This window comes from Lutimaribacter degradans, from assembly GCF_023703375.1.
Taxonomy (GTDB): domain Bacteria; phylum Pseudomonadota; class Alphaproteobacteria; order Rhodobacterales; family Rhodobacteraceae; genus Lutimaribacter; species Lutimaribacter degradans.
The window spans coordinates 109,350-218,676 of record NZ_JAMQGO010000002.1 but is presented as its reverse complement, the minus strand read 5'-3'; the positions used below and the strand labels follow the sequence as shown (position 1 = coordinate 218,676).

117 protein-coding genes, 2 tRNA genes and 1 riboswitch (2 of these 120 only partly in view) are annotated in these 109,327 nt (G+C 64.3%); of the genes, 63 read left to right on the top strand and 56 right to left on the bottom strand.

Translation table 11 applies throughout. The features are described from left to right. The 3 genes from M8744_RS05565 to M8744_RS05555 all read left to right on the top strand — a co-directional run. Window positions 1–274, top strand: the 3' portion of a protein-coding gene (locus M8744_RS05565; protein ID WP_251410718.1) for a DUF1800 domain-containing protein. 1,109 nt of this gene lie to the left of the window's left edge; only the last 274 of its 1,383 coding nucleotides appear in the window; the start codon falls outside the window, past its left edge; it ends in the stop codon at window positions 272–274. 4 nt (window positions 275–278) lie between these two features. After that, entirely contained in the window at window positions 279–1,517 is a 1,239-nt protein-coding gene (locus M8744_RS05560; protein ID WP_251410715.1) for a DUF1501 domain-containing protein, read from the top strand. A gap of 66 nt (window positions 1,518–1,583) precedes the next feature. After that, complete coding sequence (locus M8744_RS05555) at window positions 1,584–2,297, top strand: GNAT family N-acetyltransferase (protein ID WP_251410712.1); 714 nt, start codon at window positions 1,584–1,586, stop codon at window positions 2,295–2,297. A 24-nt stretch (window positions 2,298–2,321) separates the two neighbouring features. Here the strand turns inward: M8744_RS05555 and M8744_RS05550 are convergent, their stop codons facing one another. Beyond that, window positions 2,322–3,038 (bottom strand): response regulator, encoded by a 717-nt coding sequence (locus M8744_RS05550; RefSeq protein WP_251411144.1) that lies wholly within the window; start codon window positions 3,036–3,038, stop codon window positions 2,322–2,324. Between the two features lie 158 nt (window positions 3,039–3,196). Here M8744_RS05550 and mce point away from each other — a divergent pair, with 158 nt between their 5' ends. Beyond that, a complete protein-coding gene (gene mce / locus M8744_RS05545) occupies window positions 3,197–3,601 on the top strand; it encodes a methylmalonyl-CoA epimerase (RefSeq protein ID WP_251410709.1) in 405 nt (134 codons plus the stop codon). Then, on the top strand, window positions 3,601–3,885 hold the full coding sequence (locus M8744_RS05540; RefSeq protein WP_251410707.1) for a DUF1467 family protein: 285 nt from the start codon (window positions 3,601–3,603) through the stop codon (window positions 3,883–3,885). Before mce ends, M8744_RS05540 begins: the two co-directional genes overlap by 1 nt. Before the next feature lie 164 nt (window positions 3,886–4,049). Here M8744_RS05540 and M8744_RS05535 read toward each other — a convergent pair whose 3' ends face one another. Genes M8744_RS05535 through M8744_RS05525 form a run of 3 tightly spaced genes read right to left on the bottom strand, consistent with a single transcriptional unit; the run spans window position 4,050 to window position 6,487 of the window. Then, on the bottom strand, window positions 4,050–4,760 hold the full coding sequence (locus M8744_RS05535; protein WP_251410704.1) for an EI24 domain-containing protein: 711 nt from the start codon (window positions 4,758–4,760) through the stop codon (window positions 4,050–4,052). After that, the gene (locus M8744_RS05530) at window positions 4,745–5,323 is read right to left on the bottom strand and encodes a nitroreductase family protein (RefSeq protein ID WP_251410701.1); all 579 of its coding nucleotides are present in this window, start codon (window positions 5,321–5,323) and stop codon (window positions 4,745–4,747) included. Before M8744_RS05530 ends, M8744_RS05535 begins: the two co-directional genes overlap by 16 nt. A 51-nt stretch (window positions 5,324–5,374) precedes the next feature. Further along, window positions 5,375–6,487: a class II histone deacetylase gene (locus tag M8744_RS05525; protein WP_251410698.1), complete on the bottom strand. Its 1,113-nt coding sequence runs from the start codon at window positions 6,485–6,487 to the stop codon at window positions 5,375–5,377. A 70-nt stretch (window positions 6,488–6,557) separates the two neighbouring features. On the opposite strand from M8744_RS05525, the gene M8744_RS05520 reads away from it, so the two are divergent. Further along, complete coding sequence (locus tag M8744_RS05520; protein ID WP_251410696.1) at window positions 6,558–6,818, top strand: DUF167 domain-containing protein; 261 nt, start codon at window positions 6,558–6,560, stop codon at window positions 6,816–6,818. A gap of 9 nt (window positions 6,819–6,827) precedes the next feature. On the opposite strand, the gene M8744_RS05515 is transcribed toward M8744_RS05520, so the two are convergent. Continuing rightward, window positions 6,828–7,061 carry a DUF8831 family protein gene (locus M8744_RS05515; RefSeq protein WP_251410693.1) on the bottom strand — a complete coding sequence of 78 codons (234 nt, stop codon included), beginning with the start codon at window positions 7,059–7,061 and terminating at the stop codon, window positions 6,828–6,830. Window positions 7,062–7,180: 119 nt separating this feature from the next. Here M8744_RS05515 and M8744_RS05510 point away from each other — a divergent pair, with 119 nt between their 5' ends. The 3 genes from M8744_RS05510 (at window position 7,181) to M8744_RS05500 (ending at window position 8,709) form a co-directional block, all read left to right on the top strand. Then, on the top strand, window positions 7,181–7,885 hold the full coding sequence (locus tag M8744_RS05510; RefSeq protein ID WP_251410690.1) for a M48 family metallopeptidase: 705 nt from the start codon (window positions 7,181–7,183) through the stop codon (window positions 7,883–7,885). 123 nt (window positions 7,886–8,008) lie between these two features. Beyond that, complete coding sequence (locus M8744_RS05505) at window positions 8,009–8,377, top strand: YigZ family protein (RefSeq protein ID WP_251410687.1); 369 nt, start codon at window positions 8,009–8,011, stop codon at window positions 8,375–8,377. 68 nt (window positions 8,378–8,445) lie between these two features. Then, complete coding sequence (locus M8744_RS05500) at window positions 8,446–8,709, top strand: DUF6455 family protein (protein ID WP_251410684.1); 264 nt, start codon at window positions 8,446–8,448, stop codon at window positions 8,707–8,709. A 63-nt stretch (window positions 8,710–8,772) separates the two neighbouring features. On the opposite strand, the gene glyA is transcribed toward M8744_RS05500, so the two are convergent. Further along, the gene (gene glyA / locus M8744_RS05495) at window positions 8,773–10,056 is read right to left on the bottom strand and encodes a serine hydroxymethyltransferase (protein ID WP_251410681.1); all 1,284 of its coding nucleotides are present in this window, start codon (window positions 10,054–10,056) and stop codon (window positions 8,773–8,775) included. Window positions 10,057–10,242: 186 nt separating this feature from the next. Here glyA and M8744_RS05490 point away from each other — a divergent pair, with 186 nt between their 5' ends. Further along, window positions 10,243–11,004, top strand: coding sequence for an NAD kinase (locus tag M8744_RS05490; RefSeq protein ID WP_251410678.1), 762 nt, complete (start codon window positions 10,243–10,245; stop codon window positions 11,002–11,004). A gap of 3 nt (window positions 11,005–11,007) precedes the next feature. Here M8744_RS05490 and M8744_RS05485 read toward each other — a convergent pair whose 3' ends face one another. Then, window positions 11,008–11,379, bottom strand: a complete 372-nt coding sequence (locus M8744_RS05485) for a hypothetical protein (RefSeq protein WP_251410675.1) — start codon at window positions 11,377–11,379, stop codon at window positions 11,008–11,010. Between the two features lie 63 nt (window positions 11,380–11,442). Here M8744_RS05485 and M8744_RS05480 point away from each other — a divergent pair, with 63 nt between their 5' ends. Further along, complete coding sequence (locus M8744_RS05480; RefSeq protein WP_251410672.1) at window positions 11,443–12,204, top strand: alpha/beta fold hydrolase; 762 nt, start codon at window positions 11,443–11,445, stop codon at window positions 12,202–12,204. A 79-nt stretch (window positions 12,205–12,283) separates the two neighbouring features. On the opposite strand, the gene M8744_RS05475 is transcribed toward M8744_RS05480, so the two are convergent. From M8744_RS05475 to M8744_RS05465, 3 genes are all read right to left on the bottom strand, one after another. Next, entirely contained in the window at window positions 12,284–12,469 is a 186-nt protein-coding gene (locus M8744_RS05475; protein ID WP_251410670.1) for a CTP synthetase, read from the bottom strand. 141 nt (window positions 12,470–12,610) lie between these two features. Next, window positions 12,611–12,904, bottom strand: a complete 294-nt coding sequence (locus tag M8744_RS05470) for a DUF6455 family protein (RefSeq protein WP_251410667.1) — start codon at window positions 12,902–12,904, stop codon at window positions 12,611–12,613. 434 nt (window positions 12,905–13,338) lie between these two features. Continuing rightward, window positions 13,339–14,433 carry a tyrosine-type recombinase/integrase gene (locus M8744_RS05465; protein WP_251410664.1) on the bottom strand — a complete coding sequence of 365 codons (1,095 nt, stop codon included), beginning with the start codon at window positions 14,431–14,433 and terminating at the stop codon, window positions 13,339–13,341. A gap of 291 nt (window positions 14,434–14,724) precedes the next feature. Between M8744_RS05465 and M8744_RS05460 the strand changes: the two genes are divergently transcribed. From M8744_RS05460 to M8744_RS05440, 5 genes are all read left to right on the top strand, one after another. Continuing rightward, on the top strand, window positions 14,725–15,132 hold the full coding sequence (locus M8744_RS05460) for a helix-turn-helix domain-containing protein (protein WP_147317411.1): 408 nt from the start codon (window positions 14,725–14,727) through the stop codon (window positions 15,130–15,132). Between the two features lie 12 nt (window positions 15,133–15,144). Then, window positions 15,145–15,444: a hypothetical protein gene (locus tag M8744_RS05455; protein WP_251410661.1), complete on the top strand. Its 300-nt coding sequence runs from the start codon at window positions 15,145–15,147 to the stop codon at window positions 15,442–15,444. An 18-nt stretch (window positions 15,445–15,462) separates the two neighbouring features. After that, entirely contained in the window at window positions 15,463–16,053 is a 591-nt protein-coding gene (locus M8744_RS05450; protein ID WP_147317412.1) for a class I SAM-dependent methyltransferase, read from the top strand. A gap of 206 nt (window positions 16,054–16,259) precedes the next feature. Next, a complete protein-coding gene (locus M8744_RS05445; RefSeq protein ID WP_251410659.1) occupies window positions 16,260–19,226 on the top strand; it encodes a DUF3427 domain-containing protein in 2,967 nt (988 codons plus the stop codon). 394 nt (window positions 19,227–19,620) lie between these two features. Then, window positions 19,621–20,214 (top strand): hypothetical protein, encoded by a 594-nt coding sequence (locus tag M8744_RS05440; RefSeq protein ID WP_251410657.1) that lies wholly within the window; start codon window positions 19,621–19,623, stop codon window positions 20,212–20,214. Between the two features lie 94 nt (window positions 20,215–20,308). Here the strand turns inward: M8744_RS05440 and M8744_RS05435 are convergent, their stop codons facing one another. From M8744_RS05435 to M8744_RS05420, 4 genes are all read right to left on the bottom strand, one after another. Continuing rightward, window positions 20,309–21,865, bottom strand: coding sequence for a relaxase family protein (locus tag M8744_RS05435; RefSeq protein ID WP_251410654.1), 1,557 nt, complete (start codon window positions 21,863–21,865; stop codon window positions 20,309–20,311). Next, window positions 21,859–22,287, bottom strand: coding sequence for a plasmid mobilization protein (locus M8744_RS05430; RefSeq protein ID WP_251410651.1), 429 nt, complete (start codon window positions 22,285–22,287; stop codon window positions 21,859–21,861). Before M8744_RS05430 ends, M8744_RS05435 begins: the two co-directional genes overlap by 7 nt. 19 nt (window positions 22,288–22,306) lie before the next feature. Next, window positions 22,307–23,062 (bottom strand): helix-turn-helix domain-containing protein, encoded by a 756-nt coding sequence (locus M8744_RS05425; protein WP_251410648.1) that lies wholly within the window; start codon window positions 23,060–23,062, stop codon window positions 22,307–22,309. A gap of 222 nt (window positions 23,063–23,284) precedes the next feature. Further along, a tRNA-Pro gene (locus tag M8744_RS05420) sits at window positions 23,285–23,361 on the bottom strand. A 122-nt stretch (window positions 23,362–23,483) separates the two neighbouring features. Here M8744_RS05420 and M8744_RS05415 point away from each other — a divergent pair. Further along, window positions 23,484–25,070 carry a Na/Pi cotransporter family protein gene (locus M8744_RS05415; RefSeq protein WP_251410645.1) on the top strand — a complete coding sequence of 529 codons (1,587 nt, stop codon included), beginning with the start codon at window positions 23,484–23,486 and terminating at the stop codon, window positions 25,068–25,070. Window positions 25,071–25,077: 7 nt separating this feature from the next. Here M8744_RS05415 and leuB read toward each other — a convergent pair whose 3' ends face one another. Beyond that, window positions 25,078–26,184, bottom strand: a complete 1,107-nt coding sequence (leuB, locus tag M8744_RS05410) for a 3-isopropylmalate dehydrogenase (protein WP_251410642.1) — start codon at window positions 26,182–26,184, stop codon at window positions 25,078–25,080. A gap of 61 nt (window positions 26,185–26,245) precedes the next feature. Further along, window positions 26,246–27,142, bottom strand: a complete 897-nt coding sequence (locus M8744_RS05405; protein WP_251410638.1) for a LysR family transcriptional regulator — start codon at window positions 27,140–27,142, stop codon at window positions 26,246–26,248. Window positions 27,143–27,239: 97 nt separating this feature from the next. Here M8744_RS05405 and M8744_RS05400 point away from each other — a divergent pair, with 97 nt between their 5' ends. Then, the gene (locus tag M8744_RS05400) at window positions 27,240–28,103 is read left to right on the top strand and encodes a Rossmann-fold NAD(P)-binding domain-containing protein (RefSeq protein ID WP_251410635.1); all 864 of its coding nucleotides are present in this window, start codon (window positions 27,240–27,242) and stop codon (window positions 28,101–28,103) included. Here M8744_RS05400 and M8744_RS05395 read toward each other — a convergent pair. The 4 genes from M8744_RS05395 to leuC form a co-directional block, all read right to left on the bottom strand. Continuing rightward, window positions 28,100–29,137 carry an endonuclease/exonuclease/phosphatase family protein gene (locus tag M8744_RS05395; RefSeq protein WP_251410632.1) on the bottom strand — a complete coding sequence of 346 codons (1,038 nt, stop codon included), beginning with the start codon at window positions 29,135–29,137 and terminating at the stop codon, window positions 28,100–28,102. The genes M8744_RS05400 and M8744_RS05395 overlap by 4 nt on opposite strands. Before the next feature lie 5 nt (window positions 29,138–29,142). Further along, complete coding sequence (locus tag M8744_RS05390; RefSeq protein ID WP_251410629.1) at window positions 29,143–30,009, bottom strand: hypothetical protein; 867 nt, start codon at window positions 30,007–30,009, stop codon at window positions 29,143–29,145. A gap of 332 nt (window positions 30,010–30,341) precedes the next feature. Then, a complete protein-coding gene (gene leuD / locus M8744_RS05385) occupies window positions 30,342–30,947 on the bottom strand; it encodes a 3-isopropylmalate dehydratase small subunit (RefSeq protein WP_251410626.1) in 606 nt (201 codons plus the stop codon). An 84-nt stretch (window positions 30,948–31,031) separates the two neighbouring features. Beyond that, window positions 31,032–32,438 carry a 3-isopropylmalate dehydratase large subunit gene (leuC, locus tag M8744_RS05380; RefSeq protein ID WP_251410623.1) on the bottom strand — a complete coding sequence of 469 codons (1,407 nt, stop codon included), beginning with the start codon at window positions 32,436–32,438 and terminating at the stop codon, window positions 31,032–31,034. 264 nt (window positions 32,439–32,702) lie between these two features. On the opposite strand from leuC, the gene M8744_RS05375 reads away from it, so the two are divergent. The 3 genes from M8744_RS05375 (at window position 32,703) to rlmH (ending at window position 35,132) form a co-directional block, all read left to right on the top strand. After that, window positions 32,703–34,070 carry a mechanosensitive ion channel family protein gene (locus M8744_RS05375; protein ID WP_251410619.1) on the top strand — a complete coding sequence of 456 codons (1,368 nt, stop codon included), beginning with the start codon at window positions 32,703–32,705 and terminating at the stop codon, window positions 34,068–34,070. Between the two features lie 126 nt (window positions 34,071–34,196). Further along, a complete protein-coding gene (rsfS, locus tag M8744_RS05370) occupies window positions 34,197–34,661 on the top strand; it encodes a ribosome silencing factor (RefSeq protein ID WP_251410616.1) in 465 nt (154 codons plus the stop codon). Next, on the top strand, window positions 34,662–35,132 hold the full coding sequence (gene rlmH / locus M8744_RS05365; protein ID WP_251410613.1) for a 23S rRNA (pseudouridine(1915)-N(3))-methyltransferase RlmH: 471 nt from the start codon (window positions 34,662–34,664) through the stop codon (window positions 35,130–35,132). It begins immediately after the preceding gene. Between the two features lie 33 nt (window positions 35,133–35,165). Here rlmH and M8744_RS05360 read toward each other — a convergent pair whose 3' ends face one another. From M8744_RS05360 to M8744_RS05335, 6 genes are all read right to left on the bottom strand, one after another. Further along, a complete protein-coding gene (locus tag M8744_RS05360) occupies window positions 35,166–38,561 on the bottom strand; it encodes an efflux RND transporter permease subunit (protein ID WP_251410610.1) in 3,396 nt (1,131 codons plus the stop codon). A gap of 3 nt (window positions 38,562–38,564) precedes the next feature. Continuing rightward, window positions 38,565–40,022 (bottom strand): efflux RND transporter periplasmic adaptor subunit, encoded by a 1,458-nt coding sequence (locus tag M8744_RS05355; protein WP_251410607.1) that lies wholly within the window; start codon window positions 40,020–40,022, stop codon window positions 38,565–38,567. A 98-nt stretch (window positions 40,023–40,120) separates the two neighbouring features. After that, window positions 40,121–40,663: a molybdenum cofactor biosynthesis protein B gene (gene moaB / locus M8744_RS05350; protein WP_251410604.1), complete on the bottom strand. Its 543-nt coding sequence runs from the start codon at window positions 40,661–40,663 to the stop codon at window positions 40,121–40,123. Between the two features lie 11 nt (window positions 40,664–40,674). Then, window positions 40,675–41,268, bottom strand: coding sequence for a metallophosphoesterase family protein (locus tag M8744_RS05345; RefSeq protein ID WP_251410601.1), 594 nt, complete (start codon window positions 41,266–41,268; stop codon window positions 40,675–40,677). Beyond that, window positions 41,268–42,065 carry a uracil-DNA glycosylase gene (locus tag M8744_RS05340; RefSeq protein ID WP_251410598.1) on the bottom strand — a complete coding sequence of 266 codons (798 nt, stop codon included), beginning with the start codon at window positions 42,063–42,065 and terminating at the stop codon, window positions 41,268–41,270. Before M8744_RS05340 ends, M8744_RS05345 begins: the two co-directional genes overlap by 1 nt. Window positions 42,066–42,104: 39 nt before the next feature. Beyond that, complete coding sequence (locus M8744_RS05335) at window positions 42,105–43,046, bottom strand: L-threonylcarbamoyladenylate synthase (RefSeq protein ID WP_251410595.1); 942 nt, start codon at window positions 43,044–43,046, stop codon at window positions 42,105–42,107. A 115-nt stretch (window positions 43,047–43,161) separates the two neighbouring features. On the opposite strand from M8744_RS05335, the gene M8744_RS05330 reads away from it, so the two are divergent. The 5 genes from M8744_RS05330 to M8744_RS05310 all read left to right on the top strand — a co-directional run bounded on the left by M8744_RS05330 (window position 43,162) and on the right by M8744_RS05310 (window position 47,233). Next, complete coding sequence (locus tag M8744_RS05330) at window positions 43,162–44,847, top strand: acyl-CoA dehydrogenase family protein (RefSeq protein ID WP_251410593.1); 1,686 nt, start codon at window positions 43,162–43,164, stop codon at window positions 44,845–44,847. Then, window positions 44,847–45,896, top strand: a complete 1,050-nt coding sequence (locus M8744_RS05325) for an MBL fold metallo-hydrolase (RefSeq protein WP_251411141.1) — start codon at window positions 44,847–44,849, stop codon at window positions 45,894–45,896. The genes M8744_RS05330 and M8744_RS05325 overlap by 1 nt, the downstream gene beginning before the upstream one ends. Before the next feature lie 5 nt (window positions 45,897–45,901). Then, window positions 45,902–46,327 carry a DUF6173 family protein gene (locus tag M8744_RS05320; RefSeq protein WP_251410591.1) on the top strand — a complete coding sequence of 142 codons (426 nt, stop codon included), beginning with the start codon at window positions 45,902–45,904 and terminating at the stop codon, window positions 46,325–46,327. An 87-nt stretch (window positions 46,328–46,414) separates the two neighbouring features. Beyond that, window positions 46,415–46,549 carry an aa3-type cytochrome c oxidase subunit IV gene (locus M8744_RS05315; RefSeq protein ID WP_251410588.1) on the top strand — a complete coding sequence of 45 codons (135 nt, stop codon included), beginning with the start codon at window positions 46,415–46,417 and terminating at the stop codon, window positions 46,547–46,549. A gap of 42 nt (window positions 46,550–46,591) precedes the next feature. Then, entirely contained in the window at window positions 46,592–47,233 is a 642-nt protein-coding gene (locus tag M8744_RS05310) for a hypothetical protein (RefSeq protein WP_353049785.1), read from the top strand. Here M8744_RS05310 and M8744_RS05305 read toward each other — a convergent pair. From M8744_RS05305 to greA, 4 genes are all read right to left on the bottom strand, one after another. Then, window positions 47,222–47,548 carry an AzlD domain-containing protein gene (locus M8744_RS05305; protein ID WP_251410585.1) on the bottom strand — a complete coding sequence of 109 codons (327 nt, stop codon included), beginning with the start codon at window positions 47,546–47,548 and terminating at the stop codon, window positions 47,222–47,224. The two genes, M8744_RS05310 and M8744_RS05305, sit on opposite strands and share 12 nt — an antisense overlap. Next, a complete protein-coding gene (locus M8744_RS05300) occupies window positions 47,545–48,264 on the bottom strand; it encodes an AzlC family ABC transporter permease (protein WP_251410582.1) in 720 nt (239 codons plus the stop codon). Before M8744_RS05300 ends, M8744_RS05305 begins: the two co-directional genes overlap by 4 nt. Before the next feature lie 101 nt (window positions 48,265–48,365). After that, window positions 48,366–49,385 carry a hypothetical protein gene (locus tag M8744_RS05295; protein ID WP_251410579.1) on the bottom strand — a complete coding sequence of 340 codons (1,020 nt, stop codon included), beginning with the start codon at window positions 49,383–49,385 and terminating at the stop codon, window positions 48,366–48,368. Between the two features lie 26 nt (window positions 49,386–49,411). Further along, complete coding sequence (gene greA / locus M8744_RS05290) at window positions 49,412–49,882, bottom strand: transcription elongation factor GreA (protein WP_251411135.1); 471 nt, start codon at window positions 49,880–49,882, stop codon at window positions 49,412–49,414. 235 nt (window positions 49,883–50,117) lie between these two features. On the opposite strand from greA, the gene M8744_RS05285 reads away from it, so the two are divergent. The 3 genes from M8744_RS05285 (at window position 50,118) to M8744_RS05275 (ending at window position 54,451) form a co-directional block, all read left to right on the top strand. Continuing rightward, window positions 50,118–51,764 carry an electron transfer flavoprotein-ubiquinone oxidoreductase gene (locus tag M8744_RS05285; protein ID WP_251410576.1) on the top strand — a complete coding sequence of 549 codons (1,647 nt, stop codon included), beginning with the start codon at window positions 50,118–50,120 and terminating at the stop codon, window positions 51,762–51,764. A 145-nt stretch (window positions 51,765–51,909) separates the two neighbouring features. After that, entirely contained in the window at window positions 51,910–53,631 is a 1,722-nt protein-coding gene (locus tag M8744_RS05280; protein ID WP_251410574.1) for a tetratricopeptide repeat protein, read from the top strand. After that, a complete protein-coding gene (locus tag M8744_RS05275) occupies window positions 53,621–54,451 on the top strand; it encodes a 4-(cytidine 5'-diphospho)-2-C-methyl-D-erythritol kinase (protein ID WP_251410571.1) in 831 nt (276 codons plus the stop codon). The genes M8744_RS05280 and M8744_RS05275 overlap by 11 nt, the downstream gene beginning before the upstream one ends. Here M8744_RS05275 and M8744_RS05270 read toward each other — a convergent pair. After that, a complete protein-coding gene (locus M8744_RS05270) occupies window positions 54,444–55,445 on the bottom strand; it encodes a polyprenyl synthetase family protein (RefSeq protein WP_251410568.1) in 1,002 nt (333 codons plus the stop codon). The two genes, M8744_RS05275 and M8744_RS05270, sit on opposite strands and share 8 nt — an antisense overlap. Window positions 55,446–55,500: 55 nt before the next feature. Here M8744_RS05270 and M8744_RS05265 point away from each other — a divergent pair, with 55 nt between their 5' ends. The 3 genes from M8744_RS05265 to M8744_RS05255 all read left to right on the top strand — a co-directional run bounded on the left by M8744_RS05265 (window position 55,501) and on the right by M8744_RS05255 (window position 56,732). Further along, window positions 55,501–55,716, top strand: a complete 216-nt coding sequence (locus tag M8744_RS05265) for a putative signal transducing protein (protein ID WP_251410565.1) — start codon at window positions 55,501–55,503, stop codon at window positions 55,714–55,716. Continuing rightward, window positions 55,709–56,455 carry a tRNA1(Val) (adenine(37)-N6)-methyltransferase gene (locus M8744_RS05260; RefSeq protein ID WP_251410562.1) on the top strand — a complete coding sequence of 249 codons (747 nt, stop codon included), beginning with the start codon at window positions 55,709–55,711 and terminating at the stop codon, window positions 56,453–56,455. Before M8744_RS05265 ends, M8744_RS05260 begins: the two co-directional genes overlap by 8 nt. A gap of 106 nt (window positions 56,456–56,561) precedes the next feature. Next, window positions 56,562–56,732, top strand: coding sequence for a YdcH family protein (locus M8744_RS05255; RefSeq protein WP_251410559.1), 171 nt, complete (start codon window positions 56,562–56,564; stop codon window positions 56,730–56,732). 47 nt (window positions 56,733–56,779) lie between these two features. On the opposite strand, the gene M8744_RS05250 is transcribed toward M8744_RS05255, so the two are convergent. The 5 genes from M8744_RS05250 to M8744_RS05230 form a co-directional block, all read right to left on the bottom strand. Next, entirely contained in the window at window positions 56,780–57,400 is a 621-nt protein-coding gene (locus M8744_RS05250) for an alpha/beta hydrolase (protein WP_251410556.1), read from the bottom strand. Next, entirely contained in the window at window positions 57,393–58,331 is a 939-nt protein-coding gene (locus M8744_RS05245) for a VOC family protein (RefSeq protein WP_251410554.1), read from the bottom strand. The genes M8744_RS05250 and M8744_RS05245 overlap by 8 nt, the downstream gene beginning before the upstream one ends. Window positions 58,332–58,488: 157 nt before the next feature. Further along, window positions 58,489–59,211: an acetoacetyl-CoA reductase gene (gene phbB / locus M8744_RS05240; protein ID WP_251410551.1), complete on the bottom strand. Its 723-nt coding sequence runs from the start codon at window positions 59,209–59,211 to the stop codon at window positions 58,489–58,491. Between the two features lie 167 nt (window positions 59,212–59,378). Beyond that, complete coding sequence (locus M8744_RS05235) at window positions 59,379–60,554, bottom strand: acetyl-CoA C-acetyltransferase (protein WP_251410547.1); 1,176 nt, start codon at window positions 60,552–60,554, stop codon at window positions 59,379–59,381. Between the two features lie 98 nt (window positions 60,555–60,652). Next, window positions 60,653–61,492: an EAL domain-containing protein gene (locus M8744_RS05230; RefSeq protein WP_251410544.1), complete on the bottom strand. Its 840-nt coding sequence runs from the start codon at window positions 61,490–61,492 to the stop codon at window positions 60,653–60,655. 115 nt (window positions 61,493–61,607) lie between these two features. Here M8744_RS05230 and M8744_RS05225 point away from each other — a divergent pair, with 115 nt between their 5' ends. Next, window positions 61,608–62,171: a DNA-3-methyladenine glycosylase I gene (locus tag M8744_RS05225; RefSeq protein ID WP_251410541.1), complete on the top strand. Its 564-nt coding sequence runs from the start codon at window positions 61,608–61,610 to the stop codon at window positions 62,169–62,171. 36 nt (window positions 62,172–62,207) lie between these two features. Here M8744_RS05225 and M8744_RS05220 read toward each other — a convergent pair whose 3' ends face one another. Further along, window positions 62,208–63,137, bottom strand: coding sequence for an MBL fold metallo-hydrolase (locus tag M8744_RS05220; protein ID WP_251410538.1), 930 nt, complete (start codon window positions 63,135–63,137; stop codon window positions 62,208–62,210). A 217-nt stretch (window positions 63,138–63,354) separates the two neighbouring features. Here M8744_RS05220 and gltX point away from each other — a divergent pair, with 217 nt between their 5' ends. Further along, window positions 63,355–64,680, top strand: coding sequence for a glutamate--tRNA ligase (gene gltX / locus M8744_RS05215; RefSeq protein WP_251410536.1), 1,326 nt, complete (start codon window positions 63,355–63,357; stop codon window positions 64,678–64,680). A gap of 20 nt (window positions 64,681–64,700) precedes the next feature. Here the strand turns inward: gltX and M8744_RS05210 are convergent, their stop codons facing one another. Further along, window positions 64,701–65,948 (bottom strand): DUF2254 domain-containing protein, encoded by a 1,248-nt coding sequence (locus tag M8744_RS05210; RefSeq protein ID WP_251410533.1) that lies wholly within the window; start codon window positions 65,946–65,948, stop codon window positions 64,701–64,703. A 281-nt stretch (window positions 65,949–66,229) separates the two neighbouring features. Between M8744_RS05210 and M8744_RS05205 the strand changes: the two genes are divergently transcribed. From M8744_RS05205 to gcvP, 4 genes are all read left to right on the top strand, one after another. Further along, complete coding sequence (locus M8744_RS05205; protein ID WP_251410530.1) at window positions 66,230–66,685, top strand: RrF2 family transcriptional regulator; 456 nt, start codon at window positions 66,230–66,232, stop codon at window positions 66,683–66,685. Between the two features lie 50 nt (window positions 66,686–66,735). Continuing rightward, window positions 66,736–66,823: riboswitch (glycine riboswitch) on the top strand. 151 nt (window positions 66,824–66,974) lie between these two features. Then, on the top strand, window positions 66,975–68,102 hold the full coding sequence (gene gcvT, locus M8744_RS05200; protein WP_251410527.1) for a glycine cleavage system aminomethyltransferase GcvT: 1,128 nt from the start codon (window positions 66,975–66,977) through the stop codon (window positions 68,100–68,102). A 20-nt stretch (window positions 68,103–68,122) separates the two neighbouring features. Beyond that, window positions 68,123–68,482: a glycine cleavage system protein GcvH gene (gene gcvH, locus M8744_RS05195; protein WP_251410524.1), complete on the top strand. Its 360-nt coding sequence runs from the start codon at window positions 68,123–68,125 to the stop codon at window positions 68,480–68,482. A gap of 68 nt (window positions 68,483–68,550) precedes the next feature. Beyond that, the gene (gene gcvP / locus M8744_RS05190; protein ID WP_251410521.1) at window positions 68,551–71,403 is read left to right on the top strand and encodes an aminomethyl-transferring glycine dehydrogenase; all 2,853 of its coding nucleotides are present in this window, start codon (window positions 68,551–68,553) and stop codon (window positions 71,401–71,403) included. 60 nt (window positions 71,404–71,463) lie between these two features. Here gcvP and M8744_RS05185 read toward each other — a convergent pair whose 3' ends face one another. Together M8744_RS05185 and M8744_RS05180 are read right to left on the bottom strand one after the other, a co-directional pair. Further along, complete coding sequence (locus M8744_RS05185; protein ID WP_251410518.1) at window positions 71,464–72,093, bottom strand: nitroreductase family protein; 630 nt, start codon at window positions 72,091–72,093, stop codon at window positions 71,464–71,466. Then, window positions 72,090–73,208 (bottom strand): LLM class flavin-dependent oxidoreductase, encoded by a 1,119-nt coding sequence (locus tag M8744_RS05180; RefSeq protein ID WP_251410516.1) that lies wholly within the window; start codon window positions 73,206–73,208, stop codon window positions 72,090–72,092. Before M8744_RS05180 ends, M8744_RS05185 begins: the two co-directional genes overlap by 4 nt. Before the next feature lie 146 nt (window positions 73,209–73,354). On the opposite strand from M8744_RS05180, the gene M8744_RS05175 reads away from it, so the two are divergent. Continuing rightward, window positions 73,355–73,888: a winged helix DNA-binding protein gene (locus M8744_RS05175; protein ID WP_251410513.1), complete on the top strand. Its 534-nt coding sequence runs from the start codon at window positions 73,355–73,357 to the stop codon at window positions 73,886–73,888. Between the two features lie 142 nt (window positions 73,889–74,030). Here M8744_RS05175 and M8744_RS05170 read toward each other — a convergent pair whose 3' ends face one another. Then, window positions 74,031–74,894: an inositol monophosphatase family protein gene (locus tag M8744_RS05170; protein WP_251410510.1), complete on the bottom strand. Its 864-nt coding sequence runs from the start codon at window positions 74,892–74,894 to the stop codon at window positions 74,031–74,033. A 122-nt stretch (window positions 74,895–75,016) separates the two neighbouring features. Between M8744_RS05170 and M8744_RS05165 the strand changes: the two genes are divergently transcribed. After that, the gene (locus M8744_RS05165; RefSeq protein WP_251410507.1) at window positions 75,017–77,989 is read left to right on the top strand and encodes an error-prone DNA polymerase; all 2,973 of its coding nucleotides are present in this window, start codon (window positions 75,017–75,019) and stop codon (window positions 77,987–77,989) included. 36 nt (window positions 77,990–78,025) lie between these two features. On the opposite strand, the gene M8744_RS05160 is transcribed toward M8744_RS05165, so the two are convergent. Beyond that, entirely contained in the window at window positions 78,026–78,616 is a 591-nt protein-coding gene (locus M8744_RS05160; protein ID WP_251410504.1) for a transglycosylase SLT domain-containing protein, read from the bottom strand. Between the two features lie 171 nt (window positions 78,617–78,787). Here M8744_RS05160 and hspQ point away from each other — a divergent pair, with 171 nt between their 5' ends. Then, a complete protein-coding gene (hspQ, locus tag M8744_RS05155; protein WP_251411132.1) occupies window positions 78,788–79,114 on the top strand; it encodes a heat shock protein HspQ in 327 nt (108 codons plus the stop codon). A gap of 183 nt (window positions 79,115–79,297) precedes the next feature. Here the strand turns inward: hspQ and M8744_RS05150 are convergent, their stop codons facing one another. After that, the gene (locus M8744_RS05150) at window positions 79,298–79,552 is read right to left on the bottom strand and encodes a hypothetical protein (protein WP_251410501.1); all 255 of its coding nucleotides are present in this window, start codon (window positions 79,550–79,552) and stop codon (window positions 79,298–79,300) included. Window positions 79,553–79,685: 133 nt separating this feature from the next. Between M8744_RS05150 and M8744_RS05145 the strand changes: the two genes are divergently transcribed. Then, entirely contained in the window at window positions 79,686–80,141 is a 456-nt protein-coding gene (locus M8744_RS05145) for a hypothetical protein (RefSeq protein WP_251410498.1), read from the top strand. Here M8744_RS05145 and lepA read toward each other — a convergent pair. Beyond that, window positions 80,116–81,918 (bottom strand): translation elongation factor 4, encoded by a 1,803-nt coding sequence (gene lepA / locus M8744_RS05140; protein ID WP_251410494.1) that lies wholly within the window; start codon window positions 81,916–81,918, stop codon window positions 80,116–80,118. The genes M8744_RS05145 and lepA overlap by 26 nt on opposite strands. A gap of 9 nt (window positions 81,919–81,927) precedes the next feature. On the opposite strand from lepA, the gene M8744_RS05135 reads away from it, so the two are divergent. After that, complete coding sequence (locus tag M8744_RS05135; RefSeq protein WP_251410490.1) at window positions 81,928–82,377, top strand: L,D-transpeptidase; 450 nt, start codon at window positions 81,928–81,930, stop codon at window positions 82,375–82,377. On the opposite strand, the gene cutA is transcribed toward M8744_RS05135, so the two are convergent. The 4 genes from cutA to rimO all read right to left on the bottom strand — a co-directional run bounded on the left by cutA (window position 82,378) and on the right by rimO (window position 84,839). Further along, window positions 82,378–82,686, bottom strand: a complete 309-nt coding sequence (gene cutA, locus M8744_RS05130) for a divalent-cation tolerance protein CutA (protein ID WP_256474105.1) — start codon at window positions 82,684–82,686, stop codon at window positions 82,378–82,380. Further along, window positions 82,683–82,925 (bottom strand): CDGSH iron-sulfur domain-containing protein, encoded by a 243-nt coding sequence (locus tag M8744_RS05125; RefSeq protein ID WP_251410483.1) that lies wholly within the window; start codon window positions 82,923–82,925, stop codon window positions 82,683–82,685. The genes cutA and M8744_RS05125 overlap by 4 nt, the downstream gene beginning before the upstream one ends. A gap of 56 nt (window positions 82,926–82,981) precedes the next feature. Further along, window positions 82,982–83,344 (bottom strand): thiol-disulfide oxidoreductase DCC family protein, encoded by a 363-nt coding sequence (locus M8744_RS05120; RefSeq protein ID WP_251410480.1) that lies wholly within the window; start codon window positions 83,342–83,344, stop codon window positions 82,982–82,984. Window positions 83,345–83,468: 124 nt separating this feature from the next. After that, window positions 83,469–84,839 (bottom strand): 30S ribosomal protein S12 methylthiotransferase RimO, encoded by a 1,371-nt coding sequence (gene rimO, locus M8744_RS05115; RefSeq protein ID WP_251410477.1) that lies wholly within the window; start codon window positions 84,837–84,839, stop codon window positions 83,469–83,471. A 198-nt stretch (window positions 84,840–85,037) separates the two neighbouring features. On the opposite strand from rimO, the gene M8744_RS05110 reads away from it, so the two are divergent. From M8744_RS05110 to M8744_RS05100, 3 genes are all read left to right on the top strand, one after another. Further along, window positions 85,038–85,496: an NUDIX hydrolase gene (locus M8744_RS05110; RefSeq protein WP_251410474.1), complete on the top strand. Its 459-nt coding sequence runs from the start codon at window positions 85,038–85,040 to the stop codon at window positions 85,494–85,496. An 86-nt stretch (window positions 85,497–85,582) separates the two neighbouring features. Beyond that, the gene (locus M8744_RS05105; protein WP_251410471.1) at window positions 85,583–87,067 is read left to right on the top strand and encodes an inorganic phosphate transporter; all 1,485 of its coding nucleotides are present in this window, start codon (window positions 85,583–85,585) and stop codon (window positions 87,065–87,067) included. Between the two features lie 95 nt (window positions 87,068–87,162). Then, entirely contained in the window at window positions 87,163–89,118 is a 1,956-nt protein-coding gene (locus tag M8744_RS05100; RefSeq protein WP_251410469.1) for an AsmA family protein, read from the top strand. Between the two features lie 66 nt (window positions 89,119–89,184). Here M8744_RS05100 and argF read toward each other — a convergent pair whose 3' ends face one another. From argF to M8744_RS05085, 3 genes are all read right to left on the bottom strand, one after another. Then, window positions 89,185–90,111, bottom strand: a complete 927-nt coding sequence (argF, locus tag M8744_RS05095) for an ornithine carbamoyltransferase (protein WP_251410466.1) — start codon at window positions 90,109–90,111, stop codon at window positions 89,185–89,187. Window positions 90,112–90,204: 93 nt separating this feature from the next. Continuing rightward, window positions 90,205–91,380, bottom strand: a complete 1,176-nt coding sequence (locus M8744_RS05090) for an aspartate aminotransferase family protein (protein ID WP_251410463.1) — start codon at window positions 91,378–91,380, stop codon at window positions 90,205–90,207. Window positions 91,381–91,654: 274 nt separating this feature from the next. After that, complete coding sequence (locus M8744_RS05085) at window positions 91,655–92,455, bottom strand: ABC transporter permease (RefSeq protein WP_251410460.1); 801 nt, start codon at window positions 92,453–92,455, stop codon at window positions 91,655–91,657. A 136-nt stretch (window positions 92,456–92,591) separates the two neighbouring features. Between M8744_RS05085 and M8744_RS05080 the strand changes: the two genes are divergently transcribed. From M8744_RS05080 to M8744_RS05070, 3 genes are all read left to right on the top strand, one after another. Beyond that, complete coding sequence (locus M8744_RS05080; RefSeq protein ID WP_251411130.1) at window positions 92,592–93,185, top strand: GcrA family cell cycle regulator; 594 nt, start codon at window positions 92,592–92,594, stop codon at window positions 93,183–93,185. Between the two features lie 49 nt (window positions 93,186–93,234). Further along, a complete protein-coding gene (locus M8744_RS05075; RefSeq protein WP_251410457.1) occupies window positions 93,235–93,549 on the top strand; it encodes a hypothetical protein in 315 nt (104 codons plus the stop codon). Between the two features lie 63 nt (window positions 93,550–93,612). Further along, complete coding sequence (locus M8744_RS05070) at window positions 93,613–94,086, top strand: DUF411 domain-containing protein (RefSeq protein ID WP_251410454.1); 474 nt, start codon at window positions 93,613–93,615, stop codon at window positions 94,084–94,086. Between the two features lie 21 nt (window positions 94,087–94,107). Here the strand turns inward: M8744_RS05070 and M8744_RS05065 are convergent, their stop codons facing one another. Further along, window positions 94,108–95,178, bottom strand: coding sequence for a site-2 protease family protein (locus tag M8744_RS05065; RefSeq protein ID WP_251410451.1), 1,071 nt, complete (start codon window positions 95,176–95,178; stop codon window positions 94,108–94,110). Window positions 95,179–95,239: 61 nt separating this feature from the next. After that, window positions 95,240–97,684 (bottom strand): ATP-dependent helicase HrpB, encoded by a 2,445-nt coding sequence (gene hrpB / locus M8744_RS05060; protein ID WP_251410448.1) that lies wholly within the window; start codon window positions 97,682–97,684, stop codon window positions 95,240–95,242. Between the two features lie 168 nt (window positions 97,685–97,852). Between hrpB and meaB the strand changes: the two genes are divergently transcribed. The 5 genes from meaB (at window position 97,853) to M8744_RS05035 (ending at window position 102,226) form a co-directional block, all read left to right on the top strand. Next, complete coding sequence (gene meaB, locus M8744_RS05055) at window positions 97,853–98,833, top strand: methylmalonyl Co-A mutase-associated GTPase MeaB (protein ID WP_251411127.1); 981 nt, start codon at window positions 97,853–97,855, stop codon at window positions 98,831–98,833. A 68-nt stretch (window positions 98,834–98,901) separates the two neighbouring features. Next, window positions 98,902–100,731 carry an ABC transporter ATP-binding protein gene (locus M8744_RS05050; protein ID WP_251411124.1) on the top strand — a complete coding sequence of 610 codons (1,830 nt, stop codon included), beginning with the start codon at window positions 98,902–98,904 and terminating at the stop codon, window positions 100,729–100,731. Window positions 100,732–100,951: 220 nt separating this feature from the next. Further along, window positions 100,952–101,242 carry a 50S ribosomal protein L28 gene (gene rpmB, locus M8744_RS05045; RefSeq protein WP_251410444.1) on the top strand — a complete coding sequence of 97 codons (291 nt, stop codon included), beginning with the start codon at window positions 100,952–100,954 and terminating at the stop codon, window positions 101,240–101,242. 103 nt (window positions 101,243–101,345) lie between these two features. Then, window positions 101,346–101,696 carry a hypothetical protein gene (locus M8744_RS05040; RefSeq protein WP_251410442.1) on the top strand — a complete coding sequence of 117 codons (351 nt, stop codon included), beginning with the start codon at window positions 101,346–101,348 and terminating at the stop codon, window positions 101,694–101,696. Window positions 101,697–101,740: 44 nt separating this feature from the next. Then, complete coding sequence (locus tag M8744_RS05035) at window positions 101,741–102,226, top strand: copper chaperone PCu(A)C (protein ID WP_251410437.1); 486 nt, start codon at window positions 101,741–101,743, stop codon at window positions 102,224–102,226. Between the two features lie 127 nt (window positions 102,227–102,353). Here the strand turns inward: M8744_RS05035 and M8744_RS05030 are convergent, their stop codons facing one another. Beyond that, a complete protein-coding gene (locus tag M8744_RS05030; RefSeq protein WP_251410434.1) occupies window positions 102,354–103,052 on the bottom strand; it encodes an NAD-dependent deacylase in 699 nt (232 codons plus the stop codon). A 38-nt stretch (window positions 103,053–103,090) separates the two neighbouring features. Here M8744_RS05030 and M8744_RS05025 point away from each other — a divergent pair, with 38 nt between their 5' ends. Next, the gene (locus M8744_RS05025) at window positions 103,091–103,525 is read left to right on the top strand and encodes a low molecular weight protein-tyrosine-phosphatase (RefSeq protein ID WP_251410432.1); all 435 of its coding nucleotides are present in this window, start codon (window positions 103,091–103,093) and stop codon (window positions 103,523–103,525) included. A 15-nt stretch (window positions 103,526–103,540) separates the two neighbouring features. On the opposite strand, the gene M8744_RS05020 is transcribed toward M8744_RS05025, so the two are convergent. Together M8744_RS05020 and M8744_RS05015 are read right to left on the bottom strand one after the other, a co-directional pair. After that, window positions 103,541–103,855: a hypothetical protein gene (locus M8744_RS05020; RefSeq protein ID WP_251410429.1), complete on the bottom strand. Its 315-nt coding sequence runs from the start codon at window positions 103,853–103,855 to the stop codon at window positions 103,541–103,543. 151 nt (window positions 103,856–104,006) lie between these two features. Next, window positions 104,007–104,081: transfer RNA gene (locus M8744_RS05015), tRNA-Thr, on the bottom strand. An 88-nt stretch (window positions 104,082–104,169) separates the two neighbouring features. On the opposite strand from M8744_RS05015, the gene M8744_RS05010 reads away from it, so the two are divergent. The 8 genes from M8744_RS05010 to M8744_RS04975 all read left to right on the top strand — a co-directional run. Beyond that, entirely contained in the window at window positions 104,170–104,334 is a 165-nt protein-coding gene (locus M8744_RS05010; protein ID WP_251410426.1) for a hypothetical protein, read from the top strand. Beyond that, on the top strand, window positions 104,334–105,602 hold the full coding sequence (gene murA, locus M8744_RS05005) for a UDP-N-acetylglucosamine 1-carboxyvinyltransferase (protein ID WP_251410424.1): 1,269 nt from the start codon (window positions 104,334–104,336) through the stop codon (window positions 105,600–105,602). Before M8744_RS05010 ends, murA begins: the two co-directional genes overlap by 1 nt. Continuing rightward, window positions 105,599–106,069, top strand: coding sequence for a DUF2948 family protein (locus M8744_RS05000; protein ID WP_251410421.1), 471 nt, complete (start codon window positions 105,599–105,601; stop codon window positions 106,067–106,069). Before murA ends, M8744_RS05000 begins: the two co-directional genes overlap by 4 nt. A gap of 173 nt (window positions 106,070–106,242) precedes the next feature. Beyond that, window positions 106,243–107,547 (top strand): histidinol dehydrogenase, encoded by a 1,305-nt coding sequence (gene hisD, locus M8744_RS04995; RefSeq protein WP_251410418.1) that lies wholly within the window; start codon window positions 106,243–106,245, stop codon window positions 107,545–107,547. A 133-nt stretch (window positions 107,548–107,680) separates the two neighbouring features. Continuing rightward, complete coding sequence (locus M8744_RS04990) at window positions 107,681–108,160, top strand: UPF0262 family protein (protein ID WP_251410414.1); 480 nt, start codon at window positions 107,681–107,683, stop codon at window positions 108,158–108,160. Further along, window positions 108,160–108,621, top strand: coding sequence for an arsenate-mycothiol transferase ArsC (locus M8744_RS04985; protein ID WP_251410411.1), 462 nt, complete (start codon window positions 108,160–108,162; stop codon window positions 108,619–108,621). The genes M8744_RS04990 and M8744_RS04985 overlap by 1 nt, the downstream gene beginning before the upstream one ends. Window positions 108,622–108,719: 98 nt before the next feature. Beyond that, window positions 108,720–109,127, top strand: coding sequence for a ketosteroid isomerase-related protein (locus M8744_RS04980; protein ID WP_251410409.1), 408 nt, complete (start codon window positions 108,720–108,722; stop codon window positions 109,125–109,127). Next, window positions 109,124–109,327, top strand: the 5' portion of a protein-coding gene (locus M8744_RS04975; protein WP_251410406.1) for a GNAT family N-acetyltransferase. Its footprint extends 381 nt past the window's final position; the window shows 204 of its 585 coding nt (coding positions 1–204); its start codon is at window positions 109,124–109,126; the stop codon falls past the right edge of the window. Before M8744_RS04980 ends, M8744_RS04975 begins: the two co-directional genes overlap by 4 nt.

Here is a 109,327-nt window from a genome sequence, read left to right as displayed (position 1 = left end):
GATGGGCCAGCGCTGGGAAAGCCCGGCTGGCCCCGATGGCTGGCCCGAGGATGACAGCGCCTGGATCACGCCGCAGGGGCTGGCGGCGCGGATGGGCTGGGCCATGACCATGCCAGCGCGGTTGCAGCGCGACCTGCCCGATCCGCGCGATTTTGTTCACCACGCGCTGGGCGCCCGCGCGCCCGAGCCGGTGATGTTTGCCGCCCACGCCGCCGAGAACCGGCGCGAAGGTGTGGGGCTGATCCTGTCCTCGCCCGCTTTTCAAAGGAAATAGTGCCATGCGCCATGCCGCGATGAACCGCCGATCCTTCATGGGCCGCAGTCTTGCGCTGGGCTGTTCGCTGGCGGCCAGCCCGCTGGTCACGCCGGTCAGTTTTGCCGCAGCGCCCTGGCCCAACCGGCTGGTCGTGATCATCCTGCGCGGCGCGATGGATGGGCTGGACGTGGTGCAGCCGGTGGGCGACCCGGCCTTTGCGGCGTTGCGCGGGTCGCTGCCGGGCGGCACCGCGGCAGGTGCGCATGACCTCAACGGGTTCTTCGCGCTGCATCCGGGGCTGGGAGAACTGATGCCGCTTTGGCGCGCGGGCGAGCTCTCCTTCGTGCACGCGGTTTCGACGCCTTACCGCGACAAGCGCAGCCATTTCGACGGGCAGGACATGCTCGAGGCGGGCACACCCGACCTGACCGGGCGGGGGATGCGAGATGGCTGGCTGAACCGGATGTTGCAACAGGTTCCTGGGATAGAGGCCGAAACCGCCTATGCGTTGGGCCATGACGAAATGCTTCTGACCAAGGGGGGCGCGCCGGTTGCCAACTGGACCCCCGACGTGGGTTTGTCGATCAGCCCGCAGGCCGAGTTGCTGGCGCGGCGCATGATGGCCGATGACCCGCTGTTCCATGATGCCCTGACGGAAGCGCTGATGCTGTCGGGCGCCGATGAACTGGCCGAAGAGCAAGGCATGATAGCCCCCGACATGGGCGGCATGGCCGAGATGGACGCCCCCGAGGGAAAGCGCGCGCGACAGCCGCACAATGCCATCGCGCGATTTGCCGCCGAGAAGCTGCGCAAGGATGCGAGGATCGCGGCGTTCTCCTTGGGTGGGTTCGATACGCATCTGCGCCAGGACGTGACGTTGCCGCGCGCGCTGCGGCGCCTGTCGGACACCATCCTGACACTGCGCGCCGAAATGGGCGTGGCCTGGCAAAAGACGGCCGTTGTCGCGATGACCGAGTTCGGCCGCACGGCGCGGGCCAACGGTTCACGCGGGACGGACCATGGCACCGGGGGGGCGATGCTCCTGGCGGGCGGTGCGTTGCGCGGCGGGCAGGTTCTTGGCGATTGGCCGGGGCTGGGGCGGGCCGATTTGTACCAGGGGCGTGACCTGATGCCCACGCGCGATGTGCGCGCCCATGCTGGTTGGATCATGCGCGGGCTCTACGGCTTTGACAGGGCGCTGATCGAAAACGTGATCTTCCCCGGGCTGGAGATGGGCGATGATCCGGGCCTGATACTCTGAGGGCTTTTCCCTGCTGCCGCTTCGTGCCACTCTCGCCTGTGCCGGGATGAGGGGACGGAGACAGCAATGACCAAGTCAAGCAACCCATTGGCCGATTGGGCGGCACCGTCGCGGCCGGACGGGGCCGTGCTGGAGGGTCGGTTTGCCCGGTTGGAGCCGCTTGATGCCGACCGCCACGCGGCGCTGTTGTACCGGGAATTCGCCGGGCATGATGACCTGTGGACATACATGGCCGCGGGGCCTTTTGCCTCGGCCGCGCAGTACCATCGCTGGGCGCGCGAACATGCCGGGCAGGATGATCCGTTCTTTTACGTGATCCAGTCGCGCGACAGCGGCGTGTGCGGCGGTGTTGCCTCCTTCATGCGCATCACGCCCGAGATGGGCGTGATCGAACTGGGCTATATCACCCTGTCGCCGGCATTGAGCCGCAGCCGCGCCGCGACCGAGGCGTTTTTCCTTATGATGCAATGGGCCTTTGACAGGGGCTATCGCCGGTTCGAATGGAAATGCGACGCCGGCAACCTGCCATCGCGCCGGGCGGCGCAGCGGCTTGGGCTGAGTTACGAAGGCGTGTTTCGCCAGCACATGATCGTCAAGGGGCGCAATCGCGATACGGCCTGGTTCGCGGCCACCGATGCCGATTGGCCGGCGTTGAAAGAGGCGTTCAATGTCTGGCTGGCGCCGGGTAATTTCGACGCGCAAGGCCAGCAGCGCGAACGCCTGTCCGATCTGACCCGCCTTGTCCGTGTCAGCAGCGACCCGGCGCTGACATCGCGTTAGGGCTGCGCAAGGGCGCGGGCCCGGTCAGATCGCGACACGCCGATCGAGCCGGTCTTGCAAAAGACCGGCCAGCTGGGCAAGCCCGTGATCCGTGGAATGACCCTGGGCCCGCGCGTTGGCCAGTCTTTGGCTGGCCTGCATCAACGGCGTGTCATCCGCGCTGAGCGCGACGCCCGACAGGAATTGCAGCGTGTAATCCAGCGTGTCGTCATCGATGTCCTTGCCCAACAATTCGGCGGCATGGGACATGTCATCATGCAGCGCGACCTGGTCCGGCACAATCACCTCGTCACGCACCAGGCGCGGACCCGCAGGTTGGCGATCGGCGGGCAGGCGTGACAAGATCGCATCCTGGAAAGCGGCAAGCGACACCAGCGGCTTGGCCAGAAAGCCATCGGCGCCCGCCGCGGCGGCGGTGGCGGGTGCCATTTCATCGCCGCTGGTGGCCAGCAGCACACCCACGCGCGGACGGGCCTTGTTCAGGTCGTTGATCAACTCTGTCCCCGGCCCATCGGGCAGGCCCAGGTCCACGATAACCGCCGAGGGGCGGTAGACCCGAAGATGGCGCCTGGCCGCGCGCAGGCTGTCGGCGCGTCGCAACCGCGCACCCGAGCGGATGCACATCAGGCGCAGCGCCTTGCAGGCGAACAGGCTGTCCTCGACCACCAGGATGGTCAGCCCAAGAAGCGGCCGGTGCGTGGTGGGTTTGGGCGTGGCGAGCAGGAATTCGCGTTCATCCATCATGATTGTCCCCTGGAAAGCAGCGTCGGTGCGACTCACCATGCCGTGACTTGGCTAACGCATGGTTAATGCCCGCGTTGCGGCGCCCTGTCGCTTGCCCTTGCGCCTCGGCGCGCCCATAACGGGTGAAACGCGAACACGACGCCAAAGGAGGCCCCATGATCGGACGTTTGAACCATGTCGCCATTGCCGTGCCCGACCTCGAGGCGGCATCGGCGCAATACCGTGATGCGCTGGGTGCCAAGGTTGGAGCCCCCCAGGACGAGCCCGACCATGGCGTGACGGTGGTGTTTATCGAACTGCCCAACACCAAGATCGAGCTGCTGTATCCGCTGGGAGAGGGCTCGCCCATCGCGGGATTTCTTGAAAAGAACCCGGCGGGCGGCATTCACCATGTCTGCTACGAGGTTGAGGATATCCTTGCCGCGCGCGACAAGCTGAAAGAGGCCGGGCTGCGCGTACTGGGGGACGGCGAGCCCAAGATCGGCGCCCATGGCAAGCCGGTTCTGTTCCTGCATCCGAAGGATATGAACGGCACCCTGACGGAACTGGAGCAGGTCTGATGGGGGTTACATCGGGCATAGTTCTTTACGCGGTGCTGTGGTTCATGACCTTTCTCGTCGCCATTCCGATCCGGCTGAAGACGCAGGGAGACGTGGGCAATGTTGTGCCGGGCACCCATTCCAGTAGCCCCGAGGTGCACAACCTCAAGAAAAAGGCGTGGATCACCACGCTGGTCGCCGCAGTTTTGTGGGCGATCATCGCCACGATCATCATAACCGGCACGATCACCGTGCGCGATCTGGACTGGCGCGGGCTGATGCCGCCGGTGGCCACGCCCGATTGATACCTTGCAGGCCAAAACGCTGGTGTGACGCGACAAAAGCTTACCCTTGCAGGGTAAACCGAAACTGAAAAACCGATGCCTGCCCCTGTTTCTGGCCATCCCGCCGACAGCCACGCGAAACAGGGGCCCACGTTTCGCGGCTTGGCGGAAGAAACATGCCGCGATCAGGCCGATTTCAGGCCGTGGTAGATATGGGTAAAGGTCGCCGCGCCCAGGATGGGGATCAGCAGGTTCATGATAGGAATGGTCAGAGGAATGGCCATCAGTATGCCCGCCGCCCAGATCGTCATGCGGTGGCGTTTGGCCAATGCGCGCGCGGCGGTGCGGCCCTCGCGGCGCATGGCGGCAAGGGTAAAATACTCGCGCCCCAACAAGAACCCGTTCAAGCCCCAGAATAGCACGAGCGGCGCGAAGGGTATCCAGAACACGAAGGCATAGACGATCAGGGCCAGCGTATTGGCCGCGATCAGCAGGCCGAGGAAATTCACCGTGTCGCGCAATGCGTCCCAGAAGGGGACGGGCTGCACATCGGGCAGGTGGGGGAAATGGCGGTCCTCGACCGCGTCGGCCACGTCTTCGAGGAACATCGAGGTAATGGCCGAGGCCACCGGGATCATCAGGAACACCGACAGGATCAGCATCAACAGCAGGCTTGACCAGCCGACAAGGTCATCCAGCCACGTCACCGTGCCGATCAGCGGCAGGGTCGCCTCGGGGCCCAACAGCACCTGCAAAAGCCACAGAATACCCGCATAGGCCGCCACCAGCAGCGCCAGCGTCAGCCCCACGCCGATCAGCAGCACGCGCAGGAAGCGGCGGTCATGCACCTGGCCCAGCGTGCGCTGAAAGGCCGAAAGGATCAGTCCGATATCCATGTGACGATCTGCTCCAGGTCGGGGCGCGGCCGTTCGGGCGGCGCATTGCGTTCGGTGCCGATATGGACGAAGCCCACGACGCGCTCGTTCTCGGCCAGGTCCAGCCCGGTTTCAACGAAAGCACGGTCGTGGCTTGGCCAGCCCGACAACCAGTTCGCTCCCCAACCTGCTGCCAGCGCGGCGTTAAGCAGTCCGAGGCACGCGGCGCCGGCGGAATAGGTCTGCTCGATGGCGGGGATCTTTTCACTCGGTTTCTGCACCTCGATCACGGCCACGGCCAGGTTACCCTGTTCGAACTGGCTGGCGCCCTTGTCGGCTTGTTCGGCAGCGTGCCCCAGCTCGGCGGCGCGTTGGCGCGCAAGGGTTGCCAGCCGTTCCAGCGCGGGGCGCTCCAGCACGATCATGCGCCAGGGTTCAAGCTTGCCGTGGTCGGGCGTGCGGGCGGCCGCGGTCAGCAAGGGCAACAGCGCGGCGCGGTCGGGTACCGGCAGGGTCAGCGTTTTCGCGGGGCGCGAGCGGCGCGTCAGCAGAAATTCCAGCGCGGCGTCATTGGGCGTGGGCATGAATCGTCCTTTCCGATCTTGTATCTGATGTCGGGCAAGACAGCGGGCGGTTCAACCCTTGCCCAGCAGTTCTTGCGCCATTTCGGCGATCATGTCGTTGAAAAAGCGGGTCGTGCGGGCATTGGGTTGGCGACGTTCCATCGTATGCGCCAGCGGGTCGGGCGCGTCGGTGGCGCTGCCGGCAAGCGTGGCGATGGTGGCATGGCCGCAGAAGGGAACGTAAGCTTCGGAATATCCGCCCTCGTGCACAAGCACCAGCTTGCCCGCGCACAAGCGCGCGGCCAGCGCCTTGATCCGCGCGGTCATCTGGCGAAACGTGTCAGCGCTACATGCCATGCGCCCCAGCGGATCGAAGATCGACGCGTCATAGCCGCAGGCCACCACGATCGCCTCGGGGCGGAACCGTTCCAGCGCAGGCGTCACGATCTTGTCCATTGCGGCAAGATAGCCGTCATGCCCCACGCCAGGGGGTAGGGGGACATTCATGTTGAACCCCGCCCCCGGCCCGCGGCCCCGGTTCTCCAGCGCGCCGCTGTCGGTGGGATAGTTGTTTTCCTGGTGGATCGAGATTGTCAGCGTGTCGTCGCGGTCTTGATAGATCACCTCGGCGCCGTTGCCGTGATGGACATCCCAATCCACGATAGCGACCCGGCCCAGCAAGCCCTCTGCCCGCGCCGCCTCGACCGCGACGGGAATATTGGCCAGCAGGCAGAACCCGTTGGGCCAGTCGGGCAGGCAGTGATGGCCGGGCGGGCGCGAGAGGGCATAGGCATTGTTCATCTCGCCACGCACTACCGCCAGTAACGCCGAACGCGCCAGCCCCGCCGACAGCGCGGCGATTTCATAGGCCCCTTTGCCAAAGGGGGTGCGTGGCCCCATCTCGCCCCCACCGGCATCGGATTTTGCCTTGAATTCATCAAGGTAGCTGGGGGGGTGGATGCGCAGCAGCTCGTCACGGGTGGCGGGTGGCGCGCTTTGTACCGAGAGTTCCGACAACAGGCCGGTGACTTCCATCAGGTTCTTCAGCCGCCGCTTGGTTTCGGGGCTTTCAGGCAGACCGCCCGCCGCGAGGGGCTGCACCAGGTCGCCCACCGGCAGGGTCAGGGCGTAGTTGCCGCCCGAATGCCAGAAACAGCGTTCATCGTGAAAGAAACCCGTGGTCATGGCCAGCCCCGTTTTCCAATGTCGTTGCGGCGACTATTCCCATCCTGGCCGGGATTGTCCATGTTAAGCCATGGCCAAGCATCTGCCCGACCTCACACATCTTGCCCAGCCCGGTGCCGAGATCGCCCTGCGCGTCACACCGCGTGCCGCGCGCGACCGGATCGACACCGCCGAGGGCGCGTTGCGCATTTATGTCACGGCCCCGCCCGAGGACGGCAAGGCCAACAAGGCGGTGCAAAAGATCCTGGCCCGCGCGATGGGCGTGGCCAAATCGCGGCTGGTGCTGGTGCGCGGGCAGACAGCACGAGACAAGGTGTTCCGCTTGGAATGAGGCGTCGCCTTACCCGCGATTGCGGCTGTAGAGCCCTTCGGGCAGGTTCAACGCGGCAGCCAGGTCTTTTACCTGGGTAATCGACAGCGTTATCTTTTGCACGCTGTCGGTGCGGGGGTCGTATTGTTCGACGGTCACACATTCCTCGAAGGCGTTCAGCGTCACGTCTTCCTGCAAAGGCGCGCGGCCTTCGTCGACAAGCGTTACAACTGTGGCGTCGAATTCGTGCTCGATACTGAACATGGGGTCAGTGTATGGCGGGATTTCGCCTTTGCAAGCGTTTCAACACCGCGTGAAGCCTATGGCGGCCCGGCGCGACCGTGTTAGAACGCGTCATGCAGCCAGCGATTGGAAGGGTGAAAATGCGCGCATTGGGGTTGGTCCTTTTGGCCGTGATGGGCCTGTCGGGATGTGTGCAAACCGTTGGCCCGGCGCCGGAACAACAACGGCCGGCATCGGCGTCGGTGTCGCAAGCGGCACGGGTGGCGGCGCGGAATTTCATTGATGTGGTCGAAACGGTCGAGCCCGTGGCCGAGCAGGAATGCCGCCGTGTCGCGCCCGGTGCCAATTGCGATTTCCAGATCGTTATCGACGACCGGCCGGGCATGCCGCCCAACGCGTTTCAGACGCTGGACGCACAGGGGCGTCCGGTGGTCGCCTTTACCATCGGCCTGATCGCCGAGGCGCGCAATGTCGATGAGCTGGCCTTTGTCATGGGGCACGAGGCCGCACATCATATCGCTGGCCATATTGACCGCCAGCGCGAAGCCGCCGCTGCTGGGGCGGTGATTTTCGCGGGCCTTGCCACGTTGACGGGCGCCGATGAGCGCGGCGTGCGCGCGGCGCAGGACCTGGGCGCAGCCGTGGGTGCGCGCAGCTATTCCAAGGAGTTCGAGTTGGAAGCCGATCACCTGGGCACGATCATCGCCAAGCGCGCGGGATATGACCCGTTGCGCGGGGCCGAGTTCTTTACCCGCATCCCGGATCCGGGCAACCGCTTTCTGGGCACGCACCCGCCCAATGCGCGGCGTATCCAGGTTGTGCGCGAAACCGTCGCTGCCCTTTGATGCGCCGTTTGATGGCCGCCCGCGGCACGCCTTTTGGCGCTGGCGTATTGCAGGTAATGACATGCGGGGCGCACGCTGTGCCCGGCAAAGGCACCTCGAACCCGAAGCAGGAGTTTCATTTCCATGGTCATCTTGCCCAACATCGTCAGTGATCGCGGCTCGCGCTACGCGGTATCGGGCGGGGTGGCACGTGGGCCCGATGATGTGGCGGCCTTTCTCAAAGAGTTGAAGCGAAACAAGAAATTCGCCAAGGCAACGCATAACACCTGGGCGGTGTTGCTGGCCGATGGCACGGCGCTGAAGGGTGATGACGGCGAGGCGGGCGCCGGGATGGTCATCCTGCGCATGCTTGAGCGGGCGGGCCTGCATGACCGGGTCGTGGTCGTGACGCGGTGGTATGGCGGCAAGCATCTGGGGGGTGACAGGTTTCGCCACGTGCAAAGCTGCGTGGCCGCCTATCTGGAGCATGAGGGAGTGAGCGACGGCGCTTGATCAGGATCAACGCGGATCGCGGGGTCTTGCCTCAGTATGACGGGACACTCAGACCGGGAGGGGAGGCAATGCGCAATCTTGGCAATCCGATCACGCATTTCTGGCTGGTTCAGGATATGGCGCGGGCCGCCGGTGTCGACCTGCCGGACGCGCGGCGGCAAGGCCGCCTGACAGCCGGGGAATGGACGGCCATGATCACGCGGTGTCGCGGCTGCGCATGGGCTGAAAAATGCCAATCCTGGTTGGCGGCGCAAGATATGGGCGAACCGGCCCAAGTGCCCCCGGCCTGCGCAACCCGCGCGGTGTTCGACAGCCTGTGCCAAGGGGACTGAGCGCGCGTTCCCACATCACGGCAAGGGGGCGTCGGCGCGCACTATAACGCGCGCCGAGCGATGTCAGAGGTTGGGGTAGATCGGGAAATTCCGGCACAGCGCCTCGACCTCGGCCTTGACCTTGGCCTCGACGGCAGCGTTGCCTTCTTCACCGTTGGCCGCCAGCCCATCGACCACTTCCACGATCCAGCGCCCGACCTGGCGGAACTCTTCCTCGCCGAAACCGCGGGTCGTGCCGGCGGGGGTTCCGAGGCGCACGCCGCTGGTCACGGTGGGCTTTTCCGGGTCGAACGGAATGCCGTTCTTGTTGCAGGTGATATGCGCACGTTCCAGCGCGGCTTCGGTCGCGTTGCCCTTGACGCCCTTGGGCCGCAGGTCGACCAGCATCACGTGGCAATCGGTGCCGCCGGTCACGATATCCAGCCCACCCTTCATCAGCTCGTCGGCCAGCGCCTGGGCGTTCTTGACCACCTGTTGCTGGTAGGTCTTGAATCCGGGGCGTAGCGCCTCGCCAAAGGCCACGGCCTTGGCGGCGATCACATGCATCAGCGGGCCGCCCTGGATACCGGGGAAGATGGCGCTGTTGAACTTCTTGGCCAGCGCCTCGTCGTTGGTCAGGATCATGCCACCGCGCGGGCCGCGCAGGGTCTTGTGAGTGGTGGTGGTGACAACATGGGCATGCGGGAACGGGTCGGGGTAGACGCCCGCCGCGATCAGGCCCGCGAAATGCGCCACATCGGCAAGAACCCATGCGTCGATGCTGTCGGCGATCTCGCGGATGCGGGCAAAGTCGATATGGCGCGGGATGGCCGAGCCGCCGGCGATGATCATCTTGGGTTTGTGCTCGGCTGCCAGTGCGGCGATCTGCTCGTAATCGATCTGGCTGTCTTGTTGGCGCACGCCATATTGCACGGCGTTGAACCACTTGCCCGACTGGTTGGGCTTGGCGCCATGTGTCAGGTGGCCACCGGCATCCAGGCTCATCCCCAGGATGGTGTCGCCCGGTTGCAGCAGCGCGGTAAAGACGCCCTGGTTGGCCTGGCTGCCCGAGTTGGGTTGCACATTTGCGAATTCACAACCGAACAGCTCTTTCGCGCGGTCGATGGCCAGGTTTTCGGCCACGTCGACGAACTGGCAGCCGCCATAGTAGCGCCGCCCGGGATAGCCTTCGGCATACTTGTTCGTCATCACCGAACCCTGCGCCTCCATCACGGCGGCGCTCACGATGTTTTCAGAGGCGATCAGCTCGATCTCGTGGCGCTGGCGCCCCAGCTCGTCGGTGATCGACTGGAAAAGCTCGGGGTCGCGCGAGGAAAGGCTTTCGGTGAAGAAACCGGTGTCAGACATCTAGGGCTCCGTTTTCGGGTCAGAACAAGGGGATGGTTTTGGCATTGGTCCTACTGGAAAGCGGGCGCGGCTGGAAGGGTCGAAAGCGACGCAGTGCTGCGTCCGCGCGGCGGGGCTGGTGCGTTTGGGCAAGTTGTGGTTCTGTCGGGGGCAAAATTCGCCCTTCGGAAACAGGATAACCCAGCCATGCCGCTTGCCATCGCCTTTACCGCCAGCGATGCGCCCACCGCGCAAGCCGCGCGTGCCGCGCTGGTCGCGCGCTATGGCGACGCCCCCGAGGAACGCGCCGACGTTATCGTGGCGCTGGGGGGCGACGGTTTCATGTTGCAGACCTTGCACCGGACACAAGGGTTGGACGCGCCGGTTTACGGAATGAACCGGGGCACCGTGGGGTTTCTCATGAACGCCTATCACGAAACCGATCTGATGGAGCGCCTGCAAGACGCCCAGGAAGAGGCCCTGAACCCGCTGCGCATGCGCGCGACGTGCATGGACGGATCCCTGCACGAGGCGCTGGCCATCAACGAGGTGTCGCTGCTGCGGCAAGGGCCGCAGGCCGCCAAGTTGAAGATCACGGTCGATGACCGGCTGCGGATGGAGGAACTGGTCTGCGATGGCGCGCTGGTATCGACGCCCGCGGGATCGACGGCTTACAATTATTCCGCGCACGGGCCGATCCTGCCCATCGGGTCGGATGTTCTGGCGCTGACTGCAATCGCGCCGTTTCGCCCGCGCCGCTGGCGCGGGGCGCTGCTGCCCAAGAAGGCTCATGTGCGCATCGACGTGACCGAGCCCGACAAACGCCCCGTCATGGCGGATGCCGATTCCCGTTCGGTGCGTGATGTGGTTTCGGTGGAGATCAACAGCGCGCCCGACGTGGTGCATCGTATCCTGTTCGATCCGGGCCACGGCTTGGAAGAGCGGCTGATCCGCGAACAATTCGTCTGATTGTCAGATGAAACCTTGCCAGCGCAAAAGCGCCAGCACCAATGCCGCAAACAGCAGCATGTTGAACGCCAGCCCGCCCAGCAGCCCCAACAGCCGGTCCTTGCGTCTTTCGCGCGGGTCGATGTCAGCCAGGTGCGCGGCGGCAGCGGTATAGGCCTTTTCCAGCGCCTGCCCGTCCAGCATCCGCGCCAGCTTGGGGTGGCTGGCCATCGTCTCGGCCTCGGCCAATTGTTGCAGATTGCGCCGCACCCAGGCCGGCAGATCGCGCCCCGCGCGGTTGGCACGGGCGGCCAGCCCGCCCTTGCGCAGGCCCAGCTTTTGCTCCAGCAAGGTGTTCAAATGCGCGGTCTTGCGCGCCAATTCCTGGGAATCCATCGGTCTCTCCGCCGCGCAGGCTAGGGCGCGCTTGCGGTGGGGTCAAATGCGAAAGGGGGCGACATGCTGAATTACATCCGGCACGGCGAAGGGCAGGGCGGCCCCGGCCTGTTGATCGCACACGGGCTTTACGGATCGGCGCGAAACTGGGGTGTTATCTCCAAGCGCCTGTCCGATACGCGGCAGGTCGTGGCGGTGGATATGCGCAACCACGGTGACAGCCCCTGGTTCGACAGCCACGGTTACCCCGAGATGGCAAGCGATCTGGCCGAGGTGATCGAGCACCTGGGCGGCACCTGGGATGTTCTTGGCCACTCGATGGGGGGCAAGGCGTCCATGGCCTTGGCGCTGTCGCACCCGGAAAACCTGCGCCGCCTGATCGTGGCCGATATCGCGCCGGTGAGCTATGACCATGCGCAGACCCAATTCATCGAGGCGATGAAATCGGTCGACCTGAGCCGCGTTGAAAAACGATCGGACGCCTTGGCCCAGCTCGAAGCGATCGACGATCCGCAATTGCGCGCGTTTTTCCTGCAGTCGCTGGATGTGCAAGGGCGGCGCTGGCGGTTGAACCTTGATGTTCTGGCCCGCGACATGCCGAAGATCCTGTCTTTCCCGTCATTCGAAACGCAATTCGACGGGCCGGTGCTGTTTCTGTCCGGGGCGGAGTCGCATTACGTGACGCCCGAGTATCGGTCGGAAATCAAGCGCCTGTTTCCCAAGGCGCAATTCGCCAAGATTCCCGGTACGGGCCATTGGCTGCACGCAGAAAAACCGCGCGAGTTCGAAGCGGCAGTGCGCCACTACCTGGATATGCTGGCCTGAGGCACGGCCACGTTGGCACCGGCACGCACCGCCCGGTTCCTGCCCGGGGCGACACTGCGCTGGCCAATCAGACCGGCAGTCAGGAGTCGTCGTAAAGCTGTTTTGACACCGCCCAAGAGACAGGCAACGCCAACACGAAACCGGCCGCGGCAGCATAGATGATTGGCATCAGCGTCGTGTAGCCGGTGACCAGTGCCACGACAATGAAACTGCCAGCCAGCGACGTGCTGATCAGCGAATAAAGAATGGATGCAAGACGCAGCATTGATAAACCTCACTCAAATCAAGGGGCCTATTCCCTTGAAAGGTACATTAACGATATCGCAATTGAAGTGCCTTGATCTGGGTCAGCTATGGGCGGAATGCATCTTGGCCCGTGCGGGTATTTCCACGAAGCCCGGCAGTGTCATTCCGCCGCGTGACGCGCCGCCGATGCCTGGCCCGTGGCCCGTTGCAGCACCATCAGTGCTGTATGTGCCTTGCAAAAGTGTGGTGCTCCGCGATGCCCGCCGTTGATCCAGTTGATGCAGGTTTCAGGTGCCTGGCAACGATTGCAGGCCAACATCGCCGCACGCAGATGTTCAAATAGCCTTTTCGCATCCTCTTCGGGAATATCGATTCCCATATGATCGAACATCGCATGGCGAACGCGCTGACGATATCGAAAGTCTACCAGCAAAGTGTTTAGCGCACCTGACATGATTTAGACCTCCCTTTGTCACTTTAAACTTACACGAATCACGGCGCCCTTGCACGTGTTTGATATCGGCGGCTTGAAATTTTCCGATCATGGCGTGGAAGCCGGTCAAGCTGCCCAGGCGTGCAAGACGCCACCAGGGGTGGATATCCCGACCTGTAGAGCGTGGGGTGGAATTGCGGTGTTGCGACAAGGGGCAGGGCAAACCCGTGCGGGGTCCGGGGGCATTGCCGTTGGTGTTCGTCGGTGATGAAACACCAAAGGCGCCCGTGGGCGCCTTGGTCTATTGGTCGGAGTGAGAGGATTCGAACCTCCGGCCCCTGCCTCCCGAAGGATCGGGCCTGAGGCTAACCTGCTGTAATCATTGTAGTACGTACTCATATTGCTGCTCCTTTTTTCCGCTTTGTGTCGATCTATTTCCGGAAATGATCCGGACATCAGATTGCATCTGCCGCCCCTCGCTGGTGGTCCGGGTGGTGATGCCCATAGTTCTTTTCGAGCGTCTCGAGCGTCATCCCGAGAAAGCCGCAGGCGTCCCACTTGGGCGCGCCCTTTTGCATGAGCCAGGTCGCGCAGGTATGTCGGAGAGTATGCGGAACGACCTTGCTGTCTCCCTCGGTCTCGAGGCCAGCCTCCACAACAGCAGTTCGAAACGCGCGCTTTATGTTCTGCAGAGACTTTCCGCGATGCGTGACGACGAACTCGTCTTCCGGAAATCGCCTGCGCCTGCGCAACAGGTATTTTCTCAGGCGCGCAGGCAACCTCGAGCTGGGGCGCTCCTTCTTGGTCCGTCGGCGACCGACCGGGTTCCAGTAGATGATGTTGCTGTGAAAATCGATGTCCGACCAGCGCAAGGATAGGATCGCCTCTTTCCGCTGGCCAGTCAGCAGGCCGATCCTGAGAAACAGTGTCAGGTGTTCGGTCTTGGTCTCTGTCGGCACGCCGTTCTCCGGCGAAGCGTTAATGCTTCGCGAAGCCTGTATGAGCCTTATCGCTTCATCGCAGGTCAGAAAGCGTATACGACCCTCAGGCTTTGGAGGAAGCCGCACCGCGATCTTTCGCGTGATCAGCTGATCTTCTTCGGCTCGGCGAATGGCTGTCGACAACAGACTGAGTTCTCGCCTCAGAGTGCCGTCCTTGAGTCCCTTGTCCGCACGGCTGTCACGCCGTTTCTGGCAGTACTCCTTTATGAGCACGTCGTTGATATCTCCTACCGAATAGCCATCGAAAAAGCGAATGATCGGCCGGGCTGCATTGGCCAGGCGCTCCGGGTCGGTGACATCATCAAGCCGCTTCGCCAGGTAGTGCGAAATCGCGTCGGCAACATAGAATTCGTGCGGCTCGACCGCACGCTCAGGCCTGAAGCGCCTCAGCTTCCATTCTGCGAAGTAGAGTTCAGCCTGGTTGCGATCCCCAGTGCCAGTCGAGTGCTCGCGGCTGCGTCCCCCTTCGGTCCAGTAGATATACCAGTTGCCCTCGGACGGACGTTTGCGGTCGCGCTCGAGACGCGGCGGGAATGGTTTTCTGGGCATGCCTTCACCGTGAAATTGTCAACGTACCGCTCCCAGGCGCCCTGTGGGATCTTGGGGTTGCGGCGCCCTGGGGCCGTGTAAATGTGGTCCAGCATGTCCTCTCGGATCAGGTAGCGCACGTTGGACACCGGAATGCCAATGCGTTCTGCGAGTTCCTTGGGTGTTTCGAGATGCTTTTCCATGCTTCGCCTTCCAGTTGGAAATTACTCAAAATCCTGCAAGAGTGAACAGAATCGCTGCTTGCCCACATAAAGTGCAGCTATATGCACTTTTAATGACCCAGGATGCACTTTGTCAACAGACCTGTCTGGAATCGGCCTTCGCTTGAGAGAAATCCGCAAGATCAATGATCTTACGCAGCCCGTTATGGCCGCCGCGATCGATGTGTCGGACCGGACCTACAAGTACTACGAACAAGAAAAGCGCGAACTTCCGGCTCTAGCTGCAGTCAAGATAAGTGAAGCGTTCAACATCACGCTTGAATGGCTGCTAACCGGTAAGGGCGGCATTCATAAGACGGACGATCCGGAACTATCCGAGCAATGCTCAATGGCCGTACTAGTCGAAGATCAAACACGGCAGACAAACCTGCCAATCGTCAAACTTGCGAAGATCATAGGTTTCGTAGCCGCGCAAGCTGCGCAAACCGGCGAGACACCGGAAGCGGTTGCGAAAAAATATTTCGATACGCTTGACTGAGGAGATGTTTGAATGAGTGACAATGCTTACCACCCGAAATCGCCAAAGCAAAAGCTGGAGCCTTGTGAGCTGGAAATCTTCACATTCGCCCGACAAATCGGCGTGGCTTGTGCAATCTGCTTGCTGGTCGGCAGCACTGGATTGATTGCAACGTCTGGCCAAGAGACATGGGGGCTTGCCCACTGGTTCTATCTAATGCTTGTTACCATCGGCCTTGGCGGCACCCTTATTGTCCAAAGGTTCCTGCGCATTCTTATGAAACATACCCGCAAAGAACTCTCGATCTTTGATCGGCACGAAATGAAGATATAGTTCTGACGGAGCAACAAATTGTCTAACTTTTATGATGACAATGCCTCTAACTTCATATCGACCACACGCGATCTTGATATGTCAGCGGCGCGTGGGCGATTTCTGCAAGTTGTGCCGCCGCGACATAACGGCCCTGCACGCATTCTCGATGCGGGGTCAGGATCAGGACGTGACGCGCTAGCCTTTCGCATTTTGGGTTACGATGTAGAAGCTTTCGACTCCTCGCGAACTATGGCAGCCGCTACGCAAGAACTCGCGGCGGTACCGACCAAGCTGATGCGTTTCGAAGATTTTTCGTGGGATCATTCGTTCGAGGGAATCTGGGCCTGCGCTTCTCTGCTGCATGTTGCAGAGGAGAACTTGCCAGACGTCATCGATCGGCTGGCCGCCCATCTCGTCCCTGGCGGCGTGCTCTATATGTCGTTCAAGTGCGGCAAAGGCGAGCGAGTGAAGGATGGTCGACGCTTTACCGACATGACTGAGGAACGTCTAAGGTCTCTCCTGGCCGAATGCGCCGTATTCGGCCAATCGGACTTTTGGGAAAGCCGGGACTGCCGCCCTGAACGCGCATCGGAACAGTGGGTGAATTCAGTGGTGAAGAAGACGTGACGGCTGGATCGAATGTGCCTGAGGGATCGGGCGACCATCCCTGCGTTGTCTGCGCTGCCGCCGCCAGTGACATTGTGGAATGCGACGCGCAGGTCATCCTGGTCCGCCAGGGTGCTGGTCTTGCGCTCGCCCCCCGCCGTCACGTTGCGCGTTGGCGGGAACTGTCCGCCGCAGAGCAAGCCACGCTGGCTGCAAGGATTGGACCGGTGCAAGCTCTTCTCGAGACGGCGAACGTGGCAGCACGCGTGACGTTGGTTGAGACTGGCGACCATGTCCATCTGCGCCTCGATCCGCCATTGGCGGCACCCGGCTCCTTGCTGGGAATGCCCCATGACCGCCCCCTGATCTCGGGCGGCGAGGATGCATTGCACGCCCATCTGCGCCCACTGATCGACCAGGCGCACGCTGTCGATCTGTCGGTTTCATTTCTGATGACCTCGGGCGTACGGGTGATCCTGCCGCATCTGCGCGACCTGCTGGACCGCGGTGGGCAGTTGCGGCTGCTGACTGGCGACTACCTGGGTGTAACGGAACCGGCGGCCTTGCGGCTCATAGCAGATCTTGAGGGCGAGCTTCGGCTGCATGTGTTTCAGGCAGCGCAGATCCCTTTCCACCCCAAGGCCTGGATGTTCACCTTTGCCGGTGACGGCGGGGCGCTGATCGTCGGGTCGTCGAATCTGTCCCGCTCGGCGCTGACCGAGGGCATCGAGTGGAACTTGCGCCACGTTGACCCGGTCGATCCCGCCCCGTTGCTGGCCGCGCGGGCGGCCTTCGAGTCGCTGCTGATAAGGCCCGAGGTTACCGAACTGACCCCAGCCTGGATCGACGCCTATGAGGATCGCCGCATCGTGCCCCAGCCCACGATCACCGGTGCACCAGTAGAGGCCCCGGAAACGGAGCCCACCCCGCACGAGGTTCAGGCCGAAGCGCTGACGGCGCTACGAGCGACCCGAGCAAAGGGCTATGGCGCGGGGCTGGTGGTGCTAGCTACGGGGCTGGGCAAGACTTTCCTCGCTGCCTTCGACAGCGCGACTGCCGCCCGTGTCCTCTTCGTGGCGCACCGCGAAGAAATTCTGACCCAAGCCATGGTTGCCTTTCGTGCGGTCCGGCCTCGCGACCGTCTTGGCCGCTATAGCGGCGAGGAGAAGGACCCCGAGGCAGATATCGTCTTCGCCTCGGTCCAGACACTTGCACGCAACTCGCATCTGACCCGTTTCGACCCGCGCGCCTTCGATTACATCGTCATCGACGAATTCCACCACGCCGCCGCCGCCACCTATCGGCGTATCATCGACCATTTCCAGCCCGGCTTCCTACTGGGCCTGACCGCCACACCCGACCGCAGCGATGGTGGTGACCTGTTGGGGCTGTGCGAGGAAAACCTGGTCTACGAATGCGATCTCTGGTCGGGGATCGACCGGGGGCTTCTGGCCCCCTTCCACTACTTCGGCGTGCCCGACCCGGTCGAGTATTCACAGATACCCTGGCGTAGCGGGCGGTTCGACGAGGCTGCCCTGACAGAAGCCGTCGCCACCCAGGCCCGCGCCGAGAACGCCCTCGAACAGCTTGCGAAGCGCGGTGGCAAGAAGACCATCGGCTTCTGTGTCTCCCGCCGCCATGCCGATTTCATGGCCGACTTCGCGCAAGCGCGCGGTCTGCGTGCAGTGGCGGTCCATTCGGGGGACACTTCGGCCCCTCGGGCCAGCGCACTGAAAGCGCTGGAGGACGGCGATCTCGACATCGTCTTTGCCGTCGACATGTTCAACGAGGGGGTCGACGTGCCTTCGATCGACACGGTGTTGATGCTGCGCCCCACCGAAAGCCCGGTGATCTGGTTGCAGCAACTTGGTCGCGGTCTGCGGCGGTCGGCGGAAAAGACGCATCTGGCGGTGATCGACTATATCGGTAACCACCGGATTTTCCTGACGAAGTTCCGCACGCTTCTCAAGCTGGGCGCGGGCGATGGCGCGCTGCGGCTCGCGCTGGAGCGGCTCAACGACAAGCTGATCCAGTTTCCCGTGGGCTGCGAGGTGACCTATGACCTGCAGGCACTCGACATCCTGCGGTCCCTGATCCGCCAGCCGCGCGATGGCGAGGAACTTGCCGCCTTCTACCGCGATTTCCGTGAGCGTCACGGCACACGGCCCACAGCCTCCGAGGTGCAGCATGCGGGCTTCAACCCTGGGCGCACGGGGCATGAAGGATGGCTCGGGTTCGTTGCAGATATGCGCGACCTGTCTGATACACAGCGCGCGACCTGGACCGCTCATCGCACGCTTTTGGACGAGATCGAGACGACGCGGATGACCCGTAGCTACAAGATGCTGGTCCTGCGCGCGATGATTGAGGGGAATGCCTTCCCGGGCCAGATCGCCCTGACCGAGCTGGTGGAGCGCGTTGCCAGGCTGGCGCGTCGTAATCCACAGATCAAGGCGGACCTAAGCGTCGATCCGGATGACACCCCACGCTTGCGCGCTGTCCTGATGCAGCAACCGCTCAAGATCCTGGCAGAGACGGATTGGTTCCAGTTGGGGCCAGGCACCTTCCAGACCACATTTGCCGAAGCTCAGAACCCCGCTCTAGCCCCGCTTGCTTCGGAACTCGTGGATTGGCGGTTGCTACGGTATCTTCAGGCGCGGGATGTAGTTTATGACATGCCCGAGGGCACCAGCCTGGCGGAAGCCGCCGAAGATGCCGCCCCCGCACCGGTCGCCCCCACCCAGAGCCTGACCCTATGGCAGGAATACCAGCGCGATCAGATCGCGCCGCATTTCGGGGCGGTGTTCAATACTGGCTCATGGAACGCCGGTATTGTGGTGCTCAAGGGCGTACGGGCGATGATCCTACTCGTGACAATGGACAAGGGGAGCATGTCCCTTGGAGGCCACTATGCCGACCAGTTCGCAAGCCCAACGCGCTTTGTCTGGCAGGCCCAGACCAGCACCCGCCGCAACGGCCTGCGCGGCCGCATCATCTCTGGCGCGGAAGCCGGCTGGACGGTTCACTTGTTCCTGCGCAAATCGAAACTGCGCGATGGCCGCGCGGCACCTTTCCGTTATGCTGGCCCGGTGGAGTTCGCCGGATGGGAGGGCGAGGCACCGATCACGGTGCAATGGGATATTCCTGAGCCCGTGCCGGAGCAGTTGCGAGAGCTCTATGGGGTGAACGAGTGATCGGGGAAATGGCCCGTCGGACGTTGTTGTTCTACCATTGTGCCTTGATTGAGAAAAAGCGTTTGGCAGCACATAAAGTTGTCGATTGACAACATAAACCGAAGAGCCTAAATAATGTCCCGTAAAGCGCACAAGTCCAAGGAAATCGAAGCGGTCTTGCGTGAGCTCGAGGCATTGGGTTGGACTGTTACCACACGCTCCGGGCGCGGGCATGCATGGGGGCTGATCCGCTGCCCCAACAACGATCCGGACTGCCGGTGCGGCGAGTTTTGTCAGATGGGGGTCTGGTCGACGCCACGGAATCCGGGACGGTTCGCCCGTCAACTGAGAAACAGGGCGCTTGGCTGCACAAAACTTGGCAATGCCGATGAGGGCCCTCAAGAGGATGAATGACATGGCAGAAATCGAATTCGAACTGATCTTCGCCCTCCCCGAAGACGATCACGATGCATTCGACCTGATGGACGCTGTCTTCGAGGTAGGGTTCGAGGATGCCATTGTTGGCACTGGCGTGCCTGGCATGATCGGGATCGCGCTGGAAGCAGTCAGTGACCATGCCGAGGACGCCATTCTCGACGCCGCTCGGGCGATCCAGAAACAGCTTCCTGCGGGCTCGATTCTTCGGGAAGTGCGGCCTGATCTCGTCAGCTTGGCCGACGTGGCCAAGCGGTTGGAAGTCACGCGCCAATCCCTTCAGAAGCGCAAAATGCCCCCAGCAAGCCAGGGTGGATTATTCCGGATGGAAGAGGTCGCCGTGGTGATCATGGACGCAGCGGAAGGCAAAGGCGCTGGAGCGCGCAAAGGGCGCTTCGCGGTCGGCAAAGCGGGAAAGTGGCTGAGTGCGGGTAAACCGGCGCGGCGCGTGAACGCGGGCCTTGCCGTCGGCGCGATTGACGGGGCGACGCTTGAAGTGCGCGAGGACGCCAAGCAATTCATCTACGCGGACAAACTGGAAACAGACGTTCAGAGTAGCGCTGGAGCAGCCTGAGCTTCAAAAACGCTCTTGTCGTACGAAGGGCGGTTGCCACGCCATAGCATGGTAGTTTGTGCACTTTTGCCAACCGACGGCTTGGCACTCAACCTCAATGCGTCAGCCCCCGGTCCATGTCGCGTTCCCGCGCCTCTAGCTCTGTCTCAGCCTCTTTTCGGCGTCCTTCGCTAAGGTCAAGCTCTCGTTCAACTTCGCGTCCAGCGCGTTGTAGCTCGCCTCTTCGCTCAGCAAGCCACGCAACGCCTGCATTGACGCGATCTGCGAGCGTATGAGCAACGTCGCGCAGCCCGCGATACCATCCAACTGGGCTTGCAGCCTCTTCGTCGAGCGTGCTTCCAAGCCGCTCAATTCCTGCGCTGATGTTTCGCAAGCCGTCACCAACCGCTCGACGCAGGCGAGCAAGTCGCGTTCCAAGGCTGTCAGGGGCGTCGTCATCTAGTCCTCCATTATTCTGATGCAGGTGACGGTCTTGCCGCCCATCGAACAGGTCCTGAGCCGCGTCTTGTCCAGGTCCAGGATCAACCATCTCCCCTCGGGCCGCTCGATCCGCGTGAGGCCCAGTTCCGTCAGCTCCGAGCGCGTCAGCAGAGACGTCCAGAACCAGCTCGCGACCATCGTCGAGGCGATCCCCGTCACGATCAGCCCCGAGATCACCCAAGGCGAGATCGTCAGCCAGCGCCTGATCTGCTCGGTCCGCGTCTCGAACAAGCTCCTGTTCTCGTTCAGGAAGCGACGCGTATCGTTCTCGATGGTACGCCGCGCGTCGCTCGCAATGGCCGTCAAATCGGTCCTGAAGCTCTCCAGCTGGGATGCCATCGAGGCGGCGTAGTCCTGGCGTATCGTGTCGAGTTCCGCGTTCAATTTCTCGCTCAGCCGGGTCGGCTTGCCAGTTTTCATGGAAAATCTCTCCTTTCAGGCGCCAGCGCTCGCCGGTCTCGGGGTCCTGGGCGGTCAGGTAGGCTTTGCCCACGCGGGGCAGGTCGAACCCCGCGTCCGTGAGCACGTCGAGCATGCTGGCGCGATCCTCGATCAGACCCATCGAAATCTGATCGAGGATCCACGCGTGCAGCTCGTCGCGCCCCTGCGCGCGGGTCGGGGCCTCGATGGTGTCGCGCACCTCCTGAGCGCGCTCCAGCTCCATCGGATCGGCCCAGCCGTGGCGCTGGTTCATCAGGTCGCGCAGGCTGTCAAAGGCGTCCTGATAGCCCGGTGGCGCGATGTTCAGGCTGCGTCCGGTGGTCAGCTCCAGGCGCGGGGTGCAGAAGTGCAGCTCCACGCGGTCCTCGTGGCTGTGACGGACCCAGAGCATGTCGTATTGCTCGCCGTCCAGCCCGGCAAAGGCGAGTTTCTCGAATGCGTCCATGACCTCCGCCTGCTGCGCCTCGCTGGGAGCATCCTGAGCCGCAAAGCTGATCACGCCCGCGCGGTAGGTCCATTGGTGTCGGCTGGCGTCGATCAGCGCCTCGGTACGGCTTGGATAACCGCGCAGCACCTCGGGCAAGGGATCGCGCGTTACGGTCAGGGGCTGGCCATCGGCATCGCGGATCAGGTCGCGATTGCCGTCATAGGCCAGCACGTGCTCGGCGACGAGATAGCCGACCGGCCCTGCGCCCGCGCCTTTGCCGTTGGGGAAGAACTTGATCAGCACCGCCGCGCCTCCTCGAGGAGCTGAGCAAGCTGGCGTTCGATCACCAACAGGCGGCGCGCGACGGTCAGGCTGTCTAGGTCGGTGCGGCCCACCAGCATCGCGCGGTTCAGCCAGCGGGCGATCTGGTTGAGGTTGCCACCGATGCGCCAGAGCGCCAGCACCAGCGCCGGATCGACGCGCGGCACCGGCTTGCGTCGGCGCGCCTCGGTCAGGCCAAGCGCCTCGCGCAGGAGGTTCGCGGCAGGCACACCAGCAGCCACGGCCTTGGCGCGTAGCTCGGCTTTTTCAGCTGCCGTGCAACGGAAGACGAAGGTCTCCGTCAGCGGCTCTTTGGCGTGGGTTTTGCCCGCGCCGGTGGGGTTCGAAGGGGAGGCTTGCCGCCCCTCGCAAGGTCCCGTGTCAGCAGCGCCAGCGTATGACATGGGTCGCCTTGCTGTTTGCTCAGATCGCATGGCGATGCTCCACGTTTGCGGACGTCTCGCGGATCAAATCTCTGAGCAAATGGAGCTGTTCTCGCCACTCTACGCTGCCCAATTGGGCCGGTGTCCGCGCCGGTAGCCAGAAGCCAAGGTGATGCTCGTGCGGTGACAGGGGCAAGCTGCGTTCCAGCGTCGTCATCCCTTCCCTGGCCAGCCGTGCGTCCCAGTCCCGGACAAAGCAAATGCCCCTCGGGACAAACACCAGGTCCGGGCGCGTTCCGCCGGATTGCCCTTCATCGGGCAAATCCGGCGCGGACGCGCGCCCCTGTTCTTTTCTAAGTTCTTGTTCTCTGTTCGGGGGGCGATCTTGTCCCCCTTTGCTGGACATATCTGTCCCGCTTTGTGGACAGGACTGTCCCCCTTTGGCACGGCTAAGCGGGACAATCTTGTCCCCCTCCCGGCGGCGCTCGGTGGCCCGCCGCATAGCCGCTTCGGTCGGGCGGTAGCGCGAGGATTTCCCCTTGTTGGTCCCGCGCTCCACGGTCATGTAGCCCGCCGCCTCGACCTTGTTCAGCGCCCTTTTGACCGACTTGGCGTGTTTTCCGATGGCCGCGCCGATGGTCTCGAATGACGGGCGACTCTCGCCGGTCTCATGATCGGCATGGGCCAGCGTCAGGTAGAGCGCCACGCGTAAGGCGTTGTCGTCCAGCTCGTGGTCCGTGACCATCTCCAGCAGGTATTGCAGCTTGATCTTGCAGAAGGGCAGAAGCTCAGACATCGGCCCCTCCCGCGATTGCGATCACGGGCGCGATCTGGTATCCATTCCGAGCAAACTTTTCGATTTGGCCGTTGACGCGGGTGCCAGCCCGGTCAGCGGCCTTTTGGTTTCTGAAGGTCAGTTCTTCAGAGAATCCCGCCCGAAAAGCGGAATAATCCGGATCAAATCCGGACCTGCCCCGAAAGAGGGGTAAGGCATTAGGGGCTAAGTATCTGGAATTATTGGTCGGAGTGAGAGGATTCGAACCTCCGACCCCTGCCTCCCGAAGACAGTGCTCTACCAGGCTGAGCTACACTCCGACCGTGGCGCGTGAATTACCCTTGGCCCGCGCGATTTGCAAGAGCCAAGGCGCAGGAAAAACAAATGCCCGCTGCTTGCGCGGGACTGTCCCGCGCGGCAGGATCGATCGATGGAGGTGCCGATGGATAATCTGCTGTCACTGCTGGGCGGCGTGGGCATGTTTCTCCTGGGTATGGAGGTAATGACGGCGGCCTTGCGCGATGCGGCCGGGCGGCGGTTGCGTGCGCTTCTGGCCCGGTTCACCACGACACCGCTGCGCGGCGTGCTGACCGGGGCCGGTGCGACCGCGCTGATCCAATCGTCAAGCGCAACCACCGTCATGGTGGTCGGTTTCGTCGGTGCGGGGCTTATGACCATGCCGCAGGCCCTTGGCGTTGTCTTTGGTGCAAACCTGGGCACGACGGCGACGGGATGGCTGGTATCAGTCCTGGGGTTCAAGCTGCAGCTTGACGTGATCGCTCTGGCGGCGCTGTTTCCGGCCAGCCTTGGCGCGGTTCTGGGGCGAGGCGCGGTGGCGCGGACGGCCCGGGTGGCGGCGGGGCTGTGCCTGTTGCTGGTGGCGCTTTCGGTGATGCAGGCGGGCGCGGCCGGCCTGACCGACCGGCTGACGCCCGCGCATCTTCCGGGGCCATCGCTTGGCGGCTTGCTGGCCCTTGCCGGGCTTGGGCTGGTCGTGACGGTGCTCATGCAGTCGTCCAGCGCGGCTCTGGCGCTGGCGCTGGTGATGCTTGACAGCGGGTCGCTGGCGCTGATCCAGGCACTGGCGATCGTGCTGGGCATGAACATCGGCACCACCTTTACCGCGCTTCTGGCGTCGGTCGGGGGGTCGGCGGCGATGCGGCAAACGGGGCTGGCCAACCTGGTGTTCAACATCGGCACGTTTGCCCTGGCTTTCCCGCTGGTCTGGTTCGGGGCGGGGTGGATCGAAGGTATGGGGGCCGCGCGCGACCCGATGACCGTGCTGCTGCTGTTTCACACCGGGTTCAACCTGCTGGGCGTGGCCTTGTTCGTGCCGGTCACGCCACGTTTCGCCGCGCTGATCGCGCGGGTGTTGCCTGACCCGGGCGGTGGGCCGATGGTTGCCTTGGATCCGCGGATGCTGCGCGACGCCGAAGCGGCGCTGGTTGCGGCGCAGACGGCCGCGGATGCCATCGCGGCGCGGCTCTGGGCGGCTCTTGGTGCAGCCCTTGCGCCCTCGCCGGATTATCGCGGCTTGGCCGCGCTGTCGCCTTGCGACACGGCCCTCGACGATTTGCGCCGCTTCATGCAGGACATTCGATTGCCCGAGGGGCGGCAGCCGACCGAAGAGGTCTATTCAAACCTTTTGCACCAAATGGATCACCTGGGCCGGATGCGCGCGCGCGCGTCCGAAAGCGGGCGCATACAGGCGCTGCTCGATGATCCGATCTTGCGCCGGCCCAGCTTGTCGGTCGGGGCCAGCCTGCGCCGGCTGGCCGCCGGGCCTTCAGACCGCGAGGCGCGGCGGCTTGTGCGGTTGCACGCGCTTGTCTCGCGGCGGCAAGCTCGGCATCGCCGCGCCCTGTTGCTGGGAGAGCATGCGGGGCTATATTCGCTGGCTTATGTTTTTGATCACACCGATGCCATGCGCTGGTTGAACCGGATGCTGCACAACGCCGCGCGGGTGGCCAGCTACCAGCAGCAGGCCCGCGCCGGGTTGCCCGCGCCGCCCGAAGGCAACGCGGGCTGAGTGCCGATCAAATGCTGGCGTCGAGCGCGGCCACGACCGCATCGCCCATCTCGCCGGTCGAAACAGGCGTTACGCCTTCTTCGCCCAGCAGGTCGGCGGTGCGCTTGCCATCGGCCAGAACCTGTTCGACCGCAGCCTCCAGCCGGTCGGCCTCGGCGCCCAGGTCAAAGCTGTAGCGCAGCGCCATCGCGAAGCTCAGGATACAGGCGATCGGGTTGGCCTTGCCCTGGCCCGCGATGTCGGGCGCGCTGCCATGCACGGGTTCGTAAAGCGCCTTGGGCCGGCCATTTGCCATCGGCGCGCCAAGGCTGGCCGAGGGCAACATGCCAAGGCTGCCGGTCAGCATCGCCGCCGCGTCCGACAGCAGGTCGCCGAACAGGTTGTCGGTCACGATAACGTCGAACTGCTTGGGCCAGCGGCACAGCTGCATCGCACCCGCATCGGCATACATGTGGCTCAATTCCACGTCGGGGTATTCGGCCTGGTGCACCTCGGTCACGACATCGCGCCACAGCACGCCCGATTCCATCACGTTGGCCTTTTCCATAGAACAGACCTTGTTACCGCGCTTGCGGGCCAGTTCGAACGCCGACCGCGCAACGCGGGCGATTTCGGACTCGGTGTAGCGCTGGGTGTTGATGCCCACGCGTTCATTGCCTTCCTTGATGATGCCGCGCGGCTCGCCGAAATAGATGCCGCTTGTCAGCTCGCGCACGATCATGATGTCGAGCCCGGCGACCACGTCCTTTTTCAGCGACGAGAAATCGGCCAGCGCGTCGAAACACTGCGCCGGGCGCAGGTTGGCGAACAAGTCCATTTCCTTGCGCAGGCGCAGCAACCCGCGCTCGGGCTTCACGCTGAAATCCAGCGCTTCGTATTTCGGGCCACCCACGGCGCCCAGCAGCACGGCGTCGACCTCTTGCGCCTTTGCCATGGTGTCGTCATGCAGCGGCGTGCCGTGCTTGTCATAGGCGGCACCGCCCACAAGGTCCTCGCTAACGTCGAAGGCCATGTTGCGCTTGGTGCCGAACCATTCGATGATCTTGCGCACCTCGGCCATGACTTCGGGGCCGATCCCGTCACCGGGCAGGATAAGAAGCGAGGGGTTGGTCATGTTCTGCTGTCCTTCGTCTGCAAAAGCGTTTTGCGTGGCGTAGCGCCCGGCGGGGGAAGGGTCAAGAAAGCATGGGCGCCAACCCCTGGCTCAGCAGATCCCAGATGCGGGCGATACGCGGGGTTTTCCGCGTCGATTGCGGTGCGGCCAGCCAGACGGGCAGGGCAGGCAGGTTCAGCCCGATGTCGATGATTTCAAGCGTCGGGTCGCGTTCGACGATATGACGCTGGGCAAAACCGACGCCGCACCCGGCGCGCGCAAGTTCGATACATGCCGCCTGGTCGTCGCAGCGCAGGGTGAACCAGTCGCGGGTGGCCGGAAACCCCGCCGCGCGCATCCCCTTGATGATGAGCTCTGACCGATCATAACCGATAAGATCATGGTCAAGAAGCGCCTCCGGCGTCGTGGGGCGGCCGCGCCGGTCAAGATAGGCGCGGCTGGCAAAGATCACCACCGGCAGTTCGCCAAGCTGCCGCGTGACGATATCCAGTTGGCTGGAGCGAAACATGCGCACGGCGATATCCGCCTCGCGGAACAGCAGGTTCTCGGGGCTGTCGGTCGGGGCAAGGTCGATTGTTATCTCGGGCTCTTGTTGCCGGATTCCGGCCAGAACAGGCGGTAGAAGATAGTGCGAAACCACCTGGCTGGCGGTAATGCGCACGGTGCCGCGCAATGTTTCGGCCTGGCCCGCGGCCTGCAGGCTCAGCCGTTGGGCAGCGGCCTGCATTGCCTTGGCCGAGGGCAGCAGTGCCTGCCCCTGCGCACTGAGATCCAGGCCGCGGGCATGACGGGTGAACAGCACGGTTCCCAATTGCGCCTCAAGCGACTTGATCTGCCGGCCCACTGTTGGCTGGCTGGTGCCCAGACGCTGCGCCGCCGCAGACAAAGAGCCGCTTTCCGCCACGGCCAGGAAGGCGCGGATCAGCGTCCAATCGGCAAGGTCTGTGCGGTTATCCATGCTTATATGAATATGAAATAGGCATAAATTGTCAATTCATATACGTATACGGTTGGCCGTAACCTGTTTTTACAGTTTCAACGAAGGAGACCGAAACATGACGGGAACGATTCTTGTCTTGGGGGCCACGGGCCGTTTTGGCCGCAACATCGCCGATGCCTTTGCAAGGGCCGGATGGCGCGTGCGCTGCTTTGACCGCAGCCGCGATGATCTGGACCGCGTGGCGAAAGGCGCCGATGTAATCGCGATGGGTTGGAACCCGCGCTATCACCGCTGGGCGGCGGAAATGCCTGGGTTGCACGCGGCCGTGCGCCGTGCGGCGCTGCGGCATGACTGCACCGTGCTGTTGCCGGGCAATGTATACGTGTTTGGCCAGAACTCGGGCCCGGTCTGGGATCAGGACACGCCGCACCGCGCGACCAACCCGCTGGGGCGGCTGCGTATCGAGATGGAGGCCGCCTATCGCACCGAAGGGGTACGCACCATCGTGCTGCGCGCGGGTGATTTCCTCGATACCGAAGCGTCTGGCAACTGGTTTGACGCGCTCATGGCCAAGCGTATCGGTCGTGGCATTTTGCGCTATCCCGGCGCGCGAGACGTGCCCCATGCCTGGGCCTTTCTGCCCGATCTGGCGCGGGCCTTTGTGGCGCTCGCCGAGACGCGTGCGCAGCTTCCGCAATTCGCCGACATACCGTTTCCCGGCTATACGCTGACAGGGTATGAAATGGCCGATGCGCTTGCGCGGGTCACGGGGCAGCCAGTGCAGGTGCGGCCTGTGCGCTGGGGGCTTTTGCGGATGGCGCGGCCGGTCATGCCGTTCATCGGCGGGCTGCTGGAAATGCGATATCTCTGGTCCTTGCCGCATAGGCTGGACGGGGCACGCTTTGCAGAGGTGCTGCCCGGGTTTCAGGCCACGCCGCTGGATGAGGCGCTGACACGGACCATCGCGCCGTTGCGTTAGTTGGTGCCCGGCAGCTGGATATCGGCCCAGAGGGCGCGGTGCCGACTGGCCCGGGCGGCGGTTTGTGCCATCGGGTCGTCGGGCGCAGGCCAGAAAACGCCGCTGTCGATAACCCGCAGATCGGCCGAGGGCAGGACATAGCTGACCCGCATCGCGCCAAGCCCGATATCGGACCAATCCACGGTTGCCGTGCCTTGTGCGCCTTCGGGGGCCAGGGCGCGCAGCCTTGGATCGTCCAGCAAGGCCCGTATCGCGGCGCGCCGCCCTTCGCTGCGTGCAGGGTCAAGGTTGGCGTCGCCCAACAGGATAAATCGGTGGGCCGGGGCCGGGCCCAGTACCCCATCCAGATAAACATGCCAGAACCGGATCTCGTCGGCGTTGCGCAGCCCGTTGCGATCTTCGGGCCCGTCGAAAACCGGCGGGGTCGCGTGGAATGCCAGCACCCAAAGCGGCCCGCCCGGTGTCTGAACCGGAACTGCCCAATGCCCAACCGAAGACAGGCGCTGCACCGCCTGGGCCTGGGCCGAGGGGAAAGGCGCGCCATCGACACGCGGCATCCGCGCGCCCGGCAAATCGCGCCACAACAGCCCCGAGAAATCCTGCGCCCGCGCGGTTTGCACTGGAAACCGTGACAGCAGAAGCATCCCGCCTTCGCCCCGGAACAGGCCAAAGCCCTGCGCATCGTCGGCGCGCCCGCGTCGGCCATCGCCGTTCATGTCAAGGCCGGTGGGTACCCCGGTATTCGGCGCGGGGGCAAAAAGATGCACCAGTGGAAGACCGGCTTTGCGCAACGCCGTTTGCAAGGCGCGCGCGGTGGCAAACCCGGCATCGTGATCCACGTTCTGCAGGGCCAGTATGTCGGGGCGCAGATGTTTTAGTAGCGCGATCACCGCGTTCACCTGCGCGTCGCGCCCGCTGCGGATATCGCGCAACAACAGGCCAGGGCCGTCGCGTGTCAACTCGGCGTTGTAGGTGACGATGCGTAACGGATCGGAACTGGCCTTGGCCGCGGTCATGACCGTCAGCAAAAGCACCAGGGTCAGACGGTTTGCAAGGCGTCCGATGCGGCTCCGTCGGCATCGTTTGCCGCCTGCGCGGCGGCGTAGGTGCGCTGGCGTTTTTGCAAGATCATTTGCGCGATCCGGTTCATCGCCATGCCGCGGATCATCAGGCTTGCCGGCAGGATGGCCCATAAGGATACGACCCAGATCAGTGTTTGAGGGTTTTCAAGCATCATCGGGTCGATCACCCCCGAGAACGCCCTGGAAGCTGCCGGGAGCAAGAATGGCAGCAGAAACCCTAACACAATGTTAATCAACGCGTGCCGTTGCAACCGGGCCACCACGTCAAGGCCGGCGGTCGGGTCGAACAAGGGCAAGTTGATCCAGACGTTGAACGCGCCGTTGCCCGCGGGCCAGCCCTTGACCCGGACCAGATAGAAAAAGACCGCGATGGTCAGCAGGCTCATGAAATAGGCAAAACCCGCCGCGTCGCGCAATGTGGATTGCAAATGTCCCGGCGCATCCGTCGGCAGGACCAGTTGCATCAACCGGATGGGCGAAAATGACAGATCCAGCCAGTCTGCCGTCAGCCCGGCAAGAGAGGCGGCAATGGCGCTGATCGTCTTGTCCGGCGCGGGGCCGGTGCAGACGGAACACAGGACGGTGACGGTAATGAAAAGCGCCCCGAAACGCAGCCGGTTGATCGGCGGGGCATATCGGAACTCGACAAAGCTGGGATAGGTGCTGCTGTATTCCAGAAAGATCAGGAACGCGACAACCAGGGCAACCAACACGACGATTTGCGTGCCATCGAAGCTTGCGCTGGGCAGCACAAGCGCGGGCAGTGCCACGAGCACGGCCGCCATAATGGCGCGCGAAAGCGCGTTGATCAGCTGGGTGATCACTGCCTGTTCCCTTCAACCTGGCCGGGCGTGATGCATTGCCACGCCCTTTTTCCAACTTGATGCCGCCGGTGTCGGCGAGTTGCCTCATTCTTGCCCAATTGTTGCCTTCTTTCGCCCAATTCCTCAAGACGCCCCTGATACAGACACAATATTTCGGGCGTTTTCATGAAGAAACTGGTGCGGGATTGCATCATTTCTGCGCGGGTTTTGTGTAAACTCGCGTGAAATCTCAATATCTTGTGGGGTAGAGTTAAAGGCGCACAAGGGCCAATTGGTTAACGCGCCCGGTATTCAAGGCCGGGCGCGTTGCCAATGTCGAAACAGCCAGCGCGTCAGACCCAGGGGCGGGCTTGTGCGGCCTGGGCTTCGAACGTGTCGATCGCACCGGCCTTTTCCATGGTCAGGCCGATATCGTCGAGCCCGTTGAGCAGGCAGTGTTTCTTGAAACTGTCGACATCAAAGCTGAACACCTCGCCGTCCGAACTGGTGACGGTCTGTGCTTCGAGGTCGACGACCATCCGCGCGTTCGACCCCTTTTCCGCGTCCTTCATCAGCACGTCCACCGCCTCTTGCGGCAACACGATCGGCAGGATGCCGTTCTTGAAGCAATTGCTGTAGAAGATGTCGGCAAAGCTGGGCGCAATGACGCATTTGATTCCGAAATCCTTGAGCGCCCAGGGCGCGTGTTCGCGTGACGAGCCGCAGCCGAAATTCTCGCCTGCCACCAGGATTTCCGCCTCGCGATAGGCTGGCTGGTTCAGCACGAAATCGGGAATCTCGTTACCCTGCCGGTCATAGCGCATTTCGTCGAACAGGTTCACGCCAAGCCCCGAGCGTTTGATCGTCTTGAGGAATTGCTTGGGGATGATCATGTCGGTGTCGATGTTGACCAGCGGCAGGGGCGCCGCGATCCCGGTGATTTTTTCGAATTTTTCCATTGTCTTGTCCTTCAAGGAGCACCCATCAAGCTCTTGCGGCCCGTCGTTGCGACGACGCCTGCAATGGCCGATGGGCGCGTGCCGTTACATCAGTTCGCGCACATCGGTCAGCCGACCGGTCACCGCGGCGGCGGCGGCCATGGCCGGGCTCATCAGGTGCGTGCGGCCCTTGTAGCCCTGCCGCCCCTCGAAGTTGCGGTTCGAGGTCGAGGCGCAGCGCTCGCCCTCGCTCAACTGGTCGGGGTTCATCGCAAGGCACATCGAACACCCCGCCATGCGCCATTCGAACCCGGCCTCCTTGAAGATATCGGCCAGACCCTCTTCTTCGGCCTGCGCGCGTACCAGGCCCGAACCGGGCACGACCATGGCACGCATGCCTTCCTTGATCTTCTTGCCTTTCACGACCGCGGCGGCGGCGCGCAGATCCTCGATCCGGCCATTGGTGCAAGAGCCGATGAATACCGTGTCGATCTCGATATCCGAGAGTTTTTGCCCCGGCTTGAGCCCCATGTAATCCAGCGCGCGCTGCGCCGCGCTGACCTTGCCGCCCGCGAAACTGGCAGGGTCGGGCACTTCGGCGGTGATGGGCAGAACGTCCTCGGGGCTGGTGCCCCAGGTAACGACGGGCGCGATGTCTTCGCCGCGGATCGTCACGACCTTGTCCCAATGCGCGTCATCGTCGGAATACAGCGTCTTCCACCATTCCATCGCCGCTTCCCACTGGGCGCCCTTGGGCGCGTGCGGGCGGCCTTCAACGTATTCAAAGGTCTTTTCATCTGGCGCAATCAGGCCGGCGCGGGCGCCGCCCTCGATCGCCATGTTGCACACCGTCATGCGGCCTTCCATCGACAGGTCGCGGATTGCCTCGCCGCAATACTCGATCACGTAGCCGGTGCCGCCCGCGGTGCCGGTTTCACCGATCACCGACAGGGTTATGTCCTTCGCGGTGACACCGGGGCGCAGCTTGCCGGTGATCTCGACCTTCATGTTCTTGGATTTCTTCTGGATCAGCGTCTGTGTGGCCAGAACGTGTTCGACCTCGGATGTGCCGATGCCATGCGCCAGCGCACCAAAGGCGCCATGCGTGGCGGTGTGGCTGTCACCGCACACTACGGTCATGCCCGGCAGGGTCCAGCCCTGTTCGGGGCCGACGATGTGAACGATGCCCTGGCGCACGTCGCTGACGGGATAGTAGTGAATCCCGAAATCCTGGGCGTTCTTGTCCAGCGCGGCAACCTGTATGCGGCTGTCCTCGGGCATCTGGTCGGGGTTTTCGCGGCCCGGCGTGGTGGGCACGTTATGGTCGGGCACCGCGATGGTCTTGCCCGGTGCGCGCACCTGGCGTCCCGCCATGCGCAACCCTTCGAAGGCTTGCGGGCTGGTCACCTCGTGCACGAGGTGACGGTCGATATAAAGAAGGCTGGTGCCGTCTGCGTCTTCGTGGACGACATGGGCATCCCAGATCTTGTCGTAAAGCGTTTTGGGGGACATTTGGTCCTCTCCCGATCTAGAGTGGTTGGATTGTTTGCGGGGCATGGGTGTCTGAGGCGGGCGTAGTGCGCCCGCGCCGCGTCATGGACGCGCCAGAACCGTGTGGGTCGCGCCGAAAAAGCGCCAAGGCAGGCGCGCGCGGTCGTCCATGTCAAAAATCCCTGTCATGCCATGTCAGATATACCTCTGCCCTGAGTCTCGCAAGCCTCTATCCCCTTGCCCTGCATCCCGGGCTTGGCCAATGTGGGGCGTGAAGGAGCGTGGATGGAGCCGGAAGACACACCTGACCTGGCGCGGCAGGCCACCGAAATCGGACAGGGCATCCTGGGCCAGGTCGAGGGGCTGGCCCAAAGCCTGTTGCGGCCATGGAACGCCTACCAGATCGCGATTGCGCTTGGCCTGTTGCTGCTGGCGCATCTCGTGGCCAAACCCCTGGCCGCGCGGTGGGACGGATGGCTGCGCACGCGCGAAAACTGGCCGATGTGGCGCAAGCGCTTTGGCTTGATGCTGCGCAACCGGATGCGCCTTGTCCTTTTCGTGGGGCTGATCTGGCCGACCGTGTGGATCATGCAAGAGATGACATGGCCCTCGCGGTCTTACCTGCTGGGCATAATCGCCCAGTTGACCCTGGCCTGGCTGCTGATCACGGTCGCGTCGCGCCTGATTGTGAACTCGTTCCTGCGCGGCGTGGTGCGGTATGCCGGCTGGATCTGGGTCACGCTGTCCATCCTCGGCCTGACGGACGAGGCGCGCAGCCTGCTTGACGGCATCGCCGTGACCCTGGGCGAAACCCGGCTTTCAGCCTGGATCGTGCTGCAGGCCGCGGCGATCATCGGGGCGTTGTTCTTTGTCGCGCGGTTCGTCGCGGTCAGCTCGGCCAGCCGCATCCGGCGCAACGAGGATATCAGCCCCTCGATGCAGGTGCTGGCGGTCAAGTTCCTGCAATTGCTGCTGTATGGGGCTGCTTTCTTTACCGGGTTGCGCATGGTGGGCGTCGATCTGACCGGGCTGGCGGTGTTGTCGGGGGCGATCGGCGTGGGCCTTGGCTTCGGCCTGCAAAAGGTGGTGTCGAACCTGGTATCGGGCGTCATCATCCTGCTCGACAAGTCGATCAAGCCCGGTGACGTGATCAGCCTTGGCGAGACCTTCGGCTGGATCAACACGCTGGGCGCGCGCTATACCTCGGTCGTTACGCGGGACGGGCGCGAATACCTGATACCGAACGAAGACCTGATCACCGGGCAGGTGGTGAACTGGTCACATTCGAACGAATTCGTGCGGCTCGATATCTATTTCGGCACGTCCTACGGCGACGACCCCCACAAGGTGCGCAAGATCGCGATCGACGCCGCGAAAAGCGTTGATCGCGTGCTGGGGTTCAAGCCGCCGGTCTGCCATATCGTGGGGTTCGGCGACAGCAGCATCGATTACATCCTGCGGTTCTGGATTTCCGACCCGACGGGCGGGCTGACCAATATACGTGGCAATGTATATCTTGCGCTGTGGGATGCGTTCCATGAACACGGCATATCGATCCCTTTCCCACAGCGCGAACTGCGCATTCTCAACGATCCTGACGACCCCGCCCGAAAGGGGCCGCCGCCGACTGACCGCGACACCTTGCAGGGCTGACGCGGGCCGGGAGCGGGCGTGTTGCAGAGGGGACGGTGCGCGGGGGCGCAAATTGGCGCATCGCAGCTGTGAGCCATGCAATGACATTGTTTTTTCGCAACCGCGTTGCTACCTTTGGTTCATGCCATGCACCGGGGCAAGGCCGGTGTGCAGCCATGGGAGGACAATGTCCTGTCTCTTATCGCAGACGCGGCCAATGCCGCTGATACCGGGGCCCTTATGAGCGGCGCCAAGACCAACGTGACCAGCGAAAAACTGCTGGAGCGGATTCTCGCGTCACTTGACGACGACAAGGCCGAAGACATCGTGCAGATCGATCTGCGCGGTAAATCCTCAATCGGGGATTTCATGATCGTGTGTTCGGGCCGGTCCTCGCGCCAGGTGGCGGCCATCGCCGAAAAACTTGTGCAGCGCCTGAAAGAAGAGTTCGGCATTTCCGTGCGCCTCGAAGGGCAGGAAGCCGGCGACTGGGTTCTGATCGACACTGGTGACGTGGTGGTGCACGTGTTCCGCCCCGAAGTGCGCGAATTCTACCAACTTGAAAAGATGTGGTTGCCCAACCAGGCGGCGGTCGGCCAGGCCAAGGGCTGAATGCGGGTGCATCTATGCGCTGTGGGGCGGCTGCGGGCCGGCCCCGAGCGAGACTTGATAGATGATTACCTGACACGCTTTGATCGTACCGGGCGCGGGCTGGGCCTTGGCCCGGCCCGGGTGCACGAGGTCGAAGACAAGAAAGGCGGCGGCATGGCGGCCGAGGGCGCGCTTTTGGCGCGCGCGGTGCCGGACGGTGCCATGACCTGTGTTCTGGACGAGCGCGGCACGCGCATGAGCTCACCCGAGTTCGCGCAGATGCTGGGCGACTGGCGTGACCAGGGGCGGGGCGACTTGGCTTTCGTGATCGGTGGCGCCGATGGCATCGACCCGGCCTTGCGAATGCGTGCCGACGCGTCGCTGAGCCTGGGGCGCATGGTTTGGCCGCACATGCTGGTGCGGGTGATGCTCGCCGAGCAACTGTATCGCGCGGCCTCGATCCTGGCGGGCAGCCCGTATCACCGCGCCTGAGCGGCCCGCGCCGCAAGAAACCCGGCGGTCAGGTCAGCCGGGCTTGCGTTGGCGCAGCGCGTGGCGCAGTCCCAGAACCACGAAAAGCCCCAGCACCAGCACAACAGCCCCGACCAGGAACAAGGCGGCACCAGCCGCAAGCGCGGGCAGCCCGGCCAGCGCGGGCAGGGGCTTTGTCAGCGCGGGCGCCAGCACGCCGGTCACGGCGGCCCAGCCCATTGTGACGGCGAACCATGCAAGCATAAGCACCAACGCGGGCCTCATCGCCCCGCGTAGCGCCCGTGTGCGCAAGCTGCGTTTCAATGCTGCGATCTGGCGGCTGACATCGCGCTGCATCGCGATCAGCACGGGAACCACGACGAGCACCAGCACCATGCCAAAGCCCAGCCCGTAAACCAGCGTGATCACGGTTGGTTTCAGGAATTGCGCCTGCTGGCTTTTCTCGTAAAGCAATGGCGCCAGGCCCAGAACCGTGGTCAGGGTTGTCAGCATCACGGGCCGCAAGCGGTCGGCGGCGCCGTCGATTATCGACGGGATCAGCCCGCGGGTTTCGGCGTGTTCGTCGATCGTGGTCACCAGCACGATCGAGTCGTTGATGATGATGCCCGTCATGCCCAACAGCCCCACCACCGTGAACATGCTCAACGGCACATCCCAGATGTAATGGCCCCAAATCGTACCCACCAGGCCGAAGGGAATGATCGCCATCACCACGATGGGCCGGGTCCAGCTTGAAAACACCCAGGCCAGCACGGCATAGATCCCCGCCAGGCACAGAATAAGCCCGGTCATGGCGTCGCGCAGAAACTCGTTTTCCTGTTCGCTCAGCCCCGACAGGCGCCATTCGACCTGATGGCGCGCGGCGATATCGGGCAGGATCTCGTTTTCAAGCGCGCTCATTACCTCCTCGGCGCGGGCCGGGTCGTCTTCCGAGATGTCGCCGGTGACCGAAATGAGCCGTATGCCGTTCTCACGCCGCACCGTGGAAAAGCCGGTCTGGCGTTCGACGCTGACGATATCGGCCAGCGGCACATAAGAGCCCGAGGGCGCCCGCATCTGCATCCTGTCTACGAAATCCGCGGTCTGTTCGGTTTCGGGCAGTTGCACGCGAATCTCGGCGCTGCGCGGACCCAGCGGGTAGGTCGCGGCTTCGAGCCCGTTCAGACGGTGTCGCAGCACCCGGCCCACCGCGTCGATGGTAAAACCCAGCGATTGGCCCTGCGGTGTCAGTTCCAGTATCAGCTCTTCCTTGTCATAGGCCAGGTTGTCTTCGACGGCGGATACCTCGGGAAAGCGCAGCAGCGCCTCTTTGAGCGCCTCGCTGGCCGCTTTCAGCGTGCCCGCATCGGCACCGTAGAATTCAACATCCAGGGCCTCGCCCCCTGGTCCCGACCGCCAGCCGCGGAAGCTGACGGTCTCGGCCAGCGGGTGGTGGGTCACGCGGTCCTGCAACTCGCCCACGAACTGGAAACTGGAATATTCCGGGCGCAGATCGGCATCTATCAGCTCGATCGCGATGCCACCCAACAGGTCGGCATCCTTGGTATCGGCTCCGGGCAACGGGCGGCCCGAGTTGCCGCCGATCTCGGCCAGCACGTAATCCAGTGGGTTGCGGCCATATCGGTCTTCGTATTCGGCGGCCAGCTCTTCAGTGGCGCGCTGCATCTCGCGCATCATTTCAAGCGAGTCCGCGCGGCTGGCGCCGGGGAGCATGGCAAAATTGCCGGTCACGCTGCTGCTTTCGGGGGCGTTGAAAAATCGCCACGGCACATCGCCGCGTGCAATCAGCGCCACCTGGCTGGCAAGGATCAGAACCGTCGCGGCCAGCACCGGATACCGGGCGACGATGATCAAGGCGATGACGCGACGAAAGACATGGTCGCGAACCCAGCGAAACCCCCGGTTGACGATCCGCGAAGGCACGTCATACCAGTGCTCTTTCGCCGTGTGAGCCAGCGCATGGGCCATGTGGTGGGGCAGGATCAGGAAACATTCGATCAGTGACGCGGCCAGAACCGCGATCACGGTAAACGGTATGTCCGAGATCAGGTCGCCGAACCGCCCGCTGATGGCCGTCAGCGCGAAAAAGGCGAGGATCGTTGTCAGCGTGGCGGAAAAGACAGGCATCGCCATGCGGCGGGCGGCGTTCTCGGCAGCCTCGACCGGGCTTTCGCCCAGGCGTCGGGCGCGGGCATCGGCATGTTCGCCCACCACGATGGCATCGTCCACGACGATGCCCAGCGTGATGATCAGTGCGAAAAGCGAGATCATGTTGATGGTCAGCCCGGCCACATACATCAGCGAAATGGCTGTCAGCATCGCCACCGGAATACCCGCGGCCACCCAGAAGGCGGTGCGTGCATTGAGAAACAGAAACAGCAGCGCCAACACCAGCCCCAACCCCATCAAGCCGTTATCGACAAGGATGTTCAGGCGGCCGCTGATCATTTCCGCCCGCGTTCGGATCAGGTCGATCGTGGTGCCCTCGGGCAAGGTGGCCTGCATCTCGCGCGCGACATCTTCGACCTGGCGCTGGATGGCGATGGCATCACCCTGGGCCGATCGGTCAACGCGGATCGACATCGCGGGGTTATCGCCCACGAAATAACTGCGGTTGCGGGTCACGCCTTCGACGCGCAGCTCGGCCACATCGCCCACCGTCAGGGTCGAGCCATCGGGGTTCGAGCGCAGCACGATCTGCTCGATCTGGTCGGGGCTGCGTTTTTCGACGCCGGTGCGCACGCGGGCATTGGCACCGTCCACGTCGCCGGCGGGGTCGGCATCGACCTCTTCGGCGATGGCCGCGGCGATCTGCTGGATCGTCACGTCATGGGCCATCAGGTTGACCGAGGGCACCTCGATCAACGTGCGTGGCGCGGCGACGCCGCGTATGGTGGTGCGGGTGACACCCGCGGCAAAAAGGCGGTTCACCAGTTCGTCGGTGAAAAGCCCAAGTTGCTCGGTGCCGACGGGGCCGGTGATCACCAGGTCGGTCACGCGATCATACCAGACGCCGCGCACCAGTTCGGGCTCTTCGGCCTCGTCGGGCAGCGTGGTGACCGAGTCGATCGCCTGCCGCACGTCATCGCTGGCCCGGCCCATGTCATAGCCGGGCTCGAATTCAAGGTTGATCGAGGCGCGCCCCTCGAACGAGGTGCTGGACGAGCTTTCGACCCCTTCAACGGCTAGCAGGGAAGGTTCCAGCGCCTGCACGATGGCACGGTCGACATCCTCGGCGCCGGCCCCTTCCCAGATGACCGAGACACGCACGTTGTCTACCACCACGTCGGGAAAAAACTGCGCGCGCATCTGCGGGACGGCGGCAACTCCCAGCATGAGCAATACGACCAAAAGAAGGTTGGCCGCCGTGCGGTGGCGGGTGAAGTAGGACAGGATGCCACCGGCGCGGGCGGGAATCGGGCGTGCCATCGGTCAGCCCCCCATCCGCGATTCAAGCCGCTCGACCATTTGCGCGGGCACGCGGGGCTGTTGCAGGCGATCAAGGATCGTCGATTTCACCGCCTCGGTCATGCTGCCGTCACCCTCGACATAGGCCACCAGGCGCGCGCGGCGTTCCTCGGAAAGGTCCAGCAGCGCGGGGGCGGCATCGGCGCCCTGGTCATCCTGGCGCAACGGGCGAACCTTGATGCCCTCGCCCAGCAGCGGCGAACGTTCGCGCACCACCTCGCGCCCGGCCAGGCCGTCACCGCGCAAAAGCACGTCGTCGCCCTGCCGGCGCACCAGCGTGACGGCGAGCGGCGCCAGCCGGTCATCATCGCCCAGCACCAACACGGTGCCGTCGGCGGCCAGCGCGGTGGCGGGCAGGCGCACCACATTGTCGATCTCGGGTTCGCTGACGCGCACGGTCACGAAATCGCCGGGCTTGAACCCGCGCGCCCGGTCAAGCCGTGCAAATATCAGCCGCCCGCTCTGGCCTTCGCCCACGGCGGCGCTGTCGCGCTTCAGAACGCCGGTGGCCTCGAGGTCGACACCCATCACGCTGAGCGTGACGGTGACGGGCAGCGGCCTCAGCCGGCCCTCGTCATCCAGCAGCCGGGCATATTGCGCCGTCGAGACGCGCAACGCCACTTCGAGCGCGGTGTCATCGACCAGCTCTGCCAGCCGTTCGTTGGTTGAGACAAGCCCGCCCTCGACCACGTTGACCTCGTTCAGCGAGCCGTCGAACTCGGCGTGCATCACCGTGTCGTTCAATCGGCGCCGGGCCTCGTCGCGCACGATGCGCGCACGCGCCAGCGCGGTTTCGGCGCGTTCAACACGAGCCTCGGCCTGGCTCAACGCCTGGCGTCGCGTCAGAACCGCCTGCCGCGCCGACGAGGCCGCAAGCTCGGCGGTTTCAACCGCGGCTGCGGTGCCCACGCCGCGCGACTCGAGATCTTTCTGGCGCTGAAAGGCGCGTTCGCGCAGCGCGGCCTGTTCTTGTGCGGCGGCCAGTTCATCGCGGGCCAGTTCCAGCGCCCGGGCGGCCTCGCGCTGTTCCGCGTGGGCATCGGCCAGGTCGCTTTCGGCACGGTCCAGCGCCGATTGGGCGTTGTCCGGGTCGATGCGCAGCAAAACCTCGCCCTTTTCGACACGTGCGCCTTCTTCGAAATTATCCGACAGCATGATGACCGTGCCGCTCGCCGCGGCGCGAAGTTCAAGCGTGCGCAGGCTCTGCACCTCGCCAAAGGCAGTCAGGATGGGCGTGACGCTGCGCGGCACCGCCGTTTGAACATTGACCGTGAATACGCGTTCGCGCTGCGGAGGCACCTGGGGGCTTGCATTCATGCGGTCCTGGACCGCGTCGCGCACAAGCACGCCGGCATAGACCAGCACAACCAAGGTGACAGCCAGTAACATCAGCCCGGTCAGGCTTTGCCGCAGGAATCGCATCGATTATCAAACCCTTGTAAATCGGGGTCGCACCCGACGGTTCAGTGTAGCCACGGCCTTGCAAAAGCCAAGGCACAAGGGTGTTACGGATGGTCGCGTTATTTCCGTCGCTTGTGTTCGTCGAGCCGGGGTAGAATCTGTACGAAATTGCAGGGGGCGTGGCGATAATCCAGTTGGTATTGCAGGATTTCGTCCCAGGCATCCTTGCACGCCCCGGTGCTGCCGGGCAGAGCAAAAAGATAGGTTCCCCCCGCCACGCCACCCGTGGCGCGCGATTGCACGGCCGAGGTGCCGATCTTTTGCATGCTGACGATGGTAAAGACCGTGCCAAAGGCGTCGATCTCCTTTTCGTAGACGTCGCGATGCGCCTCTACCGTCACGTCGCGGCCGGTCAGCCCGGTGCCCCCGGACGAGATGACGACATCCACATTGGCGTCTTCGACCCATTCACGCAGCTGTGCGGCGATGGCGTCGCGCTCGTCGCGCACCAACATCCGGTCGGCCAGGATATGCCCGGCCTCTTCGATGCGCTGCACGAGCGTATCGCCCGAGCGGTCGTCCTCGATTCCGCGGGTGTCGCTGACCGTCAGCACCGCGATGCGGACGGGGATGAACTCTTTGCTTTCGTCGATGCGCGACATTGTGTCTCCGATCAAAGCTCGAACCAGTTTGGGGTGGGGCCAAGATTGTGCACGCTGGCGTCGCCTATGGTGCCCGACTTGCCCCAGCTGTCGTGAATATGGCCGCATAGCACCAGTTTCGGCCCGATCCGCAGGATGGCATCATGAATGGCAACCGAGCCCACGGATTGCCCGCCCGACGTGATGTCGGCCACGCCCCTTGGGGGCGAATGGGTGACCAGCAGGTCGGCCATCTCGAACGGGGCCAGCATGCTTGCGGCCTCGTCTTCCGACAGGTCGCAGGACCAGGGGCCAAAGGGCGTTGTGGGCACGCCGTAGCCCAGGCCAAGGATGCAAAGCCCGTCATGTTCGGTGCTCTCGCCATGCAGCACGGTCATGTTCGGGCGGGCCATCGCGCGCAGTTCTTTGGCGCTTTCGGCGTTGCCCGGCACGACGATCATCGGTGCCATGATGCCTTGCAGCATCTCCATTGCTTCATCCAGCCCCTCGCGCATGTTGCAGAAATCGCCCGCTCCGATCACCAGGTCGGCCTCGGTGCTGGCCTCGACCAGGGTTTCGGCGCGATTGGCGGCCATGTGAAGGTCGGAAAAGGCCATGATATGCATCAGCCACCCCCAAGTTTCGATTTCAACGACAGCAGGTCTGCCCAGGCTTCGCGCTTGGCCTGCGGGTTGCGCAACAGGTAGGCGGGGTGAAACATCGGCAGCGCCGGGCGGCCATAGCTTTCGGCCCATTGGCCGCGCAATCGGGTGATGCCGCGTTTGCCCAGCCCAGCCTGGCAGCTGATATTGCCCATCAGCACGACCAGCTCGGGCCCGGCCAGCGCCACGTGGCGCTGCATGAAGGGCAGCATCATCGCGATTTCCTCGGGCTTCGGGTCGCGGTTTTGCGGCGGGCGCCAGGGCAGGACATTGGTGATGTAGACCGCCTGTGCGGGGTCTTGGGATTGCCGGTCAAGGCCGATGGCCGCCAGCATCCGATCAAGCAACTGGCCCGCGCGCCCGACGAAAGGTTTGCCTTCGCGGTCTTCTTCGCGGCCCGGCGCCTCGCCGATGATCATGACCCGCGCGGCGGGGTTGCCGTCGCAAAAGACAAGGTTGCGGGCCCCGCGCTTGAGGTCGCAATGCTCATAGGTTGCCATGGTGGCGCGCAACGCGTCGAGGTCTTGCGCGGCCTCGGCGGCCTGGCGCGCCATTGCGACCCCGTCGGCCTGCTGTGCGGCGGGCGGCCCGGGGGTAGCCGCGGTCGCTTGCGCGGGTTGGGCCTGCGCCGGTTTGGCCGGGGCTTCGCTCGGCAGATCGTAGCGGTTCACGGGCGCGTCGGCGATGGCGTCGATCGCGCCAAGCTCGACCTGCCATTCGAGGGCGGCCAGCGCTGCGTGTGTGTCGATTGCCGAATCCATGACGCTTAACCTATGCGCTCTGCACCGAAGCGAAAAGGGTCAGTCGCGCGGCGCGGCGGCGCGGCGCAGCCGATCATTGATTGCCAGGCCCAGGCCGGTCTCGGGCACCGGCGCCACGGCAATGCCCGAAATTTCGGCGCGGTCTGCTGCGTGCAGGTGGTGGAACAGGTTGGCCGCCGCTTCGACTAGGTCGCCGCCGGGTGACAGATTCAGGTCGCACTCCATTGCCCCGAACCCGATCAGCACCTCGCCCGGCTGCGCCTGAGTAACCTCCAGCCGCACCCGCGCCCCCGGCGCGTAATGCGAACCAAGCTGCCCCGGTGCGGTGATGGCCGCCCCGTCATGCAAGGCCAGCGGCACGCCAAGCGCGGCCTCGATATCTGCGGGCGCGATGCCACCGGGGCGCAACAGGGTCGGGGCCCCCGACAGGCCGACAATGGTGCTTTCCACCCCAACCGTGCACGCGCCACCATCCATCACCGCGTCGATCCGGCCATCGAGCCCGGCCAGCACATGCGCGGCGGTGGTGGGGCTGATCCGGCCCGACGGGTTGGCCGAGGGCGCAGCCACCGGCCCGCCAAAGGCGCGCAGCACCGCCTGGGCCAAGGGATGCGCCGGCACGCGCAGGGCCACGGTGTCAAGCCCGGCTGTGACAAGCGGTGACAGCCCATGCTCATATTTCAGCGGCAGAACCAGCGTTAGCGGACCGGGCCAGAACGCATCGGCCAGCGCCTGCGCGCGCTTGGTCCATTGCACGAACCGGGCCGCGCCGGTGGCGTCGGGCAAGTGCACGATCAGCGGATTGAAGCTGGGCCTGCCTTTCGCATCAAAGATTCGGGCCACCGCATGGTCGCACCTGGCGTCGCCGGCCAGCCCGTAAACCGTTTCGGTTGGCAGCGCGACAAGCCGCCCTTCGGAAAGCAATTCCGCGGCGCGGACTATTCCGGTTGCGTCACCCTGCAAATGCTCTGTTTTACCCATGGTCTGACGCCGCGTTTCAGTTGATGCGCGCCGGTCGGCAACTAGTGTTCCGAGGCGATCCAAGCGCATACATGCCGCGCAGAGGAAAGCCAAGCTGCCACCGCAGGAGATAGTCATGCCTTATCGTGCCCCCATCAACGATTTTCGGTTCATCTTTGAAAACGTGTCCGAGTTCTCCCAGGTGCAGGCGACCGACAGGTTCGCCGATGCTACGCCAGACATGGTCGAGGCGATCCTGGAAGGGGCGGGCCGCATCTGCGAAGACGTGCTGGCCCCGCTGCGCCGCGCGGGCGACCTGCAACCGGCGCGGCTGGAAAACGGCGTGGTGCGCACGTCGGACGGCTTCAAGGAAGCCTTTGCGCAACTGGCCGAGGGCGGCTGGATCGCCCTGTCGGCCGGGCAAGAGCATGGTGGCATGGGGCTGCCCATCGCGATCACGACGGTCTTCAACGAAATGGCCGCGTCAACGGCTATGTCGCTGGGGCTGTGCCCGTTGCTGACCCAAGGCCAGGTCGAGGCGCTGGAGCATCATGCCAGCGACGAGATCAAGGCGACCTATCTGCCCAAGCTGATCGGCGGCGAATGGACCGGTACCATGAACCTGACCGAGCCGCAGGCTGGCAGCGACGTGGGCGCTTTGAAAACCAAGGCCGAGCCCAGGGATGACGGCACCTATGCAATCAGCGGGCAAAAGATCTACATCACGTTCGGCGATCACGACCTGACCGAGAATGTCTGCCACCTGGTCCTGGCGCGCCTGCCGGATGCGCCCGCAGGCACCAAGGGCATCAGCCTGTTCATGGTGCCCAAGTTCATACCCGATGCCGAGGGCAAGCCAGGCGTGGCCAACAACCTGAAGGTGGTCAGCCTTGAACACAAGATGGGCATTCATGGCAGCCCGACGGCCGTGATGCAGTATGACGGTGCCACCGGCTGGCTTGTGGGCGAGGAAAACAAGGGTATGGCCGCGATGTTCACCATGATGAACAATGCCCGCCTGGCCGTGGGGGCGCAGGGCGTCGGCTGTGCCGAGGGCGCTTACCAGCACGCGCTGGCTTATGCCACCGACCGCCAGCAGATGGGCCGGATCGTCGACCATGCCGATGTACGCCGGATGCTGCTGACGATGAAGGCAGACACCTTTGCCGCGCGCGCCATCGCGGTGAATTGCGCCGTGGCCATTGATATGGAAACTGCCACCCATGACCCGGATTGGAAGGCACGCGCCGCGTTGCTGACGCCGATTGCCAAGGCCTTTGCGACCGACGTGGGATGCGACGTGGCCAGCATCGGCATCCAGGTCCATGGCGGTATGGGCTATGTCGAGGAAACCGGCGCGGCGCAATTCCTGCGCGATGCCCGGATCACCCCGATCTACGAGGGCACCAACGGGATTCAGGCGATGGACCTGGTTGGGCGCAAGATGATGGATGGCGGCGAGGCGGCGTTCCGCCTGCTGGACGAAATACAGGCCCATGCGGAATCCGTGCGCAACGACTTGGCCGAGCCGGTCTGGCAGGCCTCTGAAACGCTGCGCGAGGCGGTCGAATGGTTGGTGGCCGAGGGCGACATGCGGGCCCGCTTTGCCGGGTCGGTGCCATTCCTGCGCGCCTTTGCCCGCGTGCTGGGCGGGCACTATCACCTGCGCGCGGCATTGGCCGAGCAAGGCGAGGGGGCGCGGACAAAGCTGGCGCGGTTCTACATCGCGCGGCTGCTGCCCGAACATGCCGCGCTGCTGACCCACGCGATGTCCGGCGCCGATGACCTGTTTGCGCTTAGCGAAGACGAGTTGGCAGCGTGATGGACGGCGCGGGCCACGGCATCCGCTATCCGTGGGACGAGGCCCCGCAAACCGGGCTGGCGCGCGAAGTGGCCGAGGGGGTGTTATGGTTGCGCCTGCCGCTGCCGATGGCGCTGGATCACGTCAACATCTACGCGCTGGACGAGGGCGATAGCTGGACGATCGTCGATACCGGCGTCAAGACGCGCAAATCCGTCACCATGTGGGAGGACATCCTGAACGGTCCCCTGCGCGGCAAGCCCGTGGGCCGCGTGATCCTGACCCATTACCACCCCGATCACGTGGGCATGGTGGGATGGTTGATGGAGCGGTTTGGCGCCGAGAACTGGACCAGCCGCACCACCTATTCCTATGCCCGGATGCTGATGCTGGATACCGAGGAAACGCCAAGCCCGCAGGCTCAGCAATTCTGGCGCGATGCCGGCATGGCGCCTGAGATCTATCAAAAACGCATGGACGAACGGCCGTTCAACCTGTCTGACATGTCGCACATGCTGCCCACCGGATTTGTTCGGCTGCAACAAGGCGACACCGTCACCGCCGCTGGCCGCACCTGGGATGTGCATGTCGGCAATGGCCACGCGCCCGAGCATCTGACGCTCTGGAGCCGTGAGGACAACCTGGTTCTCGCGGGCGACCAGATGCTGCCGTCGATCAGCCCCAATATCGGCGTGCACCCGGCCGAGCCGTTGGCCGATCCGCTGGCGGAATGGCTGGAAAGCTGCGCGCGGCTTGCACCTTTGGCCCGCGAGGATCACCTGGTTCTGGGTGGGCACAAGCTGCCCTTTACCGGGCTGCCCCTGCGGATGCATCAACTGGCTGAAAACCATCACGGCGCACTCAGGCGGTTGCGCGCGCATCTGGAGGTGCCTCGCGTGGCGGGCGAGTGTTTTCCGCCGCTATTCAAGCGCCAGATCGATGCGGGCACTTACGGGCTGGCTCTGTCAGAGACGGTTGCCCATCTCAATCACCTGCTGCACCTTGGAGAGGTCACCCGCCAACGCAGGGAGGATGGCGCCTGGCTTTGGCATCTTGCGCAAGGGGGCTGAGCGACATGAGCGACGAGAAACCCGCCCGCGATGCCGCCGCGTCGCCCCGTCGGCACGAGGTGCATGCCGACGCCCCCGAGGAGACCTCGGAAACGACAATCGACCCTACCGAGGAAAAAAGCCCCGCCGAATGGGCGTATGAGCGGCTGATCCTGTATATTCGCGATTTCGAGGCGCAGCTGGACAGCGAGCACGAGGTCGCGATGGGGTTTACAGGCGGCGACGTGGGCGTGCTGCGGATCGAGGGCATGGGGTTTTTCGACCCTGACATGATCACCTTTTACGGCACCGACGCGGATGGCGCGCGAACGCAGTACATCCAGCATGTCAGCCAATTGAGCGTGATGTTGCGTGCGCTTCCCAAACCCCTGACAGAGAAAGAGCCGCGCCGCATCGGGTTTCGCCTCGCGCAGGGCCTGGAAAAAGCCTGAGCCTGCCGCTTGGTGGGTGACAGGCATTTCTGAATCCGCTAAGCAACGAACCGAATGCTTTCGGGACCATCGACAAGGACAGGATACATGGCTGATCACAAGCATGGTGAAATGGATATCACCGTCCAGGAGAAAACCTTTGACGCCTTCATCAAATGGGTGAAATGGTCGGTCATCGCGATCATCGCGACGTTGATTTTCATCGCGATCTTCAACGGTTGATCCACTAGCCCGCCTTGAGTGGGACAGGTAAGGAGTTCGGGGGTGGGTATACGTGGCATTCTGGTTGCCTTGTTCTGTGCGGTGACGCTTGCGGGCTGCACGGTCAAACCCGAGATTCCACGCAGCCCCGAGACGATCCAGCAGGCCCAGTACCGCCATGACGGCCCGCCGGCGCTGACGCTTTTCACCATGAAAAGCAACACGACCGGCGCGGGCGCCCATACCGCGCTTATGGTCAATGGCAGCCAACGGGTGATTTTCGACCCGGCGGGCTCGTTTCGCAACGAGGCGATCATTCGCAGCGGCGATGTTGTCTATGGCGTGACGCCGCAGTTGCTGGATGTCTACACGCGCTTTCATGCCCGCGAGACATACCATGTGCAGGTTCAGTGGCTGGAAGTTTCGGCCGAACTGGCCGAGGCGATCTTGCGCGATGTAAGGGCTGCCGGGCGACAGCCCGACGCGCGCTGCGCGGCCAGCGTTTCAGAAATCCTGTCGCGCTATGAGCAACTCGGCATCCAGAGCACGTGGTATCCGAACAAGCTGGCAAGGGATTTCGGCGAGATCGGCGGTGTCACCACGCGCGAGCTTTACGAATATGACTCGGACGACAATCGCAGCGTGCTTGAGACATTCGACCCGGATCGAGCGGCGGCCCAGCGTGTGGCGCGTTCAGCCGAATAGATACAGCCCGCCCAGCAAGCTGCCGGCGCCCAGGCCTATGGCCAGCAACACGTTCTTGGAAAAATATCCCACAGCCAGAGTCACGACCGCCGCGGTGGCACGCACCGGGTCAAACGCGCCGCCGGTCGCGGCGGGCCACACCACCAGGGGCGCCACGATGGCCGGCAAAACAGCAACGGCGGTGTAGCGCAGATGGCGCAACACCCAGTCGGGCAGGGGTTTTTCACCGATCAGGCCGAGGAAGACAAAGCGCAGGGCGAAACTGCCCACGCCCAGCCCGAGGATCACAACCCATAGTTCGAAGCGGTCTATCATGGATCCACCCACAATCCCCGGCGTCTTAGCACCAGCTCGACCTGCGCGCCTACGATCATGCCGCCAAGCCCGGCCACGATAAGCCCGAGGTTATAGGGCACCCAGGCAAACCCCAGTGCCAACAGGACCGAGGCCAGCGCCGCCGCCCGGTGCGCGCCGGTGCGCAACATCGGTGCGATCAGCGCGATAAAGGTGATGGGCACCGCGAAATCCAGGCCCAGTTCGGGCGGGATGGCGCTGCCAATCAAAGCGCCGACCACGGTCATGGCATACCACATCGGACAGATCGGCAGGATGACGCCAAAGAAATAGGCGACCTTTTGCGCCACCGACCAGTCGCGTTCGCGTTCGTAGGTGATGATGGCACTGGCATAGGATTGATCGACAAGGAAATAAGCGATCAGCGCCCGCTGCCACATCGGCGCGCGCCCCAGGTGCGGCGTAAGAGAGGCCGAATACATCGCCATGCGCAGGTTTACCGCCAGTGCCGAGGCCAGCACCACGAAAAGCGGCGCCTGGTCGACCAGAAGCTGAAGCGCGGTGAACTGCGCCGCCCCCGCGATCACCACCACCGAGAAGGACAGTGCCTCGAACACGTTCAACCCGGCCTCGGTCGCGACAACGCCGAACAGCATGGCAAAAGGCGTCACCACCAGGAAAAATGGCGCGCCATCGCGGACACCCTGCCAAAAGGCGGGTCGGTTTTCATCGGTCATGGCACTGCCCCATATCCTGATCAGCCAAGGGGTATCGCCCCGCCACCGGGGATGCAACGCACCACTTGCACAAAGACGGTGCGGTAATGCCGGTGCCGAGCCTAGTCGAACATACCCGCAACACGGCCCAGCAGCATGAAGGCGCGGGCGGTGCGGGTGCCGGCAAGATCCTGGATATCGGTGTCGGTCGCCGTTTGTTCGAAAGCGATGAACATGCGGTCGAACTTGCGCAGGAAATGATGCGCAGTATCGCGGAAAATCGGGTCTTGCTTCATCCGCCCGGCGGCCAGTGCCAGCGACGAGCGGTCGCGGATGCCGCCCAAAGCCGCGATCACGCGCCCGCGTTCGCCGGTGGCGAAGCGGCGCCAGATCTCGGGGCGGGCCAGGTCGGGGCGCAAATCATCCATGTAGATGCCATCCTGGCTGAGCAGGGTCAGAACGTCCTGGCTGGCCTGGATCAGATCCTTGGCCTGCCGGTCGCGCAGCGCCTTGCGCAAGGCGGCGAAGCCTTCTTCATCCTCGGCGGTTTCGGGGAAGTTCAGCGCGCGTATGAAATCGGCCCGGTCCAGCGGGGGGGCCATGTCTTCGGCCGAGGTGCCCAGCGGCAGCGCCGCCTGGTCGTCCCCGGCGGGGGCCGGGGGCTGCGGGGGGGCAGGGCGTATCGCGGCGGGTTCGGCATGGCGTGACGAGGTGAAAGTGGCCAAGGCCGTTTCGGTCTTGCGCGCGGTCTCGGCAATCTCGTCCAGCTTGCGCGCCACCGATGGCTCCGCGCCCAGGTCGCGGCCTTGGGCCTGGGCGATATAGGCTTGGCGGATCGCGTCGATGGCGGTTTGCAGCCGTTGGCTTTCGTCGCGCATGATCCGGCTGGCGCGGGCGGCGGTGGCCGCCACCCAGATCATCGCGACCGGCATGAAGATGGCCAGCATGGTCATCAGGAAGCGCAAGCCGCCGCTTTCGCCTTTGGCCGGATCGGGCGAAAGCACCAGGAAGAACGCCGCTGCCCCCGCAAGCCAGAGCAGCGAAAGGGCAATGGCGACCAGTTCGATCGCGGTAATGCGCTGCTGAGAGGGCCGGTCATACAGGCCCAGCGGTGTCGGCTTGCTCTCGTTCGCTTTGGCCATCCCCGATTCCAATTGCTGGCTTGGCGTTACTTGTATTCGATCTTGAGCACTTCGTAGGATTTCTCACCCCCGGGCGTGCGCACTTCGACGCTGTCGCCCTCTTCCTTGCCAATCAATGCACGGGCGATGGGCGACTTGATGTTCAGCAGGCCCTTTTCGATATTGGCCTCGTGCTCGCCTACGATCTGCCAGGTTTTTTCCTCGTCGGTATCCTCGTCCACCAGCGTCACGGTGGCGCCGAACTTTATGGTGCCTGACAGCTTGGTGGGGTCGATCACCTCGGCCAGGCTGATCACGCCCTCGAGTTCCTTGATGCGGCCCTCGATGAAAGACTGTTTCTCGCGCGCCGAGTGGTATTCGGCGTTTTCCGACAGGTCGCCATGTTCGCGCGCCTCGGCGATCGCCTTGATGATCGCGGGGCGTTCCTCGGATTTCAGGTGCTTCAACTCGGCTTCCAGCGCGGTGTGCCCCGCGCGCGTCATCGGTATCTTTTCCATGGTATCTCCCTTGGTCGTCACGTGGACCACGGTCATTTCAAACTGTTCGGTCAAACCTGCCCCAACCGGGCTTGGCAACGCAATAGACGACGCGACGTGCCTGCGCAATTCCACGCGCGCGCCCCTTGTCGCGCATTTCACATGGTTTAACGTTGTGTTGCAATTGACGTGTGTTGCTGCAGCGCGGTATCCACGTTGGAAATTTTATTGCGCGCCATAGCCTGAGGGAGCCAGCATGTCGGAAATCGAACGCGAAGCCATGGAATATGACGTCGTCATCGTGGGCGCAGGGCCGGCCGGCCTGTCGGCCGCGATCCGTCTCAAGCAGCTTGATGCCGACCTGAACGTGGTCGTGCTTGAAAAGGGCTCGGAGGTGGGGGCGCATATCCTGTCGGGCGCGGTTCTGGACCCGTGCGGGCTGGATGCGCTGATCCCCGATTGGAAGGAAAAGGGCGCCCCCCTCAACGTGCCCGTGCGCGAAGACAATTTCTACATGCTGGGTGAAGCGGGCCAGGTGCGCGTTCCCAACTGGCCGATGCCGCCGCTGATGAACAACCACGGCAACTATATCGTCAGCATGGGCAACGTGTGCCGCTGGATGGCCGAACAGGCCGAGGAACTGGGCGTCGAGATTTTCCCCGGCATGTCGTGTTCCGAACTGGTCTACGGCGACAACGGCGAGGTGAAAGGCGTGGTCGCGGGCGTGTTCGGGCTGGAACCCGATGGCTCGATCGGGCCCAACACCGAACCGGGGATGGAGCTGCACGGCAAATACGTCTTCCTGTCCGAGGGCGTGCGTGGCAGCCTGGCCAAGGAAGTGATTGCCAAGTACGATCTGCAAAAGGGCCACGAGCCGCAGAAATTCGGCCTTGGCATGAAAGAGATCTGGGAAATCGACCCCGAAAAGCACCGTGAGGGCACGGTCACCCACACGATGGGTTGGCCGCTTGGCTCGAACGCGGGCGGGGGCTCGTTCATCTATCACCTGGAAAACAATCAGGTCTATGTCGGCTTCGTGGTGCACCTGAACTACAAGAACCCGCACCTGTTCCCCTACATGGAATTCCAGCGTTTCAAGCACCACCCGATGGTGGCCGACCTGCTGAAGGGCGGCAAGCGCGTGGCCTATGGCGCGCGGGCGATTTCCGAGGGTGGCTATCAATCCATGCCCAAGATGGTGGCGCCGGGCGTCGCGTTGCTGGGCTGTTCGGTGGGCATGGTCAACGTGCCGCGAATCAAGGGCAACCATAACGCCATGCTGTCGGGCAAGGCCGCAGCCGAGGCCGCCGTCGAGGCGCTCAAGGCAGGCCGCCAGTCGGATGAGTTGAACGCCTACGAGAAAGACGTGCGCGAGGGTGCCATCGGTGCCGACCTGAAAAAGGTTCGAAACGTCAAGCCGCTTTGGTCGAAATACGGGCTGACGGCCAGCCTGGTGCTGGGTGGCATGGACATGTGGACCAACACGCTGGGCTTTTCGCTGTTCGGTACCTTGGGCCACGGCAAATCGGATGCCGAAGCCACTGAACCGGCCGCGAAACACAGCGAAATCACTTATCCCAAGCCTGACGGCAAGCTCAGCTTTGACAGGCTGACGAATGTCAGCTTCTCGATGACAAATCACGAGGAAAGCCAGCCCTGTCACTTGAAGCTGAAGGATGACGCAGTGCCGGTCGAGGTGAACCTGCCCAAATACGCGGGGCCATCGGCGCGCTATTGCCCTGCCGGGGTGTACGAGTTCGTTGAAAAGGACGGCAAGTCCGAGTTCGTGATCAACTTTCAGAACTGCGTGCATTGCAAGACCTGTGACATCAAGGATCCAACCCAGAACATCAACTGGACGACACCGCAGGGCGGGGATGGGCCGAACTATCCCAACATGTGATCCTTGCCAGGGTTCTATCAGGCAGGCGGCCCCGGTGGTCGCCTGTTTGCAGTCTGCCGCGCATTGTCGCGCCCCGGGCCTGCTTGCATTGCGTTTCGGGGCATCTGCGTTACCTTGGCGTTAAAGCAGGGATAAGGACACCATAGTGGCATTCGCAAAGAAACGGTTCATCGGCGCGGTAGCGGCCGCCATCCTGGGGTTTTCCGGCGCACAGGCGGTTGCGTCGAACGGTTTGTCTGGCTCGTACCTGGCCGCACGACAGGCCGCTTTGGCCGCCGATTACGCGGCGGCGGCACAGTATTTCACCCGGGCGCTGGCGCGTGATCCGTCCAACCCCACGCTTCTGGAGGATGCCACGCTGTCGCAATTGGCGCTGGGCAACCTGCCGCGCGCCGTGCCAAGCGCCCGCAAGATGGAGGCCGACGGCCTTTCCAGTCAGATCGCCCAAATGGTGCTTGTGGCCGACGAGGTGGAGAACGGCGATTACCGCGCGCTGCTGACCCGGTTGGATGACGGGCGCGGCGTCGGCCCGCTGGTTGACGGCTTGCTGCGGGGCTGGGCACATATGGGCAACGGTGCCGCGAACGAGGCGCTGGCGGCCTTCGATGCGCTGGCGGCCGAACAGGGGCTTAGCGGGTTTGCCCTGTATCACAAGGCGCTGGTCTTGGCGCTGGTCGGGGATTTCGAAGGCGCCGAGGCAATCTATGCCGCGGATGGTGCCGGGCCATTGCAGATGACCCGCCGCGCCACGATCGCGCGGATGCAGGTTCTGAGCCAACTCGACAAGAACGACGCGGCGCTGGAGTTGCTCGACACGCTGTTCGGCGCCGATCTCGATCCTGCTTTGCGTGACATGCAGGCGCGGCTACAGGCCGATGAAACGATCCGCTTCGAGTTCATCACTTCGCCCCAGGATGGCGTGGCCGAAGTGTTCTATACCGTTGCCGCGGCCCTGTCGAACGAGGCTGGCCCGGATTACACTCTGGTTTACAGCCGCGTGGCCGAGCACCTGCGCCCCGATCACGGCGACGCGGTGCTTTTGTCGGCGCAGATGCTGGAAAGCCTCGAACAGTTCGAACTCGCGGTGGATACCTACAAGCGGCTGCCGCCGGATCACCCGTCGTTTCACGCCGCCGAGCTGGGCCGCGCCGCCGCGTTGAGCGCGGTCGACCGCATCGATGATGCTATCGACGTGCTTGAGCAACTGACCAAGTCCCATGGCGATCTGCCGATCGTGCACATGACGTTGGGCGACCTGATGCGCCAGACCAAGGATTACGAGGCCGCCGCCGAAGCCTATACTGCGGCGATCGACTTGTTCGATGACCCGGAAACGCAGCAATGGTTCCTGTTTTACGCCCGCGCGATCAGCCATGAAAGGTTGGATCTCTGGGACAAGGCCGAAGCCGATTTCCGCCGGGCGCTGGAGCTGAACCCCGAGCAGCCGCAGGTATTGAACTACCTTGGTTATTCGCTGGTCGAGAAACAGGAAAAGCTGGACGAGGCGCTGGACATGATCGAGCGCGCAGTCGCCGCACGGCCCGACAGTGGCTATATCGTCGACAGCCTGGGTTGGGTGCTTTACCGCCTTGGCCGCTATGACGAAGCGGTGGACCACATGGAGCACGCCACGGAACTGATGCCGACCGACCCGGTGGTAAATGACCACCTGGGCGATGTCTATTGGGCAGTGGGCCGCAAGCTCGAGGCCCGGTTCCAATGGCGGCGCGCGTTGTCGTTCTACGGTACGTCGGACTCTAGCGATGATGTTGACCCCGACCGTATCCGCCGCAAGCTGGAGGTCGGGCTCGACCAGGTTCTGGCCGAAGAGGGCGCCCCGCCCTTGAAGGTGGCAAATGGCGACTGAAGAGTCATTCGCGCCTGCCAAGATCAACCTGACCCTGCATGTTACCGCGCAGCGGCCCGATGGCTACCACATGCTGGATTCGCTGGTGGTGTTCGCAGCCGTGGGCGACAGGTTGGCCTTTGACCCCGGGCCGCGCCTTTCGCTGGCGGTAACGGGGCCCTTTGCCGCGGGCGTGCCCGCGGACGGCAGCAACCTGGTCTGGCGCGCGGCGGAACTGGCGGGTTGGACGGGGCATATCACCTTGGAAAAAAACCTGCCGCACGGGGCGGGAATCGGAGGCGGATCGGCGGACGCGGCGGCGGCACTGCGGATGTTGGGACAGCCCGATCTCGACAGTGCCGAGGCGCTGGGTGCCGATGTGCCCGTATGCCTGAGCGCAGTGGCCAAGCGCGTGCAGGGCATCGGCGAGATCCTGACGCCGCTCAGCAATACGCCGGCGCTGGACCTGGTGCTGGTCAACCCTGGCGGACACCTGCCCACGCCCACGGTTTTCGGCGCGCTGGAAGACAAGATGAACGACCCGATGGAGGGCGTGGGAACCTGGTCCGACCGCGGTTGGCTGGTTGACTGGCTGTGCCGTCAGCGCAACGACCTGACCGCGCCGGCCATTCGACTGGCGCCGCAGATTGCAACCGCACTTGCCGCCTTGGAGCACGACGCCGAACTGGCGCGCATGTCAGGCTCGGGCGCAACATGTTTCGGTATCTACCCCGATGCCGAACAGGCGCGCTCCGCTGCCGCGCGGATCGCCGCGCAGCACCCCGATTGGTGGGTGCAGCCCACGCGCAGCATCGGCGCGCGCCCGGCCGCGATCAGTTGATCCGCGCCACCACGTAATCGGCAAGGTCGATCAACATTCGCCGCAGGTCGCTTTGGGGCAGGGTGGCCATCGCCGCCTTGGCCTTGGCCGCCCAGGCCAGCGCGTCGGCGCGCGTTTCTTCAAGCGCGTCATGCTTGTTCAGCAACGTGATCGCGTGCTCCAGGTCGCCGTCCTCTTGTTTGCCCTTTTCGATCGTCCGCGCCCAAAAGGCCCGTTCCTCGTCATCGGCCTTCGCCACGGCCTTGATGACGGGCAGGGTCAGCTTGCGTTCGCGGAAATCGTCGCCCACGTTCTTGCCCGTGGCCTTGGCGTCACCTTGGTAATCCAGCAGGTCATCGACGATCTGGAACGCGATTCCCAGCGCATCTCCGTAATCGAACAGCGCCTGCACCTGATCATTGTTGGCGCCGGCGATCACGCCGCCCGCCTCGGTCGCGGCCGAGAAAAGCGCCGCTGTCTTGCCGCGCACGACCTTAAGGTAGATGTCTTCGCTTGTGCGCAGATCCTGCGCCGCGCTGAGTTGCAGCACTTCGCCCTCGGCAATCGTGGCGGCCGCGTTCGACAGGATCGACAGAACCCGCAGGTTGCCCGGCTCGACCATCAACTGGAACGCGCGGGCGAACAGGTAGTCGCCGACCAGCACGCTTGACTTGTTGTCCCACAAAAGGTTGGCCGTGGGCCGTCCGCGGCGTTGGCGGCTTTCATCCACCACATCGTCATGCAGCAAGGTGGCGGTGTGAATGAACTCGACCGTGGCGGCCAGGTGCACATCGTACGGGCCTGGATAGCCGCATATGCGCGCCGCCGCCAGCACCAGCATCGGGCGCAGGCGCTTGCCGCCCGCCTCGACCAGGTGGGCCGTGACCTCGGGGATGCGGGGGGCGTGTTCGCTGGCCATGCGATCGCGGATCAGCGCGTTGACTGCGGTCATGCCGTCGTCCAAGGCGCGGGCCAGTTCCTCGTGCGGTTTGGTGGTGGCGTTGTCCAGGCTCATGTGTTCCCCATTGCATGGCTCGACATTTGCATGGCCATGCCCTTATCTCGGTGCCATGAAACAGCTTTTACGCACCAACGACCCGACTGTAATCGCCTTTGCCAAGGCGCTGCTTCAAGGCGAGGATATAGCCTGCTTCGAACTTGACGTAAACATGAGCGCCCTGGAAGGGTCGATTGGCATTTTGCCGCGCCGCCTGATGGTGCGCGACGAAGACCTGGCCCAGGCGCAACGGGCGATGCGCGACAACGGGATCGAGCTGGATGAATGACCTGACCCGGGATGGGTTCCTGGGGGGGCGGCTGCAGCTGTGGCAACCGCGACGAGGGTATCGTGCGGGTGTCGATCCGGTGATTCTTGCCGCCACTGTGCCTGAAACCGCGCGCAGCGTGCTAGACATGGGGTGCGGCGTGGGGGCAGCCGGGCTTTGCGTGGCCGCACGGCTGGGCAGTGCACAGGTGACGGGGCTGGAGGTGCAGGCCGCCTATGCCGCGCTGGCGCAACGCAATGCGCTTGAAAACGGGCTGGCCTTCGACGTGGTGCAGGGCGACCTGACGGATATGCCCCGCGCCGTGCGCGACCGGCAATTCGACCACGTGATTGCCAACCCGCCCTATTTCCTGCGCGACCGGACCACGCCCGCCCGCGACGAGGGCCGCGAAACCGCCATGGGCGAGGGCGCCACGCTTGCGGCATGGGTGCGCGCGGGTGCCCGGCGCGTGCGCGACCGGGGCGAGGTCACGATGATCCAGCGCGCCGACCGCCTGCCCGAGCTGTTGGCGCTTTTCACGCGGTTCCTCGGCTCGGTGCGCGTGCTGCCCTTGATGCCCCGTCCGGGGCGCGACAGCCAGCTGGTGTTGATCCGTGGCCGAAAAGGTGGCCGGGCCGCGTTCCGGTTGCATGCGGGTGTGCAGATTCACCTGTCTGACAGGCACGAAAGTGACCGGCCCGACTATGCCCCGCTGATCCGCGCGGTGCTGCATGATGCAGCGGCCCTGCCGTTTCCATAAGGTTTGGTAAGAGATTATTTGCCACATGCTGCGGCTGCGGCGTGACAGGCAGGTGCGAATGTGCTGCACTGTTACCTGGTAGTCATGAAACGAGAGGAGGACGCCAATGGCCTTGAGTTCGCATATCGAGGAACTGAAGAAAAAACACCACACCCTCTCGGAGCAGGTTGAACAGGCGCTGCGCGCGCCCGGCACTCCTGATGCCGAAATCGCAGAACTGAAAAAACAGAAACTGCGCCTGAAAGACGAAATCGAAAGGCTGACAGCCACGTCGTGACGTTTTGCCATCGCGGCCCTGCCGCCATGGCGAAACAGGCCGCGGCCCTATTCGGCCCGATGCGAATGCGCCGGTCGCAGAAACTCTGCCGCACGGTCAAGCTCGTCGGGCCGAATCTCGTGTCCGCCGTCGTGCCACAGCAAATCGACCCCGGCACCCTGTGCCCTGTACCAATCGGCCAACCCCTGTGTCTGGTCGGCGGGGCAAATCGGATCATGCCGACCGGCGGTTACCAGGATGCGTCGATCTGAAAGGCCGGGTTGCGGTTCCGGTGTCCACGGGATCAGCGGGTGCATCAGCACCAGGTCATCCAGCAGGTCGGGCGCCACGAAGCTGATCGCGGCAGCGATATTGGCCCCGTTGGAATAGCCAAGCGCAATCACGCGTGACGGCGTAAGACGGGCCTTTAGCGTGCGGATGAAGGAGCCAAGTGCGTCGCGACGCCTGGCCATGTCGTCCATGTCGTAGACGCCTTCGGCCAAGCGTCGGAAAAAACGGTTGGCGCCGCCCTCGCGCACTTGCCCGCGCGGGGAAACCACGTTCGCACCCGGCACCAACTGCTGTGCCAATGGGTGCAACTGCATCTCGTCCCCGCCCGTTCCGTGAAAGGTGATCACCAAGGGGCCGGTCGGGGCGCCCAGGGTTTCGATGAAATGCAGATCAGTCATGGATTGGGGGCAGGTGCTCGGCCTCCAGAACCGCGCGCAGATGGGCGTGTTGGTCAGGCAATTTCAGCGCCTCGCCCAGGTGGGCGCGATCTTCGTCCCGGTCAAAGCCGGGCTCGTTCGTGGCCACCTCGAACAGCACGCCGCCCGGCGCGCGGAAATAGATCGCCCAGAAATAATCACGGTCGATCACCGGGGTCACCTGGAAACCCGTGTCGATCAGCGCCTTGCGCACCTCGGCCTGCGCGGCCCGGTCATTCACAGAGAACGCGATATGATGAACCGATCCGGCACCTTGCGCGGCGGCGGGGGCATTGGGCAGGGTTTCGATATCAATCACATTGGCGCCGTTTCCAGGGCCCCCGGCAATCGCGAACCGCGTGATATCACCCTCGGTGCCGCGCTGCTCATACCCCATGAAGCGCAAAAGCTCGGCCGTGGCACCTTGATCGGCCAGGCGCATCTGCGTGGAATGAAAGCCCCGGATGGCATGGTCGGCGCCGATGTCGCCACCCGTCCAGGGCGCGCGCGCATCGTCGGTTTCGACCAGTGCAAAACCGTCGCCATCAGGTCCGTCAAAGCGCAGCCGCACCTCGCCAAGCTGGTCTTGGCTGATGATGTTTTGCACCCCCTGCGCGGCCAGCCGGTTGGCCCACCAATCGCGGCTGCCCTTGGGGATGGAAAAGGCGGTCACCGCGACCTCGCCAGCGCCTGGCCGTCCGCGGCGCGCGCCGGGGAAGGGGAAATAGGTCATCACGGTGCCGGGCGTGCCGATCTCGTCGCCGTAATACAGGTGATACACTTCGGGCGCGTCGAAATTCACCGTTTTCTTCACCCGTCGCAAACCGAGCGTCTTGGTAAAAAAATCGTTGTTTTGCTGGGCATCGCTGGCCAGCGAGGTGACGTGGTGCAATCCGTTTATCTGGGTCAGCATGGCAAATCCTCCGTTCACCTTATCATATGTGGTCGGTGTCTGGTGCGAAAATGCCCAGTTTCGCGCGTGATTTGTGCAATTCCGCACAAAAAACGCGCCCCGGACCTACCGGGGCGCGTGTCGAATTTACGCGTTTCGCGCGGCCAAATGGCCCGGCTCAGACGAAGAATTGCCCGCCATTGGCGGTGATGGTCGACCCGTTGATAAAGCCCGCGTCATCTGCCGCCAGGAAGGTCACGCAGCGCGCGATCTCCTCGGGCTCGCCCAGCCGGCCGGTCGGGATCTGGCCGATGATGGCCTCGCGCACCTTTTCGGGCACGGCCATCACCATTTCCGTGGCGATGTAGCCGGGGCAGATCGCGTTGGCGGTGATGCCCTTGGCCGCGCCTTCCTGGGCCAGGCTTTTGATGATGCCTAGGTCGCCCGCCTTGGTCGCGGCATAGTTCACTTGCGCGAACTGGCCTTTCTGACCGTTGATCGAGCTTATCACGATCACCCGGCCAAAACCGCGCTCGCGCATGCCGGGCCAAACGGGGTGCACGGTGTTGAACACGCCAGTCAAGTTGGTGTCGATCACCTGGTGCCACTGCTCGGGCGTCATCTTGTGAAAGGGGGCATCCTTGGTGATGCCGGCATTGGCCACCACCACGTCGATCGGGCCAAGGTCGGCCTCGACCTGTGCGATCCCGGCTTTCGACTCGTCATAATCGGCCACGTTCCACTTGTAGGTCTTGATGCCGGTTTCTCCGGTGAACTTGGCCGCGGCTTCATCATTGCCGGCATAGGTGGCGGCCACCTCGTAGCCTTCTGCTTTCAATGCCTTCGAAATAGCCGCGCCGATGCCGCGTGATCCACCGGTGACGAGTGCAACTCTTGCCATGATATCCTCCAAGTTTGGCGCAATAGGTTAGTAACCTTGTTACTTTTTCAAAATGACATGCGCAATAAAGTTTCGTGACGATTTCATTTCTCGTGCGCCACGAATTGTCGCAGCGCATAAAAAAAGGGCGCCACAGCGGCGCCCTTTGAATGGTCGTTCCGCGTGCCTCACGGGCGCTCCAAGCACATGGCAACGCCCATGCCTCCGCCGATACACAGAGTGGCAAGGCCCTTTTTCGCATCGCGGCGCTTCATCTCGAAGAGCAGCGTGTTCAGAACGCGGCAGCCGCTGGCGCCGATCGGGTGGCCGATGGCGATGGCGCCGCCGTTGACGTTCACGATCGACGGGTCCCACCCCATGTCCTTGTTCACGGCACAGGCTTGGGCGGCGAAGGCTTCGTTGGCTTCGACAAGGTCCAGGTCGTCGACCGACCAGCCCGCCTTGTCCAGCGCCTTGCGGCTGGCATGGATCGGCCCCACGCCCATGATCGACGGGTCCAGGCCGGCGGTGGCATAGCTGGCGATGCGGGCCAGCGGTGTTATCCCGCGCTTTTCGGCTTCGTCCGCGGTCATCAGCAGAACGGCGGCGGCACCGTCATTGATGCCGCTGGCATTTGCGGCGGTCACGCTGCCATCCTTGGTGAAGGCGGGGCGCAGTTTCTGCATGACCTCGATCGTGGCACCGTGCCGGATGTATTCATCCTTGTCCACGATGGTCTCGCCCTTGCGGCTTTTCACGGCAAAGGGGATCACCTCGTCGTCGAACCGGCCTGCCTTTTGCGCGGCCTCGGCCTTGTTCTGGCTGGCGACGGCGAATTCATCCTGTACTTCGCGGCTGATCTGCCATTTTTCGGCAACGTTCTCGGCGGTTTGGCCCATATGGTAGCCGTTGAAGGCATCCCACAAACCATCGCGGATCATCGTGTCGATGAATTTCATGTCGCCCATCTTGTGCCCGGCGCGCAGATTCGCGGCATGGGGTGACATGCTCATGTTTTCCTGGCCGCCGGCGGCAACGATGCCGGCATCGCCAAGTTGAATGTGCTGGGCACCCAGCGCCACGGCGCGCAGCCCCGAGCCGCAAACCTGGTTGATGCCCCAGGCGGCGCTTTCGATGGGCAGGCCGGCATTGATATGCGCTTGGCGCGCGGGGTTCTGGCCTTGTGCGGCTGTCAGAACCTGGCCCAGAATGGTTTCCGATACCTCGGATTTGTCGATGCCTGCGCGTTCCACAATGGCTTCAAGCACGGCCGCGCCCAGGTCGTGGGCCGGTGTGTTGGCGAATGCGCCTGAAAACGATCCCACAGCGGTGCGCGCTGCCGATGCGATTACGACGTTGGTCATGGTATCCTCCACCAATTGCTGCGCGGGGCCCGCGCCCCGGCTTCGCCCGCGTCATAAAGGAAATGCCGCGTTGCGGCAACTGTATCGCGCTTCAAGGGTCACCCCGCAGCCCTTCGGGGCCGGGCTGCCCAGGCGGGCGAGACGGTGGGCGCACCGTGGTAGTACCCTTGCTGGCAATCCACGCCGGCCCGCGCCAGCCACAGGGCATCGGCCTGGTTTTCAACGCTTTCTGCCACCGTGAACATGTCAAACTGCTGCCCTATGGCCACCAGCGCCTTGAACAGCACCTGGTTATCGGCGTTCTGGTTGATGCCGCGCGTGTACTGCCCGTCAATTTTCAGGATGTCGAAATAGAAATCGCGCAGGTAGCGGAACGAGGTATAGCCCGCGCCGAAATCATCCAGCGCAAAGCTGATGCCCTTGCGTTGCAGGTCAGACATGAAGGACACGACCAGTTCGGGCACCATCATGGCCGAGCGTTCGGTGATTTCCAGGATCAGGCGTTCGGCCACGGTTGGGTTGCGCTCAAGCCCTCGTTTGAGCGTCTTCATCCACCGCGGATAACCGATCGAGCGCGCCGACATGTTGATCGACAGGCGCAGCGCTGGCACGCGCTCCAATGTGCGCAGGCCCATTTCCAAGGCGACGCAATCCATGATGCGGCCGGTTTCGGTTTCTTCGACCGCGCCTATGAAATCGCGCGCCGGGATCACCCGGCCGCCGGCATCAAGAACCCGCATCAACCCTTCGTAAAAGGCAACGCGGCCCGGTGCGCCCGAGGCCACGACCGGCTGAAAGGCCAGCAACACCTCTTTGTGGCGCAGGGCATCCGCCACCATCCAGATGGCTTCGCTATCGCGCGCCTGCACCGCCATATCCAGCGGATTGGTTGCCCCCGGCGGCAAATCGGCCCATGTCTTGTCCACACCGCGCGGCATCGTGGCGACCTCCTGTGCTTGCCATGCACGGGCAGTTTGGCGCCCTGGATGTTGACAGGTGGTAAAGAGATACATTTTTCTCGGGGGTGGTCGGTCTGGTCGTGCGGAGGTCGCAGTGAACGAAAGATGCGGTTGGGTATCCGACGACCCGCTTTACATCGCCTATCACGATGATGAGTGGGGCGTGCCGGTACGCGACAGCCGGGTGCTTTTCGAAATGCTGGTGCTCGAGTCGTTTCAATCGGGGTTGAACTGGCTGACGATCCTGAGAAAGCGCGCGGGGTTTCGCCAGGCGTTCCATGGATTCGACCCCGAGGCGGTCGCCCGGTTCACCGAGGATGACGTGACACGCCTGCTGGGTGAACCGGCCATCGTGCGGCACCGGGGCAAGATCGAGGCGACGATCGCGAACGCCCGCGCATGGTGCGCGCTGAACGCCGAGATCGGGTTTGCCGGGCACATCTGGGGCTACGTGGGCGGAACAGCCTTGCAGCCCGACCGCGCCAGCCTGGACGAGGTGCCCGCGCAGACGGAACTGTCGCGTGAGATCTCCAGGGATCTCAAGACCCGTGGCTTTCGCTTCGTCGGGCCGACCACGGTGTACGCCTTCATGCAGGCGGCGGGGCTGGTCAATGACCACGTCGTCACCTGCCCCTGCCACGCGCGATTGCGTGGATGACAAGGCCACCCCGCCGGGTGGCCTTGCGCTGCGGGATCAATCCATCATGAACTGATAGCTGGCCGGAACGTATTCGAACCCGTCACCGCGGGTTTCCACGAAGCCGATGGCAGGGAAGGGCATGTGGTAGCCGATGAAAGGCAACTTGTCGGCGGCCATCATGTCGAGCATGCGGCGCCGCGTCGCGGCAGCGGTCGATTTGTCCATGTCGAACCTGACCTCCCAATCCGGGTGGCCCAGTGACCACACGTAGTGGTTGGCGAAATCGGCGGCGATCACCAATTGCTGGCCGTTGCTTTCCAGCATGTAGGCCATGTGGCCCGGCGTGTGCCCAAAGGCGGTCATCGCGGTGATGCCCGAGGCGACGCTGCCGCCATCGTCCAGCATTGTCATCTGCTCGGACAGCGGGCGCACCTTGGCGTCGAAGCCTTCGTTGTCCATCGCCGCCCAGGCATCGTATTCAACCGCGCCGGTCATGTAGGCGGCATTGCCAAAGGTCGGCGTGCCGTCATCGGCTGACAGCCCGCCGATATGGTCGCCATGCATGTGGGTGATCACGACCTTGTCGATCTGTTCGGCGGTGTAGCCTGCCGCTTGCAGCGCGGCGCTTGTGGCGCCGCCGTTCAACCCGGTGTCGAACAGGATAAGCTCGGCCCCGGTATTCACCACGGTGGGGGTGAAAAAGAACTGTGCCTTGTCGGTGGGTATCATGTTGGCGGCGCTGACTTCGGCGAATTCCTCTTCGCTTGCGTTCATGCCGAAAATGGTCTGCGGGTCGGGAACGGTGCGGGTGCCGGCCAGCAGGGTGGTCACTTCGAACCCGCCAAGCTTTATCCGGTTGAAACGGGGCAGGGTGGCCCCCATCATCTCGGCGGCGGCCAGCGCGGGCTTGCTGGCGGCGGCTGCAATCGGCATGGCGGCCGCCGAGGCCAGAACGCTGCGGCGGGTCATCTTGGGATAGCTCATTGCGGAACTCCTCTTTTGAACTGCATCAACAAATAACGTGACGGTGCCGGTCTTGTTGTGGGATTGCGCGCACCGGCTGTGCCCTGACGCAGGGTAAAGATAGGTGGCGGGGCCTTTGCGTCCAGCCAGAAACGGTTTGCCTGGCCAGGGTGACCGCGCGATTTCTGGACAATTCCGCGCGGGTGTGCGATGGCCCGCGCCAACAGGAGACACCCCGATGACAACCACCCGTTTCGCCCCGTCGCCCACCGGCCATATCCACGTGGGCAACCTGCGCACCGCGCTGATGAACTATATGATCGCCCGCAAGGCCGGCGGCACCTTCATCCTGCGGATCGACGATACCGACCAAGAGCGTTCGAAACAGGAATATATCGACCAGATCCAGCGCGACCTGGAATGGCTGGGCCTGACATGGGACCGTATCGAATACCAGTCGAAGCGCCTCGACCGATACGCCGAGGCGGCTGACAAGCTGCGCGAGATGGGCCGTTTCTACGAGGCGTTCGAAACGCCGACCGAACTGGACCTGAAGCGCAAGAAGCAGCTGAACATGGGCAAACCGCCGGTCTACGATCGTGCGGCGCTGGCCCTGTCCGAGGACGAGAAGGCCACGCTGCGCGACGAACGCGGCCCCGGCGTCTGGCGCTTCAAGCTGGATCACGAGCGGATCGAATGGGAGGATGGCATCCTTGGCCACACGTCGATCGACGCGGCCAGCGTGTCCGACCCGGTACTTATCCGGGCCGATGGCCAGGTGCTGTATACCATCGCCTCGGTCGTGGATGACACCGAAATGGGTGTGACCAACGTGGTGCGCGGCTCGGACCACGTGACCAACACCGCCACGCAAATCCAGATCATCCGCGCGCTGGGGGGCGTGGTGCCGGAATTTGCCCACCACTCGCTGCTGACCGGCCCGCAGGGCGAGGCGCTGTCGAAGCGGCTTGGCGTATTGTCGATCAAGGATCTGCGCGCCCAGGGGGTCGAACCGATGGCGCTTTTGTCGTTGATGGCGCGGCTTGGGTCGGCCGACCCGGTCGAGCTGCGCACCGATATCGATGCGCTGATCGAAGGGTTCGACATCAGCCGTTTCGGCGCTGCCCCCACCAAGTTCGACGAGCGCGACCTGTTTCCGTTGACCGCGCACTACCTGCAGCAACAGCCGCTTTCGGCCGTGGCCGATGATATCGCCGCGCTGGGTGTGCCCGATGAGCTGGCGCAGCGGTTCTGGACCGTGACGCGTGACAACATAACCACCCGCCACGACCTGGCCGGTTGGTGGGCCATGTGCCGCGAGGGCGCAACGCCCGTGGTTGCCGAGGAAGACCGCGAGTTCGTTGCCCAGGCGCTGGAAATGTTGCCGCCGCCACCCTTTACCGATGACACCTGGGCCAACTGGACCGCGCAGGTGAAAGAGGCCACGGGCCGCAAGGGCAAGGGCTTGTTCATGCCGCTGCGCCTTGCGCTGACGGGGCAGAAATCGGGGCCGGACATGAGCGACCTGATGCCGCTTCTGCAAAAGATGCCGCAAATCGGCTGAGATGCGGCCGAATTGCTGTATCAAACCGTGACCGCGCGCAGCATGTCCTTTTCTTCCTGCAGCGGCAGGGCGGCATCGGCATAGGCCAGCGCGCGCTGCGCCAGTTCGGTTGCCGCGTCGCCTATTTCTTGTTGCGGGCCTTGCGCCAGTTCCAGCAGCGCCTGGCGCAGTTGCAGGGCAACCTCTACCAGGCCGGCGCCGTCGCGGGCGGTGGCGGCAAAGCCCGCGTTCACCAGTCGCCCGGCCGAGGGAACTGGGCAGAAGACGTTGTGATACTTGGCGGTTGGTTGGTCGGCCCTGTCTCTTGCATGCTCCCACAAAAGCGTTTCCAGCCGCGTGATGACCTCGATCGCGGTGCCCGCGTCATTTATACCCGGTGACAGCGCCTTTGACGCAATCTCGGACAGGACCAGCAGGCTGAACTCGGCATCCTGTTCATGGTTGCGCAGGTCGGCGGTTACGAAACAGCGCGCGATCCGGTCTCGTAGCTGTTGGGTGGTGTTTCCTGACACATGCGCCAGCGCTTGGCTTGCCAACACGTGCCGCCCCTGTCTGCGCGCCACGTAGATCAAGATGCCCGGCCCGGTACAATCCTGCAGCCCGGCCATGTCTATCATTTGCACGTAACCCGAACTGGGCGCGGGCACCGGTGTCAGGTCGGTGGGCAGGATCGTGTCCCGTGTCAGCGGGTTGGCACCTTGTGCCGGTTGGCGGGCGAGCGCGCCGAGGCTTTCATGCGCAAGCTCATAGGCGATCTGGAGGCTATCATCCATGCTGCCCAGGCTCGACAGGTGATGAATCCAGCGCAGCATGGCCACGATCACAAGGACCGTGACCGTCACCGTCACGGCCATGATCACGATGGCCGCATGTTCGGGATAGATATCGGCGCGAAACAGTATGATCGATGTAAGCGAATAGACGAACGCCCCGATGAAAGTGGCCAGCACCGATTGCGTTGTCGTATCTTCCAGAAGGATGCGGTGGATACGCGGGGTGGCATTTCCCGCAGCGGCCTGGTGCGACGCCACCATGATGGACAACGAGAAGGTTGAAACCGCCAGCATGGACGAGGCAAGTATCGACAGCACCGGCATCACCGCATCCGGGCCGATTGAGTTGGCCAGCCCCTCGGGCAACAGCGGTGTGACAAGCGACGCCGCAACGGCCACGGCCACTGCAAGCACGGCAAACAATGTGACCCTGACCCACAGCTTGCGCGCAAACCGTTTCAGGATGGACAGCGGCATTTTCAGGTAATTGGTCATGTGGCCCACCCGTGACGTCAGAAATTGTGAACCGGCGGCAAACGGCCCCGGTAGCGAAGGTTGCAATGCTCTTGCATCACCATTTAAACAGAATTCGGCACGACGTGGTGCGCTTGCAGGCGTGCCTTTCGAAGTAACGTTTTGCTGGCGCCTCTTGCGCATGGTATCAAAAAAAATGCATCATTCATGCAACAATCCTGCCCCTTATTGACACAAGTCAATCACTCCCGATGCGGGTGTGTTAGGAAAGGGGCCCAAATCTTGCAGCGAAAGACAGCCCATTGCGCATTACCAAACGCACAAACTTGGCGATCCGTGTCCTGATGTTCTGCGGGGCCAATGCCGATCGTCTTGTGACCAAAAGCGAAATCTCGGAGCGGTGCAACACCTCGGAGAACCATCTGGCACAGGTGATCAACCAGCTTGGGCAGCTTGGCTATCTTTATACGCAGCGAGGGCGCAACGGCGGTATCAAGCTGGCCCGCCCGATGGAGCGGATCGTGATCGGCGACGTGTTCCGCCAGCTTGAGGCAACTGTGCCCCTGGCCGAGTGTTTCGCCGATGTCGACAACACGTGCCCGCTGGTCAGCGCCTGCCGGTTGCGGCTGGCCATCGCCGACGCGGCCGAAGCATTCTACGCCCACCTTGACGCCATCACGCTGGATGCGCTGGTTTGCGGGAATGATCCCTTGCTGGACATCCTGGCGCCTGCGCGCTGCACCGCCGCGCCGTCCTGATGCGGTGAAAACGACCACTTGTCGCGTGGCCACGACTCGGCTACGTCTAGGCCATCTGCACGGGAGAACTGGCAGCCGCCAGTGCCGAAGGAGCAACCGCCCCGGAAACTCTCAGGCCCAAGGGACCGTGCGGTCTACAACACTCTGGAGAGTGGCGCGCCCGACGCGCCCGCCGAAGGGATAGCGATCTCAGGCACAAAGGACAGAGGGGGCATCTTATGCACCGGAAAGGTGCGCAATGATGCCCGGCGAAACGCATGGATCGCCGCGCAAGACCGGGGGATGGTCGATGACCGAACAAAAACGCCTTGTGCTGCACGATCTGCACCAGTCTCTTGACGCCAAGATGGTGCCCTTTGCCGGTTACGAGATGCCGGTGCAATTCGCCGCCGGGGTCATGGCCGAACACATCCACACACGCGAAAAGGCCGGGCTGTTCGATGTCAGCCACATGGGGCAGGTGATCCTGCGCGGCGCCAGTTACGAAGCGATCGCGCTGGCGCTCGAGGCGCTGATCCCGGTCAATATCGGGGGGCTCGCCGAGGGGCGGCAGCGCTACGGGTTTTTCACCAACGAAGCGGGCGGCATTCTCGACGACCTCATGCTGGCCAATCGCGGCGATCACGTGTTCATGGTGGTGAACGCCGCCTGCAAAGCAGACGATATCGCCCATATGCGCGCCACGCTCGAGCCGCAGGGCATCGATGTGCAAGAGATCACCGACCGCGCGCTTCTGGCGTTGCAAGGCCCGCAGGCCGAGGCGGTGCTGGCCGCGCTTTTGCCGGGCGCGGCCGACATGCGGTTCATGGATGTTGCGGTGATGGAACTGGACGGGGCCGAGCTATGGTTGTCGCGCTCGGGCTATACGGGCGAAGACGGGTTCGAGATTTCCGTTCCGAATGACGCGGCACCGGGCTTTGCGCGGGCGCTGCTGGCGGATGAGCGGGTGCTGCCCATCGGGCTGGGCGCGCGCGACAGCCTGCGGCTGGAGGCCGGGCTTTGCCTTTACGGCCATGACATCGATACTGGCACTACGCCGGTCGAGGCGCGGCTGACCTGGGCCATTCAGAAAATTCGCCGCCCCGGTGGCGCGCGCGCGGGTGGCTACCCCGGCGCCGATGTGATCGAGAAGTCCATGGAAGATGGGCCCACGCGTCTTCGCGTGGGGTTGCGCCCCGACGGCCGCGCGCCCATGCGCGAAGGCGTGGCCCTTTTCGCAGCCCAAGAGGGGGGCGCGCAGATCGGCACGATCACCTCGGGCGGGTTTGGCCCCACTGTGGGCGGCCCCGTCGCCATGGGCTATGTCGCGGCCCCCTATGCCGAAACCGGCACCCGTATCTGGGGCGAGCTGCGTGGCAGGCGTCAGCCTGTCACCGTGGCGGCGCTTCCCTTCACCCCCGCCAACTTCAAACGCTGAACCAACAAGGGATGGACCTTATGAAATTCACCGAAGACCATGAATGGCTGCGCATCGACAATGATCATGTCGTTGTCGGCATCACGGAACATGCCAGCGCGCAATTGGGCGATGTCGTGTTCGTGGAACTGCCCGAGGTGGGCACACAGGTCGCTGCGGGCGACGAGATCGTGGTGATCGAAAGCGTCAAGGCCGCCAGCGACATTACCGCCCCGTTGGATGGCGAGATCGTGGAAGTGAACAACGCCATCGTGGATGAACCCGGCAAGGTCAACGACGACCCACTGGGCGAGGCGTGGTTCTTCAAGATGAAGGTCGCGGACCTGGACGAGATCGACAAGTTCATGGACGAAGACGCCTACAAGGAATTCGTGGGCTGACAACGCCCGCGACCGGGCAGGCCGCGCGGCCTGCCCGCCCCGATCGACAGCCAGAGCGAGATTGACCCATGCCTTTCGTGCCCACCGACTACCTGCCTTACGATTTTGCCAATCGCCGCCATATCGGCCCCTCTCCCGATGAAATGGCCGAGATGTTGACCGTGGTCGGGGCCGACAGCCTTGACGGGCTGATCGACGAGACCGTGCCGAAAAGCATCCGGCAGGAAAAACCGCTGGATTTCGGCAAGCCGAAATCGGAACGAGAGCTTCTGTATCACATGCGCAAGGTTGCCGAGCAGAACACGGTTCTGACCTCGCTGATCGGGCAGGGCTATCACGGCACGGTCACACCGCCCGCGATCCAGCGCAACATCCTGGAAAACCCGGCCTGGTATACCGCCTACACCCCCTATCAGCCGGAAATCAGCCAGGGGCGGCTTGAGGCGTTGTTGAACTACCAGACCATGGTGGCCGACCTGACGGGGCTGGAAATTGCCAATGCCAGCCTGCTGGACGAGGCGACGGCGGCCGCCGAGGCCATGACAATGGCGCAGCGCGTGGCAAAATCGAAGGAGAAGGCATTTTTCATTGATGAAAACTGCCATCCGCAGAATATCGCGGTGATGCGCACACGCGCCGAACCGCTGGGAATCGAGGTGATCGTCGGCGCGCCCGAGGACATGCAGGCCGAACAGGTGTTCGGCGCGGTGTTCCAGTATCCCGGCACCTACGGCCACGTGCGCGATTTCACCCCGCAGATGGAGGCACTGCATGCCGCCAAGGCGGTGGGCATCGTCATCGCCGATCCGATGGCGCTGTGCCTGTTGAAAGAACCCGGCGCGATGGGCGCCGATATCGCCGTGGGCAGCACGCAGCGTTTCGGTGTGCCCATGGGCTATGGCGGGCCGCACGCGGCCTACATGGCGTGCCGCGATGCTTTCAAGCGCGCAATGCCGGGCCGTCTGGTCGGCGTATCGGTCGACAGCCTGGGCAATCGCGCCTACCGCCTGTCGCTGCAAACCCGCGAACAGCATATCCGCCGTGAAAAAGCCACCTCGAACGTCTGCACGGCGCAGGCACTCTTGGCAGTCATGGCTTCGATGTACGCGGTGTTCCACGGGCCGAAGGGCCTCAAGGCCATTGCGCAACGTATTCACCGCAAGACCGTGCGCCTGGCGCGCGGCCTGGAAGAGGCCGGGTTCGAGGTGGAGCCGCGCGACGGGTATTTCGATACCATCACCGTCGAGGTGGGTCTGTTCCAGCGCGGCGTGCTTCAGGCGGCCGTCAAGGAGGGCGTGAACCTGCGCCGCGTCGGCAAGACCAAGGTGGGTATCACCTTTGACGAGGCCACGCGCCCCGCCATCATCGAGGCCGTCTGGCGCGCTTTCGGCATCCACAGCAAGGTCGACGACCAGGACCACGAATATCGCCTGCCCGACAGCCTTGTGCGCACGTCCGACTACCTGACGCATGGCGTGTTCCATATGAACCGGGCCGAAACGGAAATGATGCGCTACATGCGCCGCCTGGCCGACCGTGACCTGGCGCTGGATCGCGCGATGATCCCTCTGGGGTCGTGCACGATGAAGCTGAACGCGGCAGCGGAAATGATGCCGATCAGCTGGCCCGAATTTTCCAACATGCACCCGTTTGCCCCGCTCGACCAGGCGCAGGGCTATACAACCATGGTGCGCGACCTGTCGGAAAAACTGTGCGAAATCACCGGCTATCACGCCATGTCGATGCAGCCCAATTCCGGCGCGCAGGGCGAGTATGCGGGGCTTTTGACGATCGCCGCCTACCACCGCGCGCAGGGCGAGGGGCACCGCAACATCTGCCTTATCCCCACCAGCGCCCACGGCACCAACCCCGCCAGCGCCCAGATGGTCGGCTGGAAAGTGGTGCCGGTGAAATCGGCCGAGAATGGCGATATCGACCTTGATGATTTCCGCGCCAAGGCCGAACAGCATTCGGAAAACCTGGCCGGCTGCATGATCACCTATCCCAGCACCCATGGCGTGTTCGAGGAAACGGTGAAAGAGGTTTGCCAGGTCACCCATGATCATGGCGGGCAGGTCTATATCGACGGGGCGAACCTGAACGCGATGGTCGGCCTGTCGCGCCCCGGTGACCTGGGGGGCGATGTCAGCCACCTGAACCTGCACAAGACATTCGCCATTCCGCATGGCGGCGGCGGCCCGGGCATGGGGCCCATCGGCGTAAAGGCGCATCTGGAACCCCACCTTCCCGGCCACCCCGAAACCGGCGGGTCCGAAGGCCCGGTATCGGCGGCACCCTATGGTTCGGCCTCGATCCTGGCCATTTCCTGGGCCTATGTTCTGTTGATGGGCGGCGAGGGGATGACGCAGGCCACGCGCGTTGCGATCCTGAATGCCAACTACATCGCCAAGCGGCTGGAAGGGGCGTATGACGTACTCTACAAGGGGCCGACGGGCCGGGTGGCGCATGAATGCATCATCGACACGCGCCCCTTTGCCGACAGCGTCGGCATCACCGTCGATGACATCGCAAAGCGGCTGATCGATTGCGGGTTTCACGCCCCAACGATGAGCTGGCCCGTGGCGGGTACGCTGATGGTCGAGCCCACCGAATCCGAGACCAAGGCCGAGCTTGACCGCTTTTGCGATGCGATGCTGACGATCCGCGATGAAATCCGTGACATTGAAGAAGGGCGGATGGACCCTGAGAACAACCCGCTGAAACACGCCCCCCACACGATGGAAGACCTCGTGCGCGATTGGGATCGTCCCTACAGCCGCGAACAGGGCTGTTTCCCGCCCGGCGCCTTCCGCGTCGACAAGTACTGGCCGCCGGTCAACCGCGTCGACAACGCATGGGGCGACCGCCACCTGGTGTGCACCTGCCCACCGATGAGCGAGTATGCCGAAGCGGCCGAGTAACCACGGAAACCCGCAGGGCCCGTGCCGATACCCGGCACGGGCCCTGCGGGCGCTTCGTGCTCAGATACGCAGGATCAGGCTGTCGGCGGGTTGCCGCAGCTTTGGCCAATGCGCCGCGGGGTCATCCTCGGCTGAGCGGCCCAGTGTCACCAGAACATCCGGCACCAGGCCCCGCGCGGCCAGCCCCAGCGCATCTTCCAATGCGGCGGGGTTGAAGCCCTCCATGGGGCAGGCATCCAGGCCCGCCTCGGCGGCACCGGCCAGGAACAGCCCAAGCGCCAGGTAGGTTTGCGCCTTGGCCCAGGCATCGAACACCTGCGGGGGTTTGCCCTCGATATCGCGGGCATAGCCTGCCCGCAGCTTTTGCAAGGCCTCCCGGCCGGCCAGCCCGCGCTGGTCGGCCATGCGCGCGGCATGGCCATCAAGATCCAGCGCCGCCGCGTCGGCCAGGTGGCAAAACAGCACCATGTGCCCGGCCGCGCCCACGTTGGTGCTGGAATAGACGGCCCCAGCCACGGCCTTGCGTGTTTCCGGGTGTTCGACCAGCACGGCGCGCCACGGTTGCGCGTTGAACGATGTCGGCGCCAGGACAGCGGCACGAAACGCATGATCCAGCGCCGCGGGGTCCGCGACGCCGGGAGAAAACCGGCGCACTGCATGGCGCCGGTTCAACAGGTCGATCAGGCTCATTCCGCGGCGGCCGGCACGGCATCCGGGGCAGGGCGCAGACCTTTTTCCGCAAGGATCGGCATGACCTCGTCGCGGAAATAAGGAAATTCCTCCGCGTAATCGAGAAACGACATCGTGGTACCGGCGAACCCGGCCTTGGCCAGGCTTTCGATCCCGTCGGCCACCTGTTCGGGCGTGCCGACCAGCGGAAAGCCTCCGTGCCCGGCAGCGAACCGATCGCGGATCAGCGCAAGAAGGTCGTGCGGGAACGATTGCGCATTGGCGAATTGCAGGTTGATCAGGTTGTCCACGGCTTCCCAGTCGGCGTTGTCTTGGGCATACCAATGGTGCACCTCGCGCGCCTCTTTCTCGGTGGGGCGGCAGCAGATGTGACTGAAGGTCAGCACGCCAACCTTGCGCCCCTTGGCCGCGGCCTGGTCTTTCAGCTCCTGCACTTCGCTGACCGAGCGTTCCAGGTCGATGGCCGGGGTGAACAGGAAATCGGCGTTGTCGGTGGCAAAGTCGCGCCCCTGGGCGCTGCCTGCGGCGTTCAGGATCGGCGGGCGGCCATCGACTGGGCGCGGCGCGCCGAGGATCTGCTTGAGATTGAAATACTTTCCCTCCCAGTCAAAGATCTCTTCGCTGGTCCAAAGTTTCTGGACGACGTCGAACCATTCCTGGGCATAGCCATAACGGGTTTCATGATCGTCGGGCAGGGTCAGCCCCAACGCCTCGTATTCGGGGCGGTTCCAGCCTGCCACGATATTGAGCCCGATCCGGCCCTTGCCCACTTGGTCGGCGGTGGCCAGTTGCTTGGCCACCACGACAGGGTGGTTGGCCGCCGTGTGCATCGTGGCAAATACCGTCAGCCGATCGGTCGAGGCTAGCAGCGCGGTGGCCCAGGTCATGGTTTCCAAAACGTTGTGATGGAAATTCGTCTCGCCGCCATAGCCGATCCAGCGGGCGATGGGCAGCATGAAATCCACCCCCGCCGCGTCCAGCATCTTGGCCAGCCGCAAGTTGTTGTCCCAGCTGTTGTCCCAGCGTTCATCCACTTTTGTCACCGTCATTCCGGACGAGCAGTTGGTGGAAAAAGTGCCCAGCTTGAAATGGTCGTTGGCCAGAAAGGCGCGCATGATTTCGTCTCCGCTGTTGGTTTCTTGTTGTTAGAAAATTGGATGCAATTTCAAATTAAAAATCAATTTAAAAATGAATCTTGTGAAAATCACGTTTGGCGACAATGCTGTAGCCCGTGCATTCTCATGCAACAGGAGGCCCACCGATGACATCGACGACCCCCGAATCAGGTTTCGACAGGCGTTGGCACCTGGCCCGTGAACCGCTGGAAATCGAACTGACGGATTTCGAGTACGCCTTGATGCGGGCCTTTGAAAGTTTTGGCCGGTGGCAGGCGGAATGCCTTGCCTCGTCGGCCCGGATCGAGGCATCGGGCCCCGAAAACGCGTTGCTGCATGTCATACGAATGCATGACCGGCCCAAGACGATCAAGGAACTGGCGCGGCTCACCAACCGCGAGGACATTCCGAACATGCAATACAGCCTGCGCAAGCTGCTCAAGGCCGGGCTGATCGTCCGCGAAGGGTCGTCGCGCACGGGCGTGCATTACTCGGTCTCGGACGAGGGCCGCGCCATCACCGACCGCTATGCCGATATCCGGCGTGAATTGCTGGTGTCACTGCTGGGTCGGCTGAAATCGCCCGATGCGTCGCTGCGTGAGGCAACGCGCACGCTGGATTTGCTGGTGGGCATCTATGACAGCGCGGCGCTCGATGCGGTCACGCACCGGCGGGGCTGATCGCGCGATGCCAGGTGCAGGGCCCCCGCCTTCCTCTCTCTGAAAATATCCTGGGGGGAGGCGCCGCAAGGCGACGGGGGGCAAAGCCCCCCAGCCGGCCGGACAGGCGCGGCATGTTCGAAACCAGGCCTTGTGTGCGGGCTCAGCCCAGCAGCGGTTCCAGCACGTCTGCCACCGCGTCCCACGTGGCATCGTCCGCGGCGGTCAGCAGGTAGCCTGCATCCTGCGCGATGGTGTAATCGGCGCCGTCCAGCATCCTGGCCACGCCGCCCGCGCGCTGGCAGATCAGCACGCCTGCCGCATGATCCCAAGGGTTCAACGTGCCCGACAGGATGAAATCTGCGTGACCCAACGCCGCCAGCCGGTATTCATGCGCCGAACAGCGCAACGCGCCGGTGCGGGCGAACGCGGTCTGCAGCGGGGCCAGCGTCTTTTGCGCGTCCTTGGGCATCAGCGACATGTGGGTATAGCCCGACAGGCGGTCGATCGGGCCACCGCCAGACATGGTCAGCGGGGTTTCCTGGCCGCTGGCGGTGACGTGGCGGGCGGGGCTGCTCTCATCCGCGATCACGTAATCATCGGCCAGCGGATCATAGATCAGCCCGAATACCGGCCGGCCATAGCGGGTGGCGGCCAGGATCACGCCGAACACGCCCAAACCATGTGCAAAATTCCAGGTGCCGTCGACCGGGTCGATGATAAAGGCCAGTTCCGCCTCGGCGGCCTTGTGGCGTAGCGACGGGTCGCTGGCCGCCGCCTCTTCGCCGATGATCACGGCGCCGGGGAACATGCGGGCCAGCCCGCGTGCGATCATGGCCTCGGCGGCGGTATCGGCCTCGGTCACTATGTCGTCGGGGCCGCTTTTCGTGGCGATCTGGGCGCCGGCCAGGCGACGGAACCGGGGCAGTATCTCGGTTCGGGCGGCGCGGCGAATGATGTTGATCAGGCTGGTGCGCTGTGCGCTGGTCAATGGGCCGGTTACGATGGCGGGCAGGTCCAGGGTCATCTTGAATCGCTTTGGCTGTGGGGTTTGCTTGGTGATGCCAGCCGGGGGCAGGGGATGCAACGCGGCTTGGTGAAATCGGGACTCGGAAAAGGAACAAAAGGTGAATATAGTCTTGCCTTGCCATGTTTGCCGAATTGTCTGCCACGTCGAATTTCACATTTCTTACCGGGGCGTCCCACCCCGAGGAATTGATGACGCGCGCCATGACGCTGGGCCTGCCGGCCCTGGCCGTGGCCGATGTGAACAGCGTGGCGGGTATCGTGCGTGCCTACACCCAGGCGCGCGACCTGGCCCGCCAACTGGATGAACGCCGCGCGCAAGAGGCCGCCCATGGCGTGATCGGCCCGGGGCGCCCCGGCCAGCCTGCACAAACGCCCGGCCTGCGCGCGCCGCGGCTGGTTCCGGCGGCGGCGCTGGTGTTCGACTGCGGCACATGGCTGACCGCGTTGCCGCGCGACCGGCAAGGCTGGGCCAACCTGTGCCGACTGCTGACGATCGGCCGCCGCCGTGCCCCCAAGGGGCAATGCCTGCTGCGCCTCGATGACCTGTGGGCGCACGCCGGGGGGCTGGTTTTGCTGCTGCATCCGCCATCCGCGCTGCCGATGGCGCGCGGCGCGGGCGATTGGGAGGGGCGGGCACAGCGGTTGGCGCGCCGCCTTGGCAAGCACATGCACCTGCTGATGCATCCCCGCTATGACGGGCAGGATGACGCAAGGCTGGCGGCACAGGCAGGCCTGGCCCGGCGGCTGGGTTTGCCGGTTGTCGCCTCTGCCAGGCCCTTGATGCATCATGGCAGCCGACGGCAACTGGCCGATGTGCTCGCGGCGATCCGCCAGGGCTGCCGCGTCGATACGCTGGGCCGGGCGGCGCTGGCCAATGGCGAGCAGCGCCTGCGCGCCGAGGCCGAGATGCGACGCATCTTTTCCGGGCACGAGGCGGCGGTAGAGGCCGCGGGCGCCTTGGCCGAACGGCTGACATTCTCCTTGGAGGAACTGCGCTATGAATACCCGTCCGAGGTCAGCCCGGGCGAAACCCCCGACACCCGCCTGCGCCGACTGGCCGAGGCGGGGTTGCGCTGGCGTTATCCGCAGGGCGCGCCCGACAAGGTGCGCGCCCTGCTGGAGCACGAACTGACCCTCATTTCCAAGCTGCGCTACGCCCCCTATTTCCTGACCGTGCATGACGTGGTCGATTTCGCCCGCTCGCGCGGGATCTTGTGCCAGGGGCGTGGTTCGGCCGCGAATTCGGTGGTCTGCTACTGCCTGGGTGTCACCAGCGTTTCCCCCGAGATCGGCACGATGGTGTTCGAAAGGTTCGTGTCCGAGGCTCGCGACGAGCCGCCCGATATCGACGTGGATTTCGAGCATGAACGCCGCGAAGAGGTGATCCAGCACATCTATGAAAAATACGGGCGCCACCGCGCGGGGTTGTGCGCGACGGTGATCCATTACCGGGGCAAGCGCGCCATCCGCGAGGTGGGCCGCGCGATGGGGCTGGCGCAAGATACGGTCTCGGCGCTCAGCTCGCAGCTCTGGGGGTTTTTCTCGACCGAAGGGGCCCAGCCCGCGCGGCTGCGTGAAATCGGGCTTGATCCGTCTGACCCGCACCTTGCGCGCACCTTGCGCCTGATCGGGCAGATCATCGGCTTTCCGCGCCACCTGTCCCAGCACGTGGGCGGCTTCATCATGACCGAGGGCCGGCTGGACGAGCTGGTGCCCATCGAGAACGCCAGCATGGAAGATCGCACCGTCATCGCCTGGGACAAGGATGATATCGACGCGCTGGGGATATTGAAGGTCGATGTGCTGAGCCTTGGAATGCTCACGTGCATCCGCAAGGCGTTCGACCTGATCGCGGGTCATCACGGGACCGCCTTCAGCCTGGCCACCCTCCCGCCCGAAGATCCGGCGGTGTATGACATGCTGTGCCGCGCCGACAGCGTGGGCGTGTTCCAGGTGGAAAGCCGTGCGCAGATGAATTTCCTGCCACGCATGAAGCCGCGCTGTTTCTACGACCTGGTGATCGAGGTGGCGATCATCCGCCCCGGGCCCATCCAGGGCGACATGGTGCACCCCTATATCCGCCGCCGTAACGGGGAAGAGCAGGTCAGCTTTCCGTCTGACGCGCTGGGCGAGGTGCTGGGCAAGACGCTGGGCGTGCCGCTGTTCCAGGAACAGGCGATGCAGATCGCCATCGTCGGCGCGGGTTTTACCCCCGACCAGGCCGACCGGCTGCGGCGCTCGCTTGCCACGTTCAAGAAACACGGCAATATCAGCGAATTTCGCGGGCTGTTCCTGCGGGGGATGCGCGCCAATGGCTATGACGACGCCTTTGCCGAACGCTGCTTTTCCCAGATCGAGGGGTTTGGCAGCTATGGCTTCCCCGAAAGTCACGCGGCCTCTTTCGCGCTGCTGGTCTATGCCAGCGCCTGGATCAAGCGCCACCACCCCGGCATTTTTGCCTGCGCGTTGCTCAACAGCCAGCCGATGGGGTTCTATGCCCCGGCCCAGATCGTGCGCGACGCGCGCGAACACGGGGTCATTGTGCGACCGGTTTGCATCAATGCCAGTTACTGGGACAACGCGATGGAACCCGACGGGCAGGGCGGGCTGGCGCTGCGGCTGGGGTTTCGCCAGGTCAAGGGCCTGTCCGAGGAAGAGGGCAATTGGCTGGCTGCCGCACGCGGCAACGGCTATCGCGGGGTGCAGGACGTTTGGCGCCGCGCCGGGCTGGCGCCGGCGATGCTGACCCGCCTGGCCGAGGCGGATGCCTTTGCCGGGCTGGGCCTCACGCGGCGCGAGGCGCTCTGGCAGGCCAGTGCGATCCGGTCGGCCAAGCCCCTGCCGCTGTTCGAGGGTGACCTGGACGGCGAGGCGATCGACGAGCCCGCCGCCCATCTGCCCGCAATGACCCTGGGCGAAGAGGTGGTCGAAGATTACGTGGCCATGCGATTGAGCCTGCGTGCACATCCGTTGGCGCTGCTGCGGGGGCTGCTGACCCCGCCCGACGGTCGCGCGCCGGTGGGGGCGGGCCGCGCGCGCGGGCAGACGCCCGATCTGTTACGCATCAGCCATACCCGCGCGCCCCCGGACTGACCCGCGCGTTGCGGCCCGGCCGGGCTATTGCGGGCTTCAGCGCAGGCGGCGTGGGCAGGTGGCCAGTTGCGCATCATACAGAACCGCGCGCTCGGCCACCTCGCCCGAGATGCGCATCAGCCAGCTTTTCGCGCGGTAACTGCCGCGGCTGAAGCCGGTATGGCCTTCGTGATACGCAAGATATTGATTGCGCGCATCCGACAGCGAAATGCCGTTCCGTTCACGAGAAAGGTTCATGTACCAGCCCATGAAATCGGTGGCATCGCGAATGCGATCACGCCGGGCGCCCGAGCGGCCCGTGGCGCGGCGGTAGTCATCCCATGTGCCGTCCAGCGCCTGCGCATAGCCATAGGCCGAGCTTTGCCGGCCCATCGGGATCACCCCCACGGCAAAGCGCAGCGGTGTGCGCGCATTGCCGATGAATTTGCTTTCCTGGTAGATCGTGGCCATCTGCACGGCCACCGGAACGTCCCATTTGCGTTCGGTCGCCTTGAAGGCCCGGGCGTATTTCGGTCGCTGCGCCAGGATGGAACAGGCGTTGTCCAGGTTGCGCGGTGCCGAGAAGTCGCCGCCCCCGCAAGAGGCCAGTACCATCAACAACACCAATACGCGAAGAGTTCTGCTCATCTGCCTCTCGCCTTGTTTTTATCGTGTTTTGGGGCAGTTTACAGAAAATTGCCGCTCTGTGAAATCACAATCGCGGCGACAGCGCCTTTCACAAGAGTGTTTCCTTGATTTTCCGGGGCGCAGCGCGCATCTATAGTGGCTGAACAAGGAAGGCTCTTAATGACGGATGACATGTTGAAGACGCAGGCAAAGTACAACCTGGGCCAGGTGGTGCGGCACAAGCGCCACCCGTTCCGCGGCGTCGTGTTCGACGTGGACCCGCGTTTCAACAATACCGAGGAGTGGTACCAGGCCATCCCCGAGGAACTGCGCCCGCGCAAGGACCAGCCCTATTATCACCTGCTGGCCGAGAACGAGACCAGCTATTACATCGCTTACGTGTCCGAGCAGAACCTGCTGCCCGACACCTCGGGCGAGCCGGTGGACCACCCCGATATTCCCGACCTCTTCGGCCCATTCGAGGATGGGCATTACCCGTTGCATTTCCAACTGAACTAAGGCGCGCTGGCCACGAACCGCGCGGTTTTGCCGGAATACCGGGCAGTTCTTGGCGCCGAGGGGCTGTCATGACGCGGCGTCGGGCCGGGTGTGGATGTTTTTGAGAAAGAACAGGCAGGACCGCGCGATCTTGTGTGAAAATCGCGCGGTCCTGGCGTTGACGCCTTGGGCGGTTGTTCGGGGTTACACCTCGCGGGCGGTCGGGTCGGGAAGGACCCCATCCGCCGAATTGCGACGGTGGTTGAAGTTCGGGTCTTCGCGCTTGATCCTGCGGGATACCAGGTGCGCGACAGGAAGGGTCAGCACGGCGCCAAGCGCCACTGCCCCGACGATCACGGGCCACGTGTAATAGCCCAGGCTGAGCGCGACGATGAGAAATCCACCGGCCAGCACGGGAAACACGCCGGACGGGATAAGTACGTATTTCAGGCGATCCATTTCGGGCCTCCTTTCAAGCCAGACATATGCAGGCGACGGGGCGGTGAAAGGGCTGCTCAAGCAGGGGTGAGGAGGGCTCACGCCGAGGTGAGGTGTTCACGCGTTCTTGACCCTGGCAGGACGAGGGTGGGGGATGTCCGTCTACCTGCGCCCCCGCGTCACCGGCGCCCGCGTGTTCTTTACCGCCACCCAGGCCCATCGCGGCGGCGACCTGCTGCTGCTGCGCGAGGTCGCGTTGCTCCGCTGCGCGGTGCGCCAGACACGGGCCGAGCGGCCAATCGGCATAGATGCCTGGGTGCTGCTGCCCGATCATGTTCACGCAATCTGGGCGCTGCCTGCGGGCGACCGCGCGTACGGCGTGCGATGGGGCGCCATCAAGGCGCGGTTCACGATGGGTTTGCGCAAAAATTCCGCCAAGGACCGTAGGCAGGGCTTCAGCCCGGCACACCCTGCCATTCCCGATGAACTGCCGGTGGTGCGCTCGGGGCGGTATGCCGGGCTGAAGCCTGGCATACGGCTGGAAAAGCCCGGTCGCGGTCGGGGTCGAGCCGGGGCACACGCCGTTAGTCATCCATCTTCAGTGCGCTGATGAACGCCTCTTGCGGGATTTCCACCTTGCCGAACTGGCGCATCTTCTTCTTGCCGGCCTTCTGCTTGTCCAGCAGCTTGCGCTTTCGCGTTGCGTCACCGCCGTAACATTTGGCCGTCACGTCCTTGCGCATCGCCGAAAGGGTTTCGCGCGCGATGACCTTGCCGCCGATGGCCGCCTGGATCGGGATCTTGAACATGTGCCGGGGGATCAACTCCTTGAGCTTTTCGCACATGGCCCGCCCGCGTTGTTCGGCGCGGTCGCGGTGCACCATCATCGACAGCGCGTCCACCGGCTCGTCGTTGACGAGGATCTGCATCTTGACCAGCCGGTCCTCGCGGTAGCCTTCCATCTGGTAGTCGAAGGAGGCATAGCCCTTGGTCACCGATTTCAGACGGTCGTAGAAGTCGAACACCACCTCGTTGAGCGGCAGGTCATAGACCGCCATCGCCCGCCCGCCGACATAGGTCAGATCGAGCTGGATACCGCGGCGGTCCTGGCAGAGCTTCAGCACGTCGCCGAGATAATCGTCGGGCACCATGATGGTGGCCTTGATGCGCGGCTCTTCGACCCGTTCGACATGGGAGGGGTCGGGCATGTCGGCGGGGTTGTGCAGGTCGATCCGGGTGCCGTCCTTCATGTAGACGTGGTAGATCACGCTGGGCGCGGTGGTTATAAGCTCGATGTCGTATTCGCGCTCGATCCGGTCGCGGATCACCTCGAGATGGAGCAGCCCCAGAAAGCCACAGCGGAAGCCGAAGCCCAGCGCGGCAGAGGTCTCCATCTCGTAGGAGAAGGAGGCATCGTTGAGTGCCAGTTTCTCGATCGCGTCGCGCAGGTCTTCGAATTGCGAGCTGTCCACCGGAAATAGACCGCAGAACACCACCGGGACCGAGGGTTTGAAACCCGGCAGCGGGGTTTCGCACCCCTTCTTCTCGGTGGTGATGGTGTCGCCCACGCGGGTGTCGCGCACCTGCTTGATCTGGGCGGTGATATAGCCGATTTCGCCGGGGCCAAGCTCGTCCACGGCGGTCATGGCGGGGCGATAGACCCCGATGCGGTCGATGTCGTAAGTGCCGCCGGTTTTCATCATGCGGATGCGCTGGCCCTTTTTCAGCACACCGTCGATCACCCGCACGATTACCACGACGCCGAGGTAGGGGTCGTACTTGGAGTCCACCAGCATGGCCTTGAGTGGCGCGTCGCGCGTGCCGCCATGAGGTGGCGGCAGGCGCTGGACGATGGCCTCGAGCACGTCGGGGATGCCCACCCCGGTCTTTGCCGAGATCATGCAGGCGTCGGAGGCGTCGATGCCGATCACGTCCTCGATCTGCTCGCGGACGCGGTCGGGCTCGGCGGCGGGCAGGTCGATCTTGTTCAGGACCGGCACGATCTCGTGGTCGGCCTCGATCGCGGTATAGACATTCGCGAGGGTCTGCGCCTCGACCCCTTGCGTGGCGTCCACGACCAGCAGCGAGCCCTCGACCGCACGCATGGAGCGGCTGACCTCGTAGGCGAAGTCGACATGGCCCGGCGTGTCGATCAGGTTGAGGATATATGTATGCCCGTCCTTTGCCGGGTATTCGATGCGCACGGTGTTGGCCTTGATCGTGATGCCGCGTTCGCGCTCGATGTCCATCGCGTCGAGCAGTTGCTCTTTCATGTCGCGTTCGGCCACGGTGCCGGTAAGCTGGATCAGCCGGTCGGCCAGCGTGGATTTACCGTGGTCAATATGCGCCACGATGGAGAAATTGCGGATATGGGCGAGGTCTGTCATGAGGGGGATATGATGCGGATTTCAAAGGCGGTCAAGGCAATCTGTCGTGCGGTGCTGGTGCTGGCGCTGGTGGCGCCCTGGGGCGGGCCGGCGGCGGCGCAATCGCTGTGGGTCGAGGTCGACCTGTCCGAGCAGCGCATGACCGTGACCGAAGGGCAGGACCGGATGTTCGAATGGCCGGTTTCCACCGCGCGGGTCGGCAAATGCACACCGGCCGGGGTCTATACGCCCTACCTGTTGAAGGAAGAGCATTACTCGAGCCTTTACAACAACGCGCCGATGCCCTGGTCGGTGTTCTTCTTCGGGAATTATGCCATTCACGGCACCACGCAGGTCGACATGCTGGGCACACCGGCCTCGGCCGGATGCGTGCGGCTGGCGCCGGAAAACGCGGAAACGCTGTTCAGGCGCATCCAGGACGTGGGCAAATCCGAGACGCGAATCCTGATCCGCGAGTGATCAGCCGCCGGTTTCCTCGTTCAGCCAGGTGCTGGCCTCCGGGGTGCTGTGCCGGGCCTCCCAGGTGATGACGGGCAGATCGTAGGGGTGCGTGCGCGCAACAAGCGCGGCCAGGTCATCGACCAGCGCCGCGCGGGTCTTGAGCAGCAGGTTGACCTCGGTGTCTTCCTCGATCCTCTCTTGCCAGTGAAACAGGCTGACCATGCCCGGTGTCATGTTGGCACAAGCCGCCAGCCGCGCCGAAAGCGCCGCCCGGGCGATCGCACGCGCAGTGTCCATGTCTGGGCAGGGCACCGTCAGATGTATCATAGCCCGGAATGGCTGCCGTCGCAGAGCGGCGATTTGCCCGACTGCTTGCACCCACAGAAAAACACCTTTTTCGACGCCTCTGCGCTGAATTTCACCGGCGTGATGTCGGTGCCCTTGTGGCTGCCATCGCAAAAGGGCTGGTTCTGCGACTTGCCGCAGGCGCACCAGAAATACGTTTTGCCCGCTTCCACATCGACGGGATAGGGGGCTTTCTGTGCGATTTCAGGGGTATCGGTCATCAGGCTGTCCTTTGTCGGGTTGGCTGACTGACATGGTGCGCCATGCGCGGCCCGCGTCAAGCCCCGCGGCGCTGGCGACGGCGGTGCAGCGCATAAAGCGCGGGCGCGGCGAGATGGCGATAGGCGCGGTCGGCCAGCCAGTGCAGGACAGGCAAGCCGGTGAGCCACGCCAGCCAGCGCCAGCCCGGAAGCCGCGCCCAGAGCAGGCGAAACGCGTCCAGCCCTTCGTGCCGCTGGCCATCCTGTTCCACGCGGAAGGATTGCGCGGCGCTGTCGCGATCAAGCCCCCATCCAAGTGCGGCGTCGAGCCCGTCGATTTCCAGCTCCAAGCCCGATTTGCGGGCCAGCCTGTCATAGGCCGCCACCTCGCGAGAGCAGATGGGGCAGGTATCGTTATGCAACACGCGCAGTTTTGCCATGGGCCAAAGGATAGCGCGCGCAGGGCAGGGTCAAGCGGAACGGCGAGGTTGGTGTCGGCGGGTCTACGGGTGATGCCGGGTTGAAACCCGGTCGACGGGTGGGGCGGTTGACGGGGCGCGTGGTTTACAAGCGCCGCCCCCACAGGTCGTAGTCCCCGGCCTCGTCCACCTCGACCCGGACGATATCGCCCACGGCCAGCCCCTGAGTCGCCTCGTCGATGAACAGGTTTCCGTCAATCTCGGGCGCGTCGGACTTGGTGCGGCAGGTGGCGATGCCCTCGGCGTCGATATCATCCACGATCACGTCCATCACCTGGCCGACCTTGGCGGCCAGCTTGGCCTCGGAAATGGCTTGCGCCTTTTGCATGAACCGCTCCCACCGCTCTTGCTTGACCGCGTCGGGCACATGGTCTGGCAGGCTGTTCGAGCGCGCCCCGGCGACGTTTTCGTATTGAAAGCAGCCGACGCGATCCAGTTGCGCCTCGTCCAGCCAATCGAGCAGGGTCTGGAATTCTTCCTCGGTTTCGCCGGGATAGCCCACGATGAAGGTGGAGCGCAGGGTGATGTCCGGGCAGATGGCGCGCCATTCGGCGATCCGGTCGAGCGTGCGTTCGGCCGCTGCAGGGCGTGCCATGCGTTTCAGCGTATCGGGATGCGCGTGCTGGAACGGCACGTCGAGATAGGGCAGCACCAGCCCTTCGGCCATCAGCGGGATCATCTCGGCCACATGGGGGTAGGGATAGACGTAGTGCAACCGCACCCAGGCGCCCAATTGCCCAAGATCGCGGGCCAGCGTGGTGATCGGCTGCTCGGTCAGGGCGCGGCGCGTTTCACGATCCCAGTCGGTGCCGTAGGCGCTTGTATCCTGGCTGATGACCAGCAATTCCCTGACGCCGCCTTCCACCAGCTTTTCCGCTTCGCGCAGCACGGCGCGATGCGGGCGACTGGACAGTTTGCCACGCATGTCGGGGATGATGCAGAACTTGCACTTGTGATTGCAGCCTTCGGAAATCTTTAGATAACTATAGTGACGCGGCGTCAGCCTGACACCGCTTGCGGGCAACAGGTCGACAAAGGGGTCGGGCGACGGTGGCACGGCGGCGTGAACCGCATCCAGCACCTGTTCATACTGGTGCGGGCCGGTTACGGCCAGCACCTTGGGATGCGCGCCGGTGATGTATTCGGGCTCGGCGCCCAGGCAGCCGGTGACGATCACGCGGCCGTTTTCCGCCAGCGCCTCGCCGATGGCATCAAGGCTTTCGGCCTTGGCGCTGTCGAGAAACCCGCAGGTGTTCACGATCACCGCGTCGGCCCCGGAATAATCGGGGCTGATGCCGTAGCCTTCGGCGCGCAGCCGGGTCAGGATCCGCTCGCTATCCACCAATGCCTTGGGGCAGCCAAGCGATACCATGCCGATGGTCGGTTGGCCGTCACGGCGTGTTTCGCGGATGCGCGCATTGGCAAGATCGGGGCGAAGGTCTGGTGGATTCTGCATGGCTTGCCTGATACATCGCCGTGGTTTCCGGGGAAAGGGGATTGCGCATCGGTCCCGTGGCCCCGCGCGAAGGCGTGGTTGCCCGTTCAAGGGCGTGTCGGGCAAAAAAGGATCAAATGTTAAGGAATTTTTTGCATTTCCCTTCAATATACGTATATACAAGAGCGATACGAAAAAAAGAATGAGCAGGTTCTGTCGATGACTGGTGCACTGAAGAAAGCCTGGGCCGAAGTGGTCCAGCCAATGATTTTCCGCCCCCGACGGTTCCAGGTGGCAGCGCTGTGTTGCAAGACCGGGCCCGACGGGCTGCGTGTCTTGCTGATAACCTCGCGCGATACCGGGCGCTGGATACTGCCAAAGGGCTGGCCCATCGACGGGCTCACCGCGCCCGAGGCCGCCTTGCAGGAAGCCTGGGAAGAGGCCGGCGTGAAAGAGGCGCGGATCGAAGGCGGCGGTATCGGCCGGTATGACTATGACAAGCGCCTTCGGGGCGGTGTGCCTGTTCCGGTCGAGGTGCAGGTTTACCGTGTCGAGGTTCTGCGCCTGTCCGATACCTACCCCGAGGTGGATGAACGCACCCGCCGCTGGGTCAGCCCCGCCGAGGCCGCCGAGCTGGTGGACGAGGACGGGTTGAAGGCGCTGCTGCTTCAATTGTAACAGTTTTGAGAATTAATTGTGACAGCGCGGTTGATCCGCCGCGCTCGCGCGCGTAGGGCAGCCCGGATAACATTCCGGGGGCCAGGATGCGCACGCCGAAACACGATGACCAGAGCTGGAAAACGCTCGACAAGGATCTCAACCGCATCGCGCATGTGGAATATGCCACGGCCTATGTTGCGCGCCCCCTGGTGGCGCCGGGCATCGCGCTGGTCTTTATCGTTCTTGCCGGGCTGAGCGCCGCGGTGATTTTCGGGCAACAACCGGCAAACATGCTGGTCGTGGCGGCAGCGGTCTTTGGCGCCTACATGGCGATCAATATCGGTGCCAATGACGTGGCCAACAACATGGGCCCGGCGGTCGGGGCGAATGCGCTGACCATGGGGGGGGCCATCGTCATCGCTGCCTTGTGCGAAACCGCGGGCGCGCTTTTGGCGGGGGGTGATGTTGTCTCGACCATCTCCAAGGGTATTATCGACCCGGCGGGTGTGTCCGAAACGCGTGTCTTCATCTGGGCGATGATGGCGGCGCTGATCTCGTCGGCCTTGTGGGTGAACCTGGCGACATGGATCGGCGCGCCGGTGTCGACCACCCATTCGGTCGTCGGGGGCGTCATGGGCGCCGGTATCGCGGCGGCGGGCCTGTCGGCGGTGAACTGGCCCACCATGGGCGCGATTGCTGCCAGCTGGGTAATTTCCCCGGTGCTGGGCGGCGTGATCGCGGCGGCCTTTTTGGCCTTCATCAAGGCCAGGATCATCTATGTCGACGACAAGATCGCGGCGGCGCGCACATGGGTGCCCGTCCTGGTGGGGATCATGGCCGGGGTCTTTGCCACGTATCTTGCGATGAAGGGGTTGAAGAAGATCGTGAAGATCGACCTGGGGACCACGCTGTTCATCGGCGCGGTTATCGGTGCGTTGACCTATGCGATCACCGCGCCCCTCATCCGCCGACAATCCGAGGGGATGGAGAACCGCAACAAGTCGCTCAAGGCGCTGTTCGGCCTGCCGCTGGTCTTTTCCGCCGCATTGCTGAGCTTCGCGCACGGTGCCAATGACGTGGCCAACGCGGTGGGGCCACTGGCGGCAATCGTGCACGCGGCCGAGTTTGGCGATGTCACTGCCCAGGTGGCGATTCCGCAATGGGTGATGGTGATCGGGGCAATGGGCATATCCTTCGGGCTTTTCCTGTTCGGGCCGAAACTGATCCGCATGGTGGGCAGCCAGATCACCAAGCTGAACCCGATGCGCGCCTATTGCGTGGCGCTGTCGGCGGCGATCACGGTGATCCTGGCAAGTTGGCTGGGCCTGCCCGTCAGCTCGACCCATATCGCTGTGGGCGGGGTGTTCGGCGTCGGGTTCTTCCGCGAATGGCATGCCGAGCGGCGCCTGCAAAACGGTCATGTGGCCCGCCCCGCCGCCAAACGCCTGGCGCCCGAGGAACGTCGCCGGCGCAAGCTGGTGCGGCGCAGCCATTTCATGACCATCGTGGCGGCTTGGGTCATCACAGTGCCCGCCGCGGCCGCGATGTCGGCGGTGATCTTCCTGGTGCTCAACACCATCGTTCTGTAGCGGTCCGGCGAAACCCGGCTGATACCGCGGCCTTTGCTTTGCGGCGGCTGCCGGCGCTGGTATCGTTGCGCCGAGTTCAATCAGGGGGTGGCGTCATGCGCTGGGTTTTCCGTGTCATCGGTCTTGTCTTGGTCTTTGCCATCGTGGCGGTGGCGATGCTGTTCTTGCTGCCGGGCGAGCGTATCGCGCGCATCGCCACCAGCCAGATCGAGGCGCAGACGGGCCGGGCCGTCACGCTGTCGGGCGACACGCAGGTCAGTTTCTGGCCGGTGCTGGGCGTTTCCACGGGAAAGATGGCGCTTGCCAATGCCGACTGGTCCGATTCCGGCCCGATGATGGAGGCCGACAGCCTGAAGGTCGGGGTCGACATGGCCGCGCTTTTCGGGGGCAGCATCCGCATTACCGGGCTTGAAGCGGAAAACCCCGTGATCCGGCTGGAAACGGCCGCTGACGGCCGCGTGAACTGGCAGGTCGGGGTTGAGGGTGTCAGCCCCTCGGGTGTGGACGAAAGCACCGCGAACCCGCTGGCGCTAACGCTTGACCGGGCGCTTATCACGAATGCCACGATCCGCTACACTGATGGTGCGACCCGGGCCACCAGCATCTACGACAATGTCGATTTCGACATGCAATGGCCCGATGCGGCCGGCGCTGCGGATTTCGTGCTGCGCCTGCGCCCGCCGGACGGCGACACGGTCGAGGTGACGGCCACGGTGCAGAATTTCGCAGGGCTGTTCGAGGGGGAGGCACAGCCGATGGTCGCGCGCGCCAGCCTGGGCGGTGGCAGCGTTAGTTTCGATGGCCAGGGCGGTCCGGGGCTGTTTGCGCAAGGCGCGCTGCGGGCCGAACTGCCGAATACCGGCGCGGCACTGGCCGCGCTTGGCATTGGCGGCGTGGATATCCCACGCGGACTGGGCCGGTCGGTCGATCTGTCGGCACGGTTCGATTTCAACGGCACGCGGGCGGCGCTGGACGACCTGGTGCTGACGCTCGACAACAATCGCCTGAATGGCGATGTGGCCGTCGCGCTGAACGACGTGCCGCGCGTGACGGGCCGCCTGTCGGCGGGCGCGCTTGACCTGACCTCGTTTTCCGCCGCTGACGGTGCCGGGGCCGCACCGTCCCCGGGCAGCGGGTGGTCGAAAGCGTCGATTGATGCCAGTGGGCTGTCAGCCTTTGACGCCGATCTCGCACTTGCGGCGGACTCGGTTGACCTGGGCCAGTTCCGGTTGGGCCAGACGCGGGCACGGGTCACCAATGATCGCGCCCGCGCGGTGGTGGATATCACGCGGATCGATGCCTATGGCGGCCAGATCGCGGGGGATTTCGTGATGAACAATCGCTCGGGGCTTTCGGTGGGCGGACGGCTGCGTGCCAGCGGCGTCGATTTGCAGGCCCTGCTGGGCGATGCGGTGGGCATCACGCGGTTTCGCGCCACCGGGGACGCGCGGGTGGAGTTCCTGGGCGTCGGCCGATCGCTGAATGCGATCATGCGCTCGCTCAGCGGCGATGGCGAGATTTCGACGGGCAAGGGCGTGATCAACGGGATCGACCTTGACCGGCTGATGCGCGGCGACATGACCACCGGCGGCACGACCGTTTTCGATGAAACCGGCGCCACGTTCACGCTGGCCGAGGGGGTGTTGCGCAACGATGACTTTTCGATGGCGCTGCCCTTTGGCCGTGCCCGCGGCGCGGGGCGGGTGAACCTGGGCGCACAGACCCTGAATTACACCATAACCCCGATATCGCTGACGGCGCGCGACGGGCGCGGGCTGGCCGTGCCGGTGCGTGTGCGCGGGCCCTGGGCCGACCCGAATATCTCGATCGACCTCGAGCGCGCGGTACGCGACAATTTCGACCAGGAGATCGAGGAAAAGAAAGATGAGCTGCGCCAGCGCCTTGAAGATCGCGTGACCGAAGAACTGGGCAACACCCCGCAGGAAGAGGGCCAGGGCGCCGAGCAAGAACAGGGCCAGAGCGCCGAGGATGCAGTCAAGGACAAGGTGGAAGACGAGCTGAAGCGCGGGTTGCGCAAGCTGTTCGAATGACCGCTGGAGCCGCCTTGCAGGCCCGCCTGGCCGGTCAGCCTGCAAGGCAGTGGTGCAAGGGCGGGTTTACACGCCCAGGCACCAGCGCATGACGGCCTTTTGCGCGTGCAGGCGGTTTTCGGCCTCGTCGAAGATCACCGAATGGGGGCCATCCATCACCTCGGATGTCGCCTCGTCATCGCGATGGGCGGGCAGGCAGTGCATGAACAGCGCGTCGGGCTTGGCATGGGCCATCAGCGCGGTGTTCACCTGGTAGGGGCGCAACTGGTTGTGGCGCCGTTCGCGCGCGCTTTGCGGATCGTGCATGGACACCCAGGTATCGGTCACAACCAGGTCGGCACCCTGCACGGCCTTGACCGGATCGCGTTCGATCACGACATTTGCACCCTTGGCGCGGGCCTCTTCCACGAAAACCATTTCCGGGTCCAGCGGCGGCGGGCCGGTGAATGTGAGGTCGAACCCGAACTGCCCGGCGGCATGGGCAAAGCTGGCAAACACGTTGTTGCCATCCCCCGACCACACCACCTTCCTGCCCTTGATGGGGCCGCGGTGCTCTTCGAATGTCAGGATGTCGGCCATGATTTGGCAAGGGTGGCTGCGGTTGGTCAACCCGTTGATCACCGGCACGGTGGCATGTTCCGCCATTTCCAGAAGCGTCTGCTCTTCGAAGGTGCGGATCATGATCAGGTCGACATAGCGCGACAGGACGCGCGCGGTATCGGCGATTGTCTCGCCATGGCCAAGTTGCATGTCGGTGCCCGACAGCACCATGGTTTCGCCGCCCATCTGGCGCACGCCCACGTCAAAGCTGACGCGTGTCCGGGTCGAGGGCTTTTCAAAGATCAGCGCGACCATGTGGCCGGCAAGCGGCTGTTCGTCGTCGGGTGCGCCCTTGGGGCGCCCGTTGCGCGCGGATTTCATTGCCTGCGCGGTGTCGATCATTGACCGCAGGGCGGTGGCGTCGGTCTTGTTGATATCGAGAAAATGAGTCATCTGGTTTCGATCCTTTGGGCGGGGCACATGGGGCGCTGCCCCGTTTGGCCCTCTGGCCAGTTCACCCCCGAAGCTTGTCGGGCAATACGAAGATCAGCCATTGCTTGCTTGCGTGGCCGCACGGTCAAGACGGGCGAGCGCCTCGGTCACCTCGTCCGCGGACAGGGTGAGAGGTGGCAACAGCCGGATCACGTTGTCTGCCGCGGGCACGGTGATCACCTGCGCGTCATAGCCGGCTTGCACGATATCGGCATTGGGGGCCTTGCACTTGATGCCCAGCATAAGCCCGGCGCCGCGCACCTCTTCGAACACGTCCGGGTGGCTGGCGATCAGCCCCTCCAACCCCTGGCGAAGCTGGCCGGCGACCTGGTTCACATGGGCCAGGAAACCGGGGTCGGCCACGTGGTCCATCACCGCGCACCCCACCGCGCAGGCCAGCGGGTTGCCGCCATAGGTCGAGCCATGCGTGCCCGCCGTCATGCCGCTGGCCGCCTGTTCGGTGGCCAGCACCGCGCCCAGCGGAAAGCCGCCGCCGATGCCCTTGGCCACCATCATGATGTCGGGCGTGACGCCCGCCCATTCATGGGCGAACAGCTTGCCGGTGCGGCCCATGCCGCATTGCACCTCGTCCAAGATCAACAGCGCGCCGGTTTCATCGCACAGCTCGCGCAGGCCCTTGAGGCATTGATCGGGCAGGGCGCGAATACCGCCCTCGCCCTGCACGGGCTCGATCAGCACCGCTGCCGTGCGATCGGTGAGCGCCGCGCGCAGCGCATCGTGATCGCCCCAATCGAGATGGGTAAAGCCGGGCATCAGCGGGCCGAAACCCTTGGTCATCTTCTCTGACCCGGCCGCCGCGATGGCGGCGGTGCTGCGCCCGTGGAACGCGCCCGAGAACGTGATGATCTCGACCCGGTCGGGATCGCCCTTTTCGTACCAGAACTTGCGCGCCATCTTGACGGCCAGTTCGCAGCTTTCGGTGCCGGAATTGGTAAAGAACACCGTGTCGGCAAAGGTGGCATCCACCAGTTTGTCGGCCAGCGCCTGCTGCTGCGGGATCTGGTAAAGGTTCGAGACATGCCACAATTTCCCGGCTTGATCCGTCAACGCCTTGACCAGTGCCGGGTGCGCGTGGCCCAGGGCGTTCACGGCAATTCCGGCGCCCAGATCGAGGAATCGTCGCCCATCCGCCGTCATCAGCCAGCTGCCCTCGCCCTTGGTAAATTCAAGCGGCGCGCGGGAATAGGTCGGCAGAATACTGGGGATCATGGCGATCATCCTTCGAGAAAAAGAAGCCAAATCAGTGCCGAAATGCACGGGCTTCGTCAAGTTTGAGGGAGTTTGCGCAATTCAGCGCGGATGACAACTGCGAATACGAATATGACGTCAGGCGCGGGTATGTCGGCGTCGAAGGGCAGGGATATGTGCCAGCGTTGTCATGGCTTGAACGGTTAGCGGGTTTCGCTTTTGCTGCCAAGCATAAAAACCCGGCCTGTCACCCAGGCGCCGGCGCGCGGCGGGCCGCATGCGGGGCAGGGCCGGTTCAGGCCTTAAGCCGGTAGCCGCGCCGCACCATGAACCACGCCAGGTAACCCACGATCAGCGTTGTCGCGCAGATCACGGCCAGCCCCAGCCAGGGCGAGCTGTCGGAAATGCCCAGCATGCCCCGGCGTCCGCCGTCGATAACGTAGAAAACCGGGTTCACATGGGTGATCTCGCGCAGGCCGGGGGGCAGGGCCTCGACCGAGTAGAAGGTGCCCGACAGAAAGGCCAGCGGCGTGACGATGAAATTGGTGATCGCGGCCATCTGGTCGAACTTCTGCGCGATGATTCCGCCAACGATGCCAAGCGCGCCCATCATGGCCGAGCCGAGCAGCACGAATACCAGCGCCAGCAAGGGGTTCTGCGGCACGATGCCCAGAAAGAGCCACAGACCCAGCGCGATGGGCAACGCCACGAACAGGCCACGGCCCACGCCACCCGCGATATAGCCCAGCACGATTTCCAGCGGTGATAGCGGTGGCATCAGCGTGTCGACAATATTGCCCTGCACCTTTGAGCCGATGAGCGAGGACGAGGTGTTGGCGAACGAGTTCTGGATGACCGTCATCATCATCAGCCCCGGCGCGATGAAGGTGGTAAAGGCCACGCCCATCACGTCGCCCCGGCTGGGGCCGATGGCGATGGTGAAGATCACAAGGAACAGCCCCGCCGTCACCAGCGGTGCGATCAGCGTCTGCATCCAGATCGAGGTAAAGCGCTGGATCTCGCGTTGGCACAGGGTGTAAAGCCCCAGCCAGTTGACGCTGCCAAAGCGACGTGTGCCCATTTCCATTTCTGCCATGTCGCCCTCGCATCCTTTCGATTCGGTCCCTTGTAACTCGGAGTGGGATGCTTAGAATAGGGACTGTCGAATTTGAACAGGGGCGGTCGGCATGCGCGGGCCGCCCTTCTCGCTAGAAAAGCACCGGGTGAAGCTGATGTCGTGGACGGATGAACGCGTCGAATTGTTGAAAAAACTGTGGGGCGAAGGCCAGTCGGCCAGCCAGATCGCCAAGGAACTGGGCGGTGTCACGCGTAACGCGGTCATTGGCAAGGTGCACCGTCTTGGCCTGTCCAACCGGTCGGGCGGGGGGGCTGCTGCGGCGTCCAAGGCCGAAGCCAAGCCCGCGCCCGAGCCCAAGGCCAAGCCCGCCCCAAAGGCGGCGAAAAAGCCGGCCGAACCCGCGCCTGCGCCCGCGCCGGAACCCGAGGCGCCCGCTGCGGCGCGCCCGGCGGCGCCCAGCCCTGCGCGCAAGCAGATCATTCCGGCAGGCCAGCCGCTGCCGCCGCAGCCCTCGGCCAACGAGATCGACCCCGCCGCCCTGGCCAAGGTCAGCGAGATCGAGAAGAAAGCCAAGCGGCTTAACCTGATGGAACTGACCGAACGCACCTGCAAATGGCCGGTGGGCGACCCCGCGACCCCCGATTTCTGGTTCTGCGGCCTGCCCGTGCAGCAAGGCAAACCCTATTGCGAGGCGCATGTCGGCGTGGCGTTCCAGCCGATGAGCAGCCGCCGCGACCGCCGGCGCTGACCCCGGTTTGCGCCATCGCGCCGATACCTGGCCGCCGCGCCGGCTGACCATGTGGCTGCTGCTGCCGCTACTTGTCGTGATGCTGGCGTTCGCGCCCCCGGCCGCAATGGCATCGGCGCTCGACGCGCCGGCCGACCAGGCGCGGCATCACATGGCGGATACGGCGGATATGATCGCCTGCCCCGAATGCGATGTCACCGGCACCGCCTGTGCACAGTTCTGCGCGACCTGCCAGGCGCTGGTCGATGATCCGGCGGTGCAGTTCGTGCCCATGGCGTGGTCGTCTGGCGCTGAGCCGCGGCTCGCACCGCCGCGCCTTGCCGTGCAGGTCGAGGTGCCGAACCCGCCACCGCGCGCTGCCTGATCCCCGCTCTGCAAGGCGGCAAGGTGAAAGCCTTGCCTTACCCCTTTCGACTGGAGATCAGAAATGACACATCTCAAGCTTTCCCGCCGATCCCTGATGGTCGGCCTGGCCGCCACCGTGCTGGCCACCCGGTCTGCGCCGCTGGGCGCGCAAAGTGCCACCGAACGCGTGATGCACGTCACCAAGACGCCCACCTGTGGCTGTTGCGGGGCCTGGATCGACATGGCACGCGCGCATGGTTTCACCGTCGAGGTGACGGACACGCGCGATTATGCCGGCATGAAAAAGGCCAATGGCGTGCCAAAGCGGTTGGTATCATGTCACACCGCAACGATTGACGGCTACGTGGTCGAGGGGCATGTGCCTTTTGCCGCGATCGATCACATGCTGGCCACGCGCCCCGATATCAAGGGGATCTCGGTGCCCGGTATGCCGGGCGATTCGCCCGGAATGGGCGGTGGGCAGGACGCGATCGTGCCCGTGACCGCCTGGGGCGGGGCGGCCGGCGGTGCCGCGCCCTACGAGTTCGGCGATTGATGATAGCCGCGGCGGGTGGGTCTACTTGCGTGACAGGATGAACCACTCGCCGATATTCTCGCGCGTGATGTAGCCCAGGAAAGCGCCTGCCTTGTCGGTTACGGCCACGCCCGGCGGGCTCTTTTGCATCGCGGTCAGAACCTTTTCCATCGGCGTGGTCAGGCGCACGGCCGGAATGTCATCCGTCATATGCGCGGAAACCCGGTCGGCGCGTTTGTCTGCCTCGATCGCGGCGATGATGCTGTGCCGGGTCAGTATCCCCGCAAGCCTGCCATCGGCGCCCAGAACCGGAAACTCGGCCTGCGTGGTGCGCAGCACGGCCTGCGCCGCGGTATCGAGCGTGTCGTCGGGGGCGAGCGCTTCGTAGCTGGTGATCATGGCGTCGCGGGCGCGCGCATCCTGCGCGCGGCCCCGCATCGCCGCGTCCGAGCTTTCGGCGCCGGCGGCGAAGAAGATAAAGACCGCGATTAGCAAAAGCAGCGGGTTACCCCCCGTCAGCCCGAGAAAGCCGAAAAGAAACGCCATTGCCTGCCCCGTCTGCGCCGCGATCCGCGTGGCCCGAACCCTGTCGGTGAACAGCGCCAGCACCGCGCGGAACACCCGCCCGCCATCCATCGGAAAGGCCGGGATCATGTTGAACAGCACCAGGATCAGGTTCACCGTCGCAAGCCGTTGCACGAAGCCCTGGTTCGGGTCCTCGATCGAGGCAAGCACGTTCAGTTGCACGCTGGCCCCCAGCGCCAGGGTCAGTATTGCCCAGATCACAACGTTGACGGCGGGGCCGGCCAGCGCCACGGCGATTTCCTGCTTGGGGTCTTCGGGGATGCGCTCCAGACGGGCCAGCCCTCCGATGGGCAGCAGCGTGATATCGGGCGTTTTCACGCCAAAGCGGCGCGCCATGGTGACATGGCCCAGCTCATGCAGCACGACGCAGGCAAACAGCGCCAGGATGAACGCCACGTTCACCGCCGCCGCCGCCGGGCCGCCCGCCATCCAGGCCGCCACCAGTACCCAGGCCAGAAGCAGGAAGAAAGTGGCGTGTATGCGGATATCCGTGCCGCGCACGGAGCCTATCGAAAATGACCAATGCATGAGCTTTCACCTGTGGTTGCGCCGCGATTGTGCAAGGGGTCGAGACAAAAGGCAAATGGCCTCAACCGCGGCGTTTCGCCCGCAGAGTCGGGTCAGCCCGTGTCGGGTCTTCGGGCCAGGGATGCCTGGGGTAGCGGGCGCGCATGTCCTTGCGCACATCGGCGTATGATCCTGCCCAGAATCCGGGCAGGTCCATAGTGGTCTGCACCGGGCGGCCTGCCGGCGACAAAAGTGTCACGCGCAGCGGCTGGCCCGCGACGGTGGGGTGGGTGACCTGGCCGAACATCTCTTGCAGGCGCAGCTGAATTTCGGGGGCGTCGCCGGAATAATCAATGGCAATCCTGCGGCCAAGCGGCGTGGTGAAATGGGCAGGCACGGCACGGTCGAGCGCCTGCACCTGCCCCCAATCCAGCCGCGCGCGCAGCGCATCGAGGATATCGAAGCGTTTCCAGTCCTCGGCCGACCTGACGCCCGCCAGATGCGGCAGCAGCCAGTCTTCGATGCGATCCACGAGCGCGGGTTCGGACATCTCGGGCAGGTCGTGCCCGCCCGCCCGCGCCAGCTCCACCCGCGCAATGAACCGGCGCGCCGCGTCAGAGGGGGCAAGCCCCAGCTCGCGCACCCCGTCAAGCATGGCGCGCGCCAGCGCGTCTTCGGGCGCGTCCTTCCAGATACGGTCCTCCAGCACCACGGCGCCCAGCCGTTCCTGCTGGCGGGCCAGTACGCGGCGGTCGCGCTTCGACCAGGCGCATGTGCTTTCCCATGTGATCCGATCGGCGAACAGGCCGCGCAGCTCGCCCTCGGAAATGGCGATGGCCTGGCGGATACGGGCCTCGCGCGGGTTGCCGTCGGTGTCGGTGACGACGATCAGCCGGGCGCTTGCCAGCGGATCGCCCGGCTCCATCGCTGCGCCCTTGCCGCCTGACAGGACGAACCGGGGCGCGTCGCCGCGGCGGCGCTGCCCGACGCGATCGGGATAGGCTAGCGCGGCCATTTCCGCCGCGCTCATCGCGTCGCTGCGGCCGCCCCCCGCCGATCTGGCAAGGCGTTTGGCCTCGGTGCGAATGCGCTCCACGACCGCGCGGTTGGCCGGGTGTGGGCGCGTTTCGGCGTAGCGGCGGGGATGCGTCACGGCCTCGAGCCGCAGGGCCAGGTCGCTGGGCGCGGCGCGCGGGAGCGGGTCACGCTCGGCCAGGAGGGCGGCCAGCGATGCGGCCTGCGGGCCTGCGACGGTCAGCATATGCGCAAGCCTTGGATGCAGGGGCAGCGCGGCCAGGGCGCGCCCGTGATCGGTGATACGGCCCCGCGCATCCAGCGCGCCCAGCATCATCAGCAGCGATTGCGCCTCGGCATAGGCGCCGGGGTTGGGCTGGGTCAGAAACGGCAGGTCGGTCGGCGCCGCGCCCCATAACGCCAGTTCCAGCGCAAGCCCCGCCAGGTCCGCGGCCTCGATCTCGGCCGGCGGGTAGGGGGGCAGGGCGCCTTCCTCTCCCTTCGTCCAGAGGCGGTAACAGGTGCCTTCGGCCACGCGGCCGGCGCGGCCCATGCGCTGCGTGGCCTCGGCGCGGGTCACGCGCTCGGTCACCAGCCGCGACATCCCGCTGCCCTGATCGAAGCGCGCGCGCCGGGCGCGGCCCGCATCCACCACCACGCGAATATCCTGGATCGTCAGCGAGGTTTCCGCGATGGCGGTGGCCAGCACCACCTTGCGCCCTTTCCCGGCGGGGGCGATGGCGGCGCGCTGCGCGGCAAAGGGCATGGCGCCGAAAAGCGGGCGGAGCGCGCAATCGGGCGGCAGGCGGTCCTTCAACAGCGTTTCGGTGCGCCGGATCTCGCCCTCGCCGGGCAGGAAGACGAGAACACCGCCCCGCGTTTCGGCGACGGCCTGCGCCACCAGATCGGCGGTGGCCTGTTCCAGCCGCGTGCCCTTGGGCAGCGGGGTGTCGCGCCAACGGATATCGACGGGGTAGCTGCGTCCTTGTGACGTGATGACGGGCGCCGCCATCAGCGCGGCCACCGGCTCGGAATCCAGCGTGGCCGACATTGCCAGCAGCAACAGGTCATCGCGCAGCGCGCCCGTCACTTCGAGGCACAGGGCCAGCCCCAGGTCGGCATTGAGCGAGCGTTCGTGAAACTCGTCGAATAGCACCGCGCCCACGCCCGGCAGGTCGGGGGCCGATTGCAGCATCCGCGTCAGGATGCCTTCGGTTACAACCTCGATGCGGGTGGCGCTGCTGGTCTTGCTTTCGCCACGGATGCGGTAGCCGACGGTCTGGCCAACCTTTTCGCCAAGCGTGTCAGCCATGCGTTCGGCTGCGGCACGGGCCGCAAGCCGCCGGGGTTCAAGCATGACGATCCGCCCCGTGCACAACTCCGCGCGCAGCATCTCCAGCGGAACCACGGTGGTCTTGCCCGCACCGGGGGGCGCCTGCAGCACCGCACGGCCCGTTGCGCGCAGGGCTGCCAGCAGGTCGGGGATGGCATCGTGAATGGGCAGGCGTGTCATGGCGCCGTTATTGCGCGCTTTGCGCGCCCGGGAAAGGGGGGCTGTCTGCCCCCCTCTTGGGCCTGCGGCCCAATTCACCCCCCGAGGGTATTGTCGGCAAGAGGAAGCCCGGGCTGGACTTTGCCCGGCCGCGTGGGGCATCACGGCGCCCGAAGCATGGAGGCGCCGATGCAGACCGAGGACTTGGCAGAGGGGATCGTGGCGGGGGACAGGCGGGCCCTGGCGCGCGCGATCACGCTTGTGGAAAGCAGCCGGGCGGATCATCGCGCGCAGGCCGTGGCGCTGATCGAGGCGCTGCGCGCCAAGACCGGCAAGCAGGCGGTGCGAATCGGGCTGTCGGGCACGCCGGGCGTGGGTAAATCCACCTTCATCGAAAGCTTTGGCATGATGCTTTTGGGCCGCGGCCTGCGGGTGGCGGTGCTGGCGGTCGACCCCAGTTCGGCCCGGTCGGGGGGCTCGATCCTGGGTGACAAGACCCGCATGGAGCGGCTGAGCCGCGAGCCGGACGCCTTTATCCGGCCGTCGCCCAGCCAATCGCACCTGGGCGGCGTCGCGCGCCGCACCCGCGAGGCGGTGGCCCTGTGCGAGGCGGCGGGTTTCGACGTGGTGCTGATCGAGACCGTGGGCGTGGGCCAGTCGGAAACCGTGGTGGCCGAGATGTCGGACATTTTCGTGCTGTTGCTGGCGCCGGCCGGGGGGGACGAGTTGCAGGGCGTCAAGCGCGGTATCATGGAGATGGCCGACCTGATTCTGGTGAACAAGGCCGATGGCGATCTGAAACCGGCGGCGACGCGTACCCAGGCCGATTATTCCGGCGCGTTGCGGCTGCTGCGCAAGCGACCGCAGGACCCCGAGGGGTTTCCCAAGGCGATCTGCGTCTCGGCGCTGGAGGATGCGGGGCTGGAACGCGCCTGGGACGAGATGTGCGCGCTGGTCGACTGGCGCCGCGAGACGGGCCATTTCGACATGCGCCGCGCGGGGCAGGCGCGGTACTGGTTCGACCAGGAGGTGCGGCAGGCACTCCTGGCGCAGCTGGAAACCGGCGCCGCGCGGGCGCGGATGGATGAGCTGGCCGAGGCGGTGGCCGACGGCCGCATGACCCCGACCGTGGCGGCGCGAGAGATGCTGGAGGGGTTGAAACAGGCGTGACGGGCGATACCCGCCGTCAGGTCCCCGCCGTTCGACACTTGATGACCCCCAGCGAAAGCGCCATGCCCATGTTCCGTTTCTTCGAAACCCTCGTCGATCCGTATTGCCCCTACCAGGCCAGGGACACCCCGCCGCAGACGCTGTGGCGTTTCATGTGGGATTATGCCCAGCCCTTCAAACGGGTCTTTTGTCTTGCCGCCCTGTTGTCGGTTCTGGTGGCCGGGGTGGAGATTGCGCTGATCTATTACATGGGCTGGATCGTCGACGCGTTGCAGGGCGATCCGGGGCAGGTCTGGGCCGAGCATGGCGGGACGCTGATCGCGTTGGCGGTGTTCATCTTGCTGTTGCGCCCGTTGATCCAGGGGGTCGATGTCCTGCTTTTGAACAACACGATCCTGCCGAATTTCGGTACGCTGATCCGCTGGCGGGCCCATGCGCACGTGCTGCGCCAATCGGTGGGCTGGTTCGAGAACGATTTCGCCGGCCGCATCGCCAACCGTATCATGCAGACCCCGCCGGCCGCGGGCGAGGCGGTGTTCCAGGTGTTCGACGCGGTCACGTTCGCGCTGGCCTATGCCGCGGGGGCAGTGATCGTGCTGGGGCAGGCGGATGCCAGGCTGATGCTGCCGCTTCTGGCGTGGTTCGTGGCCTATGGCTGGCTGATGCGCTGGGCGATCGCGCGGGTTGCGCCGGCCAGCCAGGCGGCGGCGGATGCGCGGAGCGCGGTGACGGGCCGGGTGGTTGACAGCTACACCAACATCCACTCGGTCAAGATGTTCGCCCATCACGACCGCGAGCTTGAATTCGCCCGCGAGGCGATCGAGGATGCGCGCCGCACCTTCCAGGCGGAAATGCGGCTTTACACCAAGATGGATTTCGGCCTGGTCGCGCTGAACGGTTTGCTGATCGTCAGCGTCGTTGGCTGGGCCGTCTGGATGTGGATGCAGGGCCAGGCCAGCGTCGGCGCGGTGGCGGCGGCCACGGCGCTGACCCTGCGGCTGAACGCGATGACGGGCTGGATCATGTGGGCGCTGACCACGCTGTTCCGGCAGCTGGGTGTCGTCGCCGAAGGGATGCAGACCATCGCTCAGCCCATCACGCTGCTGGACGCGCCCGATGCCAAGCCCCTTCAGGTCAGGCGCGGGGAAATCGTGTTCGACGATCTGCGCCACGCCTATGGCCGCGAAACCGGCGGGCTGGAGGGGGTGAACCTTACCGTGGCACCGGGTGAAAAGGTGGGGCTGGTCGGCCGGTCCGGCGCGGGAAAATCAACGCTGATGAAGCTGCTGTTGCGTTTCTACGCGGCCGAGGCCGGGCGCATCGTGATCGACGGGCAGGACATCGCGCATGTCACCCAGGACAGCCTGCGCCGCCAGATCGGCATGGTCAGCCAGGACAGTGCGCTGCTGCACCGCTCGGTGCGCGACAACCTGGCTTACGGCAGGCCCGATGCCACCGATGAGCAGATGATCCGCGCGGCCCGCCAGGCGCAGGCGCTGGAGTTCATCCACGATCTCGAAGATCCTCAGGGGCGGCGCGGCTTTGATGCGCATGTGGGCGAACGCGGTGTGAAACTGTCGGGCGGACAGCGCCAGCGTATTGCCCTGGCCCGCGTGATCTTGAAGAACGCCCCGATCCTGCTGCTGGACGAGGCGACATCGGCACTGGATTCCGAGGTCGAGGCCGCGGTGCAGGATACGCTTTACGAGATGATGGAGGGCAAGACCGTGATCGCCATAGCGCACCGTCTGTCCACCATCGCGCGCATGGACCGTATCGTGGTGCTTGACCAGGGGCGCATCGTCGAGGCGGGCCGCCACGCCGACCTGCTGACGCGGGGCGGGCTTTATGCCACGCTTTGGGCGCACCAGTCGGGCGGGTTCCTGGGCAAGGATTGAGGCGCGGTCAACCGCGCCATCTTCGCGGGCAAGCTGCCGGGCTGGGGCCCCCCTTTGTGCGCTTGGCGCAGGGGACTGCGGGTAACGGGGGAAACCCTCTTGACGGCCCAACCGATTCCGCCTAATCACCGCAGACGATTTTCAGGGCGCTGCCCCCGGCAGTGCCCCTATGTGTTGCAGGGGCCAGTCATGCCCCCCGATCCAGAACGAGGTAACAACCATGTCGCGCCGCTGCGAACTGACCGGGAAAGGCCCGATGACTGGCAACAATGTCAGCCACGCCAACAACAAGACCAGGCGCCGCTTCCTGCCGAACCTGAACGACACGACGCTGCGTTCCGAGACGTTGAACCGTGGCATCAAGCTGCGTATTTCGGCATCCGCGCTGCGCTCGGTCGATCACCGCGGCGGGTTGGACAACTACCTGCTGAAAGCCAAGGACGACACGCTGTCGGCCAACGCGCTGAAGATCAAGAAAGAGATCGTCAAGGCGCAGTCTGCCGAAGCCTGATCCTGTCAGAGCCGAGCTTTGATTTCAGCCCTGCCGGCACCCCGGCGGGGCTGTTTCACTTTGTCGCTTTCGCAGCCCGTCAGCGATGCGTATATCTGGCGCGATGAATATGTTTCGGCATCCCCTGGCAGGCGTCCTGGTGGCGTTGGTTCTGGTCCTTACGGGCCAGTCGATGGCGATTGCCCGTGGCACCCCCGGACCGTCTGGCGAGATTGTCCTGTGCACCGGGTCGGGCCCCATCAGCGTTCTTGTCGACGAAAACGGCCAACCGGTCGGGCGGGCGCATATCTGTCCCGATTGTGCCTTTGCCTTCTTCGCGGCCCATTGGGATGCGCCAAGGCTGCCGCCGCGTCCCGAGGCGCGCGCCGTCCCATTGCGTCCCGACACGACGGCGCGCCCCGAGACGGCCCAGGCCCCGACCCCGCAGGCAAGGGGGCCGCCCGTTCTGTCGTGACCCCAGTTGGAACGGATCACGACAGAACAGGAAAGGACCAAACGATGTCGATCAAAACCACGATTCTTGTCGCCGCGACCGCGGTCGCCTATGCCATGCCCGCCTTTGCCGCCGATATCACGGTGGATGACCCTTATGCCCGCGCGTCCTCGATGATGTCGAGCTCGGGCGCGGCGTTCATGATCATTCACAATACCGGCGACACCGACGACCATCTTGTTGGCGCGGCCTCGGATATTGCCGACAAGGTCGAGCTTCACACCCACAAGGAAGACGACATGGGCGTCATGCGCATGATCCATGTGGAAGAGGGCTTTGCCATCCCCGCCGGCGGCACCATCGAAATGGTGCGCGGGGGCCATCACGTCATGTTCCTCGGGCTCAAGGGTGAAATGGCGCAGGGCGACATGATCGATTTGACGCTGCAATTCGAAAAGGCGGGCGATGTCACCGTCGAGGTGCCTGTCGACCTGGAGCGCAAGCCGATGCACGGGCAGATGAAGCATGGACAGATGAAACAATCCGACTAAGGTCTTGGGCTGTGGCCCCGGCCACCATCACCCGAATGGCGCCCTCGCAGCGATCTGCGGGGGCGTTGGTTTTTGTGGTTTTCGCGCCAGTTTGCGCGACGTGAGCATGCGCGGGAATGGTCCGCGCTCAGGCCCGTCCCGATAAAACCGCATCCACCCAATCGGGCATGATGGACGAGGCCGGGCCGAACCGCGTTTCGGCAAAATCCGACACCGTGGACGAGGGTTCGAGGTTCAGCTCGACCGTATGCGCGCCGGCCATCGCGGCCTCTTGCACGAACCCCGCCGCAGGATAGACATTGCCCGAGGTGCCGATAGCCGCGAACAGGTCGGCCTGCCCGAGATGGGCAAAAACCTCGTCCATCCGGTAAGGCATTTCTCCGAACCACACCACGTCGGGCCGCACGGTCGGTGCCGCGCAGGCGGGGCAGGGGGTGCCGGGGGCCATCACCTCGGGTGCGTCCCAGCGGTGGGCGCAGGCATTGCACAGCGCGCGGGCCAGTTCGCCATGCATGTGAATCACGCCCTTGGCCCCGCCCGCCTCGTGCAGCGCGTCCACGTTCTGCGTGACGATCACGACCTCGCCGGGGTGTTCGGCCTGCAACCGCGCCAGTGCCCGGTGCGCCGCGTTGGGCTGTGCGGTTGCCGCCTGCGCGCGGCGCTGGTTGTAGAAATCCTGCACCAGCGCGGGGTTGCGGGCAAATCCTTCGGGTGTGGCGACATCCTCAATGGGATAGCGGGTCCACAGGCCATCCTTGTCGCGAAAGGTGCCCAGCCCGCTTTCGGCGGAAATGCCTGCCCCTGTCAGGATCACGATCTTGTCCATGGCTTGCCCTTTCTTCGATTTGGCGCCAGAACGACGCCATGAGCAAGCGTATCCTCTTTGTCTGCCTTGGCAATATCTGCCGCTCTCCCTCGGCCCATGCGGTGACGCGCGCCCTGGCTCCCGATTGGCAGATCGACAGCGCCGGCACATCGGATTGGCACGTGGGCGAGCCGCCCTATGCCCCGATGCAGCAAGCAGCCCGTGCGCGCGGGCTCGAAATGGCCGACCTGCGCGCCCGCCAGTTCACGGTTCAGGATTTCGATGCTTTCGACATGATCGTGGCAATGGATGACAGCAACCTGGCAAGGATCGAGGCATTGCGCCCCGCGGGCAATACAACGCCGGTGCGGCTGCTGACCGAGTTCGGCGACGGGGCCGCCGATCATGTGCCAGACCCGTATTATACCCGAGATTTCGATGGTTGCCTCGACCTGATCGAAACATGCGCGCGGGGTCTGATCACCCACGGCTGACGGGCCGCGCGGGTATCAGCGGCAGGTGCGCTCGGCCAGGTCGCCGAAGGCCCTGTAGCGTTTCCAGAACAGCTCATCTCCGGGGCGGTCCGACTGCCGGGTTTCCTGCGCGCGATGCGGGTCGCTGAAGAACCGGGCCGCCTGGCGCTGTTCCCTGCGGGTCAGCGAGGCATCGGCCACGCGCTGGATGCAGGCGCACAGGCTGATTGATTTCTGCTTGCGCGGGCTGGCGTTGCAGGCCCGGTCGATCGGCCCTGCCTGGGCCGCCGCAACCGGCAGCAGGGGCAAAAGAAACGTGGCCAGAATGACTGCATGCGCCGCTTGTTTCATGTGCCCGATACCTCTTTTACCAAATTTTGTTCTTACATGTGACAAGATGCCAAAGCGCGCGCCGCGTTGCAATTACGACCGGGGCTGCCGCGATCATCGTTGCGTGATCTCGCCGATGACTGACGCCCACGATAGCAGGGTTTTGGGGAAGTGGTGCTGCTGGAGAGAATCGAACTCTCGACCTCTCCCTTACCAAGGGAGTGCTCTACCTCTGAGCTACAGCAGCGCCGTGCGTGGGCGGCTGATTAGACGCAAATCCGTGCGGGTGCAAGCGCAATCTGGACGCTTTTTCAACCCTGCTGTAGACAGGGGGCATGGCCGATAAGAACAGCAGTAAGAACCAGGCGAAAAAGGATGCCGACCGTGATGCCCGGTTGAAGGCCGCGCTCAAGGCCAATATGGCAAGGCGCAAGGCGCAGGCGCGCGCACGGGCCGGCCGGGATGGCGGCGATGACACCGGCGAAAAGGGGCAGGGTTGATGGAATCGATCATCGTGCGCGGAAACGGCGCGCTCAGCGGGCAGATTCCGATAGCCGGGGCCAAGAATGCCTGCCTGACGCTGATGCCCGCCACGCTGTTGAGCGACGAGCCGTTGACGCTGACCAACGCGCCGCGCCTGTCCGACATCCGCACGATGACAGAGCTGTTGCAATCGCTGGGCGCCGAGGTTTCCACGACGCAGGACGGGCAGGTTCTGGTGCTGAGCAGCCAAAAATTGTCCAGCACCCGTGCCGATTATGACATCGTGCGCAAGATGCGCGCCTCGATCCTGGTGCTGGGTCCGCTTCTGGCGCGCGAGGGCCGGGCCGAGGTGTCGCTGCCCGGTGGCTGCGCCATCGGTGCGCGGCCGGTCGACCTGCATCTGCGCGCGCTCGAGGCGATGGGCGCCGAGATGGAGCTGCGCGACGGTTACGTGCACGCCAGCGCGCCGGGCGGGCTGAAGGGCGGCGTGTTCGAGTTTCCCACGGTCTCGGTGGGGGCGACGGAAAACGCGCTGATGGCGGCGACCCTGGCCAAGGGGACGACGGTTTTGAAAAACGCCGCCCGCGAGCCCGAGATCGTCGACCTGGCGCAGTGCCTGCGACGAATGGGCGCGCGGATCGCGGGCGAGGGCAGCCGCACGATCACCATCGAAGGTGTCGATCGGCTGGGCGGTGCGACGCACCCGGTTGTCACCGACCGGATCGAACTGGGCACCTACATGCTGGCGCCGGCGATTTGTGGCGGCGAGGTCGAATGCCTGGGCGGTCGGATCGACCTGGTGGGCGCTTTTTGCGAAAAGCTGGACGCGGCGGGCATCTCGGTCGCGCAGACAGGGGCCGGCGTCAAGGTGAGCCGCACCAACGGCGGCATCCGCGCGGTGGACGTGACCACCGAACCTTTTCCGGGCTTTCCCACCGATTTGCAGGCACAGATGATGGCCTTGCTTTGCATGGCCGAGGGCACAAGCGTGCTGGAGGAAAAGATTTTCGAGAACCGTTTCATGCATGCGCCCGAGCTGATGCGCATGGGGGCCGATATCGACGTATCGGGCGGCACGGCCACGGTGCGCGGGGTCGAGCGGTTGAAAGGGGCGCCGGTGATGGCGACCGACCTGCGCGCCAGCGTGTCGCTGATCTTGGCGGGGCTGGCGGCCGAGGGCGAGACCATCGTGAACCGTGTCTATCATCTTGATCGCGGGTATGAGAGGGTAGAAGAGAAGCTGGGCAATGTCGGAGCCCATATCGAAAGGGTGAGCGGCCAGTGACCGAAGATGCCAGATTCGAAGATGCGCGCGACGCGCCGCTGAACCTGGGCGCTTTGAATGCCGAGGATCTCAAGATAATTTCCGCGCTTGTGCAAGACGCCGTCTTTCCCGCATCGGAAATGACATGGCGCGCGCGCGAACGGCGGTTCGCGCTGCTGCTTAACCGCTTTCGCTGGGAGGATGCGGGCCGTGACCGCCACGGGCCCGAGCGCGTTCAGTCGGTGTTGTTCTTTGAAAACGTGTTGAAAGTGGCAAGCCAGGGTGTGCCGCGCGGCGATGCCGATACGGTCTTGTCGCTGCTGGCGATCGACTGGCAACCGGCCGAGGCGCCCGGCGGCATTGTAGAGCTGCAACTGGCCGGTGACGGCGCGATCCGGCTGGATGTCGAGGCGCTGGAGGTTGGCCTGCGGGACGTAACGCGGCCTTACCGCGCGCCCTCGGGCAAGGTGCCCGCGCATGACGACTGACCCGCATGAATAAGGCAGCACCGAACGCCTGAACCCCTGCTGCGGTATCGCGTCCGTGGCCCGCGGACAAAGCGCGCGTCCTGTCGCCGGTTTATCTGGCCGGATGAAGGGATGCGGCTTGAGCCGGGCGGGCGGGGGCGCTAAGTGACTGGCACGCCTTGCAGGAGGGATGAATGCCCCAGTTTCTCGATGCCACCGACCCCGGGTTCGAAGCAGCCTTTGTCGCGCTTTTGTCGGCCAAGCGCGAAGACAGCGTCGATGTTGACGACACGGTGTCGGCCATCATCGCGGATGTGCGCGCGCGTGGCGATGCGGCCCTGATCGAACTGACGGCGAAATTCGACCGGCAGGAGCTGACGGCCGAGACCCTGCGCTTTTCCGAGGACGAGGTCGAGGCGCTGATCGCCCGGGTGCCCGCCCATGAGCGCGCCGCGCTGGAACAGGCGGCCGAGCGCATCCGCGCCTATCACGTGCGCCAGATGCCCGAGGATCAAAGCTGGACGGACCCTGACGGCGCGACCCTTGGCTGGCGCTGGACGCCGGTTTCGGCAGCCGGTCTTTACGTGCCGGGCGGGCTGGCCTCCTACCCGTCCTCGGTCCTGATGAACGCCATCCCGGCCAAGGTGGCCGGGGTCGAGCGGCTCGCCATCGTGGTGCCCACGCCCGACGGGGTGGCCAACCCGCTGGTTCTGCTGGCCGCGCGCATCGCGGGCGTGGACGAGATTTACCGGGTCGGCGGTGCGCAGGCCGTGGCGGCGCTGGCCTATGGCACCGAAACCATCGCCCCGGTGGACAAGATCACCGGCCCCGGCAATGCCTATGTCGCCGCGGCCAAGCGGCGCGTGTTCGGCAAGGTGGGGATAGACATGATCGCCGGCCCATCCGAGATACTGGTGATCGCGGATGCCGATAACGACCCCGACTGGATCGCGCTGGACCTGTTGAGCCAGGCCGAGCATGACGAAAGCGCGCAGTCGATCCTGATTACCGACAGCCCGGTGATGGCCAAGGCCGTGGCCGTGGCGGTCGAGCGTTACCTGACCACGCTGGAACGGCGCGAGATCGCCGGCGCCAGTTGGCGCGATTTCGGCGCGATCGTCACCGTGCCCGACCTTGATACCGCCGCATCGCTGTCCAACCGCGTGGCGCCCGAGCACCTGGAGCTATGCGTCGAAAACCCCGACGCGCTGGCCGAAAAGATCACCCATGCCGGTGCTATCTTCCTTGGCGCCTGGACGCCCGAGGCGATCGGTGACTATGTCGGCGGGCCGAACCACGTGCTGCCCACCGCGCGTTCGGCGCGGTTTTCCTCGGGCCTGTCAGTGATGGATTTCCTCAAGCGCACGACGCTGGCCAAGATGTCGCCGGGTGCGTTGGCAGCCATCGGTCCGGCGGCGGAAACGCTTGCGATTTCCGAAAGCCTCGAAGCCCACGGGTTGAGCGTGCGAGCCCGGTTGAACCGCTTGAACGAGGGCTGACGCCGGTATCCCCGGGCGCCGCGCGCGGACTGTTCGCGCCTGGTTGGCCACAGCGGTCGGCGCGTTTTTTATCGCGCATTGCCGAAATCGCACCGCTGCGCTAGGGACGGGACACCCAAATGCGAGAAGACTCATGTCCTACATCACTCATATCGAGTTGGACGACGCAAATCTGCCGCCGCCCACCCCAGAGATCGAACAAGAGCGCAAGGTTGCCATGTTCGACCTGTTGGAGGAAAACAGTTTTTCCCTGCCCAAACGCGATGATCGCGCGGTGCCCGACGGGCCCTATCGCGTAGCGCTGTCGATCCGCGAGAAACGGCTGGTTTTCGATGTGCTGACCGAGGCCGACGAAAAGGCGGCGGAATTCCACTTGTCGCTGTCTCCGTTCCGGCAGGTGGTCAAGGATTACTGGGCCATTTGCGAAAGCTACTACGACGCGGTCAAGAATTCGGCCCCCGCCCAGATCGAAACGATCGACATGGCCCGGCGCGGCATCCACAACGAGGGCGCGCGGATCCTCGCCGAGCGGCTGGACGGCAAGGCCGAGATCGACAACGACACCGCGCGCCGCCTGTTCACCCTGATCTGCGTTCTGCATTTCGGGGGCTGATGGTGCCGCGCGATCTACCCCAATCGGTGCTGTTTTGTTGCGATCACAACGCGGTGCGCTCGCCCATGGCCGAGGGCATCATGAAAAAGTTCTACGGCACCGACACCTACGTGCAATCGGTGGGGGTGAAAAGCGAGCTGGAGATCGACGGCTTCGCCATCGCCGTTTGCGCCGAGATCGGGGTAGAGCTTTCGCGGCATCGGTCGCGCAGTTTCGAGCAGTTGCAGGAATGGGGCGATGACCTTTCGGCGTTTGACCTGGTGGTGGCGCTGTCGCCGGCCAGCCAGCGCCAGGCGCTGGAGCTGACGCGGGTGTTTCACCTCGAGGTCGAATACTGGCCGATCATGGACCCGACGGGCCTTGGTGAAACGCGCGAGGCCAAGCTGGATGCCTATCGCCAGACCCGCGACCAGATCGTGTCGCATCTGACCCGGCGCTGGGGCCCGCCGCAAGACGATTGAACCCTGTCGCGGGCAGGCCGCATCCTGCCGCTTTGGCCCTAGGAGGGCAGGGGGCGCAGGTGCTACGCAAGCGCCGATGACACATGGAGATACGGCAGATGACCGAAACCGCGCGCAACACGATCAAAAGCTATTTCGACGCCTTCAATGGCGGCGATACCGATGGGATGCTGGCCTGCCTCTCCGATGACGTGGCCCATCACGTGAACGAGGGCAATATCCGCGAAGGCCGTGCGAAATTCGCCGATTTCTGCGCCCATATGAGCCGTTGCTACGATGAAACCCTGACCGACATGGTGATTTTCGCCAGCGATGATGGCACCCGCGCGGCGGCCGAGTACATCGTGAACGGCACCTACCTGGAAACCGACGACGGACTGCCAGAGGCCAGGGGCCAGGGCTATCGTTTGCCGGCCGGCTCGTTCTTTTCGTTGCGCGACGGCCAAATCACCCGTGTTGTCACCTATTACAACCTGGCCGACTGGATCGCGCAGGTTTCCGAATGACACAGGTGCGCGCCTTGAGGGGTGCGGCGCTCGATGCCGCGCTGGACGACGTGGCGCGGCTGCGCATCGCGGTGTTCCGGGCCTGGCCGTACCTGTACGACGGTGACCTGGATTACGAACGCGATTACCTGCAATCCTATCGTGACAGCGCGGGCGCCATCGTGGTGGGCGCCTTTGACGGTGCGCGCCTGGTGGGGGCT

What these genes read in the sequence shown, in the direction of transcription:
- leuD (WP_251410626.1), bottom strand. Translation starts at nt 30,947, where the DNA reads ATGGAAAAATTCGAAAAAATCACCGGGATCGCGGCGCCCCTGCCGCTG.
- M8744_RS05220 (WP_251410538.1), bottom strand. Translation starts at nt 63,137, where the DNA reads ATGAGCTATCCCAAGATGACCCGCCGCAGCGTTCTGGCCTCGGCGGCC.
- M8744_RS05465 (WP_251410664.1), bottom strand. Translation starts at nt 14,433, where the DNA reads ATGCCCAGAAAACCATTCCCGCCGCGTCTCGAGCGCGACCGCAAACGT.
- M8744_RS05440 (WP_251410657.1), top strand. Translation starts at nt 19,621, where the DNA reads ATGGCAGAAATCGAATTCGAACTGATCTTCGCCCTCCCCGAAGACGAT.
- M8744_RS05085 (WP_251410460.1), bottom strand. Translation starts at nt 92,455, where the DNA reads ATGGCAGAAATGGAAATGGGCACACGTCGCTTTGGCAGCGTCAACTGG.
- M8744_RS05020 (WP_251410429.1), bottom strand. Translation starts at nt 103,855, where the DNA reads ATGAAACAAGCGGCGCATGCAGTCATTCTGGCCACGTTTCTTTTGCCC.
- hspQ (WP_251411132.1), top strand. Translation starts at nt 78,788, where the DNA reads ATGTTGAAGACGCAGGCAAAGTACAACCTGGGCCAGGTGGTGCGGCAC.
- M8744_RS05330 (WP_251410593.1), top strand. Translation starts at nt 43,162, where the DNA reads ATGCCTTATCGTGCCCCCATCAACGATTTTCGGTTCATCTTTGAAAAC.
- M8744_RS05090 (WP_251410463.1), bottom strand. Translation starts at nt 91,380, where the DNA reads ATGATCCCCAGTATTCTGCCGACCTATTCCCGCGCGCCGCTTGAATTT.
- M8744_RS05480 (WP_251410672.1), top strand. Translation starts at nt 11,443, where the DNA reads ATGCTGAATTACATCCGGCACGGCGAAGGGCAGGGCGGCCCCGGCCTG.
- phbB (WP_251410551.1), bottom strand. Translation starts at nt 59,211, where the DNA reads ATGGCAAGAGTTGCACTCGTCACCGGTGGATCACGCGGCATCGGCGCG.
- M8744_RS04990 (WP_251410414.1), top strand. Translation starts at nt 107,681, where the DNA reads ATGTCCTACATCACTCATATCGAGTTGGACGACGCAAATCTGCCGCCG.
- M8744_RS05355 (WP_251410607.1), bottom strand. Translation starts at nt 40,022, where the DNA reads ATGCGATTCCTGCGGCAAAGCCTGACCGGGCTGATGTTACTGGCTGTC.
- M8744_RS05065 (WP_251410451.1), bottom strand. Translation starts at nt 95,178, where the DNA reads ATGCATTGGTCATTTTCGATAGGCTCCGTGCGCGGCACGGATATCCGC.
- M8744_RS05145 (WP_251410498.1), top strand. Translation starts at nt 79,686, where the DNA reads ATGTCCGTCTACCTGCGCCCCCGCGTCACCGGCGCCCGCGTGTTCTTT.
- M8744_RS05260 (WP_251410562.1), top strand. Translation starts at nt 55,709, where the DNA reads ATGAATGACCTGACCCGGGATGGGTTCCTGGGGGGGCGGCTGCAGCTG.
- M8744_RS05105 (WP_251410471.1), top strand. Translation starts at nt 85,583, where the DNA reads ATGCGCACGCCGAAACACGATGACCAGAGCTGGAAAACGCTCGACAAG.
- M8744_RS05180 (WP_251410516.1), bottom strand. Translation starts at nt 73,208, where the DNA reads ATGCGCGCCTTTCTGGCCAACGACCATTTCAAGCTGGGCACTTTTTCC.
- moaB (WP_251410604.1), bottom strand. Translation starts at nt 40,663, where the DNA reads ATGTCGCGCATCGACGAAAGCAAAGAGTTCATCCCCGTCCGCATCGCG.
- M8744_RS05285 (WP_251410576.1), top strand. Translation starts at nt 50,118, where the DNA reads ATGTCGGAAATCGAACGCGAAGCCATGGAATATGACGTCGTCATCGTG.
- M8744_RS05150 (WP_251410501.1), bottom strand. Translation starts at nt 79,552, where the DNA reads ATGGATCGCCTGAAATACGTACTTATCCCGTCCGGCGTGTTTCCCGTG.
- cutA (WP_256474105.1), bottom strand. Translation starts at nt 82,686, where the DNA reads ATGATACATCTGACGGTGCCCTGCCCAGACATGGACACTGCGCGTGCG.
- M8744_RS05360 (WP_251410610.1), bottom strand. Translation starts at nt 38,561, where the DNA reads ATGGCACGCCCGATTCCCGCCCGCGCCGGTGGCATCCTGTCCTACTTC.
- M8744_RS05535 (WP_251410704.1), bottom strand. Translation starts at nt 4,760, where the DNA reads ATGGATATCGGACTGATCCTTTCGGCCTTTCAGCGCACGCTGGGCCAG.
- rsfS (WP_251410616.1), top strand. Translation starts at nt 34,197, where the DNA reads ATGCACCGGGGCAAGGCCGGTGTGCAGCCATGGGAGGACAATGTCCTG.
- M8744_RS05210 (WP_251410533.1), bottom strand. Translation starts at nt 65,948, where the DNA reads ATGACCAATTACCTGAAAATGCCGCTGTCCATCCTGAAACGGTTTGCG.
- M8744_RS05470 (WP_251410667.1), bottom strand. Translation starts at nt 12,904, where the DNA reads ATGTCAGGTGCGCTAAACACTTTGCTGGTAGACTTTCGATATCGTCAG.
- rimO (WP_251410477.1), bottom strand. Translation starts at nt 84,839, where the DNA reads ATGCAGAATCCACCAGACCTTCGCCCCGATCTTGCCAATGCGCGCATC.
- M8744_RS05520 (WP_251410696.1), top strand. Translation starts at nt 6,558, where the DNA reads ATGGCCAAGCATCTGCCCGACCTCACACATCTTGCCCAGCCCGGTGCC.
- M8744_RS05245 (WP_251410554.1), bottom strand. Translation starts at nt 58,331, where the DNA reads ATGCTGACCCAGATAAACGGATTGCACCACGTCACCTCGCTGGCCAGC.
- lepA (WP_251410494.1), bottom strand. Translation starts at nt 81,918, where the DNA reads ATGACAGACCTCGCCCATATCCGCAATTTCTCCATCGTGGCGCATATT.
- M8744_RS05505 (WP_251410687.1), top strand. Translation starts at nt 8,009, where the DNA reads ATGGTCATCTTGCCCAACATCGTCAGTGATCGCGGCTCGCGCTACGCG.
- M8744_RS05185 (WP_251410518.1), bottom strand. Translation starts at nt 72,093, where the DNA reads ATGAGCCTGATCGACCTGTTGAACCGGCGCCATGCAGTGCGCCGGTTT.
- M8744_RS04985 (WP_251410411.1), top strand. Translation starts at nt 108,160, where the DNA reads ATGGTGCCGCGCGATCTACCCCAATCGGTGCTGTTTTGTTGCGATCAC.
- argF (WP_251410466.1), bottom strand. Translation starts at nt 90,111, where the DNA reads ATGACTCATTTTCTCGATATCAACAAGACCGACGCCACCGCCCTGCGG.
- greA (WP_251411135.1), bottom strand. Translation starts at nt 49,882, where the DNA reads ATGGAAAAGATACCGATGACGCGCGCGGGGCACACCGCGCTGGAAGCC.
- hisD (WP_251410418.1), top strand. Translation starts at nt 106,243, where the DNA reads ATGCCCCAGTTTCTCGATGCCACCGACCCCGGGTTCGAAGCAGCCTTT.
- hrpB (WP_251410448.1), bottom strand. Translation starts at nt 97,684, where the DNA reads ATGACACGCCTGCCCATTCACGATGCCATCCCCGACCTGCTGGCAGCC.
- M8744_RS05530 (WP_251410701.1), bottom strand. Translation starts at nt 5,323, where the DNA reads ATGCCCACGCCCAATGACGCCGCGCTGGAATTTCTGCTGACGCGCCGC.
- M8744_RS05295 (WP_251410579.1), bottom strand. Translation starts at nt 49,385, where the DNA reads ATGGCCAAAGCGAACGAGAGCAAGCCGACACCGCTGGGCCTGTATGAC.
- M8744_RS05040 (WP_251410442.1), top strand. Translation starts at nt 101,346, where the DNA reads ATGAATATGTTTCGGCATCCCCTGGCAGGCGTCCTGGTGGCGTTGGTT.
- M8744_RS05070 (WP_251410454.1), top strand. Translation starts at nt 93,613, where the DNA reads ATGACACATCTCAAGCTTTCCCGCCGATCCCTGATGGTCGGCCTGGCC.
- M8744_RS05230 (WP_251410544.1), bottom strand. Translation starts at nt 61,492, where the DNA reads ATGCCGCGCGGTGTGGACAAGACATGGGCCGATTTGCCGCCGGGGGCA.
- gcvH (WP_251410524.1), top strand. Translation starts at nt 68,123, where the DNA reads ATGAAATTCACCGAAGACCATGAATGGCTGCGCATCGACAATGATCAT.
- M8744_RS05025 (WP_251410432.1), top strand. Translation starts at nt 103,091, where the DNA reads ATGAGCAAGCGTATCCTCTTTGTCTGCCTTGGCAATATCTGCCGCTCT.
- gcvT (WP_251410527.1), top strand. Translation starts at nt 66,975, where the DNA reads ATGACCGAACAAAAACGCCTTGTGCTGCACGATCTGCACCAGTCTCTT.
- rpmB (WP_251410444.1), top strand. Translation starts at nt 100,952, where the DNA reads ATGTCGCGCCGCTGCGAACTGACCGGGAAAGGCCCGATGACTGGCAAC.
- M8744_RS05110 (WP_251410474.1), top strand. Translation starts at nt 85,038, where the DNA reads ATGACTGGTGCACTGAAGAAAGCCTGGGCCGAAGTGGTCCAGCCAATG.
- M8744_RS05165 (WP_251410507.1), top strand. Translation starts at nt 75,017, where the DNA reads ATGTTTGCCGAATTGTCTGCCACGTCGAATTTCACATTTCTTACCGGG.
- M8744_RS05550 (WP_251411144.1), bottom strand. Translation starts at nt 3,038, where the DNA reads ATGGATGAACGCGAATTCCTGCTCGCCACGCCCAAACCCACCACGCAC.
- M8744_RS05375 (WP_251410619.1), top strand. Translation starts at nt 32,703, where the DNA reads ATGGAGCCGGAAGACACACCTGACCTGGCGCGGCAGGCCACCGAAATC.
- M8744_RS05120 (WP_251410480.1), bottom strand. Translation starts at nt 83,344, where the DNA reads ATGGCAAAACTGCGCGTGTTGCATAACGATACCTGCCCCATCTGCTCT.
- M8744_RS05235 (WP_251410547.1), bottom strand. Translation starts at nt 60,554, where the DNA reads ATGACCAACGTCGTAATCGCATCGGCAGCGCGCACCGCTGTGGGATCG.
- gcvP (WP_251410521.1), top strand. Translation starts at nt 68,551, where the DNA reads ATGCCTTTCGTGCCCACCGACTACCTGCCTTACGATTTTGCCAATCGC.
- meaB (WP_251411127.1), top strand. Translation starts at nt 97,853, where the DNA reads ATGCAGACCGAGGACTTGGCAGAGGGGATCGTGGCGGGGGACAGGCGG.
- M8744_RS05320 (WP_251410591.1), top strand. Translation starts at nt 45,902, where the DNA reads ATGAGCGACGAGAAACCCGCCCGCGATGCCGCCGCGTCGCCCCGTCGG.
- M8744_RS05300 (WP_251410582.1), bottom strand. Translation starts at nt 48,264, where the DNA reads ATGACCGATGAAAACCGACCCGCCTTTTGGCAGGGTGTCCGCGATGGC.
- M8744_RS05340 (WP_251410598.1), bottom strand. Translation starts at nt 42,065, where the DNA reads ATGGATTCGGCAATCGACACACACGCAGCGCTGGCCGCCCTCGAATGG.
- M8744_RS05485 (WP_251410675.1), bottom strand. Translation starts at nt 11,379, where the DNA reads ATGGATTCCCAGGAATTGGCGCGCAAGACCGCGCATTTGAACACCTTG.
- M8744_RS05250 (WP_251410556.1), bottom strand. Translation starts at nt 57,400, where the DNA reads ATGACTGATCTGCATTTCATCGAAACCCTGGGCGCCCCGACCGGCCCC.
- rlmH (WP_251410613.1), top strand. Translation starts at nt 34,662, where the DNA reads ATGCGGGTGCATCTATGCGCTGTGGGGCGGCTGCGGGCCGGCCCCGAG.
- M8744_RS05135 (WP_251410490.1), top strand. Translation starts at nt 81,928, where the DNA reads ATGATGCGGATTTCAAAGGCGGTCAAGGCAATCTGTCGTGCGGTGCTG.
- M8744_RS05050 (WP_251411124.1), top strand. Translation starts at nt 98,902, where the DNA reads ATGTTCCGTTTCTTCGAAACCCTCGTCGATCCGTATTGCCCCTACCAG.
- M8744_RS05030 (WP_251410434.1), bottom strand. Translation starts at nt 103,052, where the DNA reads ATGGACAAGATCGTGATCCTGACAGGGGCAGGCATTTCCGCCGAAAGC.
- M8744_RS05405 (WP_251410638.1), bottom strand. Translation starts at nt 27,142, where the DNA reads ATGGATAACCGCACAGACCTTGCCGATTGGACGCTGATCCGCGCCTTC.
- M8744_RS05510 (WP_251410690.1), top strand. Translation starts at nt 7,181, where the DNA reads ATGCGCGCATTGGGGTTGGTCCTTTTGGCCGTGATGGGCCTGTCGGGA.
- M8744_RS05515 (WP_251410693.1), bottom strand. Translation starts at nt 7,061, where the DNA reads ATGTTCAGTATCGAGCACGAATTCGACGCCACAGTTGTAACGCTTGTC.
- M8744_RS05425 (WP_251410648.1), bottom strand. Translation starts at nt 23,062, where the DNA reads ATGTCTGAGCTTCTGCCCTTCTGCAAGATCAAGCTGCAATACCTGCTG.
- glyA (WP_251410681.1), bottom strand. Translation starts at nt 10,056, where the DNA reads ATGTCTGACACCGGTTTCTTCACCGAAAGCCTTTCCTCGCGCGACCCC.
- M8744_RS05100 (WP_251410469.1), top strand. Translation starts at nt 87,163, where the DNA reads ATGCGCTGGGTTTTCCGTGTCATCGGTCTTGTCTTGGTCTTTGCCATC.
- M8744_RS05160 (WP_251410504.1), bottom strand. Translation starts at nt 78,616, where the DNA reads ATGAGCAGAACTCTTCGCGTATTGGTGTTGTTGATGGTACTGGCCTCT.
- M8744_RS05305 (WP_251410585.1), bottom strand. Translation starts at nt 47,548, where the DNA reads ATGATAGACCGCTTCGAACTATGGGTTGTGATCCTCGGGCTGGGCGTG.
- M8744_RS05075 (WP_251410457.1), top strand. Translation starts at nt 93,235, where the DNA reads ATGTGGCTGCTGCTGCCGCTACTTGTCGTGATGCTGGCGTTCGCGCCC.
- M8744_RS05555 (WP_251410712.1), top strand. Translation starts at nt 1,584, where the DNA reads ATGACCAAGTCAAGCAACCCATTGGCCGATTGGGCGGCACCGTCGCGG.
- M8744_RS05325 (WP_251411141.1), top strand. Translation starts at nt 44,847, where the DNA reads ATGGACGGCGCGGGCCACGGCATCCGCTATCCGTGGGACGAGGCCCCG.
- M8744_RS05335 (WP_251410595.1), bottom strand. Translation starts at nt 43,046, where the DNA reads ATGGGTAAAACAGAGCATTTGCAGGGTGACGCAACCGGAATAGTCCGC.
- leuC (WP_251410623.1), bottom strand. Translation starts at nt 32,438, where the DNA reads ATGTCCCCCAAAACGCTTTACGACAAGATCTGGGATGCCCATGTCGTC.
- M8744_RS05125 (WP_251410483.1), bottom strand. Translation starts at nt 82,925, where the DNA reads ATGACCGATACCCCTGAAATCGCACAGAAAGCCCCCTATCCCGTCGAT.
- M8744_RS05540 (WP_251410707.1), top strand. Translation starts at nt 3,601, where the DNA reads ATGGGGGTTACATCGGGCATAGTTCTTTACGCGGTGCTGTGGTTCATG.
- M8744_RS05490 (WP_251410678.1), top strand. Translation starts at nt 10,243, where the DNA reads ATGCCGCTTGCCATCGCCTTTACCGCCAGCGATGCGCCCACCGCGCAA.
- M8744_RS05080 (WP_251411130.1), top strand. Translation starts at nt 92,592, where the DNA reads ATGTCGTGGACGGATGAACGCGTCGAATTGTTGAAAAAACTGTGGGGC.
- M8744_RS05270 (WP_251410568.1), bottom strand. Translation starts at nt 55,445, where the DNA reads ATGAGCCTGGACAACGCCACCACCAAACCGCACGAGGAACTGGCCCGC.
- M8744_RS05345 (WP_251410601.1), bottom strand. Translation starts at nt 41,268, where the DNA reads ATGCATATCATGGCCTTTTCCGACCTTCACATGGCCGCCAATCGCGCC.
- M8744_RS05255 (WP_251410559.1), top strand. Translation starts at nt 56,562, where the DNA reads ATGGCCTTGAGTTCGCATATCGAGGAACTGAAGAAAAAACACCACACC.
- M8744_RS05315 (WP_251410588.1), top strand. Translation starts at nt 46,415, where the DNA reads ATGGCTGATCACAAGCATGGTGAAATGGATATCACCGTCCAGGAGAAA.
- M8744_RS04980 (WP_251410409.1), top strand. Translation starts at nt 108,720, where the DNA reads ATGACCGAAACCGCGCGCAACACGATCAAAAGCTATTTCGACGCCTTC.
- murA (WP_251410424.1), top strand. Translation starts at nt 104,334, where the DNA reads ATGGAATCGATCATCGTGCGCGGAAACGGCGCGCTCAGCGGGCAGATT.
- M8744_RS05170 (WP_251410510.1), bottom strand. Translation starts at nt 74,894, where the DNA reads ATGACCCTGGACCTGCCCGCCATCGTAACCGGCCCATTGACCAGCGCA.
- leuB (WP_251410642.1), bottom strand. Translation starts at nt 26,184, where the DNA reads ATGACCAACCCCTCGCTTCTTATCCTGCCCGGTGACGGGATCGGCCCC.
- M8744_RS05265 (WP_251410565.1), top strand. Translation starts at nt 55,501, where the DNA reads ATGAAACAGCTTTTACGCACCAACGACCCGACTGTAATCGCCTTTGCC.
- gltX (WP_251410536.1), top strand. Translation starts at nt 63,355, where the DNA reads ATGACAACCACCCGTTTCGCCCCGTCGCCCACCGGCCATATCCACGTG.
- M8744_RS05400 (WP_251410635.1), top strand. Translation starts at nt 27,240, where the DNA reads ATGACGGGAACGATTCTTGTCTTGGGGGCCACGGGCCGTTTTGGCCGC.
- M8744_RS05475 (WP_251410670.1), bottom strand. Translation starts at nt 12,469, where the DNA reads ATGCTGCGTCTTGCATCCATTCTTTATTCGCTGATCAGCACGTCGCTG.
- M8744_RS05275 (WP_251410571.1), top strand. Translation starts at nt 53,621, where the DNA reads ATGGCGACTGAAGAGTCATTCGCGCCTGCCAAGATCAACCTGACCCTG.
- M8744_RS05525 (WP_251410698.1), bottom strand. Translation starts at nt 6,487, where the DNA reads ATGACCACGGGTTTCTTTCACGATGAACGCTGTTTCTGGCATTCGGGC.
- M8744_RS05455 (WP_251410661.1), top strand. Translation starts at nt 15,145, where the DNA reads ATGAGTGACAATGCTTACCACCCGAAATCGCCAAAGCAAAAGCTGGAG.
- M8744_RS05415 (WP_251410645.1), top strand. Translation starts at nt 23,484, where the DNA reads ATGGATAATCTGCTGTCACTGCTGGGCGGCGTGGGCATGTTTCTCCTG.
- mce (WP_251410709.1), top strand. Translation starts at nt 3,197, where the DNA reads ATGATCGGACGTTTGAACCATGTCGCCATTGCCGTGCCCGACCTCGAG.
- M8744_RS05500 (WP_251410684.1), top strand. Translation starts at nt 8,446, where the DNA reads ATGCGCAATCTTGGCAATCCGATCACGCATTTCTGGCTGGTTCAGGAT.
- M8744_RS05035 (WP_251410437.1), top strand. Translation starts at nt 101,741, where the DNA reads ATGTCGATCAAAACCACGATTCTTGTCGCCGCGACCGCGGTCGCCTAT.
- M8744_RS05430 (WP_251410651.1), bottom strand. Translation starts at nt 22,287, where the DNA reads ATGTCATACGCTGGCGCTGCTGACACGGGACCTTGCGAGGGGCGGCAA.
- M8744_RS05175 (WP_251410513.1), top strand. Translation starts at nt 73,355, where the DNA reads ATGACATCGACGACCCCCGAATCAGGTTTCGACAGGCGTTGGCACCTG.
- M8744_RS05010 (WP_251410426.1), top strand. Translation starts at nt 104,170, where the DNA reads ATGGCCGATAAGAACAGCAGTAAGAACCAGGCGAAAAAGGATGCCGAC.
- M8744_RS05560 (WP_251410715.1), top strand. Translation starts at nt 279, where the DNA reads ATGCGCCATGCCGCGATGAACCGCCGATCCTTCATGGGCCGCAGTCTT.